This is a genomic window from Pseudoflavonifractor intestinihominis (assembly GCF_040096055.1).
Classification (GTDB): domain Bacteria; phylum Bacillota; class Clostridia; order Oscillospirales; family Oscillospiraceae; genus Pseudoflavonifractor; species Pseudoflavonifractor intestinihominis.
On sequence record NZ_JBBMFK010000007.1, the window covers coordinates 1 to 115,343 of the forward strand.

At 63.2% G+C, this 115,343-nt stretch carries 94 protein-coding genes, 1 tRNA gene, 2 pseudogenes and 2 riboswitches (1 of these 99 running past the window's edge); of the genes and pseudogenes, 52 read left to right on the top strand and 45 right to left on the bottom strand.

Annotation, left to right across the window (positions count from 1 at the left end):
* Positions 1-266 precede the first annotated feature (266 nt).
* The 4 genes from WMO64_RS05580 to WMO64_RS05595 all read right to left on the bottom strand — a co-directional run bounded on the left by WMO64_RS05580 (position 267) and on the right by WMO64_RS05595 (position 3,255).
* Positions 267-1,244, bottom strand: a complete 978-nt coding sequence (locus WMO64_RS05580; RefSeq protein ID WP_349231299.1) for a hypothetical protein — start codon at positions 1,242-1,244, stop codon at positions 267-269.
* The gene (locus WMO64_RS05585; protein WP_349231300.1) at positions 1,225-1,485 is read right to left on the bottom strand and encodes a hypothetical protein; all 261 of its coding nucleotides are present in this window, start codon (positions 1,483-1,485) and stop codon (positions 1,225-1,227) included. Before WMO64_RS05585 ends, WMO64_RS05580 begins: the two co-directional genes overlap by 20 nt.
* A gap of 96 nt (positions 1,486-1,581) precedes the next feature.
* On the bottom strand, positions 1,582-1,842 hold the full coding sequence (locus tag WMO64_RS05590) for a hypothetical protein (protein WP_349231301.1): 261 nt from the start codon (positions 1,840-1,842) through the stop codon (positions 1,582-1,584).
* Between the two features lie 279 nt (positions 1,843-2,121).
* Entirely contained in the window at positions 2,122-3,255 is a 1,134-nt protein-coding gene (locus WMO64_RS05595; protein ID WP_349231302.1) for an AI-2E family transporter, read from the bottom strand.
* 228 nt (positions 3,256-3,483) lie between these two features.
* Between WMO64_RS05595 and nifS the strand changes: the two genes are divergently transcribed.
* Both nifS and nifU read left to right on the top strand, forming a co-directional pair.
* A complete protein-coding gene (gene nifS / locus WMO64_RS05600) occupies positions 3,484-4,677 on the top strand; it encodes a cysteine desulfurase NifS (protein WP_349231303.1) in 1,194 nt (397 codons plus the stop codon).
* A gap of 18 nt (positions 4,678-4,695) precedes the next feature.
* Positions 4,696-5,133 (top strand): Fe-S cluster assembly scaffold protein NifU, encoded by a 438-nt coding sequence (gene nifU, locus WMO64_RS05605; protein ID WP_349231304.1) that lies wholly within the window; start codon positions 4,696-4,698, stop codon positions 5,131-5,133.
* 71 nt (positions 5,134-5,204) lie between these two features.
* On the opposite strand, the gene WMO64_RS05610 is transcribed toward nifU, so the two are convergent.
* Together WMO64_RS05610 and WMO64_RS05615 are read right to left on the bottom strand one after the other, a co-directional pair.
* Entirely contained in the window at positions 5,205-8,147 is a 2,943-nt protein-coding gene (locus WMO64_RS05610; RefSeq protein WP_349231305.1) for a glycoside hydrolase family 3 C-terminal domain-containing protein, read from the bottom strand.
* Positions 8,148-8,414: 267 nt separating this feature from the next.
* A complete protein-coding gene (locus WMO64_RS05615; protein ID WP_349231306.1) occupies positions 8,415-9,443 on the bottom strand; it encodes a LacI family DNA-binding transcriptional regulator in 1,029 nt (342 codons plus the stop codon).
* Between the two features lie 224 nt (positions 9,444-9,667).
* On the opposite strand from WMO64_RS05615, the gene WMO64_RS05620 reads away from it, so the two are divergent.
* Entirely contained in the window at positions 9,668-10,171 is a 504-nt protein-coding gene (locus WMO64_RS05620; RefSeq protein ID WP_294519511.1) for a GreA/GreB family elongation factor, read from the top strand.
* A gap of 195 nt (positions 10,172-10,366) precedes the next feature.
* Here WMO64_RS05620 and WMO64_RS05625 read toward each other — a convergent pair whose 3' ends face one another.
* Both WMO64_RS05625 and WMO64_RS05630 read right to left on the bottom strand, forming a co-directional pair.
* Entirely contained in the window at positions 10,367-10,579 is a 213-nt protein-coding gene (locus WMO64_RS05625) for a hypothetical protein (protein ID WP_294519508.1), read from the bottom strand.
* A 193-nt stretch (positions 10,580-10,772) separates the two neighbouring features.
* A tRNA-Leu gene (locus WMO64_RS05630) sits at positions 10,773-10,857 on the bottom strand.
* 681 nt (positions 10,858-11,538) lie between these two features.
* Between WMO64_RS05630 and WMO64_RS05635 the strand changes: the two genes are divergently transcribed.
* On the top strand, positions 11,539-12,414 hold the full coding sequence (locus tag WMO64_RS05635) for a pyridoxamine kinase (protein ID WP_349231307.1): 876 nt from the start codon (positions 11,539-11,541) through the stop codon (positions 12,412-12,414).
* A gap of 71 nt (positions 12,415-12,485) precedes the next feature.
* Here WMO64_RS05635 and WMO64_RS05640 read toward each other — a convergent pair whose 3' ends face one another.
* Positions 12,486-13,151 carry a peptidoglycan recognition protein family protein gene (locus WMO64_RS05640; protein WP_349231308.1) on the bottom strand — a complete coding sequence of 222 codons (666 nt, stop codon included), beginning with the start codon at positions 13,149-13,151 and terminating at the stop codon, positions 12,486-12,488.
* Between the two features lie 94 nt (positions 13,152-13,245).
* The gene (locus WMO64_RS05645; RefSeq protein WP_349231309.1) at positions 13,246-14,781 is read right to left on the bottom strand and encodes a putative polysaccharide biosynthesis protein; all 1,536 of its coding nucleotides are present in this window, start codon (positions 14,779-14,781) and stop codon (positions 13,246-13,248) included.
* A 139-nt stretch (positions 14,782-14,920) separates the two neighbouring features.
* On the opposite strand from WMO64_RS05645, the pseudogene WMO64_RS17110 reads away from it, so the two are divergent.
* The 3 genes and pseudogenes from WMO64_RS17110 to WMO64_RS05655 all read left to right on the top strand — a co-directional run.
* A pseudogene (locus WMO64_RS17110) lies at positions 14,921-15,016 on the top strand (hypothetical protein); the annotation flags it as partial.
* A gap of 73 nt (positions 15,017-15,089) precedes the next feature.
* Positions 15,090-15,569 (top strand): DUF554 domain-containing protein, encoded by a 480-nt coding sequence (locus WMO64_RS05650; RefSeq protein ID WP_349231310.1) that lies wholly within the window; start codon positions 15,090-15,092, stop codon positions 15,567-15,569.
* A gap of 284 nt (positions 15,570-15,853) precedes the next feature.
* Positions 15,854-19,546 (top strand): exo-beta-N-acetylmuramidase NamZ domain-containing protein, encoded by a 3,693-nt coding sequence (locus WMO64_RS05655; RefSeq protein WP_349231311.1) that lies wholly within the window; start codon positions 15,854-15,856, stop codon positions 19,544-19,546.
* A 63-nt stretch (positions 19,547-19,609) separates the two neighbouring features.
* Here WMO64_RS05655 and WMO64_RS05660 read toward each other — a convergent pair whose 3' ends face one another.
* Complete coding sequence (locus tag WMO64_RS05660) at positions 19,610-21,136, bottom strand: AAA family ATPase (protein WP_294519492.1); 1,527 nt, start codon at positions 21,134-21,136, stop codon at positions 19,610-19,612.
* A 202-nt stretch (positions 21,137-21,338) separates the two neighbouring features.
* Here WMO64_RS05660 and WMO64_RS05665 point away from each other — a divergent pair, with 202 nt between their 5' ends.
* From WMO64_RS05665 to WMO64_RS05730, 14 genes are all read left to right on the top strand, one after another.
* Positions 21,339-22,370, top strand: coding sequence for an Ig-like domain-containing protein (locus tag WMO64_RS05665; RefSeq protein WP_294519490.1), 1,032 nt, complete (start codon positions 21,339-21,341; stop codon positions 22,368-22,370).
* 143 nt (positions 22,371-22,513) lie between these two features.
* A complete protein-coding gene (locus WMO64_RS05670) occupies positions 22,514-23,593 on the top strand; it encodes a 1-propanol dehydrogenase PduQ (protein ID WP_294519487.1) in 1,080 nt (359 codons plus the stop codon).
* Positions 23,594-25,051 carry an ethanolamine ammonia-lyase reactivating factor EutA gene (locus WMO64_RS05675; RefSeq protein ID WP_349231312.1) on the top strand — a complete coding sequence of 486 codons (1,458 nt, stop codon included), beginning with the start codon at positions 23,594-23,596 and terminating at the stop codon, positions 25,049-25,051.
* Positions 25,052-25,064: 13 nt separating this feature from the next.
* The gene (locus WMO64_RS05680) at positions 25,065-26,429 is read left to right on the top strand and encodes an ethanolamine ammonia-lyase subunit EutB (protein WP_349231313.1); all 1,365 of its coding nucleotides are present in this window, start codon (positions 25,065-25,067) and stop codon (positions 26,427-26,429) included.
* A 124-nt stretch (positions 26,430-26,553) separates the two neighbouring features.
* Positions 26,554-27,465 (top strand): ethanolamine ammonia-lyase subunit EutC, encoded by a 912-nt coding sequence (gene eutC / locus WMO64_RS05685; protein ID WP_349231314.1) that lies wholly within the window; start codon positions 26,554-26,556, stop codon positions 27,463-27,465.
* Positions 27,466-27,477: 12 nt separating this feature from the next.
* Positions 27,478-28,131, top strand: a complete 654-nt coding sequence (gene eutL / locus WMO64_RS05690; protein WP_294519475.1) for an ethanolamine utilization microcompartment protein EutL — start codon at positions 27,478-27,480, stop codon at positions 28,129-28,131.
* Between the two features lie 10 nt (positions 28,132-28,141).
* Complete coding sequence (locus WMO64_RS05695; RefSeq protein ID WP_349231315.1) at positions 28,142-29,611, top strand: acetaldehyde dehydrogenase (acetylating); 1,470 nt, start codon at positions 28,142-28,144, stop codon at positions 29,609-29,611.
* Between the two features lie 392 nt (positions 29,612-30,003).
* A complete protein-coding gene (gene eutM, locus WMO64_RS05700) occupies positions 30,004-30,303 on the top strand; it encodes an ethanolamine utilization microcompartment protein EutM (protein WP_148319385.1) in 300 nt (99 codons plus the stop codon).
* 3 nt (positions 30,304-30,306) lie between these two features.
* Positions 30,307-31,035, top strand: a complete 729-nt coding sequence (locus WMO64_RS05705) for a cobalamin adenosyltransferase family protein (RefSeq protein WP_349231316.1) — start codon at positions 30,307-30,309, stop codon at positions 31,033-31,035.
* Positions 31,036-31,665 (top strand): phosphate propanoyltransferase, encoded by a 630-nt coding sequence (gene pduL, locus WMO64_RS05710; RefSeq protein ID WP_349231317.1) that lies wholly within the window; start codon positions 31,036-31,038, stop codon positions 31,663-31,665. It abuts the gene before it with no gap.
* Entirely contained in the window at positions 31,662-31,952 is a 291-nt protein-coding gene (locus tag WMO64_RS05715) for a hypothetical protein (protein WP_349231318.1), read from the top strand. Before pduL ends, WMO64_RS05715 begins: the two co-directional genes overlap by 4 nt.
* Positions 31,927-32,160, top strand: a complete 234-nt coding sequence (locus WMO64_RS05720; RefSeq protein ID WP_294519464.1) for a EutN/CcmL family microcompartment protein — start codon at positions 31,927-31,929, stop codon at positions 32,158-32,160. Before WMO64_RS05715 ends, WMO64_RS05720 begins: the two co-directional genes overlap by 26 nt.
* Positions 32,161-32,190: 30 nt before the next feature.
* The gene (gene eutH, locus WMO64_RS05725; RefSeq protein WP_349231383.1) at positions 32,191-33,276 is read left to right on the top strand and encodes an ethanolamine utilization protein EutH; all 1,086 of its coding nucleotides are present in this window, start codon (positions 32,191-32,193) and stop codon (positions 33,274-33,276) included.
* Positions 33,269-33,700, top strand: coding sequence for a cupin domain-containing protein (locus WMO64_RS05730; RefSeq protein WP_349231319.1), 432 nt, complete (start codon positions 33,269-33,271; stop codon positions 33,698-33,700). The genes eutH and WMO64_RS05730 overlap by 8 nt, the downstream gene beginning before the upstream one ends.
* Positions 33,701-33,734: 34 nt before the next feature.
* Here the strand turns inward: WMO64_RS05730 and WMO64_RS05735 are convergent, their stop codons facing one another.
* From WMO64_RS05735 to WMO64_RS05750, 4 genes are read right to left on the bottom strand one after another with little or no spacing between them, the layout of a single operon-like run.
* A complete protein-coding gene (locus WMO64_RS05735; RefSeq protein ID WP_349231320.1) occupies positions 33,735-34,805 on the bottom strand; it encodes a M24 family metallopeptidase in 1,071 nt (356 codons plus the stop codon).
* Positions 34,806-34,826: 21 nt separating this feature from the next.
* Positions 34,827-35,762: a nucleoside hydrolase gene (locus tag WMO64_RS05740; RefSeq protein ID WP_349231321.1), complete on the bottom strand. Its 936-nt coding sequence runs from the start codon at positions 35,760-35,762 to the stop codon at positions 34,827-34,829.
* Positions 35,759-36,721: a nucleoside hydrolase gene (locus WMO64_RS05745; protein ID WP_349231322.1), complete on the bottom strand. Its 963-nt coding sequence runs from the start codon at positions 36,719-36,721 to the stop codon at positions 35,759-35,761. Before WMO64_RS05745 ends, WMO64_RS05740 begins: the two co-directional genes overlap by 4 nt.
* Positions 36,722-36,732: 11 nt before the next feature.
* Complete coding sequence (locus WMO64_RS05750; RefSeq protein ID WP_349231323.1) at positions 36,733-37,248, bottom strand: DUF7004 family protein; 516 nt, start codon at positions 37,246-37,248, stop codon at positions 36,733-36,735.
* A 189-nt stretch (positions 37,249-37,437) separates the two neighbouring features.
* Between WMO64_RS05750 and WMO64_RS05755 the strand changes: the two genes are divergently transcribed.
* The 3 genes from WMO64_RS05755 to WMO64_RS05765 all read left to right on the top strand — a co-directional run bounded on the left by WMO64_RS05755 (position 37,438) and on the right by WMO64_RS05765 (position 42,574).
* Complete coding sequence (locus WMO64_RS05755) at positions 37,438-38,145, top strand: LytR/AlgR family response regulator transcription factor (RefSeq protein ID WP_349231324.1); 708 nt, start codon at positions 37,438-37,440, stop codon at positions 38,143-38,145.
* 2 nt (positions 38,146-38,147) lie between these two features.
* A complete protein-coding gene (locus tag WMO64_RS05760; protein WP_294519449.1) occupies positions 38,148-39,476 on the top strand; it encodes an ATP-binding protein in 1,329 nt (442 codons plus the stop codon).
* A gap of 137 nt (positions 39,477-39,613) precedes the next feature.
* The gene (locus WMO64_RS05765; RefSeq protein WP_349231325.1) at positions 39,614-42,574 is read left to right on the top strand and encodes a glycoside hydrolase family 3 N-terminal domain-containing protein; all 2,961 of its coding nucleotides are present in this window, start codon (positions 39,614-39,616) and stop codon (positions 42,572-42,574) included.
* A gap of 86 nt (positions 42,575-42,660) precedes the next feature.
* Here the strand turns inward: WMO64_RS05765 and ptsP are convergent, their stop codons facing one another.
* The 7 genes from ptsP to WMO64_RS05800 form a co-directional block, all read right to left on the bottom strand.
* On the bottom strand, positions 42,661-44,313 hold the full coding sequence (gene ptsP / locus WMO64_RS05770; RefSeq protein ID WP_349231326.1) for a phosphoenolpyruvate--protein phosphotransferase: 1,653 nt from the start codon (positions 44,311-44,313) through the stop codon (positions 42,661-42,663).
* An 88-nt stretch (positions 44,314-44,401) separates the two neighbouring features.
* Positions 44,402-44,662 carry an HPr family phosphocarrier protein gene (locus WMO64_RS05775; protein ID WP_294519442.1) on the bottom strand — a complete coding sequence of 87 codons (261 nt, stop codon included), beginning with the start codon at positions 44,660-44,662 and terminating at the stop codon, positions 44,402-44,404.
* A 45-nt stretch (positions 44,663-44,707) separates the two neighbouring features.
* Positions 44,708-45,565, bottom strand: coding sequence for a PRD domain-containing protein (locus tag WMO64_RS05780; protein ID WP_349231327.1), 858 nt, complete (start codon positions 45,563-45,565; stop codon positions 44,708-44,710).
* Between the two features lie 37 nt (positions 45,566-45,602).
* Complete coding sequence (locus WMO64_RS05785; RefSeq protein WP_349231328.1) at positions 45,603-47,735, bottom strand: PTS sugar transporter subunit IIABC; 2,133 nt, start codon at positions 47,733-47,735, stop codon at positions 45,603-45,605.
* A gap of 309 nt (positions 47,736-48,044) precedes the next feature.
* A complete protein-coding gene (locus tag WMO64_RS05790; RefSeq protein WP_349231329.1) occupies positions 48,045-51,095 on the bottom strand; it encodes a glycoside hydrolase family 3 C-terminal domain-containing protein in 3,051 nt (1,016 codons plus the stop codon).
* 24 nt (positions 51,096-51,119) lie between these two features.
* Positions 51,120-52,457: an ATP-binding protein gene (locus tag WMO64_RS05795; RefSeq protein ID WP_349231330.1), complete on the bottom strand. Its 1,338-nt coding sequence runs from the start codon at positions 52,455-52,457 to the stop codon at positions 51,120-51,122.
* Complete coding sequence (locus WMO64_RS05800) at positions 52,454-53,176, bottom strand: LytR/AlgR family response regulator transcription factor (RefSeq protein WP_349231331.1); 723 nt, start codon at positions 53,174-53,176, stop codon at positions 52,454-52,456. Before WMO64_RS05800 ends, WMO64_RS05795 begins: the two co-directional genes overlap by 4 nt.
* Before the next feature lie 369 nt (positions 53,177-53,545).
* Here WMO64_RS05800 and WMO64_RS05805 point away from each other — a divergent pair, with 369 nt between their 5' ends.
* Together WMO64_RS05805 and WMO64_RS05810 are read left to right on the top strand one after the other, a co-directional pair.
* Entirely contained in the window at positions 53,546-56,059 is a 2,514-nt protein-coding gene (locus WMO64_RS05805; protein WP_349231332.1) for a glycoside hydrolase family 3 N-terminal domain-containing protein, read from the top strand.
* A 154-nt stretch (positions 56,060-56,213) separates the two neighbouring features.
* Complete coding sequence (locus WMO64_RS05810; RefSeq protein ID WP_349231333.1) at positions 56,214-59,135, top strand: beta-glucosidase; 2,922 nt, start codon at positions 56,214-56,216, stop codon at positions 59,133-59,135.
* A gap of 58 nt (positions 59,136-59,193) precedes the next feature.
* Here the strand turns inward: WMO64_RS05810 and WMO64_RS05815 are convergent, their stop codons facing one another.
* Positions 59,194-61,335 carry a sodium-translocating pyrophosphatase gene (locus tag WMO64_RS05815; RefSeq protein WP_349231334.1) on the bottom strand — a complete coding sequence of 714 codons (2,142 nt, stop codon included), beginning with the start codon at positions 61,333-61,335 and terminating at the stop codon, positions 59,194-59,196.
* Between the two features lie 526 nt (positions 61,336-61,861).
* Between WMO64_RS05815 and WMO64_RS05820 the strand changes: the two genes are divergently transcribed.
* Positions 61,862-63,103 carry an FMN-binding protein gene (locus tag WMO64_RS05820; protein ID WP_349231335.1) on the top strand — a complete coding sequence of 414 codons (1,242 nt, stop codon included), beginning with the start codon at positions 61,862-61,864 and terminating at the stop codon, positions 63,101-63,103.
* A gap of 72 nt (positions 63,104-63,175) precedes the next feature.
* Here the strand turns inward: WMO64_RS05820 and WMO64_RS05825 are convergent, their stop codons facing one another.
* Genes WMO64_RS05825 through trkA form a run of 3 tightly spaced genes read right to left on the bottom strand, consistent with a single transcriptional unit; the run spans position 63,176 to position 66,663 of the window.
* Positions 63,176-63,781, bottom strand: coding sequence for a TetR/AcrR family transcriptional regulator (locus WMO64_RS05825; RefSeq protein ID WP_349231336.1), 606 nt, complete (start codon positions 63,779-63,781; stop codon positions 63,176-63,178).
* Positions 63,782-63,820: 39 nt separating this feature from the next.
* Entirely contained in the window at positions 63,821-65,266 is a 1,446-nt protein-coding gene (locus WMO64_RS05830) for a TrkH family potassium uptake protein (RefSeq protein WP_294517550.1), read from the bottom strand.
* Positions 65,263-66,663, bottom strand: coding sequence for a Trk system potassium transporter TrkA (gene trkA / locus WMO64_RS05835; RefSeq protein WP_349231337.1), 1,401 nt, complete (start codon positions 66,661-66,663; stop codon positions 65,263-65,265). The genes WMO64_RS05830 and trkA overlap by 4 nt, the downstream gene beginning before the upstream one ends.
* A 275-nt stretch (positions 66,664-66,938) precedes the next feature.
* Here trkA and udp point away from each other — a divergent pair, with 275 nt between their 5' ends.
* On the top strand, positions 66,939-67,712 hold the full coding sequence (udp, locus tag WMO64_RS05840; RefSeq protein WP_294517554.1) for a uridine phosphorylase: 774 nt from the start codon (positions 66,939-66,941) through the stop codon (positions 67,710-67,712).
* Between the two features lie 64 nt (positions 67,713-67,776).
* Here the strand turns inward: udp and WMO64_RS05845 are convergent, their stop codons facing one another.
* From WMO64_RS05845 to WMO64_RS05855, 3 genes and pseudogenes are all read right to left on the bottom strand, one after another.
* Entirely contained in the window at positions 67,777-67,899 is a 123-nt protein-coding gene (locus WMO64_RS05845) for a formate--tetrahydrofolate ligase (protein WP_435412052.1), read from the bottom strand.
* A 90-nt stretch (positions 67,900-67,989) separates the two neighbouring features.
* A pseudogene (locus WMO64_RS05850) lies at positions 67,990-68,079 on the bottom strand (formate--tetrahydrofolate ligase); the annotation flags it as partial.
* A 123-nt stretch (positions 68,080-68,202) separates the two neighbouring features.
* Positions 68,203-69,867 (bottom strand): formate--tetrahydrofolate ligase, encoded by a 1,665-nt coding sequence (locus WMO64_RS05855; RefSeq protein ID WP_349231339.1) that lies wholly within the window; start codon positions 69,865-69,867, stop codon positions 68,203-68,205.
* A 70-nt stretch (positions 69,868-69,937) separates the two neighbouring features.
* Positions 69,938-70,015: riboswitch (ZMP/ZTP riboswitch) on the bottom strand.
* A gap of 380 nt (positions 70,016-70,395) precedes the next feature.
* Between WMO64_RS05855 and WMO64_RS05860 the strand changes: the two genes are divergently transcribed.
* On the top strand, positions 70,396-71,517 hold the full coding sequence (locus WMO64_RS05860; RefSeq protein ID WP_294517560.1) for an ABC transporter ATP-binding protein: 1,122 nt from the start codon (positions 70,396-70,398) through the stop codon (positions 71,515-71,517).
* 117 nt (positions 71,518-71,634) lie between these two features.
* Here WMO64_RS05860 and WMO64_RS05865 read toward each other — a convergent pair whose 3' ends face one another.
* The 7 genes from WMO64_RS05865 to asnA all read right to left on the bottom strand — a co-directional run bounded on the left by WMO64_RS05865 (position 71,635) and on the right by asnA (position 79,309).
* Complete coding sequence (locus WMO64_RS05865) at positions 71,635-72,828, bottom strand: FprA family A-type flavoprotein (RefSeq protein ID WP_349231340.1); 1,194 nt, start codon at positions 72,826-72,828, stop codon at positions 71,635-71,637.
* Positions 72,829-73,015: 187 nt separating this feature from the next.
* Entirely contained in the window at positions 73,016-73,441 is a 426-nt protein-coding gene (locus WMO64_RS05870; RefSeq protein WP_349231341.1) for a YbaN family protein, read from the bottom strand.
* Positions 73,438-73,782, bottom strand: coding sequence for a nitrous oxide-stimulated promoter family protein (locus WMO64_RS05875; protein WP_349231342.1), 345 nt, complete (start codon positions 73,780-73,782; stop codon positions 73,438-73,440). Before WMO64_RS05875 ends, WMO64_RS05870 begins: the two co-directional genes overlap by 4 nt.
* Positions 73,782-75,452 carry an amino acid ABC transporter ATP-binding/permease protein gene (locus WMO64_RS05880; RefSeq protein ID WP_349231343.1) on the bottom strand — a complete coding sequence of 557 codons (1,671 nt, stop codon included), beginning with the start codon at positions 75,450-75,452 and terminating at the stop codon, positions 73,782-73,784. Before WMO64_RS05880 ends, WMO64_RS05875 begins: the two co-directional genes overlap by 1 nt.
* Complete coding sequence (locus WMO64_RS05885; RefSeq protein WP_435412053.1) at positions 75,449-77,194, bottom strand: ABC transporter ATP-binding protein/permease; 1,746 nt, start codon at positions 77,192-77,194, stop codon at positions 75,449-75,451. Before WMO64_RS05885 ends, WMO64_RS05880 begins: the two co-directional genes overlap by 4 nt.
* 274 nt (positions 77,195-77,468) lie before the next feature.
* On the bottom strand, positions 77,469-78,257 hold the full coding sequence (locus tag WMO64_RS05890; protein WP_294517572.1) for a TIGR04255 family protein: 789 nt from the start codon (positions 78,255-78,257) through the stop codon (positions 77,469-77,471).
* A gap of 38 nt (positions 78,258-78,295) precedes the next feature.
* Complete coding sequence (gene asnA / locus WMO64_RS05895) at positions 78,296-79,309, bottom strand: aspartate--ammonia ligase (protein ID WP_349231344.1); 1,014 nt, start codon at positions 79,307-79,309, stop codon at positions 78,296-78,298.
* 186 nt (positions 79,310-79,495) lie between these two features.
* Here asnA and WMO64_RS05900 point away from each other — a divergent pair, with 186 nt between their 5' ends.
* Positions 79,496-80,710 carry an NADP-dependent isocitrate dehydrogenase gene (locus WMO64_RS05900; RefSeq protein WP_294517576.1) on the top strand — a complete coding sequence of 405 codons (1,215 nt, stop codon included), beginning with the start codon at positions 79,496-79,498 and terminating at the stop codon, positions 80,708-80,710.
* Positions 80,711-80,756: 46 nt separating this feature from the next.
* Here WMO64_RS05900 and WMO64_RS05905 read toward each other — a convergent pair whose 3' ends face one another.
* Together WMO64_RS05905 and WMO64_RS05910 are read right to left on the bottom strand one after the other, a co-directional pair.
* Positions 80,757-82,199: a hypothetical protein gene (locus tag WMO64_RS05905; protein WP_349231345.1), complete on the bottom strand. Its 1,443-nt coding sequence runs from the start codon at positions 82,197-82,199 to the stop codon at positions 80,757-80,759.
* Positions 82,186-82,665, bottom strand: a complete 480-nt coding sequence (locus tag WMO64_RS05910) for a sigma-70 family RNA polymerase sigma factor (RefSeq protein WP_294517580.1) — start codon at positions 82,663-82,665, stop codon at positions 82,186-82,188. The genes WMO64_RS05905 and WMO64_RS05910 overlap by 14 nt, the downstream gene beginning before the upstream one ends.
* A 121-nt stretch (positions 82,666-82,786) precedes the next feature.
* Here WMO64_RS05910 and rbr point away from each other — a divergent pair, with 121 nt between their 5' ends.
* The gene (rbr, locus tag WMO64_RS05915; RefSeq protein WP_294517583.1) at positions 82,787-83,392 is read left to right on the top strand and encodes a rubrerythrin; all 606 of its coding nucleotides are present in this window, start codon (positions 82,787-82,789) and stop codon (positions 83,390-83,392) included.
* A gap of 48 nt (positions 83,393-83,440) precedes the next feature.
* On the opposite strand, the gene WMO64_RS05920 is transcribed toward rbr, so the two are convergent.
* From WMO64_RS05920 to WMO64_RS05930, 3 genes are read right to left on the bottom strand one after another with little or no spacing between them, the layout of a single operon-like run.
* Entirely contained in the window at positions 83,441-84,010 is a 570-nt protein-coding gene (locus WMO64_RS05920) for an HD domain-containing protein (protein ID WP_294517585.1), read from the bottom strand.
* 1 nt (position 84,011) lies between these two features.
* Positions 84,012-84,869: an aldo/keto reductase gene (locus WMO64_RS05925; RefSeq protein ID WP_349231346.1), complete on the bottom strand. Its 858-nt coding sequence runs from the start codon at positions 84,867-84,869 to the stop codon at positions 84,012-84,014.
* A gap of 52 nt (positions 84,870-84,921) precedes the next feature.
* Positions 84,922-85,461 (bottom strand): HD domain-containing protein, encoded by a 540-nt coding sequence (locus WMO64_RS05930; protein ID WP_349231347.1) that lies wholly within the window; start codon positions 85,459-85,461, stop codon positions 84,922-84,924.
* Positions 85,462-85,925: 464 nt separating this feature from the next.
* Between WMO64_RS05930 and pyrG the strand changes: the two genes are divergently transcribed.
* From pyrG to WMO64_RS05960, 6 genes are all read left to right on the top strand, one after another.
* Positions 85,926-87,536 carry a CTP synthase gene (gene pyrG, locus WMO64_RS05935; RefSeq protein WP_349231348.1) on the top strand — a complete coding sequence of 537 codons (1,611 nt, stop codon included), beginning with the start codon at positions 85,926-85,928 and terminating at the stop codon, positions 87,534-87,536.
* 370 nt (positions 87,537-87,906) lie between these two features.
* Positions 87,907-88,590: a DUF2461 domain-containing protein gene (locus tag WMO64_RS05940; RefSeq protein ID WP_349231349.1), complete on the top strand. Its 684-nt coding sequence runs from the start codon at positions 87,907-87,909 to the stop codon at positions 88,588-88,590.
* Between the two features lie 77 nt (positions 88,591-88,667).
* A complete protein-coding gene (locus WMO64_RS05945; RefSeq protein WP_349231350.1) occupies positions 88,668-89,423 on the top strand; it encodes a polysaccharide deacetylase family protein in 756 nt (251 codons plus the stop codon).
* A gap of 209 nt (positions 89,424-89,632) precedes the next feature.
* Positions 89,633-90,274: a helix-turn-helix transcriptional regulator gene (locus WMO64_RS05950; protein ID WP_294517599.1), complete on the top strand. Its 642-nt coding sequence runs from the start codon at positions 89,633-89,635 to the stop codon at positions 90,272-90,274.
* Between the two features lie 40 nt (positions 90,275-90,314).
* Positions 90,315-91,733, top strand: a complete 1,419-nt coding sequence (locus WMO64_RS05955) for a M20 family metallopeptidase (protein WP_349231351.1) — start codon at positions 90,315-90,317, stop codon at positions 91,731-91,733.
* 136 nt (positions 91,734-91,869) lie between these two features.
* A complete protein-coding gene (locus tag WMO64_RS05960; protein WP_294517602.1) occupies positions 91,870-92,580 on the top strand; it encodes a hypothetical protein in 711 nt (236 codons plus the stop codon).
* 56 nt (positions 92,581-92,636) lie between these two features.
* Here WMO64_RS05960 and WMO64_RS05965 read toward each other — a convergent pair whose 3' ends face one another.
* The 4 genes from WMO64_RS05965 to WMO64_RS05980 form a co-directional block, all read right to left on the bottom strand.
* A complete protein-coding gene (locus tag WMO64_RS05965; RefSeq protein ID WP_349231352.1) occupies positions 92,637-94,046 on the bottom strand; it encodes a sodium-dependent transporter in 1,410 nt (469 codons plus the stop codon).
* A gap of 315 nt (positions 94,047-94,361) precedes the next feature.
* On the bottom strand, positions 94,362-95,381 hold the full coding sequence (locus WMO64_RS05970) for an SGNH/GDSL hydrolase family protein (protein ID WP_349231353.1): 1,020 nt from the start codon (positions 95,379-95,381) through the stop codon (positions 94,362-94,364).
* Between the two features lie 18 nt (positions 95,382-95,399).
* Positions 95,400-96,842, bottom strand: a complete 1,443-nt coding sequence (locus tag WMO64_RS05975) for an MBOAT family O-acyltransferase (RefSeq protein WP_294517608.1) — start codon at positions 96,840-96,842, stop codon at positions 95,400-95,402.
* A 56-nt stretch (positions 96,843-96,898) separates the two neighbouring features.
* A complete protein-coding gene (locus WMO64_RS05980) occupies positions 96,899-97,972 on the bottom strand; it encodes an acyltransferase family protein (RefSeq protein WP_349231354.1) in 1,074 nt (357 codons plus the stop codon).
* Between the two features lie 192 nt (positions 97,973-98,164).
* Between WMO64_RS05980 and WMO64_RS05985 the strand changes: the two genes are divergently transcribed.
* From WMO64_RS05985 to cobJ, 15 genes are all read left to right on the top strand, one after another.
* Entirely contained in the window at positions 98,165-98,704 is a 540-nt protein-coding gene (locus tag WMO64_RS05985) for a flavodoxin family protein (protein ID WP_349231355.1), read from the top strand.
* A 76-nt stretch (positions 98,705-98,780) separates the two neighbouring features.
* Entirely contained in the window at positions 98,781-99,428 is a 648-nt protein-coding gene (locus tag WMO64_RS05990; RefSeq protein ID WP_349231356.1) for a single-stranded DNA-binding protein, read from the top strand.
* Positions 99,429-99,785: 357 nt separating this feature from the next.
* Entirely contained in the window at positions 99,786-101,648 is a 1,863-nt protein-coding gene (locus WMO64_RS05995) for an LTA synthase family protein (RefSeq protein WP_349231357.1), read from the top strand.
* 150 nt (positions 101,649-101,798) lie between these two features.
* Complete coding sequence (locus tag WMO64_RS06000; RefSeq protein WP_294517618.1) at positions 101,799-101,993, top strand: alpha/beta-type small acid-soluble spore protein; 195 nt, start codon at positions 101,799-101,801, stop codon at positions 101,991-101,993.
* A 314-nt stretch (positions 101,994-102,307) separates the two neighbouring features.
* The gene (locus WMO64_RS06005) at positions 102,308-103,051 is read left to right on the top strand and encodes a LytR/AlgR family response regulator transcription factor (RefSeq protein ID WP_349231358.1); all 744 of its coding nucleotides are present in this window, start codon (positions 102,308-102,310) and stop codon (positions 103,049-103,051) included.
* On the top strand, positions 103,045-104,367 hold the full coding sequence (locus WMO64_RS06010) for an ATP-binding protein (RefSeq protein WP_349231359.1): 1,323 nt from the start codon (positions 103,045-103,047) through the stop codon (positions 104,365-104,367). Before WMO64_RS06005 ends, WMO64_RS06010 begins: the two co-directional genes overlap by 7 nt.
* Before the next feature lie 285 nt (positions 104,368-104,652).
* Entirely contained in the window at positions 104,653-107,631 is a 2,979-nt protein-coding gene (locus WMO64_RS06015) for a glycoside hydrolase family 3 protein (protein WP_349231360.1), read from the top strand.
* Between the two features lie 15 nt (positions 107,632-107,646).
* Positions 107,647-109,284 carry a bacterial Ig-like domain-containing protein gene (locus WMO64_RS06020; protein ID WP_349231361.1) on the top strand — a complete coding sequence of 546 codons (1,638 nt, stop codon included), beginning with the start codon at positions 107,647-107,649 and terminating at the stop codon, positions 109,282-109,284.
* A gap of 281 nt (positions 109,285-109,565) precedes the next feature.
* Entirely contained in the window at positions 109,566-110,369 is an 804-nt protein-coding gene (locus tag WMO64_RS06025) for a histidinol-phosphatase HisJ family protein (RefSeq protein ID WP_349231362.1), read from the top strand.
* Between the two features lie 65 nt (positions 110,370-110,434).
* A complete protein-coding gene (locus WMO64_RS06030) occupies positions 110,435-110,701 on the top strand; it encodes an HPr family phosphocarrier protein (protein ID WP_294517629.1) in 267 nt (88 codons plus the stop codon).
* Positions 110,702-110,862: 161 nt separating this feature from the next.
* Positions 110,863-111,552 carry a deoxyribose-phosphate aldolase gene (gene deoC / locus WMO64_RS06035; RefSeq protein WP_294517706.1) on the top strand — a complete coding sequence of 230 codons (690 nt, stop codon included), beginning with the start codon at positions 110,863-110,865 and terminating at the stop codon, positions 111,550-111,552.
* Between the two features lie 310 nt (positions 111,553-111,862).
* Positions 111,863-112,043, top strand: a riboswitch (cobalamin riboswitch).
* An 87-nt stretch (positions 112,044-112,130) separates the two neighbouring features.
* A complete protein-coding gene (cbiD, locus tag WMO64_RS06040) occupies positions 112,131-113,279 on the top strand; it encodes a cobalt-precorrin-5B (C(1))-methyltransferase CbiD (RefSeq protein ID WP_349231363.1) in 1,149 nt (382 codons plus the stop codon).
* Between the two features lie 22 nt (positions 113,280-113,301).
* Positions 113,302-114,060 carry a precorrin-4 C(11)-methyltransferase gene (cobM, locus tag WMO64_RS06045; protein WP_349231364.1) on the top strand — a complete coding sequence of 253 codons (759 nt, stop codon included), beginning with the start codon at positions 113,302-113,304 and terminating at the stop codon, positions 114,058-114,060.
* A complete protein-coding gene (locus WMO64_RS06050; protein ID WP_349231365.1) occupies positions 114,057-115,085 on the top strand; it encodes a cobalt-precorrin 5A hydrolase in 1,029 nt (342 codons plus the stop codon). Before cobM ends, WMO64_RS06050 begins: the two co-directional genes overlap by 4 nt.
* Before the next feature lie 42 nt (positions 115,086-115,127).
* On the top strand, positions 115,128-115,343 hold the start of the coding sequence (gene cobJ, locus WMO64_RS06055) for a precorrin-3B C(17)-methyltransferase (protein WP_294517639.1). The gene runs 528 nt beyond the window's last position; only the first 216 of its 744 coding nucleotides appear in the window; its start codon is at positions 115,128-115,130; its stop codon lies off the right edge, out of view.

A 115,343-nucleotide genomic window follows, 5' to 3' on the forward strand; every position in this document is an offset into this window, starting at 1 on the left:
AGTACATGAACATGAAGCACCTGGAGGCGGCTCTTGAGGACACCTCCATTGCTGGCTGATTTCATTCACGCCAGAGTATGTAAACCAAAGTGCGAAAAATTTTTGACACTACCCCCGCAAGTCCGGCAAAGCGGAGTGTGTGGGGAAGAAGCGCGAAGAAAGAGGCCGCTGCCAGATTGCAGCGGCCAAGTATTTTATAGAGAGCCTCCGGCGCTCTGTTGTGTTCCCAGAGTGGGGTGAGCCAAGACAGATGCAGGGTTATCTGTTCAGGAGGTATAGAAAAAGTTCGGCATCTTGCTCAGGGAATAGTCTCGTCGTTGCCAAGATAACAGTCTGTATATAAAACAAATAGCTTCTTGACAAGTCAGTAATTTTTCAGGTTTCGCACAAACCGTTTCTGAATAAACCGTACCAACTCCCTTTAATATTCCGAGCATATGAAGCTGCTCAGCTGCGTCATGCTCCTCAATTGATGAAAACTCGTCTGGATAAAAGACACTGTGCATCTCTGCATCCTCTACAAGTAGTTCAGGATACTGATACTGTATTAGATGGTCTATGATAAGAAAGGCTTCTCCACGTGAAAGATAACTGGAATCCTGAAATTTGAACATATTAATGAGTTCTATCAATAAGGATTGAGGCAAATTTTCATTCTGGATCCGTTGATAGGCGTTATCCAACAATTCAAGAAAAAATAGTTTTGTAATATCGCCTTGATATGAAATATCTTGACTATACAGAAGTCCTTCCTGGAGGGCCATCTCAACTTCTATGGCAGCCCATGCGTCAGCGTCAAGAGCCTCCATTTGGATTTTCCCAACATAAAGCCTACTATCCTCTGCAGACCACTCTGATTGATAACCAAAGCATTTCAGTAATAGTTCGACTGCATCACTATTGAAATATATTATATTTTCAATTACATATGCATAGGTAAAATGCGGATAAGCATATTCCGCAAACGGATCATTTTGCCCTGGTAACAGAGAACAATCATCGGAGAGCAGAATTTCCTCCAGCGAGAGCGAATATAAGCCAACGCCATTGTAGTAAGGTCGGCTCAGGAAAATAGAGGCGTAGTATTTGCCATTGTCCAACGGCATCTGAGATACTTCATAAGGGACTTTACGCTGATCTATCCCTAAAGGCGCTAGTGTCAGAACATACTCATTGCCTTTGAAACAGAATGTGTTCTCCGTTTGAGGAGAGAAGGATTCAAATTCACAGCCAATGCTTTTCATTCAATAAAATACCGATGGGTATGAGCGTTTCTATATCGCTACCCTGAGTGAGGATATGAGGGGTATTTGAAATTGCTTTCCCTTCTAAATAAATATAGCCAGTTGCTGTTCCCGCTGACTGATTGATGCTGTTTTCAGACAGAGCGCTGGCACAGGCCCATGGAACAGTTGACAGGAGCATCGCAAATGAAACAGATGCGATGATAGCTCTGCAGAGGAGTTTTGAAAATTTCTTTGTCATATTTCCTCTCCTTTGTAAGCTTAGGCGGCCTTGTGTGCTTTCTTAATACTGGGAAAGACACACAAAACGCCCCAAAACTCTATTTTTCAGGCAAACTCATTCTGTGTCTTCTATTACAGTCCATCCAAACATAGCCTTGAAGTCATGAAAGCAATTGGGACAAATCCAATAATAGCCGTCCTGTGTTGCATAACCCTCATGCAGCGTTCCATCAATAGCAGAAAATTTCTCCCAACAAAAAACACAATGCTCATGATCCCATTTGCTGGAACGTGCTTTCCATTTTCTATGGTATAAAGTTTTCCCGGACAAATAATCTCCTTGCCGAGTCAACCTCCAATCAGTTTTATCAATCATATCGTCCTCTCCTGTTCCAGCTATTTGATCTTAATTTTATCACGATTCCGCAAACATGAAAATGAGGAAAATTGATTTTCTATCTTTTGGATATACGTCACAGACGGTCAAAAAATATGACATTGGGGCACACCGGTCCGAAATCCGGAGTGCGTACCAATGCTGGAACATACCGCAGATAATGGTACTTTAAATTCAAGTTTTATAACTGGGAATACAACATCGAAGCAAAAATAAAAAAGAATCCGCACACGCACAGCGTGTGCGGATTCTTTTTTATCAGACCTTGGATTCTCCCAGCCGGCGGTGAACATCCCGACGGAGCAGGGTGTAGAGCACCGAGGCCACCGGCACGCTGACCAGAATACCCACGAACTGGAACAGTCCGCCGCCCACCGTGACGGCGGCCAGTACCCAGATGGCGGGCAGACCCACGTTGCTGCCCACCACCCGGGGGTAGATGACATTGCCCTCGAACTGCTGAAGGCACAGAAGGAAGATCAGGAAGATCAGGGTTTTCAGCGGAGAGACCATGATGAGCAGCACGGCGGCCACCGCCCCGCCCAAAAACGCGCCCACCATGGGGATGAGGGCGGTGGCGCCCACAATGACACCGATCAGGGGGGCGTAGTCGGCCTGGATGAAGAGCATGCCCAGGGCGGTGAGGCCGCCCAGAATGCAGGCCTCAATGAGCTGTCCGCTGACAAAGGCGGTGAAGGTATTGGCGGTCAGGTGGACCACGTCGGTGACCCAGGCCTCCACCTTGGGCGGCGCGTAGGCCTTGAGCACCCGGCGGCACTGGGAGAGCAGGGTGGCCTTACCCGAGAGCATGTATACCGAGAAGATGATGGACAGGAAGCCGGTGACCACGATGGAGATGATGTTGCTGGTGATGGTCAGCAGCTGGGGCACGGCGGTGGTCAGGGTGTCCACCACGCCGTTGAGGGCCCCCTTGATCAGGTCGCTGAAGGTGGAGAGATTCAGATTCTCCAGATGGAGGGAGGAGAAGAGGGGAGAGAGCCACTCCTGTTCATTGAGCCACTTCTGCACGTTGAGCATGTAGCCGTTGATGCTGCTCAGGAAGAGCTGGATGCTGTCCACCAGCTTGGGGAGCACCAGGGAGAAAAAGGCGATGATGAGCACGAACAGGAGAAGGTAGGAGGTGAGCACGGCCAAAGGCCTGGAGAGGTTTTTGGCCTTTGTCCTGCCCAGTCCCCGGTCGTAGAGCCGGGAGAAGAGCTGACAGGGCCGGTTGAGCACAAAGGCGATGGCAAAGCCGATGAACAGGGGCTGGAACAGGCCCAGCACAGTCCAGAACAGGTTGCGTACCTCGTTGAACTGGATGATAAAGAGTACCAGGAGGACCGCGTATGTGATGATCAGGAGAATGCTTTTCAGTAATTTCTTATCCATTCTGTCCGCTCCAGTCGGAAGGATTTGCAAGGGTAAGCTCAATATACCATTGGGGCGCGGAGCAAGTCAATTAAAGTTTGGTTAAGAAATGGCGGCGGCTGAAATAAACGGGCGCGGGTGAGAAAATTTTCGAAAGGGCTTGACTTTTTGGCGCGGTGTTCTTATAATCATAGTAAACAGATAGGAATTATAAGGATTGAGAAATCAGCCTTTGAGAGGAGTATATCCATGACCAGATTGATCTATGCCGACCACGCGGCCACCACGGCCCTTTCCGATACGGCTCTGAAGGCCATGACACCCTATTTCCAGCAGCAGTACGGCAACCCCTCCAGCCTCTACCGCTTCGCCCAGGAGGCCAAGAGCGACCTGGAGCGGGCCCGGGCGGAGATCGCCGCCTGTCTGGGGGCCAAGCCCGAGGAGATCTACTTCACCTCCGGCGGCACCGAGGCGGACAACTGGGCCCTGAAGGGCGTGGCGGAGCTGCGGCAGAAGAAGGGAAAGCACATCATCACCACCGCCATCGAGCACCACGCCGTGCTCCACACCGCCCAGTGGCTGGAGAAGCAGGGTTATGAGGTGACCTATCTCCCGGTTGACAGCCAGGGCCGGGTGGACCCTGCCGCCGTGAAGGCGGCCATCCGGCCGGACACCATCCTGATCTCCGTGATGGCGGCCAACAACGAGATCGGCACCGTGGAGCCCATCGCCGAGATCGGCGCCATCGCCCGGGAGGCGGGGGTGCTCTTCCACACCGACGCGGTCCAGGCCGTGGGCCATATCCCGGTCAACGTGGAGGACTGGAAGGTGGACCTGCTGTCCCTCTCCGGCCACAAGATCTACGGCCCCCGGGGCATCGGCGTGCTCTACATGCGCAAGCCCCTCCGGCTGCCGCCCCTCATCCACGGCGGCGGGCAGGAGAAGGGCCGCCGGTCGGGCACGGAGAACGTGGCTGCCGCCGTGGGCCTGGCCGCCGCCCTCCGGGAGGCGGTGGACGGCCTGGAGGAGGAGAGCCGCCGTCTGTCCGCCCTGCGGGACAAGCTGCTGGACGGCCTGTCCGCCCTGCCCTACAGCCGTGTCACCGGCGCCCGGGACCACCGGCTGCCCGGCACCGCGTCCCTGGTGTTTGAGGGCGTGGAGGGAGAGGCGCTCCTCCTCCAGCTGGACCGGGCCGGTATCTGTGCCTCCTCTGGCTCCGCCTGTTCCTCCGCATCCCTGGACCCCTCCCACGTGCTGCTGGCCATCGGCCTGCCCCACGCCATCGCCCACGGCTCCCTCCGCCTGAGCCTGGGCCGGGAGACCACCGAAGAAGACGTTGATACCATCCTGCGGGAGGTGCCCAAGGCGGTGACCTACCTGCGCGACATGTCCCCCGTGTGGGACAAGGAGACCGGCCGGCCCACCTGGGACCTGGACGAGTGAGAAAAGGAGAGACAAGATATGCTGTATTCCGAGAAGGTCATGGACCATTTTGAGCACCCCCGCAACGTGGGCGAGATCCCCGACGCCGACGGCGTGGGCCAGGTGGGCAACCCCAAGTGCGGCGACATCATGAAGATGTACCTGAAGATTGACAACGACGTGATCACCGACGTGAAGTTCAAGACCTTTGGCTGCGGTTCGGCCATTGCGTCCTCCTCCATGGCCACCGAGATGATCAAGGGCAAGCCGGTGGCCGAGGCCATGCAGCTGACCAACGCGGCGGTGGCCGAGGCTCTGGACGGCCTGCCCGGACACAAGCTCCACTGTTCCGTGCTGGCCGAGGAGGCCATCAAGGCCGCCCTGGCGGACTACTACAAGAAGCAGGGCGTGGACCCTGAGACTGTGGAGGGCTTTGCCTGCGGCGGGTGCTGCGGCGGCTGCGGCCACGAGCACTGAGCGGACGATAAAAAACCGGCACACACTTCACGTGTGTGCCGGTTTTTTCGTTGTCTTGGAAGGATGGAAGATCAGGCCTTGGGGGCGGTGTCGGCCGCGTCCACAGGGTCATTCTTGTGCTTTTTCACACGGACCACCACCCAGGCGATGGCGGCCACGTAGAGCACGCCCAGCACTACGTCCACGGCGATCTGCACCACACGCCAGGTGGCCATGTGGTACACCATCTCGGCGCCGGGGGCGATACCGTTCATGGCGTTGGAGTTGGCCACAGTGTAGAGGATGTTGTGCATGGCGTTGCGCATGTTGGTGACGGAGGTGGCGGAGGTGGTGTCCGCTATGCTCTTCATGGGGGTGAAGGTGAGCATCAGGTCAGTGCCGGCGGCCACGCCCATGTCGGGGTACATGTAATTGTACAGGTTGAAGTCGGTGATGGCGTAGCCCACAAAGCCCCACTCGTTCCGGAGCACATTGGTCATGAGGGCCTTGGAGCCGCCGGCCCAGGTGGTGCCGATGCGGTTGAAGGAGCTCATCACCGCCAGGGGGGCCAGCCACTTGGTGGACAGGGTGCCGTTCTCGTCGGAGATGTAGGTCATCTCAGCGCCGCCGTCCTTGACGGTCATCTCAAAGGGCTTGAGGTAGATCTCACGGATGGCCTGCTCGTTGGCCCAGCTGGCCACGCCCTGGGCGCCGCCGGCGTCGGTGCGGTGGCTCTCCTGGTCGTTGAGGGCGAAGTGCTTGATGAAGCAGTACACGCCCTTGCTCTGGGCGCCGGAGACCACGGCGGTACCCATGGCGCCGGAGAGGACGGGGTCCTCGGAATAGTACTCAAAATTGCGGCCCGCGAAGGGGGAGCGGTGCATGTTCATGGCGGGGGCGTACCAGCCGTTGACGTTCATGGACAGGGCCTCGTTGCCCACCATGACGCCCATGCGGTAGGCCAGACCCTTGTTCCAGCTGGAGGCGATGACCACCTCAGAGGTGTAGGCGGTGCCGTGGAGGCCGCCCATGAACTGGCTGATGCCGGCGGGGCCGTCCAGGTCCACGGCGTTGGGCTTGGAGACCGACTGGACCATCTCGGTGTGGTAAGCGCCGGTGAGGATGACGGTCAGCATGTCCTGGACGGTCAGCTGGTCCAGCAGGTCCTGCCACAGGGGGTCGTCATAGTCCTTACCCCGCAGGTCGATGAGGGAAACTCCGTTGTCCGCGCCGGTGGTGGGCATGGTCAGGCTGTCATCCAGGTGCTGAGAGGGATCATAGGCGTTGTACCCGGCCACGATCTCGTCGCTGGCCACCAGGTCGGCGCCCACGGGCGCGGTGGGGAAGGTGCCGGCGAAGTCGGAGCGGCTCATGTTCAGGGCGTAGCCCTCGGTGGGGGTGTCGGTGAACATGGCGGACACATCGTCAAACTGGTTGGTGACGGCGGCCAGGTCGGAGGAGCGGTGGTTGTCGCCGCTGAACACGGTGCGGGAGGACAGGGTGTAGGAGATGGGCTCGCAGCCCTCCTTGACGGTGTGGGAGTCGGACTGGAGGGTGATGGTGTACTCGCCCTCATCCAGCACATAGGCCTTCTCGGTCTTGTAGTCGTAGGAGGCCATGTCCTCCACGGCCAGGGTCAGGGTGACGGTCTCGCTCTCGCCGGGCTGGAGCAGGCCGGTCTTGGCGAAGTCGCCCAGCACCACGCTGGACTTCTCAATGCCCCGGTCGGCATAGTAGGGGGCGGAGTAGTAGAGCTCCACCACGTCCTTGCCCGCCACAGAGCCGGTGTTGGTGACGGTCACGTCCACGGTGATGTTGCCGTCCACGCCGCCCAGCTCCTGGTTGGTGACGGCCCAGTCAAAGGTGGTGTAGCTCAGGCCGTAGCCGAAGGGGTAGACAACGGCCTGGTCGTAGTCGATGAAGCCCTCCACGGCGGCGGTCTCGTAGTACCGGTAGCCCACGTAGATGCCCTCCTCATACTGCACGAAGTAGCCGTTGCAGGTGGAGGTGTCGGTGGTGACGTTCTCGTACTGATAGGAACCGAAGTTGACAAAGGTGGGGTCCTTGGTGAAGTCGGCAGCCCACAGGTCGGCGGTCTTGCCGGAGGGGTTCACCTCGCCGGAGAGCACCTGGCCCACAGCGGTAAAGCCGGTCTGACCGGGGGAGCCGATCCACACGATGGCGTCCACGTCGGGGTCGTCCTCCAGAATGCCCAGCTCCATGGTGGTGGAGGCGTTGATGAGGACGATGACCTTGTCAAAGTTGGCCTTGGCCAGCTCAATGACGTCCTTCTCGTCCTGGTTGAGCTCCAGCTGGTGCTGGCCCTTCACATAGTTGTCGTCCCAGCCCTCCATGTCCCGGGCCAGGTCGCCGCCCTCGCCGCCGCCCCGGCCGATCATCACGATGGCGGCGCCGTTGTACGAGGCAAAGCTGGCCACGGCCTCGTCGGTGTAGTTCTCCACCGGCATCTCGCCGATGTAGTAGGAGGACTCGTCGGGCTTGTCCATCACGATGTTGGCCTTGGGGTGGCTGCTGTCGGAGGCGTAGGCGGACAGCAGGTCGTAGACCGTGCCGTTGACCTCAAAGCCGGCGTTCTCCAGACCGGACTTGGCGTCCACGGCAGTGGAGGCGTCCACCGAACCGGAGCCCGAGCCGCCGTACACCGGGTCGGCGGCGTCCCGGCCCAGCAGGGTCACCTTGCTCTCGCTGGACAGATCCAGAGGCAGGGCGCCGTTGTTCTTCATGAGCACGATACCCTCCTGCTCCAGCTCCACCACCATATCCGCAGCGGCGGCGTTGGTCTCGTCAGCGGAGGCATAGTCAGACTTGGCGTACTGGGTGTCCCAGCTCTCAGTGCCCTCGGCGTTGACGATGGTAAAGGTCCCGCCGCCCAGATAGTTGTCCACATAGCTGCTGAAAATACCCAGGGCGATATTCAGCGCCAGGGCCAGTACCAGGACAACAGCGAGCACAATGGTCCAGATGCGGACAAAGGATTTGTTGCTCATGGGCTTTTTCTGCCGTGCATTTTCCATTCCGTTCCTCTCCTCACAGTCCTTTGTTCGTGCTCGAGCACATTACAATAGACTAAAAAAACGTGCCCGGGCACATTGCGGATATATGATAATAACATTCTGGGCTGCTGTCAATATCGGCGGAATAGCTGAAACAAGATTATCTCTTTTACACAAAAATACCAAGTAAATTTCAGGAAAAATATAAAGAACGCCGCCGCCGGATGGGGAGAGGCGCAGACGGTGCTGCGAGGAAAAAGCGCGGAAAAAAGGTCAGGCCGGGAGAGGTCACACATTCTGGGGCAGGTAAATATTCAGCTGGGTATAGAGGCAGCTGGAGGAGGGGGCCGTGCCGTAGACCAGGGCCTCATAGAGCAGCTGGAGGGGAAGGGAGCCCTGGAGCTCGGGCTGCTGGCCCAGGGTTGCGGTGATGACGCCCTCCCGCAGCATCTCCCGCTGGGCGGGAACCAGGTCGTTGGTGATGATGCGCAGGGGGCGGTCGCCGGCTGCCCGCTTGGCCTCGCGGCAGACGGAGAAGTCACCCGGATTGACGATGTAAACCGCGCTGAGTTCCGGATGGTCCCGGAAGAGCTGGTGGACGGCGGAGTAATCGTTGTGGAAAAAGACGGTGGGGGCGCCGCCGTTGAGCAGATGGATGCCGGGGTAGTTCTGCCGCAGTTCGCTGATGAAGCCGTCGGCCCGCTCCGCGAAGCTGGGGACTGTTGCGGTGAAAATAGTGATCATGGCCACGGTTCCCACGCCGCCAATGGCCATGGCGCACAGCCCGGCGGCCACATGTCCCGCCTTCCGGTAGTCGCAGCCCACATAGCACAGCCGCGGCTCTCCCGGCTCGTCCATATTGTAGAACACCACGGGGGCATGGCGGTCGGCAAAGGAGCGGGCCAGGGCCAGGAGCTGGGGATTGCCGGAGGGGTTCAGGGCCAGGCCGGACAGCTCGTCGGCCTGGATCTGCTCCAGGACCGGGGCCAGGGCCTGGGGGGCCAGAGAGGAGATGAGGTAGAAAAGCACCTCGATTCCCAGATCCTCCAGTTCCGCCGCCTTTTTCCGGGCTGAGCGGAGGATGTCCTGATAAAAAATAAACTCCGGCCCGTCCGGAATGAGAAAGCCCAGCCTGAGACGCTGCTTGCCGGCGGCCAGGATCTTTCCCGCCAGATTGGGGCGGTAGTTCAGTTCCTCCATAATGTTCCGGACGGCCTGAGCGGTCTCCGGCTTGACGCCGGGGCGGTTGTTGAGCACGCGGTCCACAGTGCCGCGGGAGACGCCCGCCAGTCGTGCGATTTCCTTGATGGTTGCCATGGGAGTCCTCCTGAGGCGGCGGAGAAAAGGATATCGTCCGTCAGATAGAAATTTACATAACCTATATTTTATAAGAACGGGTTGAAACTTGTCAACGGGAAAGTGGATGCCGGTCTTTGACCGCGGGAGCGGAATGTGCTATAATCGGGGGCACGGAAGCGGCGCGCGCAGCCGGCCACGGCCCGACGCCGGACGGAGAAAAACCATGAAAAGGAAGCGGCGAAATGCACAACGAACTGACCCGGAAGGATCTCCAGATGATGCGGGAGGAGCTGGATTACCGGCGGATCACCCTGCGGCCCAAGCTGCTGGAGGCGGTAAAGGAGGCCAGGGGGTTTGGCGATCTCAGCGAGAATTTTGAGTATAAGGCGGCCAAGCAGGAGAAAAACCGGAACGAGAGCCGCATCCGGTTCCTGGAGAACATGATCCGCACCGCGGTGGTCATCTCCGACCAGGCCGCGCCGGATACGGTGGGGCTCTACGACAAGGTCACGGTTTACCTGGAGGAGGACGACGAGACCGAGACCTACCAGGTGGTCACCACCATGCGGCAGGACGCCCTCCACGGCCGCATCAGCAAGGAGTCTCCCGTAGGCGCCGCCCTGCTGGGCAGGCATGTGGGGGAGCGGTTTTACATCAAGGTCAACGACAACTACGGCTACTACGCGGTGGTGAAGGCCATCGAGAAGGGGGAAGACGACGGCTCCGTGCCCCTTAATCGTTTCTGAGCGTTTCTGCCCGGACTTGTTTTCAATTTGTTCACAGGTTCTTTAAAAAATAGTCAATATTTTGCGGGGAAAACATGGTATTCTCTTAGTGTCAGCAGATGACAGAAGTTTTCCCTCCTCCCTCTCTTTTCTTACACACACAGGAAAACGGGTCCGCCGTATGGCGGACCCGTTTTCTGCTGTTGCGGGGGCGGTTCAGCTGTCCTGCCCGCCGCCCAGCATACCGTTGAGCCGCTCGCTCTGCGTGCCGAAGTAAAAGGCGATGATAACGGAGAATACAGTCAGGAAATCCTGCCCGGAGATCCGCTCCGTAAGGACAGAGAAAGCGAAAACCACTGTCAGCACCAGAGTCACAAGACTTTTTACACATAAAAGGCTGGCAAGCCGCTTCTGCCAGAGCGTACCCATGGCGCGCCTCCTTTCCGGCGGCCCGGTGGAAGATGGGCCGCAGTCCATGCTATGCGCCGGTCGGGGCCGGTGTGAGCCGCAGAGGGAGCTCTTATACGGTACACGGAGTGTGCCGTACGCCTATGGGGATGTGGAATACGGTTTACCGTAAAATAAAATACTCGCCGCAAGCGATGCATCGCTTGCGGCGAGTTGGTACGGGTAGTGGGGGTCGAACCCACACGCCTTGCGGCACAGGAACCTAAATCCTGCACGTCTGCCAATTCCGCCATACCCGCGTATTTAGTTCCCCTCTATTTTTACTCGGGGAGGGGCGCCCGAGGCGGTGCGTTATGCTTGATCCGCGTCAATAAAAACAGGTGACAGGGTGGGCTGTCTGCCTTTTGCCTTTATTGAAAATAAGGAAATGACGTTACTACATAGAAATCCGCAAGGCTAAAAGCTACAGTACAAACACGCAGCTTAGACTACAGGCATAAAACAAAAGAATGTTGTTACTTATGACGGTGTTCGACTTTATCTGTTATGGTTCCATCTTTGTTGATTTTTCTTGTTGTCTTGACTGTGGAGCCATCTGATTGATTAAAGATTTGAGTAACACGAGCCGTATGTTTTCCTGCCCAGGTTTCCGTCTTATCGGGACTCTTTGCAGGTCGTGTTGGCAATTTAGCCTTCTGCTTTATTAGGTCTCCCATTAACATTACCCCCTCGTTAAAGATATCTGTTTTCAAAAGATTTTACTGAGGTGACAATATCTAAATCCTGCACGTCTGCCAATTCCGCCATACCTGCGTATTGAAATTTGCTGCTGCCAGGAAAAGAGACAAAGGAACTGGAGGTATTTTAGCATTGCGCGGCAAAATTGTCAATTGAACCGGAGGGGAAAACACACTATAATGGTATCCAACGCAGAAAATGAAAACAACGCCGGAGGCTCCGGCGGCGAGGATGTGAGGCATATGAAGCGCGCGCCCAGGGTGGCGGCAGTCCATGATATGTCCGGCGTAGGCCGGTGTTCGCTGACGGTGATCCTGCCGGTGCTCTCCGCCATGGGGTGCCAGTGCAACCCCATGCTGACGGCCTATCTCTCGGCCCACACGGCCTTTCCGGCGTCGGAGCACGCGGTGTTTCTGGACCTGACGGAGCAGATGGGCCGGGTGGCGGCCCATTGGGCGGAGCTGGGGGTGGCGCCCGACGCCATATACAGCGGCTTTCTGGGCTCGGAGCGGCAGATCGGCCTGCTCCAGACCGCCATCTGGCGGTTCCGGCGGGAGAAGACCCTGGTGCTGGTGGACCCGGTGATGGGGGACCACGGCCGGGCCTACCGGACCTGCACGCCGGATCTGTGTGCCCGGATGGGGGACCTGGCCGCCCAGGCGGACGTGATCACCCCCAACCTGACCGAGGCGGCCCTGCTGCTGGGGGAGGAGTACCAGGCGTCTCCGGACCGGGAGACCGTCCGCACCTGGCTGGAGCGGCTCTCCCTGGAGGGCAGGCGGTCGGTGGTGCTCACCGGCGTATCCGGCGGCGGGGAACAGGTGGGCGCGGCCAGCCTGGACCACGCCACCGGCAGAATGGAGCTGGCCCTGACCCATCGGGAGCAGGGCAGCTTCCCCGGGACAGGAGATCTCTTCGCTGCGGTGCTGCTGGGCGGCCTGCTGCGGGGCGCGTCTCTGGGGCAGGCGGCGGCGGACGCGGCGGCCTTTGTGCAGCAGTGCGTGAGCCGCACCCTGGCTCTGGCCACGCCTCCGCTGGAGGGCGTGGAGTTCGAGGGCCTGCTGGGGCTGCTCACTGCCGGGGGAGCCCTGCCCGCAGTCACAAGAGAGGCGCTGTAGAGACCGCCGAACGCGTATGCGGAATCGAACACGGGCCTGCCGGGACTTCTCCCGGCAGGCCCGTGTTTTGCTTAAAACGTCAGATCGTCCAGAAAGGCCTCCCAGGCCTCGGGATGCTGGACATAGTACCGGGGGCACTCCTTGCCGGTCACATCGTAGTGGCGGAGGATCTGGTCCCGGTCCAGGTGGTAGGTGTCGATCAGCCACTGGACCAGCTTGACCAGGGCGTCATAGGAGGCCTGGTTGAATGCGCCGGTGTCGTCCGGGTGGCAGACCTCGATGGACAGTGTGTCGTAATTGCGCTGGCTGGAGGCGTAGGCCACCTCGTCCAGGGGTACGCACTCCAGGATCTCCCCGTCCAGGCCGACGACAAAGTTGCTGCTGGCAAAGGTCTCGCCGGTCTCGGCCAGACCGGCAAAGTAGCTCCGGTTCTGCTCGGCAGTGGTGCCTGGGTTGCCGGTGTAGTGGACCACCACGCCGTTGACGGCCGTCAGCTTTTTCCCAGGGCGGGAGTACTGGTTGATGGGCAGCAGCTCCCGGGTCACCCACTCCGGCGCGTCGGGGACCTCATCCGGCAGCGTCCCGGCGGCGCTGGGGCCGCCCGGCGCAAGGGCGGACAGCACGGCGCGGACCAGCAGCAGGATCACAACCACGGCGGCCAGTACGGCGGGCAGCCGCAGCTCTCTGGGCAGTCTGGGGCGGGTGGAGTTGGACGGTTTTTGCATGGTGCTGTTCATGGTATATGCCTCCCGGCGGTGTGTTGGTGCTGATGAATATCATAGCACAAACCGGGGCGGCAGGACAAGAGCGAGGAAATTTGTCAGAAAAACGTTATCTGAGCCGGAACAGCCGGGAGGGGCGGACGCCCTGGGCGGAGAGGGCGGCCAGGTAGAGGACCCCGCCGAACAGGATGCACGCCAGGCAGGCGGCGGCGCTGTCCATACCCGCGTCCAGCAGGATGCGGAAGAGCAGGTTGATGACCAGCCCCATGAGCAGGGCGGACAGGGCGGGGGCGGTGCACCACTGGAAGAGACGCGATTTTAAGCCTGTGCGGCGGGAGACTTCCCAGTAGTTGAGCAGGGCGCCCAGGGCGGAGCTGAGGACGAATCCGGCCACGTAGCCTCCCAGCCCCACGCCGGGCAGGCCCATGAGCACCCAGGTGCACCCCAGCTGAACCCCGCCGCAGAGCAGGGAGCTGCGGGCGGCTGCGGCCTGGCGGCCGATGCCGCTGAGAACGCCGGAGAGCACCGACTGGTAGCAGGACAGCAGCACCCCCACCGACAGGGGGACCATGTACCGGCCCACGGTGGCCTCCCGGAAGAGATAGACGCCGATGGTGGGTCCCAGCACCACCAGAATGGCCAGAGCGGGCATGACCAGCACGGAGGTGGCCAGCAGGGCCTTGTGGATGCGGCGGCGGACCTCGTCCATCCGGCCCAGGGCCACGCTCTGGGACAGCTTGGGCACCAGCACCAGCCCCATGGCGCCGATAAAGGCGGTGGGCAGGCAGAGCATGGGCACCGTCATACCGCACAGTACGCCGAAGGCGCTCATGGCGGCGGACACGTCCATGCCCGCGTGGACCAGCCGCTGGGGGATGAGCACGGCGTTGGCCGAGCCCATCAGGTTGCCCAGCAGGGCGGTGGCGGCGATGGGAAGGGCGATGGCGCCCATCCGGCGGGAGAGGCGGCGGGGCTCCTCGCCGGGACCGGCCAGGGCGGAAGGGCGGCCCATGTGCCGCCGGAAGAGGATCACCAGTGTGACGGAGGAGAACAGCTCGGAACAGCACATGCCCGCCACGATGATGCCCACCACCCGCTCCGGATACTGGGGCAGCAGCAGCACCAGCAGGCCCAGCACCGCGCCGGTGCGGATGAGCTGCTCGGTCAGCTCCACGGCGGCGGGGGGACGGATGTTGCCCGTGCCGTAGAAGTAGTGCTTGTGGAGGTTCTCGATGCCGGTGAGGAGGATGCAGGGGAGCAGCAGCAGCAGGCCCAGCTGGGTGCGGGCGTCCCCCAGCAGGTGGACGGAGATGGGGTCGTACAGCAGGACGGTCACCCCCGCCACCAGGGCAAAGAGCACCAGAAAGGCGGTGAGGGCCTTTCGGAGCAGCTGGACCACGGCCCTGGGGTTGCCCAGGGCCTGGTACTCCGCCGACAGGTTGGACACCGCCACCGTCAGCCCGATGGCGGTGAGGGACATGATCACAGAGTACACCGGCATAATGAGCTGGTAGAGGCCCATCACCTCCGCGCCGATGAGGCGGGAGAGAAAGATCCGGTACACGAACCCCAGCACCTGGGAAATGATGCTGGTGAGGGTGAGCACCAGTGTGCCGTACAGCATGGACGAGCGGTTGAGTTTCAAGGTTCACGCCCCCTTCCTGGATAGCTTATTCACGGGACAAGGGGGACATGAGGGCAGAAACATTTTGACAAACGGCAGATCAGGGCGTATGATAAAAAAGCTATTGATGTAAAGTGTAAAAGCAAACGGGGGAAAATCCATGCTGGCTACCATTATCAATGTGGCGCTGATCCTGCTGGGCAGCGCCCTAGGCCTGGTGTTCAAGAACAGGATCAGCGCCCGGTTCGCCTCCATCCTCACCTGCGCCCTGAGGCTGTGCGTGCTGGGTATCGGTATCTCGGGCATGGTGGGTACGGCGGACACAGCGGATGGACGGCCTGGGGGATCTGCTCCGCCGGAAGCTGATCCGGGGGGACAACAACAGCCGTTTTGTGGAGGGCTTTGTCACCGCCTCGGTCCTCTTCTGCGTGGGGGCCATGGCCATCAACGGCTCCATGCAGGCGGGTATGCTGGGCAAGTACGACATCCTCATCTCCAAAGGCGTCATCGACGGCGTCACCGCCATCACCTTTGCCGCCGCCATGGGGGTGGGCGTGGCCTTTTCCGCCATCCCGCTGCTGCTCTACCAGGGGGGCCTGACCCTCATCTTCGCCCTGGTGGGACAGGGGATGGACCCGGCGGTGGTCACCGAGATGAACGCCGTGGGCGGCACCATCATCGTGGGCATCGGCCTGAATATGCTGGGCCTGCCCAAGGAGAAGATCCGGGTGGGCAACATGCTGCCCGCCATTTTCCTGCCCATCGGGTATATTCCCCTGGCCGGCCTGATCGGCGGGCTTATGGGGTGAGATGTTTTTTTCAGAGAGAAGGGAGCGGATGGAGGCCATTCCATCCGCTCCCTTGCTGTATGGCGGCGCATAAGCCTACCCGATGGAGGGATGTACAAATTGAATAAAACGTGCGGCGAATTATCGGAAATGTTTCGATAATTTGCATATAAAAGGCCGGAAAATTCCGATGCACGGTACTAAATTTCGAAAAGGCCCAAACTTATTGATACAATCCGCCCGGTGAGATAGTATGTGAGTGCTCCGCAACGGGAGCCAAACTCTAAGAAAAGGGCGGAAAGAACATGAAACGCAAATGGGAAAGGATACTGGGCCTGGTCCTCTCGGCGGCACTGAGCATGAGCCTCTTTGCCCCGGGCGCCGCGGCTGCCGGCTCAGCAACCGCGGAGACGAAGAGCAGCAGTACGGACGGCGTAAAGATCGGCGCCGAGGTGCTGCTGGAGAGTGAGACCTGGAAAGAGCATCTGAAGGGAAAGAATGTGGCCCTGGTCACCAACCAGGTGTGTGTGGACAAGAACATGGACCACATGGCCGACAAGCTGGCCGCCGATCCGGACATCAATCTGGTGTGCCTGTTCGGCGGTGAGCACGGCGTGCGGGGCGCCTATCAGGCCGGCGCCGCGGTGCCCCACTTCCAGGACCCCACCACCGGCCTGCCCGCCTGGAGCCTCTATGCCGGCGGCACCATCGCCGAGCACCTGAACGACATGGGCTTTGAGAACCCGGCGCCTCTGGACCCGGAGTTCACCGACCCCAAGAGCCCCAGCCGGCCCACCATGGCCATGCTGACCGGCAACAACGGCAAGTGGTATGAGCCCGTGGACGTGATCCTGTTCGATCTGCAGGAGATCGGAAGCAAGACCTGGACTTACATGTACACCCTGGCCGACGTGATGACCGCCTGCGTGGAGGCCAACAGGTACTACGAGGCCAAGGGCGAGGACCACCATGTGGAGTTCATCGTCCTGGACCGGCCCAGCACCATCAGCAGCGGCGTGGTGGAGGGCACCATGACCACCCCGGAGAACGCCAGCGGCATCAGCCGCTACCCCCTGCCCTCCCGCTACGGCCTGACCATGGGCGAGCTGGCCAAGCTGTACCAGGGCGAGGGATACAAGAACTACTGGACCACCGGCGCTCCCGGCAGCACCGCCAATGAGTACGGCGCGACCACCACTGCCCCCGCCGACTGGAACTGGGACGACCCCAGCATGGCCAACAAGATCTCCCTGGCCGACTGCGACCTGACCGTCATCCCCTGCGAGGGGTACACCCGGGATATGTACTGGGATGAGACCGGCATGGGCTTTATCCTGCCCTCCCCCAATATGCCCACCTGGGAGGCGGCCCTGCTCTACACCGGTACCGTCTGGTTTGAGGGCCCCACCATCAATGAGGGCCGCGGCACCACCAAGGCCTTTGAGCTCATCAGCGCCCCCTACATCGACCCCATCGACCTGGCCCAGCGGATGAACGAGCTGGAGCTGCCCGGGGTGCGGTTCCGGGCGGCCTCCATCACCACGTACAGCGCCAACCAGACGCCCACCAGCTATACCAACCAGCTCTCCCACGGCGTCCAGATCCACATCACCGACAAGCGGGCCTGCTCTCCCATCCAGATGCAGGTGGCCCTGTTCCTGACCCTCCAGACCATGTACGGCGGCGAGGGCGCCGAGGCCTTCAATATGCCCAACTCGGTGGACACCCGCGTGGGTGTGAGCTGGGTCCGGGAGGAGATCCAGGCCTTCCCCAAGGGGGCGGACAAGGAGCAGATCCTGGCCAAGACCAACGAGATGCTGGCCCGCATGAAGACCGAGATGGCCGACTATCTCACCATCCGGGACAAGTACCTGATGAAGGAGTACGACACTCCCGCGGACAAGACGCCGGTCACCACCGCCCAGCCCGTTGTCACCCTGGGCTATGAGAACCTGCTGGCCAACCACATGGACCTGCTGAAGGACAAGAAAGTGGGCCTGGTGGCCGACCAGACCAGCGTGGACAAGGACCTGAACCACCTGGCGGACACCCTGATCGCCAACGGCGTCAACCTGACCACCCTGTTCAGCACCGGCACCGGCCTGCGGGGAGAGTTCCAGACCTCCGAAGCCGGCAGCTACACCGACAGCCCGGTCAGCCAGAAGGGCACCGGCCTGCCTGTCTACCGCCTGACCGACAACGGCCCCACCGCCGAGCAGCTCAAGGACGTGGATATCCTGCTCTTTGACATGCAGGACTCCGGCACCCGCGCCAACTCCCGGGTGTACCTGATGGCGGACTGCATGCTCTCCTGTGCGGAGAACGGCGTGCCCTTTGTGGTGCTGGACCGGCCCAACCCCCTGGGCGGCGATACCTATGACGGCCCCGTCTGGGAGAGCGAGACCATGGGCCAGGGCTACGCCCTGCCCACTCGCTACGGCATGACCCTGGGCGAGCTGGCGGAGATGATCAAGGCCGAGGGCCACGCCTCCGGCGCCTCTCTGGAGAAGCTGGACCTGACCGTGATCCCCATGGAGAACTGGGACCGGGAGATGTACTACGATGAGACCGGCCTGCAGTTCGTCATGTCCGACCCCAAGATCCCCACTGCCACCACCCTGCTGACCTACGCCGGTATCGGCTGGCTGGAGGGCACCGGCGACTGGGCCGCCTCCGCCGACGACCAGAAGGGCATGTGCTCCGGCTGGGGCACCACCAAGGCCTATGAGTTCTTTGGCGCGCCCTTCATTCAGCCCAAGATGACCGAGTTCGTGACCGCCCTCAAGGAGGCCGGCCTTCCCGGCGTCCACTTCCGCATGGCGGCCATGACCCCCTGGAACAACACCACGGAGGCCGCTGCCGTCAAGTACCCCAACAAGGCCTGCTACGGCGCCCAGCTCCACATCGCCGATGAGCACGCCTATTCCCCCGTGGACACCGCCCTGACCATCCTGACCACCCTCAACAAGCTCTTCCCCGACGACACCGCCCAGATGTTCACCGCTGAGTTCGACAACACGGTGGGCAACACCTGGATGAAGGACGACATCAAGGCCGGCAAGACCGTGGCCGAGATCCGCGCCAAGTTCCAGGCCGGTCTGGACGCCTTCGGCGCCAAGCGTGAGCAGTACCTCATCTACAAGGAGGAGACGCCCGGCATCCCTGACGTCCCCACCGTCACCACCTACTCCGTGACCGTGGAGAAAGCGGCCAACGGAACCGTGAAGGCTCAGCCCGCCTGGGCCGCCCAGGGCAGCACCGTTACCCTGACCGTCGCCGCCGATGAGGGCTACCAGCTCTCCAGCCTGACCGTCACCGACAGAAAGGGCGGCGCGGTGACCGTCACCGAGAAGGACGGCAAGTACACCTTCCGCATGCCCGCGTCCAACGTGACCGTTGCCGCCGTGTTCACCGCCCAGCAGGGCGACCACAGCGACAACTGCCCCAGCACCGCTTACAGCGATGTGAACACCTCCCTGTGGTATCACGACGCCATCGACTATGTCCTGACCAACAGCCTCATGAACGGCTACGGCAACGGCAAGTTCGGACCCATGGACAACCTGTCCCGGGCCATGCTGGCGCAGATCCTCTACAACATGGAGAAGAAGCCCGCTGTGACCATCCCTGCCCAGCAGTTCCCCGACGTGGCCGCTGGCAGCTGGTACACCGACGCGGTGTACTGGGCCAAGGCCAACGGCATCGTGGACGGCTACTCCGACGGCCGCTTTGCCCCTGACGACAGCATCACCCGCGAGCAGCTGGTGACCATGCTGTGGCGCTACGCCAAGTACAAGGGCCAGGACGTGTCCGCCGCCGCCGACCTGTCCGCCTACCAGGACGGCGACCAGGTCTCCCCCTACGCCGCCGCCGCCATCCAGTGGGCCTGCGGCGCCGGCGTGGTGCAGGGCAGCAACGGAAAGCTGATGCCTGCCGCCACCGCCACCCGGGCCGAGGTGGCCCAGATCCTCCAGAACTTTGTGTCTGAGAAGGCCTGAGTAAAATCAAGCATAGGATGAAACGGGGACGGGCCGTCAGGCCCGTCCCCGTTTCATCCTGTCTTAAGATCTCTCACCTGTGCCGCCGTCTTCCGTAGGCAGGGGGGCGGCGTCCCGGGCGATGGCCTGGCCGGGGGTCTCCTCCGGCTCGTCATCCTCCTCCAGGTCGGAGACCGTGATGGCCATCAAGTCCTCCTTGCCCGGGTTCTCCATGGCCGCCACCCGGTCGGCCTGGCGGGCCACTGCCCGCTCAAAGACGTTGCGCACGTCCCGGGCGTTGCCGAAGTTCTCGTCCCGCTCCTCGTAGAGCTGGGCAAAGCCCTCGGCGGCAAACTTGTCCGTCTCCTGGTCCAGGGTGTAGCCGTTCTTCTTGCACATGGAGCGGAAGATCTCCATCAGCTCGCCGCCGTTGTAGTCCTCAAAGTAGAAATACTTGTTGAACCGGCTCTCCAGGCCGGGATTGGCGTTGATAAAGTTGCTCATCAGCTCGGTGTACCCGGCCACGATGACGATCAGATCGGCCCGGTGGTCCTCCATTCCCTTGAGCAGGGCCTCAATGGCCTCCTTGCCGAAGTCGTTGGGGGAGTCCTGGTTGGCCAGGGCGTAGGCCTCGTCGATGAAGAGCACGCCGCCCAGGGCCTTCTGGATGACCTCGCTGGTCTTGATGGCCGTCTGGCCCACAAATCCGGCCACCAGACCGGACCGGTCCACCTCCACCAGCTGGCCCTTGGACAGCACGCCGATGGCGTGGTAGATCTTGGCCAGCAGGCGGGCCACCGTGGTCTTGCCGGTGCCCGGATTGCCCATAAACACCAGGTGCAGGCTCATGGGGGGCACGGGCAGGTCGTGCTCCTGGCGCATTTTGCGCACCTTGACCAGGTTGATCAGGCTCTTGACGTCCTTTTTCACCTTCTCCAGGCCGCACAGGCTGTCCAGCTCAGCCAGGAGCTCTTCCAGACTGGGGGCGGGCTCCGCCTCTTCCCTGGGCTGGGCGGAGGACTGGGCCTGGGGCGCGCCCTCACCCTGAGCGGCGGGGGAGGGGGTGTCCGGCTTGGGGGCGGCGGGACGGCGGGTGATGAAGTCGCTGACGTCCAGAGGGGCCTTGTCCCCCTTCAGACCGTCCCGGTCGCACAGGGCCAGCAGGGTGTCGGCGCAGTGGTTGACAAACCCGGCCTCCTCCTCGCTGACGATGTCGTCCACCGCCGCGAAGAGCAGCAGCATCAGGGTCATCAGGTCCACGAACCGGCGGGACAGCTTTCCGCCGGACACCTTGTCGCTGGCCCGCATCCGGGCAAAGAAGCCGGGAGGCTGAAAGCCGGGGTACTCCGCTACCGCGGAGGACAGCTCCCAGAACAGAATGGAGGGCACCGGATTCCCCTTGGTGTACACCGCGTTGTAGTACTCCACGTGGCGGGGGGTGAGGGCGTTGCCGTCCCGGCCCCACACGCCCAGCGCGCAGGCGCGGAAAAAGGCGTCCGCCTCGGCGGCAAAGCGCTGCCGCAGCGCCCCGTCCCCGATCTGACGCCGGAGGGCGGAGATGCCCTCCTCATACTGCTTGTGTACCGCCGCAGCGGTCATGGAACCCTTCATCAGGCCTCAGCTCCTGTTTCATTAAATGGTTCAACAGACATTATATCGGATGGGGACTGGATAATCAATCCTGGACTTTCCTTTTATGGGTAGACATAAGATATAAAAAATAACGTACAATTTGCGTTAGACCGTTGACGATTCCTGCCGCAGCGTGTAAGATTAGAGGTGATTACGACACCAAAATGACGGAGGGATGTACATGGCCGCCAAGAAGCCCACAGGGGCGAGAAACGAGACAGTCCGCTGCGAAAACTGCGGCGAGTATTACGCCGTTACCTATAAGCGCTGCCCCTTCTGCGAGGAGCAGGAGGAGTACCGCCGCGCCAAATCCAGAGAGGATTACGACGATGAGGAGTACGAGGACGAGGTCTACGACGAGGACGAGCCCCGCCACAAGGGCGGCAAGCGCCTGAAGACCAATACCCGGGGCGGCGGCTACGGCGGCGGCCCCACGCCCCTCCAGATCGTGGGCTGGATCATCTCCCTGGCCCTCATCGCCGCCGCCATCTATATTGTGGTTACCATTATCGGGCCCTTTATTCACAGGGGAGAGCAGGCGGTGGACCCGGACCCCAACCCCGTGACCAGCAACACACCCGCCCCCAGCGACAGCGCCGAGCCCCAGCCCTCCGACTCCGCCCAGCCCCAGCCCAGCGGTTCCCAGAGCCCCGAGGGCGGCGATGAGATCCCCCAGGGACAGACCGCCACCGGCTTCACCCTCAGCCTGAGCGAGTTCAGTCTGAGCAACAAGTACCCCGATCCTGTGACCTTGAAGGTCACCTTCTCTCCCGCCGGCTCCACCGGCACCATCACCTGGGAGAGCAGCGACCCCTCCATCGTCACTGTGGATGAAAACGGCAAGGTGAGCCCGGCCGGCAAGACCGGCACCGCCACCATCACCGCCACCATGGCCGGAGGGTATACCCAGACCTGCAGAGTGTACAACTCGGTCACCAGCGGGGCCAGCTCTGGCGGCTCCACCGGCTCGGGCGGCAGCAGCACCACCACGTTGTCCCTCAACCGCACCGACTTTACCCTGGACAAGGCCGGGGCCAAGTGGCAGCTCAAGGTGAGCGGAACCAGCTCCACCCCCACCTGGAGCATCGGCGATTCCTCCGTGGCCACCATCTCCGGCGACGGCACGGTCACCGCCGTGTCCAAGGGCACCACCACGGTCACCGCTACGGTGGACGGCCAGACCCTCAAGTGCATTGTGCGCTGCACCTGGTAAAGACAATTGAAGAATGTGACAGGAGGCCTCCGGATATCTGGAGGCCTCCTGTTTTTGCCCCGGCGGAAATTTTTCCGCCGGGGCTATATTTTTTGAGAATCCCGCCATACTAACCCCATCTGAGGAAAAGGCAGGCAGAAAACATGGAGCTTTTTGCGATCAGGCCGGAGATCAAGTTCGGCCCGGACGCCCTGGCGGCTCTGGAGGAGCTGGCGGGGCGGCGGGTGCTCATTGTGACGGACGAATTTCTCGCCCATAAATCCGGGCTGCTGGAAAAGATAAAGGAGCGGCTGAAGGGCTGTGAGATCAGCGTATTTGACCAGGTGAAGCCGGACCCGTCCCTCAAACTGGTGGCCCAGGGGGTCCACGCCCTGCGGGCCTTCGGGCCGGACACCGTGCTGGCCTTCGGCGGCGGCTCCCCCATGGACTGCGCCAAGGCCATGCGCCACTTCGCCGGGGGAAATCCGCCCCCGGAGCTGTGGTGTATCCCCACCACGGCGGGCACCGGGTCGGAGGTCACCTCCTTCGCCGTTCTCACCGACGCGGACGCGGGGATCAAGTACCCCCTGGTGGACGACGCCCTGCTGCCCGACTGTGCGGTGCTGGACGCATCCCTGCTTGCCGGAGTGCCTCCGGCGGTGACGGCGGACACGGGCATGGACGTGCTCACCCACGCCGCCGAGGGCTGTGTGGCAAAGCGGTCCACACCCTTCAGCGACGCCATGGGAGAGAAGGCCTTTGCCATGGCCTGGCGCAGCCTGAGCCATGCCCACGCCGGGGACAGCAGCGCCAAGGGGGAGATGCTGCTGGCCTCCTGCCTGGCGGGCATCTCCTTCAACGCCGCCGGGCTGGGCATCTGCCACGCCCTGGCCCACGCCCTGGGGGGCAGGTATCACATTCCCCACGGGCGGCTCAACGCCATGCTCCTGCCCCACGTCATGGCCTTCAACAGCGCCGACAAAGACGCGGCGGACCAGTACGCCCGGCTTGCCGGGCTGTGCGGCCTGGCCAAGAGCCCCAGGGCCCTGATCGGCGGCGTCAAGCGGATGCGGGCGGGGCTGGGCATGCCGGAGAAGCTCACCGACTGCGGCGTGGAGAGCCAGACCCTGCTGGCCGACCTGGACGGCATCGCCCGGGCCGCCCTGGCCGACGTGTGCGCCCCGGGCAATCCCCGGCCCGTCACCCGGGAGGATTTGAAAGCCATCCTGAAGGAGCTGATGTAGATGGCGCCCGAGCAGCTCCTGTCCGTGGGCATCGACATTGGAACATCTACGACCCAGCTGGTCATCTCCCGCCTGACCCTGGAGAACCGGGCGGGGCCCTTCTCCGTGCCCCGCATCGCCATCGGGGAGAAGGAGGTGCTCTACCGCAGCGCCATCCACTTCACTCCCCTTCTCTCCGAGACGGCGATTGACGCCGAAGGGGTGCGGGCCATTGTGGCGGAAGAGTACCGCAGATCGGGCTTTCGGCAGGCGGACATCTCCACTGGCGCGGTCATCATCACCGGCGAGACCGCCAGGAAGGAAAACGCCAAGCAGGTGCTTGCCGCCCTGTCCGACTTCGCCGGGGACTTTGTGGTGGCCACCGCCGGACCGGACCTGGAATCCATTCTGGCGGCCCGCGGGGCGGGGATAGATGAATACTCCAAGGAACATCACAAAAGAATATTACACTTTGACATCGGCGGAGGCACCTCCAACCTGGCCCTCTACGAAAATGGGACCCTGACGGCCACCGGCTGCCTGGACGTGGGCGGGCGGCTCATCAAGACCGAGGACGGACGCATCACCTACGTCTCCCCGGCCCTGGAGCGGCTGGGGGCGGCGGTGCCCGGCGTACCCATCCCCAGCCTGGGGGACCGGGCGGAGGAGTGCGGCCTGGAACCGGTGGTGTCCGCCCTGACCCGGGCCCTGGAGCAGGCGGCGGGGCTGACACCGCCGGACGGCCTGCTGGAGGCCCTCATGACCCGGGACACCGCCTGGACGCCGCCCAAAAGCGTGGACGGGGTGTCCTTCTCCGGCGGAGTGGCCGACTGTATCTGGTCGCCGCCGGGGGACGCCTTTGCCTATGGGGACATTGGCGTCCTGCTGGGCAGAGCCATCGCCGCATCTCCCTCCTTTCAGCGGGCGGGCATCGTCCGGGGCGCCGAGACCATCCGGGCCACTGTGGTGGGAGCGGGCAGCCACTCCACCCAGGTGTCCGGCTCCACCATCTTCTACCGCAATGTGTCTTTCCCGCTGAAAAACCTGCCCGTCCTCCGGCTGACGGCGGACGAGGAGCGGGACGGGGAGAAGCTGGCCGCCGCCCTCCGGGAGAAGGCGGGCTGGTTTGCCGACCAGGGGGGCATGACCCAGATTGCCCTCAGCCTGCGGGGGGAGCCCAACCCGGCCTACGGCAGAATCCAGGACCTGGCCAGGGGCATCAGGGCCGGCATGGAGCCGCTGCTGGAGCGGGGCATGTTCCCCGTCATTGCGGTGGAGGGGGACATGGCCAAGGTGCTGGGCCAGACCCTCTGGCCTCTGCTGGGGGCGGAGGGGGCCATCCTCTGCCTGGACGGCATCAGCGCCGGCAGCGGGGACTATTTGGACATCGGCGCGCCGGTGGCCGGCGGCGCGGTGCTGCCGGTGGTGGTGAAGACCCTGGCCTTCCAGTCCCAGGGAGCTTCAAATATCAGCCAATAGGGGGAAACAGATTATGATACTGAAAACCAGCCTGCACGGCCATGTGTATACATTCCAATCGGTGAAGGACGTGCTGGCCAAGGCCAACGAGGAGAAGTCGGGGGACCGGCTGGCGGGCATTGCCGCCGAGAACGCCGAGGAGCGGGTGGCGGCCAAAGTGGTGACGGCCAACCTGCTGCTGTCCGACCTGCGGGAGAACCCCGCCGTGCCCTATGAGGAGGACGAGGTCACCCGCATCATCCAGGACGACGTGAACGAGAAAATTTACGGTGAGATCCGCAACTGGACCGTGTCCGAGCTGCGGGAGTGGCTGCTGGACGAGAAGCACACCGGCGCGGACATCCGCCGCATCTCCCGGGGCCTGACCGCCGAGATGATCGCCGCTGTGACCAAGATCATGAGCAACCTGGACCTGATCTACGCGGCCAAAAAGCTGCGGGTTACCGCCACCTGCAACACCACCATCGGCGAGGCGGGCACCCTGTCCTGCCGCCTCCAGCCCAACCACCCCACCGACGACCCCGACGGCATCATGGCCTCCCTGCTGGAGGGCCTGACCTTTGGCGCGGGGGACGCGGTGCTGGGCCTGAACCCGGTGGACGACAGCGTGGAGAGCGTGCGGCGGGTGCTGGACCGCTTCCACGAGATCCGCACCCGCTGGGAGATCCCCACCCAGATCTGCGTCCTGGCCCACGTGACCACCCAGATGGACGCGGTGAGGCAGGGGGCCCCCTGCGACCTGATCTTCCAGTCCATTGCAGGCAGCCAGAAGGGCAACGAGGCCTTCGGCCTGGACGGGAAGCTCATCGAGGAGGCCCGGCAGCTGGCCCTCAAGGAGGGCACCGCCACCGGCCCCAACGTGATGTACTTTGAGACCGGCCAGGGCTCCGAGCTCAGTTCCGAGGCCCACCACGGCGCCGACCAGGTGGTGATGGAGGCCCGGTGCTACGGCTTTGCCAAGCGGTTCCAGCCCTTCCTGGTGAACACGGTTGTGGGCTTCATTGGGCCCGAATATCTGTATAATTCCAAGCAAGTAATACGGGCTGGATTGGAGGATCACTTCATGGGCAAGCTGACCGGCGTGCCCATGGGCTGCGACGCCTGCTACACCAACCACATGAAGGCCGACCAGAACGACATCGAGGACCTGGCGGTCCTCCTCACCGCCGCCGGGTGCAACTACTTCATGGGCATCCCCCACGGCGACGACGTGATGCTCAACTACCAGACCACCGGCTTCCACGAGACCGCCGCCCTGCGGGAGCTCTTCGGCCTGACCGCCATCAAGCCCTTCCAGGACTGGCTGGAGAAGATGGGCTTTGTGCGGGACGGAAAACTGACCGAGCTGGCCGGGGACGGCTCCGTGCTGCTGGGGTAAGGAGGCCCTGGGGTCCCCAACGAAGCCCAGCGAAAGTGGGTTCATTGGGGGGAGGACGAACAACGGAATGAATGAGCCCTGCCGTTTACGGCGGGGCGAAGAATATGGAGTTTGTGAGGACGATATGAACGATAAGGAACTGCGCGCCCTCATTGAGCGCATGATCGCCGAGGTGGCCGGACAGGCCCCCACACCCCAGGTGAAGGGGAGCGACTACTACCCCATGGAGCCCCAGGGGGTGACCCGTCCGGCGGCCAGGAACATTGACCCTGCCGCAGCCATCCCGGACATCACCCAGACCGACCTGCGGCGGCAGTATCTGGTGGACAACCCCAGAAACGGGAGGGCATTTCTGGACCTGAAGCAGAAGACCCCCGCACGCATCGGCCTGGGCCGGGCGGGCGCCCGGTACAAGACCGCCACCATGCTCCGCTTCCGGGCCGACCACGCGGCGGCCCAGGACTCCTGCTTCTCCATGGTGGACGAGGCATTTGTAAAGAAGGGCGGCTTTGTGCCGGTGCAGACCCTGTGCAAGGATAAGGACGAGTATTTGACCCGGCCCGACAAGGGCCGCCGGTTTGACGAGGCCAACCAGGCCATCATCCGCCAGACCCTGGGACAGAAGCCCAGGGTAGCCCTGGTGGTGGGGGACGGCCTCAGCTCCGCCGCTATCGAGGCCAACGCCCTGGACTGCCTGGAGGCCATCCGGGGTGGCCTGAAGGCCTACGGGTTGGAGGTTGGCCCGGCTCTGTTCGTCAAGTTCTGCCGGGTGGGCGCCTCCGACCACATCGGCGACCTGACCGGCGCGGAGGTGGTGTGCATGCTGGTGGGGGAGAGGCCCGGACTGGTGACCGCCGAGTCCATGTCCGCCTATCTCACCTACCAGCCCCACATCGGCATCCCCGAGTCCAAGCGCACCGTGGTCTCCAACATCCACCGCCAGGGAACGACTGCGGTAGAAGCAGGAGCTCATATTGCCGAATTGATTCACACCATGCTGGAGAAGAAAGCCTCCGGCATTGATCTGAAGCTGTAAGGGGGCGAAACCATGATTGATGAACTGATTCCGGTCAAGGTACTGGCCACCCACACCATCGCCAACGTCAGCGAGGGGCTGGCCAGGCAGCTGGCCCTGCCCGACGGCCACCGCTCCATCGGCATTCTTACCACCGACTGCGACGACATGACCTACTGCGCCCTGGACGAGGCCACCAAGGCCGCCGCCGTGGAGGTGGTATACGGCCGGAGCCTGTACGCGGGGGCGGCCAACGCCTCCACCAAGCTGGCCGGAGAGGTCATCGGCATCCTGGCCGGGCCCAACCCGGCGGAGGTCCAGAGCGGCCTGCGGGCGGCGGTAGCCTTCCTCCAGGAGGCCGGCGGCTTCCGCTCCGCCAACGAGGACGGCTCGGTGGTGTATTTTGCCCACACTGTCTCCCGCACGGGCACCTATCTGTCCCAGACGGCTGGGGTGGCCGAGGGGGAGGCACTGGCCTATCTCATCGCCCCGCCTCTGGAGGCGGTGGTGGGGCTGGACGAGGCGCTGAAGGCGGCGGACGTGGAGCTGACGGCCTTCTATGCGCCGCCCAGCGAGACCAACTTCGGCGGCGGCCTGCTCACCGGCACCCAGAGCGCCTGCAACGCCGCCTGCGCCGCCTTTGCTGAGGCGGTAAAGGCGGTAGCGGCCAGACCCCGGGAAATATAGGAGGGATTCCATGCAGCTGGATAAGGATTTACAGTCGGTCCAGGAGGTCCGGGACCTGATTAAGACGGCCAAAGAGGCCCAGCGGGCACTGGCCCGGATGGACCAGGCCCAGATCGACAAGATTGTGGCCGCCATCTCGGCGGCGGGCGCGGAACACGCCGGGCGGCTGGCCGCCATGGCGGTGGAGGAGACCGGCTTCGGCAGGAAGGAGGACAAGGAGCTGAAAAACCGCTTCGCCGCCCTCACCCTCTACGAGGCCATCAAAAACGAGCGCACCATCGGTATCCTGGCCGAGGACCGGGAGAAGCGCATCATCGACATCGGCGTGCCCGTGGGCATCGTGGCCGGGCTGGTGCCCTCCACCAACCCCACCTCCACCGTCATCTACAAGGCCATGATCTGCCTCAAGGCGGGCAGCCCCATCATCTTCTCCCCCCACCCCAGCGCCCTCAACTGTATCCGGGAGACGGTGGCGGTGGTCCGCCGGGCGGCGGAGGGGGCGGGGGCGCCCGCAGGGAGCATCTCCTGCATCTCCGCCCCCACCATGGAGGCCACCAGCGCCCTGATGAAGCACCGGGACACCCGGCTCATCCTGGCCACCGGCGGCGGGGCCATGGTCAAGGCGGCCTACTCCTCGGGCACCCCGGCCATCGGCGTGGGCGCGGGCAACGGCCCGGCCTATATCCACCGCACCGCAGACGTGCCCATGGCGGTGAAGCGGATTCTGGACTCCAAGACCTTTGACAACGGCACCATCTGCGCCAGCGAGCAGAGCATCGTGGTCACCCGGGAGATAGAACCCGCAGTGACGGCGGAGCTGACGCGGCAGGGGGCCTGCATCCTCAGCGACGGGCAGCACAAGGCCCTGTCCAAGTGCATCCTCCGGCCCAACGGCACCATGAACCCGGCCATTGTGGGCAAGAGTGTGGAGCAGGTGGCCGCACTGGCCGGGCTGTCCGGCATTCCGGTGGGCACCCGGGTGCTGGTGGCCCGGGAGACCGGCGTGGGCCCCGGCTACCCCTACTCCAATGAGAAGCTGGGGCTGATTCTGGCCCTCTATGTGGAACCCGACGAGGAGGCCGCCCTCCGCCGGTGCGTGGAGATTCTGGAGTGGGAGGGCGCGGGCCACACCTTCTCCATCCACGCCGAGGACGAGAACGTGGTGAAGAAGTTCGCCGCCGCCGTGCCCGCCAGCCGGGTGCTGGTGAACACGCCCTCCTCCCTGGGCGGCATCGGCGCCAGCACCTGCCTGTTCCCCGCCCTCACCCTGGGCTGCGGCGCGGTGGGCGGCTCTTCCAGCTCCAACAACATCGGCCCCCTGGACCTCATCAACATCAAGCGGGTGGCCTGGGGCGTCAAAGAGCTGGAGGACCTCCGGGGCGGCCAGGCCTGCCGGGCGGACGCGGGAACCCGGGGGGCGGTTGACGCCGCCGCCATGGACGAGCTGGTACGCCTGATCATGAGGAGGCTGAACGTATGAGCGAGGTCAACGCCGACGGCGTGCTGCTCAACCCCCAGGAGCACCTTTTGCAGGAGGTGCAGAACCTGACCAACAGCCTGATGGCGGCCAAGCCCGCCGGGGTGGAGGGGGAGGAGTCCATGGAGCACCCGGTGACCGCCCTCAACGGCGAACCGGCCGGAACGGTGGGCGGCGCGCCCCACATGCCGGTGAGAGCAGCGGAGGAAAAAGTGGAAAAAAAGGCCCGCGCAAAGCGGGAGAGTGCCGCCCGGCCCGAGAGCAGGAAGGCGGCTGTTTCCACCATGGGCCGGCCGGATGTGGAAAAAACACCTGAGGGGCAGAGCGTGCCCCAGAGTGGGAATCATACAGAACGTCCCCGGAGCGGGGCGCAAAACGGAAAAGGAGACAGGAAAATGGCAAATACGAATGCACTTGGTATGGTGGAGACCCGGGGCCTGGTGGCCGCCATTGAGGCGGCGGACGCCATGGTAAAGGCGGCCAACGTCCAGCTGGTGGGCAAGGAGCAGGTGGGCGGCGGCCTGGTGACCGTGATGGTCCGGGGAGACGTGGGGGCCGTCAAGGCGGCCACCGACGCGGGCGCCGCTGCGGCGGAGAAGGTGGGCGAGCTGGTGAGCGTCCACGTCATCCCCCGCCCCCACGCCGAGGTGGACTCCGTCCTGCCCCACGGCAAGGGCGAGTACGACGGGCAGTAAGCCATGGCGCTGCTGACCGAGGAGGACGTGCGCCGGATGTCGAACGGAGGCGCACGGGGCCCGGTGGTGGTGCGGGCGGGGGAGGTCCTCACCCCCGCCGCCCGGGACTGGCTGAGAGAGAAGGGGGTGGAGGTGGTCTACCCCCAGGGCAATTCCGGGGAGGCGGGGCAGCGCCCCAAGTACCGCACTCTGTCCGGGGCAGTGCTGGCCGAGAAGCCGGAGCACATGACCCACCTGAAGGGCAATATTCTGGTGGACAAGGACCACCCCCGCATCGCCTTCCGGGGCTGCATCGACAGCCTGGAGGCGGAGATTCTCCTGGCCCAGCAGACCTGCGCCGGGGCGGGCTATCCCGCCCTGGCACAGGAGCTGGAGGAGGTGCTGGCCTTTGTGCGGCGGTTCATCCGCTTCGACGTGCTGGACGAGCCGGTGGGGGAGATCAGACTGTGCGGGTACGGCCCGGATGAGCTGCGGGAGTACTCCCACTACCCGGACAGATACCTGGGCCAGCCCCACTTCATGCCCCACTACACCGACTCCCCCGCCATCCTGGCGGTGAACAAGGTGCGCACCGTGGTTCGGCGCACCGAGCTGGCGGCCTATGCCGCTTTCCGGGACGCCGGCGGCGTGGAGCGGCCGGACATCATCCTGGGGCTCAACCGCCTGTCCTCCCTGATGTGGATCATGATGATCAAGCTCAAGGCGGGGAAGTACCCCCGGGAGGTGAAGTAAATGGAACACACAGCGCTGGAACGGCTGGCGGAGGCGGTGGTGGAGCGGCTGACCGTGCCTTTGGAGGCCAGCGGGCGGCATGTCCACCTGTGCCGGGCCCATGTGGAGGCCCTGTTCGGACCGGGCCACCGGCTGGAAAAGGTGCGGGAACTGTCCCAGCCGGGACAGTTCGTCTGTAGCGAGCGGGTGACGCTGGTGGGGCCCAAGGGCCAGCTGAGCAACGTGGTGGTGCTGGGCCCCGAGCGGCCCGAGAGCCAGGTAGAGATCTCCCTCACCGACGGGGTATCTCTGGGCATTGCGCCGCCGGTGCGCATCTCAGGGGACACAGCCGGTACGCCGGGCATTATCCTCCGGGGACCGGCGGGGGAGATCACCCTGAAGCAGGGGGTCATCGCCGCCAAGCGGCACATCCACATGACGCCCCAGGATGCGGCGCGGTGGGGTCTGTCCGACAAGCAGGACATCCGGCTCCGCACCCTCACCAGCCGGCCCGTCACCTTTGAAGCGGTGGAGGTGCGCATTTCCCCCAAATTCTCCACTGCCGTCCACCTGGACTACGACGAGGCCAACGCCTGCGGCTTCCGCAAGGGAGACCGGGCCATCCCCGTGACAGGGGGAGAGGGCCTGTGACGCTGGAGGAGCGGGGCGGAGACCTGATCATCACCCATCTCCCCATCGAGCAGATGGCACTGCTCTCCCTGGGCGTGGCCTTGACGGAGGAGGAGCGGACCGTCCTGCTGGCCCTGTTGGAGGGGCGGCGGGTCTACCTGGCCGACGGGGCCCTGGAGTACAAGCAATACGCCCGCACCGCCGAGCGGGGGATCTATATCCGTTTCACCGCCATGGAGCGGGAGCTGCGGGAGCTGGGTATCCGGAGAGGAGGGGGCGGCCATGCTGCTGGGTACGGTAGAGGGTAACATCTGGTCCACCAAGAAGTCCCCCGGTCTGCTGGGCAAGTCTTTCCTCACCGTCCGGGTGGGGGAACAGCTCCTCATCTGCGCCGACTGCGTGGGCGCGGGGGAGGGGGAGCGGGTGCTGGTGGCCACCGGCGGCGCAGCCCGTGTGGCCGCCGGGAAGGACGCCCCGGTGGACGCCGCCGTGGTGGGCATCGTGGACCAGACCTAGCCCTGAGAGAACAGGAAAGGGGCAATGAATTTGTCCATCAACGAGATCATCATCTATCTAATGGTCCTCTTCATGGTCCTGGGCGCGGTGGACCGGATTCTGGGCAACCGCTTCGGCCTGGGGGAGAAATTTGAAGAGGGCATTCTGAATATGGGCGCCCTGGCGCTGTCCATGATCGGCATCATCTGCCTGGCGCCGGTGCTGGCCGACGTGCTGCGGCCGGTGGTGGTGCCGGTGTACCAGTTCCTGGGGGCCGACCCGGCCATGTTCGTGGGCACCATTCTGGCCAACGACATGGGCGGCGCGCCCCTGGCCAAAGAGCTGGCCCTCACTGAGGAGGCGGGGCAGTTCGGCGGGCTCATCGTGGGCGCCATGCTGGGGCCCACCATCGTGTTCACCATCCCTGTGGGCCTGGGCATCATCCAGAAGGAGGACCGGCCCGCCCTGGCCTCCGGCGTGCTGGCGGGGGTGGTCACCATCCCCCTGGGCGCCCTGGTGGGGGGCCTGGCCGCCGGGTTTAACATCGACATGGTGCTGCGCAACCTGATCCCTATCGTCCTCATCGCCGTGCTCATCGCCATCGGCCTGTGGAAGATCCCGGGCGGCATGGTGAAGGGCTTTCAGGTGTTCGGCCGGGCAGTGGTCATCCTCATCACCGTGGGCCTGGCCATTGCCATCGTCCAGAAATTGACCCCCATCACCATCCTGCCCGGCCTCACCCCCATCGAGGAGGGCTTTACCGTGGTGGGTGACATCGCCGTGGTGCTGGCCGGTGCCTTCCCGCTGGTGTACGTCATCATCAGGGTGTTCCGCAAGCCCCTGATGAAGCTGGGTCACCTGCTGGGCATGAACGACATGGCCGCCGCCGGTCTGGTGGCCACTCTGGCCAACAACATCCCCATGTTCGGTATGCTGAAGGACATGGACCACCGGGGCAAGGTCATCAACGTGGCCTTTGCCGTGTCCGCCGCCTTTGTGTTCGGCGACCACCTGGGCTTTACCGCCGGCTTTGACTCGTCCATGATCTTCCCCATGATTGTGGGCAAGCTGGTGGGCGGCGTGTCCGCCGTGGCGGTGGCCATGGTGCTGACCAGAAAGGAGGCAAACCGTGGATAAACAGGCGCTGGAGGCCCTGGTACGCCAGGTGCTGCTGGAAAAGCTGGGAGAGGCATCGGGGGAGACGGTAAAAAAAGTTCCCGTGCCCCAGCTGCGGGTGACGGAGGAGCACCGGATGGACACCGGCCGGGCAGGGGACAGGGTATACACCCGGGACCTGTTCACGCTTGACGAAAGCCCCCGGCTGGGTGCGGGCATCATGGAGATGACCGACACCACCTTTCCCTGGACCCTGAACTACGACGAGATGGACTATGTGATTGAGGGGCGGCTGGACATCCGGACCGACCGGGGCACCGTGTCCGCCGGGCCGGGGGAGGTCATCTATATCCCCAGGGGCAGCGCCATCCGTTTTTCTGTGACGGGGCACGCCCGGTTCCTCTATTTCGTCTATCCGGCGGACTGGCAGAACCAGAACACATAAAAAGAGGTGGAGAGCAGCGCTCTCCACCTCTTTTTCACACGATTTGCAGTTCTTTCCCGGCGTGGTTGAGCACCTCGCAGCCGTCTTCGGTGACCAGCACCAGGTCCTCGATGCGCACCCCCAGTTTCCCGGGCAGGTAGATGCCCGGCTCCACCGAGAACACCATGCCGGGCCGGAGGGGCGCCATGCTCACCGGGCTGTTGTCTGGGGGTTCATGGCACTCCAGGCCGCAGCCGTGGCCCAACCGGTGGGTGAAGTAGGGGCCGTATCCCGCGTCTTCAATGACCGAGCGGGCGGCACGGTCCACGTCGCACAGCAGCACGCCGGGGCGGATCATGGCCTCGGCGGCGGCGTTGGCGGCCCTGACCGTCTCATAGACCCGGCGGCCCTCGTCGCTGACAGAGCGGAAAAACACCGTACGGGTCATGTCGCACCAGTAGCGGCCGATGGGGTTGAACAGGTCCAGCACCACCGAGTCGCCCGCCTTCAGGCGGGTACCGTTGGGGCCGTGGTGGGGGTCGGCGCCGTTGGGGCCGAAGCAGACCAGCTGCCCCTCAGAGGACCGCTCGCCGCCGTGGTCCCGGAACAGCTGCTCCACCAGGGCGGCCATCTCGTCCTCCCGCACGCCCTCCTTCAGGGCGGCGATGGCGGCGGTGACCACCTGGTCGTTGATGCGGGAGGCGGCGCGGAGGGCGGCGATCTCGTCGGCGTCCTTGCAGGTGCGGGCGTCGTCCACCGGCGCGGAGCCGGGCACGGGGCGCACGTCGGGCCGGGCGGTGAGCAGGGACATGAGAAACTTGCTGGGCCAGAACTTGTCCACACCCAGGGCGCCGGGGGCCAGAGCGGCGCACAGCTGGGCAGTGGGGTCGTCGCTGTCGGTGTGGAGCACCAACTCCAGCCCCTCCTGGGGCTGGAGGGCGAAGAGCTCGTTGCCGAAGAGCACGGGGGCCGCGCCACGGCGGAGATAGAGGGCCAGCATCCGCTCCATGGGCTCCACCCAGTAGCCGGTGAGATAGTAGACCGAGGCGGTGGAGGTGACGATGATCTGCTCCAGCCCCGCCCGCTCCATGTTTTCCAATACACGATCAATCCGCGCGGTATTCACAGAGATCCTTCCTTTTTTTGATTATCTTCCGTATTCGCTCAACAGGTCCAGCAGCCGCCGGACAAACCTGGGCCGGTCCACGTCCAGCACCAGATCGGTGTTGGGGGTGCGCTTGGCGTCGCTGAAGGCGTCGGTGACGGTCTTGCCCCGGGTGTAAGTACCGGCCCGCTCCACGCCCACCCAGCAGTGGACAGAGTGGAACAGGGTGGGGTCAATGGCGCACAGCATGGCGCAGGGGTCGTGCATGGGTGCGCCGGGGGTGCCGTAGGGCACGGCCCAGGACAGCTCCTGACGGCTGAGCGCGGCGCAGAAGGCGGCCTGCACCGTACCGAAGGATTCCAGCTGGGCCACTTCCGCCTCCGTCAGGTGGGCACGGTGGCACACGTCCAGGCCGCACAGGGCAATGGGGATTCCCGCGCGGAATACCATCTCAGCGGCCTCCGGGTCGGCGTAGATATTGAACTCAGCGGCGGGCGTGGCGTTGCCGAAGCAGGCGCCGCCCCCCATGACGGTCAGCTTTTTGACATATTGGGGCAGGTCGGGGTACTTGGCCAGGGCGATGGCCAGGTTGGTCAGGGGACCGGTGGCCACGATCTCCAGCCGGCCTTCCAGCGCCCGGGCCTCCCGGTAGATGGCATCCCAGGCCTTCTCCTCCCGGAGCACGGCCCTGGGCTCGGGCATGGGCCAGCCCATGAGGCCGTCGGCGCCGTGGACCTCGCTGGCCTCCCGGACCTGGCCGGTGAGGGGGCGGTCCGCGCCGGGGTACACCGGGATCTCCTCCCGTCCGCCCAGCGCCAGGATCTTCAGCGTGTTGGGGGCGGTATAGTGCAGAGGCACGTTGCCTGCAACGGGGGTAATGGCCCGGATGTCCAGCTCAGGGGCCCGGAAGGCGGCCAGCAGGGCCATGGCGTCGTCAATGCCCGGGTCGCAGTCGATGATAACGGGTTTCCTGTTCATGCCTGTCCCTCCCCATAGGTTTTCACAGCCGCCACCAGCAGGTCGGCAAAGCCGTCCCGGTCCACGCCTGTGATGACCCGGGCGTTGGGGGCGGCGGCGGTGATGTGGTACCGGTCGCCCACGGTGGCGCCCCGGGTGTAGTCCCCGGCCACCTCGATGTCCACGTGCATCTCCTCCACGGTGAACAGCTCCGGGGCCACCAGAGCGGCCACGGCCACCGCGTCGTGGACGGGGGCGCCGGCGTAGCCCTTCTCCCGGTGGAAGCGGTAGAAGAACGCCAGCCACTCCGCCACGATCAGGGCCACCGGGTTGCCCACGGAGCGCACCCGTTCAAAGTCCTCGGGGAAGATGAGGGCCTTTTCCGTCACGTCCAGCCCGGCCATGGTGATGGGTACCCCGGAGCGGAACACGATGTCGGCGGCCTCCGGGTCCACCAGAATGTTGAACTCGGCGGCAGGGGTCCAGTTGCCGTGGGAGATGCCGCCGCCCATGAGGGAGATGCCGCCGATCTTCTCCTTCAGCTCCGGGTGGGACAGGAGCAGGGAGGCCACATTGGTCAGGGGCCCAGTGGGCACCAGGTACACCGGCTCCTTGCTCTCTGCCAGAACCTTTGCCATCAGCTCGGCGGCGGAGCAGGACAGCGGCTCCCGATCAGGCTCGGGCAGGGCGGGGCCGTCCAGCCCCGACTCCCCGTGGACGCTGGGGGCCGCCATGGGCTCGGCCACCAGCGGGCCGGGGCGGCCCTTGGCCATGGGCGCGTGGATGCCCAGCAGCGTCATGACCCGCAGGGCATTGTAGGTGGTCTTTTCGATGGTCTGGTTGCCGCAGACGGAGGTGATACCTCTGATGTCCAGGGCGGGCGAGGCCTTGGCCAGCATCCAGGCCATGGCGTCGTCATGGCCCGGGTCGCCGTCCAGCAGGACGGGGATCCGGGCGGGAAGATTCCAGTGGATTGACATGATGTTCCTCCTTAAAAGCCGTAGGACTGGCACAGGGCGCTGAGGGCCTGGGGCGTCTTTCCGGCGGAAAAGGCGGCCGCCTCCTCCGGCGTGCGCCCCTCCTCCAGCACCAGATGGGCCCCCAGCCGCTCCGCGCGCTTGCCCAGGGCGTCTCCGGCCCTGTTCTCCCGGGCGATCATGATCAGGTAGAGGGTGGTGAAGAGCCTGTCCGCCCGCACGCTGTCCCCGGGAGCGGCGGTGTAGGCGGAGGAGAGGCGGGCGATGAGCTCCAGCACGGCGTCATTGGGGAGCAGATCCCCGCGGGCGGGCTTGGCGCCCACCGCGCCGTACACAGTGACAAAGTCCGCCATGACCTTGTCCCGGCCGTACCGCTGGGCCAGCTCCGAGAGCCGGACAAGGCAGCTTCCGCTGGTGGGCCGCCGGGTCCAGAGAAAAACCCGCTCCTGGACGCACCAGCGTCCGTCCCTGTCCTCGGTGAAGCCGATGCTGGTGCCGCCGGGAAAGGATTTCACAATCTCAAAGGCCATAGAGCGCCCTCCTCTCTGTGAGGTAAGTATAGCAAAGTGGGGGCGGGTGTAGCAAGGCCTTTCTCCCAGGGGGAGGAGAGAAGGGGAAAAAGGCTTGCGCTGTGAGAAGCGGGCGTGATAGAATAATAGCCCGGTAAGAGGCTGTGCCCAGGCATGGCGGGAGAAAAACGAGGAAATGGGGGAACGGGGATGCTGAACATTGCCATCGTGGAGGACGACCCGCAGGCCGCGGGGCTGCTGGTGTCCTATCTGGACCGCTACGCCCAGGAGCAGGGGCTCGTCTGCAACAGCGTTATTTTCAACGATGCGCTGGACTTTCTCACCGGCTACAAGGCCAGCTTCGACCTGGTTTTCATGGACATCGAGCTGCCCGGCCTGGACGGCATGGAGGCCGCCCGCCGCCTGCGGGAGATGGACAGAAGCGTGATCCTGATCTTTGTGACCAACATGGCCAACTTTGCCGTGAAGGGCTACGAGGTGGACGCCCTGGACTTCATCGTCAAGCCGGTGACCTATTTTCCCTTTTCCATCAAGCTGGACCGGGCGGTCAAGCGGCTGGAGAGCCGCCAGGAGCGGGAGCTGGTGGTGCCCACGGAGAACGGTGTGGTGTGCCTGAAGTGCTCGGAGGTGACCTACATCGAGGTCATGCAGCACCAGGTGACCTACCATACCAGGGAGCGCAACTACACCGGATACGGCTCTCTGAAGAAGATCGAGCCCCTTCTGCCGGAGAAGACCTTTGCCAAGTGCAACAGCTGCTACCTGGTGAATCTGCGCTATGTCCGGCAGGTGAAGGACTTCAGCGTGCTGGTGGGGGAGGACTGGCTGGCCATCAGCCACGCCAGGCGGAAGCCCTTCCTCAGCGCGCTCAATGAGTACATCGGGAGCATTGAATAGCCATGTATGAAGTGACCCAGCTGTTCTGGTACAAGTCGGTCTTTATGGCCGAGATTCTGGCGGCCGAATTTCTCTTCACCTTCCGCCTGAAGAAAAAGGACCACTACCCCGTCCGCTTTGCCCTGGCGGCCCTGCTGTGTATGGCCGCCTCGGTGGCCGCGCCCATCTTCGGGTACAACGCCCTGTACAGCTCGGTGCTCTTCTTCGCCCTGTTCGCCGTGTCGGTGGGGGCGCTGATGCTGTGCTTCCGGGAGCCCTTCCTCCACGTGTTCTTCTGTGCCGTGGCGGCATACACGGTGCAGCATATCGCCTTTGAGCTGTACAACTTCATTGTGGTGGTCACCGGCCTCAACGCCGGGCTGCCTGTGGAGGTGTACGGCGAGAGCGCTGCCCGGCTGTCCGGGCTGTTCCTCACCCTGGTGTACGTGGACGCCTACTGCATCGTCTACTGGCTCATGACCATCACCTTCGGCTCCATGATCCGGAAAAACGAGGACCTGCGCATCCGCAGCACCTCCATGCTGGTGCTGGTGGCCCTGGTGGTGCTGGTGGACGTGGTCATCAGCGCGGTGGTCACCTATTACAGCTACGAGAACAACAACTCCTTCTACGTGAGCGTGGCCTCCATCTACAATATCCTCTGCTGCCTCCTGGCCCTGTACGTCCAGTTCTCCCTGCTGTCCAAGCGGCAGCTGGAGCGGGAGCTGGACACGGTCAACAGCCTCTACGAGCAGGAGAAAAAGCAGTACGACATGTTCAAGGAGAACCTGGACTTCATCAACGTCAAGTGCCACGACCTGCGCCACCAGATCCGCCAGATCGGCCGGAGCAGCTCCCTGGACGAGGCGTCCATCCGGGAGATGGAGGACGTGATCTCCATCTACGACTCCGCGGTGGAGACGGGCAACAAGACCATCGACGTCATTCTCACCGAGAAGAGCCTCATGTGCAACAAGAACCACATCAAGCTCACCTGCATTGTGGACGGCGGGGAGATGTCCTTCATGGCCGAGCAGGACATCTACTCCCTCTTCGGCAACGCCATCGACAACGCGGTGGAGGCTCTCTCCCAGGTGGAGGACGAGGAGAAGCGGGTGGTGGGCATCATCGCCAAGCGCAAGGGCATGTTCGTGTCCCTCCAGTTCTACAACTACTGCCCCCAGACGCCCCAGTTCTCCGGCGGCCTGCCCGTCACCACCAAGGCGGACAAGCAGTACCACGGCTTCGGCATGAAGAGCATCCGCATGATCGCCCAGAAGTACGGCGGCGAGATGGATATCTCGGTGGAAAATCAGGTGTTCAACCTGAGGCTGCTCTTCCCCCTGGAGTAGCCGAGAACAGGAATATGCTGCAAAAACGGGCAGTTATGTCAAAACGGTTGCACCGTGCCCGAGCCCCTTTGTATACTGTGTGCAAGGTTCGCGGAGGGCGCCATCCGCGGAAACATATCAAAGGGGGATGAAATGAAATGAAAAAGAAGCGGATGTCCAACCGCCGTTTTATGGCCATCCTGATTCCCATCATGGCCATCGTGCTTGTGACACTGATGATCTGCAACCTGCTGGCCCTCAACTACCGGGGCCTTATCTCCACCTTCTTCAACCACAGCACCTACAAGATCGTGGAGACCGGCGAGTCCACCGAGGACAGCACCTACTATCCCTGCGACTTTGACACTGAGGAAGAGCTGACCGAGCACAGCGGCCAGGTGGCCGAGACCCTGGAGGCCGAGGGTATGGTCCTCCTGGAGAACAACGGCGGCCTGCCCCTGGCCAAGGACAGCAAGGTGAGCGTGTTCTCCGTCTCCTCTGTGAACATGGTCTACGGCGGCACCGGCTCCGGCAGCGTGGATACCACCACCGTGGCCGACCTGAAGACCGCTCTGGAGTCCGCCAGCCTCACCGTCAACCCCACCCTGTGGGACTTCTACCAGCAGAAGAGCGCCGACGGGTACACCCGCAGCGCCCCCAACTGGCGCGGCGGCCAGTTCTCCATCAACGAGGTGCCCTGGGCTGATGTGGAGTCCGCCGCCGGCAGCTCCTTCGCCGACTACGGCGACGCGGCCATTGTGGTCATCTCCCGCTCCGGCGGCGAGGGCTCCGACCTGACCGCCGTCAACTTCGCCGAGACCGAGGGCGTGGAGGGCAACTCCGGCAACTACCTGGAGCTGAGCACCGAAGAGGCTGATATGCTCGCCGCTGTCAACGAGCAGTTCGACAACGTGGTGGTGCTCATCAACGCCAACAACGCCATGGAGCTGGGTTGGCTGGCCGACTATGACAACATCAAGGCCGCCCTGTGGATCGGCGGCGTGGGCCAGACCGGCCTCTACGCCGTGGCCGACGCCCTGGTGGGCGACGTGGTGCCCTCCGGCCGCCTGGTGGACACCTACGCCTACGACGCCTCCAGCTCTCCCGCCGCCCAGAACGCGGGCGCCAACTTCTGGATCAACAACGGCTTCTCCAACGAGTCCGACCAGTACATCGTGTACGCCGAGGGCATCTATGTGGGCTACCGGTACTATGAGACCCGGTACGAGGACGCGGTCATGGGCACCGGCAACGCCGGCGATTACGACTACGCCTCCACCGTCCTCTACCCCTTCGGCTACGGTCTGAGCTACACTCAGTTTGCCTACAGCGACTTCTCCATGGAGGAGAATGACGACAGCTTCACCGTGTCCGTGACCGTCACCAACACCGGCGACACCTACACCGGCAAGGACGTGGTCCAGGTCTACTTCCAGTCTCCCTACACCCAGTACGACATGGACAACGGCGTGGAGAAGGCCTCCGTGGAGCTGTGCGGCTTTGCCAAGACCGACGCCCTGGCCCCCGGCGAGAGCCAGACCGTCCAGATCGACGTGCCCAAGGAGCAGCTCAAGTCCTACGACTACCGCACCGCCAAGACCTTCATCCTGGACGCCGGCGACTACTACTTCACCGTTGGCACCGACGCCCACGACGCCCTGAACAATATCCTGGCCGCCAAGGGCTACACCACTGCCGACGGCATGACCGCCGACGGCGACGTGTCCATGACCGCCAAGTGGACCAACGCCAGCCTGGACACCACTACCTACGCGGTGGACAGCGCCACCGGCACCGCCGTCACCAACCTGTTCGGCTATGCCGACATCTCCAGCTATGATGAGTACTCCGACTTTGTCTACCTGAGCCGCAGCAACTGGGTGGACACCTTCCCCGTGGCCTTCTGCGACAGCACCGACGAGACCACCGGCGAGCACTACATCGACCTGCCCCAGGAGATCATCGACGCCCTCCAGCCCCAGTACACCGAGGACCAGGATTCCTACACCATGCCCGCCTCCGGCGTCACCCCCGAGGTGCAGCTGACCCTGGCCGACTTCATCGACGTGGACTATGACGACCCCGCCTGGGACGAGCTGCTGGACACCATCAGCCCCGCCGACTTGATCTACATGGTGCGCATGGGCGGCTACGGCACCCCCAGCCTGGACTACATCCTCAAGCCCGCCACCGTGGAGAAGGACGGCCCTGCCGGCATCTCCGCCACCCTGGTGGGCGGCACCCAGGGCATGGCCTACCCCACTGAGGTGGTCATCGCCTCCACCTGGAACACGGAGCTTGCCTATGAAATGGGCGTGTCCGTGGGCAACGACGCCATGTACGCCAACATCCAGGGCTGGTACGCCCCCGCCATGAACATCCACCGCAACCCCTACAGCGGTCGTAACTTCGAGTACTACTCCGAGGACGGCTTTATCAGCGGCCAGATGGGCGCCAACACCGTGCTGGGCGCCCAGAGCAAGGGCCTGTTCTGCTACGTCAAGCACTTCGCCTTCAACGACACCGAGGGCGTCATCGACGAGACCAACGGCATCAAGGGCTCCAAGGACGGCATCGCCACCTTCTTCAACGAGCAGGCCGCCCGTGAGCTCTACCTGGTGCCCTTCGAGGCCGCGGTGAAGGAGGGCCACACCTACGCCATGATGAACGCCTTCAACCGTGTGGGCGTCAAATGGTGCGGCGCCAGCCATGAGCTGCTCACCGACCTGCTGCGGGACGAGTGGGGCTTCAACGGCCTGGTCATCACCGACATGGCCGGCCTGCCCGACTACATGGACATCAAGGCGGGCCTCCAGGCCGGTACCGACATGTGGATGAACACCAGCGAGGACCTGTACAACATTGACGGCTACCAGAACGACCCCCAGATCATGACCTACCTGCGCAACGCCGCCCATGACATCTGCTACACCGTCAGCCACAGCGCCGCCATGAACGGCCTGTCCGCCAACTCCACTATTGTGGACATCATGCCCCTGTGGATGACCTGGATGGTGGCCCTGGACGTGGTGGTGGGCGTGCTGATCGTGGCCGGAGTGGTCTGGATTGTGGTCCGCGGCAAGGACCAGAAGAAGAACCCGGACAAGTACAAACAGTAATGCCACCGCAAGACAATACAATTTGAAATCAAAAAATCCCCGCCGGCGCAGCGCGCCGGCGGGGATTTTTGATGGATTCAGAGCAATCAGCCCTTGAGCAGGTCCAAGTCGCAGTCCTTGGCGGTGCTCTTCCGGATGGCGGCCCGGAGGGGGAGCACGGCGGAGGGGCTCACGCTCAGCTCGTCAATGCCCATGGCCAGGAAGGTGGGCAGCAGCTCCAGGTCAGCGCCCAGCTCGCCGCAGATGCCCACCCAGATGCCCGCCTTGTGGGCGGCGTCGGCCGTGGCCTTCAGGGCCCGCAGCACAGCGGGGTGGTGGGGGTCAAAGAACCGGCCCAGGTCGTTGCACTGGCGGTCGCAGGCCAGGGTGTACTGGGTCAGGTCGTTGGTGCCCACGGAGAAGAAGTCCACCAGCCCGGCCAGCTCCTCGGCCATGAACACCGCCGCCGGGGTCTCGATCATGATGCCGATCTCCGTGTCCGGGTTGAAGGGGATACCCTCCGCCTTCAGCTCGTCCATCACCTTCTGGCAGATGGCGCGGCACTCCTTGACCTCCCACACGCTGGTAATCATGGGGAACATGATGGCCACCTTGCCGTAGGCACTGGCCCGGTAGAGGGCGCGCAGCTGGGTGCGGAACACCTCAGGCCGGTTGAGGCAGATGCGGATGGCCCGCAGGCCCATGGCCGGGTTCTCCTCCTTGTTGAGGTGGAAGTAGTCCACCTGCTTGTCCGCGCCGATGTCCAGGGTGCGGATGACCACCCGCTTGCCCTTCATGGCGGCGGCCACCTGCTTGTAGGCACGGAACTGCTCCTCCTCGGTGGGGTAGTCGTCGGCGGCCAGGTAGAGGAACTCGGAGCGGAACAGGCCCACGCCCTGGCCGTCGTTGGCGAGTACAGCGGGCACGTCCTCGGGAGAGCCGATGTTGCAGTAGACCATCATCTCCCGGCCGTCCAGAGTCACGTCCTTCTGGCCCACCATGCTGCGCATCAGCTCCCGCAGCTCGGCCTGCTTCTGCTGCCGGGCCTCCAGGCCGGCCAGGGTCTCTCCGTCCGGGTCCAAAATCACCTGCCCGGTCTCGCCCACGATGTAGGCCTCTTTGCCGTCCAGGTCCTCGCTCAAAGCCTCGCCCAGGCCGCACACGGCGGGGATGCCCATGGTGCGGGCCAGAATGGCGGTGTGGCTGTTGCCCGAGCCGCCCCGGGTGGCAATGGCCAGGATCTTGCTCTTGTCCAGCTGGATGGTCTCGGAGGGGGCCAGGTCGTCGGCGGCCAGGATCACCGGCACCTCCGAGTCGATGCCACCCTGGGCCACACCGGTGAGGATGTTCACCAGCCGGCCGGTCACGTCCCGCACGTCGGCGGCCCGGGCCTGCATGTAGGGGTCGTCCATAGCGGCCAGCATGGCGGCAAACTGCTCCCCGGCCTGCTGAGCGGCGTACTCGGCGGTGTACCCCTCCTCCAGCTGCTCGTCCATGGCGCCGGTGAAGTCCTCGTCCTCCAAAAACATGGCGTGGGTCTCAAAGAGGGTGGCGGCGTCGTCGCCGGCCTGGGCACGGGCCTTTTCCGCCATCTCCTCCAGCTGCTCCATGGCCTGGGCTCTGGCGGCCTCCAGCCGCGCCCGCTCCGCGGCGGGGTCCTGGGCGAGCTGCTGCTCCACCACGGCGCTGGCCCGGTGATAAAAGCAGAGCGTACCCTGTTCGATGCCCTTGGACACGCCCTGGCCCTGTAAGATCTTCATATGCTGTGCTCCTTTCCGAAATGAAAGCAAAACCGCCCGCCGCCCCGGAGGGACAGCGGGCGGGACGCTGAACCTGTCTATTTACAATTTACAGATTGGTCTTGAAGAACTGCTCCATAGCGGCAATGGCGGCGTCCTCGGAGGGGCCCTCGGCCTCCACGGTGATGGAGTCGCCGGTCTTGACGCCCAGGCCCATCAGCTTCATCAGCTGGGTGCCCTTCACGGTCTTGTCCCCCTTGGTCAGGGTGATGGTGGTGTCGGCAAACTCCTTGGCGGCCTTGACCAGCAGGCCGGCGGGACGGGCGTGGATACCCAGGGGATCCTGAATGACATAGGTAAAGCTCTTCATAACAGCAAGACTCCTTTTTATGTTTTATTTCATATGGGATTACATCTATTGCTTCAGAGCGGCGGAGTTGGTCCGCCCCTCTGTGTCGAACACGCGCTGCACATGCATGGCCAGGTAGCCGATCTCCGCCTCGTCCACCTGACGGCCCAGGGTGCGCTCCAGCTGGCGGCAGATCTGCTCGGAGATGTCAAAGGCCCGGGGGCAGGACACCCGCATGATGTGGTTGACGTCCATGCTCAGCCGCTCGCCCTTCAGGAGCCGGGCGGCCATGTATTTGATGTGGCTCATCAGCCGGTTGTAGGACAGGGAGTTGACGTCCAGATTCACGCCGGTGGCCTGCTGGACCAGGTCCACGCACGCCCGGATGATGCCCGCGGTCTGCATGGCCTGGGAGACCTGCATGGACTCCAGGGAGGAGTGGATATGCAGGGCGATGTAGCCCAGCTCGTCGTCGCTGAACCGGAGGCCGGTCTGCTCCCAGATCACGTCTCCGCCCCGGCGGGCCACCTGAAACTCGTCGGGGAAGAGGGCCTTGATGTCCGGTGTCAGGGGGTTGCCGATGGGGGCGTTTTTCCGGATACGCTGGGCGGCAAAGGCGATGTGGTCGGCCATGGGGATGAGGATGCTGGTATCCACCTGGCCGAAGGTGTTCTTGGCGTCCAGAATGATGGTGTTTGCGATATTGAGGTAGAGCGGATCGATGCGCTTGACCAAGTCCCTGGGGTTGCCCCGGTCGCACTTCTGGGAGAGCTGGTACACCGTGGCGTCGGGGGCAAAATCCACCCGCTCTCCCGGCTTGCGGCCAAAGCCCACCCCCTTGCCCATGACCAGATTCTCCTGGTTGTCCTCCTGGTTCAGGGCCAGGACGGTGTTGTGGTTGAGAACTTTTGTAATGCGGTACACACGCTCACGCTCCTACACAGATAACGCGCTTGTTTTATCAGGACTCGTAGATATCCAGGGCCAGCAGATCCTCGCCGTGCTCCACGTGGCCGGCCTTCAGCAGCCGCAGCTCCTGGTTGTCCTCCATGGAGGTGAAGAGCACCGGGGAGGACACGGAGGTGGCGTTCTCCCGGATGAAGTCCAGGTCGAACTCCAGCAGGCGGTCACCCTTCTTCACCTGGTCGCCCTCCTTGACCAGGGCGTGGAAGCCCTGACCCTTGAGGGCCACGGTATTGATGCCCACGTGGATGAGCATCTCCACGCCGTCCTCCAGCTCCAGGCCGATGGCGTGGTTGGTGTCAAAGACAAAGCTGATGGTGGCGTCGCAGGGGGCGGTGACCACGCCCTCGCAGGGGATGACGGTGGCGCCGTCGCCCATCATCTTCTCGGCAAAGGCCGGGTCGGGGGAGGCGGTGATGGGGGCGGACTCCCCGTGGAAGGGGCTGCCGATGACAATGGTCTTGACCAGGGCGCCGTGGGCTGCGGGCGCCGCCGGGGCGGAGGACTCAGCGGGGGCGGCCTCTACGGCGGGGGCGGCCTGCTGGGCCGCGCCGCTGCGCAGGTAGTCTTCCAGGTTGGCCTTGATGATATTCACCTGGGGACCGTACACCACCTGGACGCCCTGGCCCTTCTGGACCACGCCGGCCGCGCCGGTGGACTTGAGGATGGCCTGATCCACCTTGCCGCCGTCCACGACGGTGCAGCGCAGGCGGGTGGCACAGCAGTCCACGTCCTTGATGTTGGCCGCGCCGCCCAGGCCCTGGGCGATGGCGGCGGACACCTGGTCGCCGCCGGCCTCGCCGGCCTTCCGGGCGTTGTAGTCAGCCTTGGTGTACAGCTTGGTCTCCTGATCGCCCTCCTCACGGCCGGGGGTCTTGAAGTTGAACTTCTTGATGAGGAAGGAGAACAGGAAGTAGTACACCAGGAAGAAGACGATGCCCAGGGGGATGATCAGCAGCCAGCTGGTCTTTTCGTTGCCCTGCAGGATACCGAACAGGGCCAGGTCGATGAAGCCGCCGGAGAAGGTGAGGCCCACGGTGATGTTGAGGATGTGGCACAGCATGTAGGCAAGACCTGCAAAGACCGAGCTGATGACGAACAGTACGGGGGCCACAAAGAGGAAGGAGAACTCCAGGGGCTCGGTGATGCCGGTGAGGATGGAGGTGAGGGCGGCGGAGAGGAGCAGGCCGCCCACCTGCTTTTTCCGTTCCGGCTTGGCGCAGCGGTACATGGCCAGGGCCGCTCCGGGGAAGCCGAAGATGTAGAGCACGAACTCACCGGTGAAGCACCAGGTGCCCGCGGTGGAGAAGTGGGTGACAGTGGGGTCGGCCAGCTGGGCGAAGAAGATGTTCTGAGCGCCGGATACCACGGTGCCCGCCACCTCCATGGTGCCGCCCACGGCGGTCTGCCAGAAGGGCAGGTAGAACACGTGGTGCAGGCCGAAGGGGATGAGCAGCCGCTTGATCATGCCGAACAGGAAGGTGCCGAAGTAGCCGGAGCTGTACACCACCATGCCCAGGGCGTTGATGCCCTCCTGAATGGGCTGCCAGACAAAGAACATGAGGATGCCCACCAGGGCAAAGACCAAGGTGCTGATGATGGGCACGAACCGGGTGCCGCCGAAGAAGGAGAGCACCTGGGGCATCTGGATCTTGTAGAACCGGTTGTGGAGGGCGGCCACGCCCAGGCCCACGATGATGCCGCCGAAGGCGCCCATCTGGAGGGAGGTGATGCCCAGCACCGAGGCGGTGGAGCCCTCCAGCAGGTTTTCTGTGCCGCCGGTCAGGGTGATCATGGCGGAGATGGCCGAGTGCATCACCAGGAAGGAGACTGCGGCGGCCAGGGCGGCCACTTCCTTTTCCTGCCGTGCCATGCCGATGGCCACGCCGATGGCGAAGATGAGGGGCAGGTTATCAAAGATAACGCCGCCGCACTTGCTCAGAACCGAGAAGATGAAGTAGGGGACGGTGCCGGGGCCCATGACCCCCAGCAGATTGTAGGTGGCCAGGGTGGTCTCGTTGGTGAACGAGCTGCCCAGGCCCAGCAGCAGTCCTGCCACCGGCAGGATGGCGATGGGGAGCATAAAGGACCTGCCCACCCGCTGCAGTACGCCGAAGAATTTTTCCCTCATTGTGCTACCTCCTGATCACATAGTGCGATTTGTTCCTGCCGGCCGCTCTACGCGAAAAAAGCACTAACCGACAACTATTACATATCACGTTAACATGTATGCAATAGCAGAAGGTTAGTGCCTGTTGCCAGTAACACACCTATATGGAACTTAACTCGGCCAAAGAGTAGCATAAAGTATGAAAAATGTCAATCTCTCCGGGAGGTTTTCAACTTTATACACAAAAACGATGGGCTCAACTTGTCTAAAACGCGGAATGAACCGGAAATGAAATACTGGCAGTCCGTCCAGAATGGGAAGGACTGCCAGTTAAAGCCGTTTGTGGGCATACCAGACCGTCCAGATGAGCAGGCCGCCCATGGCCAGCAGGGCGAGGGCGACGGCGCAGTCGAACGCCATCAGACACAGCTCCCAGGGGGCGGGAGCAGACTGAATGAGGGACCCGGGCGCGGCGCCCTGCATGAGATTGGAGTTGACCAGGGTGTAGCACAGGTCTCTCACCGCTCTGCGCAGCAGCAGCTGGCTGTCGGGAGACTGGCTGTCGGACAGATTGAGTGCCGTGCCGGAGGAAGTGGACATGAGCAGGTCGCACCCGGCCCGGAGGAGCCGGTCCACCTGGCTGTCGCTGCCGCTCAGGTGCATATCGGAGAGAATGGTACCCTGAAAGCCCCACTCCCCCCGGACCACGCCGGTGAGCAGGGCGGGGTTGGCGGCCGACCACAGGGCGCCCACGGCGCAGTCCCCCGCCATGAGAAAGTCGCCGGCCCGCATGGTGCGGGTGCGGGTGACGCCGTCCTTCTCGCCAATGTAGCGGATGGTCTTGCGGGATGTCTTGAGGGCGATCTCATAGGGCCGCAGATAGATCTCCCGCAGGGCCTGTTCGGTGAGCCAGACGCAGGTATGGGGATTCTTGTGGGCCTCCGTGTCCATGAGGACAAAATGCTTCGCCGCGCAGCTCAGACCCGCGTCCCCTGCGCCCGAGATGACCCGCGCCCCCAGCATGCCGGAGAGCAGAGGATCTTCGCTGAAATACTCGGAGGAGCGGCCGCCAAAGGGGGTGCGGCGGATATTCAGCCCGGGGGCATACCAGCCGTTGATGCCGGAGAGCAGGGCCTCCTGGCCCACCATATAGCCGAAATCATACATCAGCTCCGGATTCCAGGCGGCGGCCATCACCGGCGCGGCGGGGTAGCCGCACACGCCCTTGATCCAGTTCTGGCCGTTGACGTCGGCCAGGGTGAGCCCCTGAGGGCCGTCGTGTTCCACCGACTCCGGCTTGCCGATAGCGGGGAGAGCGCCGGTGCCGTAGGCGGCCTGGAAGAGGCACAGCCGCAGCGCCTCCGGGTCGTCATAGGTGAGCTGGTCCAGCAGCAGCGTCCACATAGGGTCCCAGTACCGCTTGCCCCGCAGGTCGGCCAGCACCAGGCCGTTTTCCGCCCCTGAGATGGGAGCGGAACCCGTCTCGTGTTCCCCGCTGCCGGCAGAGTCCGGCTTGGTGGTGTCTGCGGCGGTGATCCAGGCTCTGACCGTATCGGAGGCGGCGCGGTCGGCGTCCGTGGGCGCGGTGGGCTGGGTCCCGGCCCAGTCGGCCCGGGAGAGGCATACCGCGCCGCTGACAGCCGGATCGGACATGTAGGCGTTGAGCTGCTCAAACTGGTTGACCGCGGCCTGTCCGCCGCTGCTGGGGAGAGACAGGGGGTCCCCGCTGTCGTTCAGCTCTGCCTGGGCGTCCAGCTCGGACTGGCGGGGGTTGCTATTGTCATACCAGATGGTGCCTGGCACTGCGGTGGTCCGGCTGTCCAGCACGTCGTGGGAGTTGGCCCGGATGGAGATGACGTACGTCCCCGCCTCCAGCATGTAGCAGCCGGTGGAGCCGTCGCCGTTGTCCCGGGTATAACAGTAGGAGGCTATGTCCTCCTTGGAGAAAGAGAGGGAGACATCCTGATACTCCCCCGGGGCCAGCAGATCTGTCTTGGCGAACTGGACCAGCGCAGCGGTGGACTTCTCAACGGCGTATTCCCGGTCCAAATCGGTGTAGGGCGGGGTGAAATAGACCTGGACCACCTCTTTCCCGGCATAGTTTGTGCCCGTGTTGGTCACCCGGACGGTGAGGGAGATATCCTCGCCACGGTCGGAGAAGTTCATGATCTCCTGGGAAAAGGAGGTGTAGCTCAGGCCGTAGCCAAAGGGGTAGAGCACGCCGGAGACAGGGTCATAATAGTCCCCCAGAAAACCGGTATCCCAGGCAGTCTCATAGTACCGGTAGCCCAGATAGATGCCCTCCTCATACTCCCGGAAGGGGGCGCCTGCATGCTCCTCCCAGCTGTCCCGGTTGACCAGAGTGGTGTCGGCGTTGGTGTAGACAAAGGCGTCGGAGCCGTCGTCCTGGTTGGCGAAAGTGGGAGACCGCTTGAAATCAGCGGCCCACAGGTCGGGCAGCCGCCCGGAGGGATTCACCTGGCCGGAGAGGACCCGGGCCAGGGAGCCATAGCCCGTGCTGCCCGCGCCGCCCAGCCAGACGATGGCGTCAACGCCGGGGTCGTTTTCCAGTTCCGATACCTCCATGGGCGAGGAGGAGGCCAGCACCACCACGACCCCATCGCAGTTGGCCTTGGCAAAGGAGATGAGGGCCTGCTCGGCAGTGGTGACGGCCAGCATATGGGGCGTGCCGTCATCGTAGACCGAGACGGAGGCGTCACAGTCCTCGCCGGTCTGGCGGCCCAGAAACACCACGCCCACCGTGCCGGCGCAGGTGTCCGCCAGATCCGTGTAGACGTCGGGGGAGAACTCGTAGAGAATGGTCCATTTTCCGGGGGCCTGGAGCGGCGTGGCGGCGGTCAGGCTGGGATTCTCCTCGATCTCCTCGGAGGCCCCGGCGGCCTGAAAGAGCCGCTCCTCCAGGGCAGTGTTGAGGGAGGAAAAGATGGTGCGCAGCCCCTGGGCGGGGCTGATTGTGTGGGCCCCGTCGTCGCCGATGGCGGAGGAGCCGCTGCCGCCGTAAAAGGGCCGGCAGTACCGCAGCCCAAAGGGAGAGAGGGCGGCGCTGTCCGACAGCGGGAGAAGGCCGTCGTTTTTCAGCAGCACGATCCCCTCGTCGCTGATCTCTGCGGACAACTCCTGGGCGGCGGCCAGGGACTCGGACTTGGAGCTGTACGCCTGGGTGTAGTAGTCCGCGTCCAGCGCCTCCGCCTGTTCCAGGGGCTTGACCGTCCGTGCGCCTCTGCCGAACAGGCTGTTGAGAGTGGAGGCGTTGGCGTACATGCCGGCAGTCAGGGTGCAGGATAGGGCCAGCAGCAGGGCCATAATGGGCAGCAGGGTACGGCGCAGCCTGCTGATCTTTTCTCTTGTCAGATTTTTCATGGCGGGACCTCCCTGGTCTCCGGCTCAGACGGCCTGGCCGCCGCCGGAGAGCGGCAGAAGAATGTTCAGGTTGAAGATCTGGTCCCGGGCGTCAAAGGAGATGCTGCCGCCGTATTTCTCCACGATCATCACCATGCTCTTCACGCCGAAGCCGTGATAATTCTTGTCCGTCTTGCTGGTGACGGGCAGGCCGTGCTCCATGTGGACGTCGCCGCTGTAGTAGTTGTGGGAGTTGATGGACAGCAGCTCCCCCTCGGCCCGGATGGTGACGCCGATGACCCGCTTGTCCTGCTCCAGCTGGATCACGGTCTGGATGGCGTTGTCCAGTATGTTGCCGAAGAGGGAGTAGATGTCCGGGTCGCTCATGAAGCCCAGTTTGGCCCCGTCGGCCATATAGCTGATAAAAATACCGTTTTTCTGGCAGTACAGGCTCTTTTCAGCCAAGATGATGTCCAGGGCCTGGTTGCCCGTCTTGACGATGGAGTCGTAGATGGAGATAGTCTCCTCCATCTCCCGCAGGGCGGCGGGGTCGATGGCGGCCTGCTTGCTGATGTTGTGGATCTGGTGCTTCATGTCGTGGCACTTCATGTTGATGAGGTCAATGGTGTCCTTGGAGATCTGATACTGCTTCTGCTCCTGGCGCCGCATCTGGTTGACTACCTCCAGCTCATCCTCCAGAGACTTGCTGAGCAGCAGGCTGAACTGGAGGACCAGCACCGAGATACTGCAGATGATGTTGGTCAGGGAGCCGGAAAGGTAGTACACCAGGTCCAGGCTCTCATACTTGCGGTAGACCACAAAGGCGTTGAGGATGATCTCCACCAGCAGGATGAGCACCAGCAGAGCCAGCAGGGCTGGGCTTTTGATGGTGATGACCTCGTCCTTTTTCAGCCTCCGGCCGAAGATCTGGTACAGGCACCAGTACACCAGGGCGTAGACCTCTACAAAGATGAGGGCGGAGAAGGGGCTGATGTCCACAGTGCTGTCGCTGTAGAACTGGGCGGCGTGCTCAAAGCCGCCCAGGGTGGTGGCCAGGTCGTAGCACACCGAGGCCAGGTGCTGGATGGTGTACCCCGCCGCGGTGCAGAACAGGCAGGCGCGCCAGCTGATGTCGTAGCAGAACTTGGACAGCAGGATGGACAGCAGAAAGAACAGGGAGAACATGAGGGAACTGTACAGGGCGGTATAGCTGAGAATGGGGAATACGGCCACCAGCAGGAACATGGCGGCCATGCCGAGGAGCATGCGCAGGGGGAATTTTGAGCGCTTTTTCTGCCGGAAGAGAAACAGCGCCTCGGCGATGAGGAGAGCCGCAGTAAAGACCAGCTTATAGAGAAAGAGATTGGTCAGCTGAAACATCATATTCCACCGCCCAGATAGTCGTTGAGGGCCTGAACAAAGGCCTTCCGCCGGGGACGGCTGATCTGCAGCTCGTCCCCGTCCACAACGGCGGTGTAGCCCCGGATGGCCTGGACATAGTTCAGGTTCACCAGATAACAGTTGTTGCACCGCACGAACATGGGGCTGTTGAGAGTGGCCTCGGCGTCTTTCAGGTTGCCGTAGGCGTGGATGGGGCCGTCGGTGGTGTGGTAGACCATATTGTGGCCGGAGATCTCGATGTACTTGATGCGGGAGGCGGACAGGCGGAGGATCTGATCCGAGAGGGAGATGACCACCTCGGTGTCCCGCCGGCTGTTGAGCTTGTTGAGGGCCCGCTGGAGCTTGAGGGCGAAGTTGGAGTAGCTCACCGGCTTGACCACAAAGTCAAAGGCGTCCACCTCATAGCCCTTGACGGCAAACTGGGCCATGTTGGTGACAAAGATCAGCGTCACCGACTTGTCCAGCTCCCGCAGCCGGGCGGCGGCCTCCATACCGGTCATTTTGGGCAGGCCGATGTCCATGAGCACCAGGTCATAGATGGGGCGGTATTTGCTCAGAAATTCCTCGCCGCTGGTAAAATAGGTCACCTTGAAGGGTACGCCCCGCTCCTCGGTGTAGCGGGCGAAGTGCCTGCGCAGGGCCTCCGCCTCCGCCGGGCTGTCCTCCACCACGGCCACGCTCCTCATCATCTTTCTCTCCACGTCTCTCCACACTCCTCATTGACTGCGGCAGTTCCCCGTACTTTGCCAGTATTATAGCACAGACTGCATCTGTGCGGATGAAGGCAAAATCTGGGGGGATAGGCCGCAGAACGGTTTCTAACCTGTGCTGTGCACACCGTGCCCGTTCTCATATGTTATTATAAATAAAAAATAAATAAATGTCGCCCCTTGGAATGTGCAGTTTGTGTGGTGGGAATGACAGTCTGTGTGATTTGCTGGAATTCCGGATGTCGGTCGTGCTATAGTGCAGTCACGGAAGCTGAGGCGGGCGGCGGAAGCGCATAACATCCCGGGAGGTGCCCCCGCCCCGGAGAGATGGAATTTGACTGATTGGAAAGGAGAACAAGAATGAAAGAGTACGCGAAGAAAGCGGCGGCTGTCCTTCTTGCGGGCACCATGCTGCTGGGCGCGGTGAGCGGCTGCACCCAGGATACACCCACCGGAAACGGTAGCCCGGCCCCCAGCGGCAGTGGAGCTCCCGAAGCCAGCCAGACCACTGGCTTGGAGTACCCCGTCACTCCTGAGGAACTGGGCTCCGGCGAGGTGAAGTGGTCTGAGGAGAAGACCGACGACGGCTGGATGAAGGTCACCAATACCGATGGAGAGACCCTGGGCTACTCCCCCGACTCGGGTGTCAGCCTGATTCAGGTGGACGGCTATGCCTTCAAGGACCTGAATAAGAACGGCCAGCTGGACGCCTATGAGGACTGGCGGCAAGATGACGACGCGCGGGCAGAGGCTCTGACAAGCGAAATCCCCATGGAAATGGTTCAGGGCCTGATGTTTTTCTCCTCCATGTACAGTTTTGCGCAGGACGGTAGCGATGCGTTTGACACCAATGGGAACAGCTTTAAAGCTATGATGGAGGAGCAGCATATCCGCAATATGCAGAACTTCGCTTCCGCTGGCTACGATGTCGGTATCCAAGCCACTTGGAACAACAATGTGCAGGCGTACGCGGAGAGCCTGGACTATGGTATCCCGGTAAACGTTAGCTCCAACAGCATCTCCCTGTCCGGCTGGGCCGGCCCTTTGACTCTGGCCGCCACTTTTGATCCTGATTATGTCCAGTCCATATATCAGATGCAGGGCCGTCAGTACAGCGCTCAGGCGGTTACCACGCTGCTTGGGCCCCAGGTCGACCTGACTGCCGATCCCCGTTGGCGTCGGATCGCCAGTGGCGACGGTACCTTCGGCGAAGACCCCGCCCTGTCCCGCGATATGAGTAAAGCAGCTATCAGCGGCCTCCAGTCTACCTATGATGAGGACGGAAATGACCTCGGCTGGGGCAATGACAGTGTCGTTACCATGATCAAACATTTCCCGGGCGACGGTTCCGGTGAATCCGGCCGTGAATCCCATGACGATTGTGGAAAGTATGCCGTCTATCCCGGAAATGGCTTTGAGACCGCTCTGATTCCTTTTATTGACGGCGGAATGAATCTGGACAGCCTGACTGGTGAGACCGGCGCAGTCATGACCTCCTACTCCATCGCCTGGAGTGATGATGGGTCTCTGGGTGAGCTGGTGGGCAGCGCTTTCAGCGAGTACAAGGTTCAGCTGCTGCGTTCTTATGGTTTCGATGGCGTTATCTGCACTGACTGGGGTGTCCTCTTTGACTTGAATGATCCCACCGCGTTTGTCAAGGCCAAGCCCTGGGGTGTCGAAGATCTGACTAAGGGTGAGCGGGCGTACAAGGCTATCAAGGCCGGTATAGACCAGTTTGGCGGAGTGAATGCAATTGACCCTATTCTGGACGCATATCAGCTGGGTGTGGAAGAGATGGGGGAGGAAGCTGCAGACGCCCGTTTCCGCGAATCTGCCCGCAGAATCCTGAAGCTGGAGTTCCACGCCAATCTGTTTGACTACCCCTATCTGGATGTAGCCGAATCCCGGGAAATATCCAATAGTGAGGAGGCAGCCGAGGCGGCCCGTGAGAGCCAGCTCAAGTCTATCGTGATGCTGAAGAATAAGAATAATGTCATCAAGGCTTCTGAGAGCGAAGAACTCCCCACTGTGTACATTCCTCTCCAGTACAGCTCCGGTGCTTGGAGCTTGCCCGTGGAGCAGAGTGTGGCCGATCGTTACTTTACTGTTGTCACTGATACTGTAAAAGATCCCTCCGGCCCGGCGGATAAAAACGGCAACCCCACCTATACTGAGGAGGATATTGTCCGCGCTTCTACCAGTGAGTTGGCGGCCTGTGACTATGCGCTGGTTATGGTCAACAGTCCCGAAAATACCACCAGAGGCTATGACAATGAGACCGGAAAGTACGTCCCGCGCTCCCTCCAGTACGGCCCCTATACCGCTAACTCCGCCAGCGTCCGCACGGAATCTATTGCGGGCGACATGATTGAGCAGAAGGTGGATACCACCTACGGCGTGGTCACTTCGCTGGTTAAGGAGAACCGTTCCTACTACGGTGAGAGCGCTCAAATCAATAATGCCTCCGATCTGGATGCCATTCTATATGCCGCTGAGAATATGCCTGCTGATGCACCTGTCATTGTGGCAATTAATGCTCAGAATCCCATGATATTCTCTGAGTTTGAGGATAAAGTGGACGCAATCCTGATGGGCTTTGCCATTGACAACGAGTATTTCCTGGATATCGTCACCGGTAAGGTGGAGCCCACTGCACTGCTGCCCATGCAGATGCCCGCCAACATGGAGACAGTTGAGGCCCAGCTGGAGGACGTGCCCCGGGACATGGAGTGCCATGTGGATGCCGCCGGCAACACCTATGACTTCGGCTTCGGTATGAACTGGTCCGGCATCATTCAGGACGAGCGTACCGAGAAGTACTGTGTGCCGCCGTTGACTGAGCCCGAGACTCAGCCTGTGTCGGCTGAGGGGTAATATCCTTACCCAAAAAGTTCAAAGATTTTCTTTGAACGGCTGCCCCGCCTGAACCGGACTTGCAGAAATAAGAGCAGAGGGGAGCGGTTCCGCCGCCTCCCTCTGCTCTTTTTATGCCCTAAAGGCTTTCACAAAAAGGAGGAAAGCACAATTTATGCAAGAAAAACGCGTAAAAAAGAAAATGAGCAACAAAAAATTCACCGCCATCTGGACCGTGGTCCTGGCCCTGGTGCTGGCGGTAGCGGTGAATATCCTGACCAGTATCTTCAAGGGCTATGTGGACCTGTATCTGGGCGGCGGCGATATCATCATCACCAAGACCGAGGGCTCCGAGGACTGGGAGAGCGAGTATTACACCCTGGACTACCAGTCCACTGAGGACATGCAGGCGGCGGCCGACGCCCTGGTGGAGGAGATAGAGAGCGAGGGCATCGTGCTGCTGAAGAACAACGGCGCCCTGCCCCTGGCCACCCCCGCCAAGGTGACCCTGCTGGGCCGTGACGCCGCTGACCCGGTGTACGGCGGCTCCGGCTCCGGCTCCGTGGATCTGAGCACTGTGGTGGATCTGCGCACCGGTCTGGAGCAGGCCGGGTATGAGATCAACGACACGGTCTACTCCATCCTCAGCGGCTACGCCGCCTATAAGGAGGAGACCACCGCTCTGGGCGCCAGTCGGGTCTACGATCACCCCAAGGGCGTCATCGCCATGGACAAGCCGGAGGATTCCTCCTACTACATCGGCGAGATGCCGGTGGAGAACTACACCGCCGACGCGGTCTCCAGCTTCTCGGCCTACGGCGACGCCGCCATTGTGGTCATCGGCCGGGGCGGCGGCGAGGGCGGCGACCTGACCCAGGACATGGAGGGCTGGGACGACAACTATACGAACGGCCAGCACCAGCTGGAGCTCAACCAGGACGAGAAGGACATGCTGGCCCTGGCGGAGGAGCACTTTGACAAGGTCATCGTCCTCATCAACGCTTCCACCTCCATGGAGCTGGGCATTCTGGAGGACGATGAGAATGTGGACGCCATTCTGTGGGTTGGTTCCCCCGGGCAGACCGGCTTCAACGCCGTGGGCGAGGTGCTCTCCGGCACAGTGAACCCCTCCGGCCGGACCGCGGACATCTACCCCGCCGACTTCACCCAGGACCCCACTTTCGTCAACTTCGGCCACTACCAGTACGAGAATATCAGCGCCTCCAACGCCAGCGGCGTGGGCACCTTCGTCCAGTACGAAGAGGGCATCTACGTGGGCTACCGGTACTACGAGACCGCCGCCGTGGAGGGCTTCATCGACTACGACCAGGCCGTTGTCTACCCCTTCGGCTACGGCCTGAGCTACACCACCTTCGACTGGACCGTCACCAACCAGGAGCTGGGCGGCGTGGACGGCAACATCACCGTGGACGTGACCGTCACCAATACCGGCGACCTGGCGGGCAAGGACGTGGTGGAGCTCTACTACTCCGCCCCCTACTATGCCGACCGGGGCATTGAGAAGTCCAGCGTGGTGCTGGGGGCCTTTGCCAAGACCGGCCTGCTCCAGCCTGGCGAAAGCGAGACCGTCACCCTGACCCTGGCCGTGGAGGACATGGCCTCCTACGACTACAAGACCGAGAAGGCCTATGTGCTGGATGAGGGCGAGTATCTCATCACCCTCCAGACCGATTCCCACAATGTTAAAGAGGGCTGTGAGCCCATCTCCTACACCCTGTCCTCCCGCACCGTGTTCAGCGGCGACGACCACCGGGCCTCCGACCACGCCGCCGTCACCAACCAGTTTGACGATGTGTCCGCCATGTTCACCGACACCCCCACCGAGGGCTGTGCCCTGAACATGAGCCGCTCCGACTTCGCCGACACCTTCCCCACCGCGCCCACCGGCGCGGACCTGACGGCCAGCGACGCGGTCATCGAGGGCTACCAGGCCTATAAGGCCGCCGACCACCAGGACCCGGAGGCGGAGAAGCCCACCACCGGCGCGGACAACGGCCTGTCCCTCATCGACCTGCGGGGCCTGCCCTACGACGACCCCTCCTGGGACCTGCTGCTGGACCAGATGGAGGAGAAGGACATGGTCAAGCTGGTGCTCAACGGCATGTACGCCACCGTGGAGATGTCCTCCATCGGCAAGCCTGCCACGGAGGACTACGACGGCCCTGCCGGCATCAACTCCTACATGACCTCTCTCAGCTGCACCTCCTACCCCTCCGAGGTGGTCATCGCCTCCACCTGGAACGCCGACCTGGCCTACCGGATGGGCGTGATGGTGGGCAACGAGGCCATTGACAACGGTGTCACCGGCTGGTACGCCCCGGCCATGAATATCCACCGCAGCCCCTTCGGCGGCCGCAACTTCGAGTACTACTCCGAGGACCCATTCCTCTCCGGTGTGATGGGGGCGGCCACCGTGTCAGGCGCCGGCAGCAAGGGCGTCTACTGCACCATCAAGCACTTTGCCGTCAACGACCAGGAGACCAACCGGGTCAACAACGGCGTCAGCTCCTGGGTCAACGAGCAGGCCATGCGGGAGATCTACCTCAAGCCCTTTGAGTACACCGTGAAGAATGCGGCCCAGACCGTGAACTATATCTCCGACGAGCTTGGCACCATGTCCCAGCAGGAGATGGCGGGCTGTACGGCGGTGATGAGCTCCTACAACCGGCTGGGCGCCACCTGGGCCGGCGGCTCGGAGGCCCTGATGCAGACCGTACTCCGGGACGAGTGGGGCTTTGAGGGCCTGGCTATCACCGACTTCGACCTGTATGAGTACATGTATCCCGACCAGGCCATTGCCGCAGGCACCGACCTGATTCTGTCCACCGACGCCATGAAGGGGTTGGAGGACACCTCCAGCCCCACGGCGCTGAACAACCTCCGCGAGTCCTGCCACGACATTCTCTATACCGTGGTACACTCCAATGCCATGAACGGCATCGTACCCGGCACCATCATCTCCTACACCGCCGCACCCTGGGAGACCGGGCTGATGATTGCCGACGTGGTGGTGGCCGTGCTGCTGGTGGCAGGCGTCGCCTGGGTCATCATCCGGGTGAAGAAGAACAAGAGCTGAACAGAAAAACGCAAAAAAAGAGCGCCTGCACAGCAGGCGCTCTTTTTATATGGGTGGGTTATCCGAAGATGGAGAACTTGACGATCAGGCCGGAGAACACGATGGACACGGTGGAGCAGAGCTTGATGAGGATGTTGAGGGAGGGGCCGGAAGTGTCCTTGAAGGGGTCGCCCACGGTGTCGCCGATGACGGCGGCCTTGTGGCAGTCAGAGCCCTTGCCGCCGTGGGTGCCGCCCTCGATGTACTTCTTGGCGTTGTCCCAGGCGCCGCCGGCGTTGGACATGAACACGGCCACCACGAAACCGGTGACGGTGATGCCGCCCAGCAGGCCCACAACGGCCTCAGCGCCCAGGATCAGACCGGTGACAACGGGCACCACGATGGCCAGAAGGGAGGGGGCCACCATCTCATGCAGAGCGCCCCGGGTGCACAGGTCCACGCAGGAGGCATAGTCCGGGTCGGCCTTACCCTCCATGATGCCGGCGATCTCTCTGAACTGGCGGCGGACCTCCACCACGATGGACTGGGCGGCCCGCTGCACGCCGCTCATGGTGAGGGCGGCGAACACGAAGGTCAGCATGGCGCCGATGAAGATGCCCACCAGCACGGCGGGGTTGGTGAGGGAAAGGTCCAGCACCCGGCCATTGCCCATGGTGGACAGCTTTACGTTGACCACATCCACATAGCTGACCAGCAGGGCCAGGGCGGTGAGGGCGGCGGAGCCGATGGCAAAGCCCTTGCCGGTGGCGGCGGTGGTGTTGCCCAGGGAGTCCAGGGCGTCGGTGCGGGTGCGGACCTCAGCGCCCAGGCCGCTCATCTCGGCGATGCCGCCGGCGTTGTCGGCCACAGGGCCGTAGGCGTCGGTGGCCAGGGTGATGCCCAGGGTGGACAGCATGCCCACGGCGGCGATGCCGATGCCGTACAGGCCCTTGCTGAACAGGGCGGCGTAGTCGGGGCTGTTAGTGGCCAGGGTGCCGCCGGCGGCCAGGAAGGCCACGATGACGGCGATGGAGATGATGATGATGGGGGCGGCGGTGGACTTCATGCCCAGGGAGATGCCGCCGATGATGGTGGTGGCGGCGCCGGTCTCGGTGGAGTCGGCCAGGTTCTGAGTGGGCTTATAGGTGTCGGAGGTGTAGTACTCGGTGAAGTAGCCGATGGCGCAGCCGCCCACCAGGCCCGCCAGAATGGCGATGTAGGGGCCCCAGGAGCCCATGAGCCAGTAGGTGAGGGGGGCGGCCACCACGGCGGCCAGGATGGCGGCGGTATAGGTACCCTTGCGGAGGGTGGCCAGCAGGGAGCGCTGGTCGGCGTTCTCCTTGGTGCGGACCAGGAAGGAGCCGATGACCGAACACACCACGCCCACAACGGCCACCAGCAGGGGCAGCAGCATGGCGTTCCAGGTCAGGTTGCCGCCGGCATAGGCGGCGGCACCCAGGGCAAAGGTGGCCAGGATGGAGCCCACGTAGGACTCGTACAGGTCGGCGCCCATGCCGGCCACATCGCCCACATTGTCGCCCACGTTGTCGGCGATGGTGGCGGGGTTGCGGGGGTCGTCCTCAGGGATGCCGGCCTCAACCTTGCCCACCAGGTCGGCGCCCACGTCGGCGGCCTTGGTGAAGATGCCGCCGCCCACACGGGCGAACAGGGCCATAAAGGAGGCGCCCATGCCGAACATGACCATGGTGGAGGCGATCTGAGCGGCCTCAAAGTGGGCGATATACTTCAGGATGTGGAACCAGACGGAGATATCAAACAGGCCCAGGCCCACCACGGTGAAGCCCATGACCGCGCCGGAGGAGAAGGCCACGTTCAGGCCACGGTTCAGGCTCTCGTGGGCGGCGTTGGCGGTGCGGGCATTGGAGCTGGTGGCGATCTTCATGCCGATGAAGCCGGCCAGGGCGGAGTAGATGCCGCCGGTGAGGAAGGCAAAGGGGATGAACCAGTTGTCCAGCAGGTTGAACCAGCGCAGGACCAGCAGGATGACAAACACCACGATGAAGATCTTGGCCACGGTGGTGTACTGCCGCTTCAGGTAGGCGTTGGCGCCCTTGCGGATGGAGGCGGCGATCTTCTTCATCAGATCGGTGCCCTCGGAGAAGCGGAGCACCTTCCGAGCCTGAAAGACGGCGAAGAGCAGCGCTATGGCAGCGCCCAGCAGGCCCAGCCAGAAGAGATTCTGTACGTCCAAATTTCCCACTCCTTTACATAATAGGAAGACTGAAGAAAAAATAATATTTTACTTAAGCGAGAGAAAACACCGTTAGGCTCAGCCTTCCCTTTGCTGATGGCACCTTAATATTACCATAATCATCTCATTTTGCAAGGAGTTCTTTACAAAAACAGAGGGCGGTCAGTGCGCTTTCGATAAAATCAATAAATTTATAAGGATGCATGATAAAAATTATGATGATTTTGCCCAAACAGAACCGGGGGCTTATAAAACAGGAAAAATGACAGAGCGGGAGACAGATCGTTTGCGTAAAAAATAAAAAGGAGTGGTCAAAAATGGGTAAAAAACTGTGGAATCTCACAACTTAGATAAAATTTTGACAAAAAGCAGGGCGGAAAAAAAGAAAATTACATGTTTTCAATGATAAAGTGCTGAAAAATTGAAATTTTAGAAAATTTCCAGGGAAAAGAGCCCTTGCAGAAACCAGATTGGCGTGATATGATTGCCACAAATTAGTACGATAGTACTAGATGAATGAAAGGGGCATTCTATTATGAATAAGAAATGGATTTCTGCCTGTGCCGCCGCCGCGCTGCTGCTGAGCACTGCGGCCTGCAGCACGCCTGCGACCGAGGAGAGCACCCAGCCCTCCGCCAGCAGCTCCGCCGCCCAGAGCGAGACCCTGACCGGCAAGGGCCAGGGCTTCGGCGGCGTCATCACCGCCACCCTGACCGTGGAGAACGGCGTCATCACCGCCGCCAGCTTTGACGGTCCCGACGAGACCCCCGATGTGGGCGGCGCCGCCCTGGAGACGCTGGCGGAGCAGGTGGTGGCGGCCAACGGCGCCGAGATCGACGGCGTGTCCGGCGCCACCTACACCAGCGACGGCTGCCGCGCCGCCGTGCTCAACGCCCTGGACCCGGAGGCCAATCCCTTTGAGGCCGAGAGCGGCGACGAGGGCGGGGAGACGGCCTCCTATCCCACCGGCGCCGAGCCTGTGGAGATCCCCAGCGACCGCAAGATCGTCAGCGCCACCACCTACGGCATCTACACCAAGGACGTGACCTCTGCCCAGGACTGCGTCATTAAGGCCACCCTCTACTGGGACCTGGACAACAACCAGGCCTATGCCGTGCAGTTCTATGAGCCCATGCTCCCCTGGGACGACAACGGCGCCGCTGCCGGCTGGGGCAACATGACCGACGAGGCGGTGATCTCCGCCCTGGGTGAGGACGGTCTGGTCACCTTCACCTCCGGCGACACCACTTGTAACTTTGCCAAGTACATCCAGATCGGCGACGTGGTGTGGACCGGAGAGCTGGGCAGCGACCCCGCCTGTGAGGTTGCTGTGGTCTACTCCGCCGACATCGACGGCCAGACCGTGAAGATGAACGACTATGTGGCCACCGAGGAGGGCGGCAAGTGGTACGTGGACGCCTCCGCCCAGCCTGCCTACATCCTCAAGAGCGCCCAGAGCGTCACCAGCGCCGACGATGAGAACGTGGCCATGACCTACCAGATTACCGCCAAGGAGACCAACGGCCACGGCACCGACTTCTGGCCCAGCCCCATCACCTTCCCCGGCAACATGCAGGCCATCAAGGACTTTGTGCTGGAGAACGGCTTTGACTACGACTACTATGCCGACGGCGGCATGACCCAGAACGACGAGGGCTACTGGCAGACCCCCGACGCGGTCTCCGGCGCCACCCTGTCCGAGACCCCCACCTACCTGGACATGCTCAAGACCCTCTACGAGCGCATCCAGAACGGCGACTACGTGGAAGAGAACTAAGCAGCATAAAAAAAGCCTGGGGCAGTTCACAACTGTGAACTGCCCCAGGCTTTTTTGTCCGTAATACAGGGCTCATTCCGCCGGAATACGTCCCAGGGTGGCGTATTCCGCCCTGCCGGCAGGGGTGAGATAGGGCATCAGGACGGCCCACTGGGCCGCCAGCATCTCCGATACGGAGATACCATGCGATGAGGGCCAGGTGGCGTTGTGCTGGGCCCAGCCGGTGTGGCTGAGCATGAGCAGGCAGGTTATCTGATCCAGCAGGGGGCCGGACAGCTCGGGCACGAACAGGCCCAGCCCGGTGCAGCTCCCAATGGCGTCCCGCAGGATGTTGAACAGCTCCATCACATTGGCGACATGCCGCGACTGAAGAGAGGGGACAGAGCTGTACAGCGCCGGGTCGTTGAAGTAGAAGGGCGTCTCCAGGAAGGACTCCAGCATCCGCTCCAGCAGCCGGTTCAGGCCGGGCAGCCCCGGGACGGGGGCGGCGGGCAGGGTGTCCAGCTCGTCGTCCATAATGGCCTCCATGAGCAGCTCCTTCTGGGGGTAGTGGTAGGTCAGGTTGCCCACGCTGATGTCCAGGGCGTCGGCGATGTTGCGCATGGATACGGCCCGGTATCCCCGCGCGTTGAAGAGCTCCCGGGCGGTCTTCCGGATCAGCTCCTTGGTGGTTTTCATGGCGTTACCTCCGGAGATCGATCTGCTGGGATGGAGCGCTCAGGACCGGCTCCAGGCGCTCTTGCTGAACAGAACCAGGATGGGGAGCAGCTCCAGCCGGCCGATGATCATGCACAGGGTGAGCACCAGTTTGGACAGGGCGGAGAAGGCGGAGTAGTTGCCCATGGGCCCCACAGTCTCCAGGCCGGGGCCCACGTTGCCGATGCAGGAGACCACAGCGGTAAAGGTGGTGCCGAAGGAGAAATTGTCCAGGGCAACCACCAGCCCGGCGGTCAGGACAATCAGCATGTACGCGGCAAAGAACAGCAGGATAGAGCGCAGGGTGTCCTCGGGCACCACCTTGCCGTCCAGCTTGACCACGTTGACGGAGCGGGGGTGGATGACCTGGTTGATCTCGCGGCGGATGCACTTGAAGAGCACCAGCACCCGGGAACACTTCAGCGCGCCGCCGGTGGAGCCGGCGCAGGCGCCGATGAACATGAGAATGACCATCAGGAAGCGGGAGAACTCCGGCCACAGGTTAAAGTCCACACTGGAGAAGCCGGTGGTGGAGATGATGGAGGACACCTGGAAGGCGGCGGCCCGCACCGTATCCCCCAGGGAGGTGAAATACCCCTGGGTGAACCACAGGTTGCCCGTGATCAGCAGGATGCTCACTGCCACCACGCCCAGGAAGAACCGGAACTCATCGCTGTGGAGGGCCTGGCGGATCTTTCCGCACAGGATGAGGAAGTAGAGCGTGAAGTTGATGGAGAAGAGCAGCATGAAAATGGTGATGACGACCTCAGCGGCGGGGTTGCCATAGGCGCCGATGGAGGTGTTGCGCACCGAGAAGCCGCCCGTACCGGCCACGGCGAAGGCGTTGACAATGCAGTCGTACCACGCCATACCGGTGAGGCGGAGGCAGAGGATCTGGATGGCGGTCAGGCCGCAGTAGATGCCGTAGAGGATCTTGGAGGACTGGCTGGTCTTGGGTACCAGCTTGCTCACCACGGGGCCGGGGCTCTCCGCCTTCATCAGGTGGAGGGTGCGGCTGCCCAGGGAGGGCATCAGGGCGATGGTGAGGATGAGCACGCCCATGCCGCCCAGCCAGTGGGTAAAGGAGCGCCAGAACAGGATGCCCCTGGGCAGATTCTCCACCACCGGGAGGATGGACGCGCCGGTGGTGGTAAAGCCGGAGGCCGCCTCAAACAGGCAGTCCACATAGCTGGGGAAGTACCCCGAGAACCAGAAGGGCAGGGCGCCGAAGGCGGAGATGAGCACCCAGATCAGGCCCACGGCGAAAAAGCCCTCCCGGGGGAAGAAGTGGTTGGAGGCGGGGAGGGCGGATAAAATACCGCCCACCGCCAGCAGAATGGCGATGGTGAAAAGGAAGGGCAGGGGGGACTCCCTATAGATCAGGGATACCAGCAGGGGCAGCAGCATGCAGCAGGCCTCCACCAGGAGGGTCCTGCCGGTGATGCGGAAGACCAGCTTGAAATTCACAGCCCCGTTCCCCCTATGACGCCGGCATCCAGCAGAGATTCGTCGAAGATGTCGTTGACGTCCAGAATGCCCTCGTCCCGGGACACGATGATGACCGTGTCCCCCTGCTCCATACGGGTGGAGCCCTCAGGGATGATGATGCGGCCCTGATGGATGATGACCGCGATGAGGATGCCCTTTTTCAGCCGCAGGTCCTTCAGAGGGGTGCTCAGGTGGCGGGTGGTCTGGTTGACCACAAACTCCATGGCCTCCACCTTGCCCTCGGCGATGCGGTACAGGGCGGTCATCACGCTGCCCTTGGAGTTCTCCATACCCCGCACCACCTGGAGGATCTGGTTGGCGGTGATGAGCTTGGGGGAGATGACGCTGTCCAGGCCCACGGCCCGGGCGATGCCGGCGTAGTTCTGGCGGTTGGACTTGGCCACCACCTTGGAGATGCCCCGCTGCATGGCGTAGAGGGAGATGATCAGGTTGTCCTCGTCCCGGTCGGTGAGGGCCACAAAGGCGTCGGCGGAGGCCACATTTTCCGACTCCAGCAGCTCCTGGTCCGTACCGTCGCCGCAGATGATCATGGTGTGGGGGAGCAGCTCGCTCAGCTCCCGGCAGCGGTCCATGTTCCGCTCCACCACCTTGACGTGGAGGCCCATGCCCTCCATCAGGGTGGTGAGGTAGTGGGAGATACGCCCGCCGCCCACCACAAACACATCCTTGATCTTGGGTGCGTACCGGCCCAGCAGCTTGAAGAACTGGGTCATGCCGGCGGGCTGGCCGATGAGGTAGAGCTTGTCGCCTGCGGTGGGGACGTAGGAGCCGTCGGGGATGATGCTCTGGTCGCCCCGCTCCGCGGCGCAGAACAGGATGGGCAGGGCCTTGACCTGGCGGCTGAGCTCGGACAGGGGGTGGCCGCAGATGAAGTCGTCCGCCTGGACCCGGAAGCCGATGAGTTCCACCCGGCCCCGGTAGAAGGTCTCCAGGTTGGCCGCGGAGGGGAACCGGAGCAGCCGGGCGATCTCCACGGCGGTGGCGTTCTCCGGGTTGATGACCATGTCGATGCCCACCACCTTCTTCAGCGTGGGCAGCTCCACGGCGTACTCCACGTTGCGCACCCGGGCGATGGTGTACTTGGTGCCCAGGCGCTTGGCGGTGAGGCAGCAGATCATGTTGATCTCGTCCAGGTTGGTGGCGGCGATGAGGATGTCGGCGCTTTCCGCGCCCGCCTCCCGCAGGGTGGCAATGGAAGCGCCGTTGCCCTTGACGCACATGACATCCAGCGCGTCGGAGGCCCGCTTCAGGGCATCGTCCCGGGTGTCGATGATGGTGACGTCGTGGTCCTCACGGGACAGGTGTTCCGCCAGGGTGAAGCCCACCTTTCCGTCGCCTACAATGAGAATCTTCACACACACTCTCTCCTATTTACTTTACATGTTGTATAACATGGCACAGGACACACGCCGCGTAAACGGCGGGTAACTACCATCATATTAGCGCAATTCAGGCCAGCCGTAAAGGGCGAGCAGGCATTTTGGTTGAAAAAAGGGGAAATTTACCTGACAGACACGAAAAAGAGCGGAGCAGGCCGGGCGGGAAAATAGACAACTGGGGTTGCAGAGAGGGAGGAAGAGCAGCTATAATGAATAAAAAAAGACAGAAATAATATTATGAGGTGAGCAATATGCACGAACATGAACTGCAGTTCCACATCCAGTGCAAGGCCGGGGACGTGGGCCGGTATGTGCTGCTGCCCGGCGATCCGGGCCGCTGCGAGATCATTGCCTCCTATTTCGACAACCCGGTGAAGATCCAGTCCAACCGGGAGTACACCACCTATACCGGGACCCTGCTGGGGGAGAAGGTTTCGGTCTGCTCCACCGGCATCGGCGGCCCCTCCGCCGTCATCGCCATGGAGGAGCTGACCAAGATCGGCGCCGACACCTTTGTCCGGGTGGGCACCTGCGGAGGCATCAAGCTGGACGTGAAGGCCGGCGACGTGGTCATCGCCACCGGCGCCATCCGCCACGAGGGCGCCAGCCGGGAGTATGCCCCCATCGAGTTCCCCGCCGTGGCCGACTATGAGGTGCTCACCGCGCTGGTGGACTCCGCCAGGGACCTGGGCCACGTGTGGCACGCCGGTGTGGTCCAGTGCAAGGACTCCTTCTACGGCCAGCACGACCCCGGCCGTATGCCCGTGTCCTATGAGCTCCAGGCCAAGTGGGAGGCATGGAAGCGGCTGGGCGTCCTGGCCTCCGAGATGGAGTCCGCGGCCCTGTTCTGCTGCGCCTCCGCCCTGGGGGTGCGGTGCGGCTCCGCCTTCCACGTCATCTGGAACCAGGAGCGGGACGCCGCCGGCCTGCCCCAGGACGAGAGCCACGACGTGTCCTCCGCCGTCCGGGTGGGCGTGGAGGCCATCAAGCGCCTCATTCAGGCCGACCGGGCCAGAAAGGGCTGAAACTGAGCAAAAGAGAGCCGTCCGCATACAGCGGACGGCTCTCTTTATATAATGTGGATATGGCTCAGAACAGGCCGGTGATCTTTCCGTTCTCGTCTACGTCGATGTTCTCGGCGGCAGGGACCTTGGGCAGCCCGGGCATGGACCCCACCGTGCTTACGCCCGGCGGGGACCCCGGACTGAACATCCTCGGGCGGAGTGAATCCGCCCTGCGGCAAGGTTTTGCCGGAGGCAAAACGCTTGTACGCCGCACTTGCGGCGGCATGACCATGCCTGCTCAGAACAGGCCGGTGATCTTTCCGTTCTCGTCCACGTCGATGTTCTCAGCGGCAGGGACCTTGGGCAGCCCGGGCATGGACCCCACCGTGCTTACGCCCGGCGGGGACCCCGGAGTGAACATCCTCGGGCGGAGTGAATCCGCCCTGCGGCAAGGTTTTGCCGGAGGCAAAACACTTGTACGCCGCACTTGCGGCGGCATGACCATGCCTGCTCAGAACAGGCCGGTGATCTTTCCGTTCTCGTCCACGTCGATGTTCTCGGCGGCGGGGACCTTGGGCAGCCCAGGCATGGTCATGATGTCCCCGGTGAGGGCCACCAGGAAGCCGGCGCCGGCGGCCACCTTCAGGTTGCGCACAGTGATGCGGAAGCCGCGGGGCGCGCCCAGCAGGGCGGCGTCGTCAGAGAAGGAGTACTGAGTCTTGGCCATGCAGATGGGCAGCTTGTCGTAGCCAAGACTGGTGAGCTGCTTGAGCTGCTTGCGGGCGTTGGAGGTCAGGTCCACGCCGTCGGCCCGGTAGATCTTGCGGGCGATGGCGTCCAGCTTCTCCTCGATGGAGCTGTCCGTGTCGTAGCAGAAGCGGAAGTCGGCGGGGGTCTCGCACAGGCGCATGACCTCCCTGGCCAGCGCCTCGCCGCCTTCGCCGCCCTTGGCCCACACCTCGCTGAGGGCCACGTTGACGCCCAGAGCCTTGCACTTCTCCTCCACCAGGGCCAGCTCGGCCTCAGTGTCGGTGGGGAAGCGGTTGATGGCCACCACGCAGGGCAGGCCGTACACCTGGGTGATGTTCTCAACGTGCTGGAGCAGGTTGGGCAGGCCCTTTTCCAGGGCGGACAGGTTCTCAGTGCCCAGCTCGTTCTTGGCCGCGCCGCCGTGGTGCTTCAGGGCCCGGACCGTGGCCACCACCACCACGGCGGAGGGGGTCAGGCCGCCGTAGCGGCACTTGATGTCCAGGAACTTCTCAGCGCCCAGGTCGGCGCCGAAGCCGGCCTCGGTCACCGTGTAGTCGCCCAGCCGGAGGGCGGCGTCGGTGGCGGTGATGGAGTTACAGCCGTGGGCGATGTTGGCAAAGGGACCGCCGTGGATGAGGGCGGGGGTGTGCTCCAGGGTCTGGACCAGGTTGGGCTTGATGGCGTCCTTCAGCAGGGCGGTCATGGCGCCGTCCGCCTTCAGGTCGTGGGCGGTGACGGGCCTGTCGTCCCGGGTGTAGGCCACCACCATGCGGCCCAGCCGCCCCTTCAGGTCCTTCAGGCCGGTGGCCAGGCAGAGCACCGCCATGACCTCGCTGGCCACGGTGATGTCGAACCCGTCCTCACGGGGCACGCCGTTGACCTTGCCGCCCAGACCGCAGACGATGTTGCGCAGCTGGCGGTCGTTCATGTCCACACAGCGCTTCCAGGTGATCTTGCGCACGTCGATGTCCAGGGCGTTGCCCTGCTGGATGTGGTTGTCCAGCATGGCGGAGAGCAGGTTGTTGGCCGCGCCGATGGCGTGGAAATCGCCGGTGAAGTGGAGGTTGATGTCCTCCATGGGCACCACCTGGGCATAGCCGCCGCCGGCAGCGCCGCCCTTGATGCCGAACACCGGGCCCAGGGAGGGCTCCCGCAGGGCCAGCACGGCCTTCTTGCCCAGCCGGTGGAGCGCGTCGGCCAGACCCACGCTGGTGGTGGTCTTGCCCTCGCCGGCGGGGGTGGGGTTGATGGCGGTGACCAGGATCAGCCGCCCCTTCCGGGGCAGGGCGCTGAGGGCCGCCGGGTCCAGCTTGGCCTTGTAGCGGCCGTAGGGCTCCAGGATCTCCTGGCTGACGCCCAGCTCCTCCGCCACCTGGGTGATGGGCAGCATGGTGCACGCCTGGGCGATCTCAATATCGGTTTTCATCTGTAACCGCGCCTCCTTAAAGTCGGTTTTCCTGTTTTGGGGATGCAAAAAGGGCACACCGCGCGAAAGCGCAGCGTGCCCAGACGGTCGGCTCATGTCCGCTATACTCCATGTGGTCAACCCACTTCCGTCAGTCATATAGCGCACTGTCAGGATACCAGAGAACCGGGCCGCTGTCAAGGGAAGGTGGCTTTCAGGCGGAGACAAAAAGGACAGAAATGGTATTATGCCCAAAAACAAGCCAAAAAATTTGGCCGTTTTATCGAGATTGCCTGTCAGAAATTTTTGTGCTAAACTATCTACGATCAGGCCGGAATGAGGCCTGCATATTTAATCAGGCGAGGCGGGGCTACTCCAATTTTAAATATTTAATTTAATATAGGCCCGTCTCCCCGTAAAAAAGGAGGAGACCAAAATCCGCCGGGCCGGCGGTGCGGCAGTGTGGAGACCTGTCGTAAAGCATGCGGGGTTTCGCCCCCCGAATGCAAGGCTGTATTTGCGGAGGCATTGCAGTCACGGCCTGTGTACATGGCAACTTTGAGCCTGAAGAACGTGAAGAAGATCTACGACAAGAACGTGGTGGCAGTCCACGACTTCAACCTGGAGATCGCGGACAAGGAATTCATCGTCCTGGTCGGCCCCTCCGGCTGCGGCAAGTCCACCACCCTGCGTATGATCGCCGGTCTGGAGGATATCTCCGAGGGCGATCTGTACATCGGCGACCGCCGCGTCAACGACGTGGAGCCCAAGGACCGCGATATCGCCATGGTCTTCCAGAACTACGCGCTCTATCCCCACATGACCGTGTACGAAAATATGGCCTTCGCCCTCAAGCTGCGCAAGATGCCCAAGGACGAGATCGACCGCCGCGTCCGTGAGGCCGCTGAGATCCTGGACATCACCCAGTACCTGGAGCGTAAGCCCAAGGCTCTGTCCGGCGGCCAGCGCCAGCGTGTGGCCATCGGCCGCGCCATCGTCCGTGAGCCCCAGGTGTTCCTGATGGACGAGCCTCTGTCCAACCTGGACGCCAAGCTGCGCAACCAGATGCGCGCCGAGATCATCAAACTCCGCCAGCGCATCGACACCACCTTCATCTATGTTACCCACGACCAGACCGAGGCTATGACCCTGGGCGACCGTATCGTCATCATGAAGGACGGTTACATCCAGCAGATCGGCACGCCTCAGCAGGTCTTCGATCACCCCGCCAACGTGTTCGTGGCCGGCTTCATCGGCACGCCTCAGATGAACTTCTTTGACGCCAAGCTGATCAAGGACGGCAACGGCTACTATGTGGACTATGCCGGCACCCGGGTCAACCTGGCCAAGAACATCCAGGAGGGGCTGGCCGCCAAGGGCCTGGGCTCCATGGACGTGATCCTGGGCTGCCGTCCCGAGCACCTGATCCTGAAGCCCTCCGCCGGTGAGGGCACCGTCACCGCCCATGTGGACGTGTCCGAGATGATGGGCAGCGAGGTCCACCTGCACGTGGTGGCCGGCGAGAAGGAGGTCGTGCTCCGCATCCCCTCCACCGACCTGCCCGCCCAGCACCGGGCCGGTATCCCCTTCGGCACCGAGGTGGACTTCACCTTCCCCGAGGCGCTGGTGCACCTCTTCGACCCCTCCACCGAGAAGAACCTGCTGGGTTAATCACACGATTCAAACGCCGCCGGCATTTGCCGGCGGCGTTTTCTGCTCTGAGGAAAAGAACGACCGGAACCGCCGCGGCAGTTCCGGTCGTTGTTTTTGTTCTGAAGGGAAGAAGGCTCAGCCCAGCTTGGCGGCGGCCTCCTTGGCCAGGGCGGTCACGGCGTCCAGGTCGGCCTGGGAGGGGGTGAAGGTGCAGCGGAAGGCGGTGTCGGGCACGCTGAAGCGCAGCTGGGCCAGACGGGTGCGCAGCATCTCGGGGCCCTCGCCGCTCCAGCCGTAGGAGCCGAACACAAAGGCGGGCTTCTTGGCGCAGTTGATGGCGTCGATGGAGGTGAGCACGTCCCAGATGGGCTTGGGAGCGTCCCGGTTGATGGTGGGCGCGCCCACGGCCAGCAGGTCGCACTCATTGGCCAGGGCGGCGCTCTCGCTCAGAGGCGTGGTGCTCACATCCCGCAGCTCCACCCGCAGGCCGGCCTCCCGGAGGGCGGCGGCGGCGGTGTTGGCCAGCGTGGCGGTGCAGCCGTAGGCGGAGCAGTAGAGCACGGCGGCCATCTTCTCAGACTTGGCGGCAGGGGTGCTCCACTGGCGGTAGAGGCCTTCGATCTCGCCGATGCGGTCGGTCAGGCAGGGGCCGTGGCTGGGGCAGACGATGGCGGGGTTGAGAGGCTCGATCTTGTCCAGGCCGGCCAGCACGTGGGGCTTGAAGGGCCCGAAGATGCAGTTGTAGTAGTGGGCCACCATATCCAGATAGGCCTTCTGGTCGTGGATGTTGCGGTCCAGCATAGTGGGCTCGCAGTAGTGGGCGCCCAGGAAGTCGCAGGTAAAGAGTACCTTGTCCTGGGGGCACCAGCTGAACATGGAGTCGGCCCAGTGGAGCATGGCCGAGGGCATGAACTCCAGGGTGCGGCCGCCGCCCAGGTCCACGCTGTCGCCCTGCTTCACCACCCGGCAGGGCAGGGCGGCGTTGTTGGTGATGTCCGCCAGGTGCTTCTTGCCGGCGGCAGTGCACAGAATGGTCAGGTTGGGGCAGGCCGCCAGCAGCTTGGCTACGCTGCCCGAGTGGTCGGGCTCGTTGTGGTTCATGACCAGATAGTCGATCTTCTCCAGAGGGAGCACCTGCTCGATGTTGGAGCGGTACTCGTCCCAGTAGTCGGCGTGGACGGTCTCCACCAGCACGTTCTTCTCGCCGGTGAGCAGATAGGCGTTGTAGCTGGTGCCGTAGGGGGCGGGCATGATGATGTCGAAAATGCGCAGGCCGGGATTCAGCACACCCACAGAGTAGAGGTGCTCGGCCAGCTGAATGGTACCCATAGCAATCGCTCCTTTTTTATCTGGGGCGGCGTGCAGCAATCTTCGGGCCGCCCAATTTTATCTCATAAAAAGTATAAGGAGGACCACAAAAGAAGTCAATCGGAAAACCATATAAAACAGTAGGAAAAATGGGAAGGATTCTCAACCGAATTTCCCAATGCCGGGCTGTCAGGGACAAAACGTCCCGTTACGCGGCGGCGTCCTCGTCCTGCCACAGGTCCTCGTCCCGGTCCTCCACGGCCTGGACGGCGGGGATGGTGGGGATGCCGAAGATGAAGTACAGGATGTGGCACACCCACACGATGGCCAGGATGATCCGGCCCACCGGCACCCGGCCCATCATGGCAAAGCCGAAGGCCATGGTCAGGGTGACCACCGCCATGATCCGCAGCTTGGTGGACCGGGTCATGCCCTTGCCCCGGACAAAACTCTCCAGATTGTTCTTGTAGAGCCTGGTGGAGGTGAACCAGTTGTGGAGCTTCTCCGAGCTGCGGGCAAAGCAGAAGGCGGAGAGCATCAGAAAGGGAAATGCGGGCAGCAGGGGCAGGGCCGCCCCCAGGGCGCCCAGGCCCAGGCCGATACAGCCCAGAATGATGTACAGAACCTTTTTCACGCCAGTTCCTCCAGTCGTCGTTTTTCCCGTCTGGCCTCCATCGCGTGTCGGATGGCGGCCACGGGGTGGACCAAGAGCATCCGGGGCCCGGAAAAGCGCATTACGTCCCGGATCTTCTCCCGCATCTCCGACCTGTAGCAGTGGACTTTGCAGTTGGAGCAGAAGGTCTTGGTCTCCATAAAGGGGCAGCGGTCGCTCCGCTGCTGGGCGTAGGCCGCCAGAGCGGCGCAGTCGGGACAAAGGCCGCTTCGCGTGCCGTGCTTCTTCCGGCAGTAGAGGGCGATCATCTCGTTTACCATGGCCTTTTCCCGCTGCCGCTTGGCCTCAATGTCAACGCCCATCAGCTCAGCCTCCCGTTGGCCACCCGGCACACCCGGTGGGCGATGCCCATGGTGGACGCCCGGTGGGACACCAGCACCACGGTCCGGTTTCCCTGCTCCTCTTTCAGAGCCTTGAGGATCACCGCCTCGTTCAGGCTGTCCAGGTTGCTGGTGGGCTCGTCCAGCAGCAGCAGGGGCGCGCCGTGGAGAAAGGCACGGGCCAGACCCAGCCGCTGCCGCTCGCCGCCGGACAGGGTGTCTCCCAGCTCACCCACCGGGGTGTCGTATCCCTTGGGCAGAGAGAGGATGAAGTCGTGGACCGACGCCTTGCGGCAGGCGTCCTCCAGCTCCTCCCGGGTGGCGTCCGGTTTGGCGATGCGCAGGTTGTTGGCGATGCTGTCGTGGAACAGGTGGGTGTCCTGGGTCACCAGGGCCTCCATCCGCCGCAGATCGGCGGTGTTGATATCCTTCACATCGGTATTGGACAGCTTCACAGAACCCCGGTTCACGTCCCGGAACCGCATGAGCAGCCGCAGCAGGGTGGATTTTCCGCTGCCGCTGGGGCCGATGATGCCCAGAATCTCCCCCTTCTTCACGTCAAGACTCAGGTCGGAGAGGATGGTCTCATCACCATAGGAGAAGGAAATTTGCTCACAGCTGCCGCCGGAGAAGGACACAGGGGTCTTGCCTTCCACCTCCTCCACCAGGGGGGCCTCGTCCAGCAGGTCCAGCACCCGGCCGCCGGCCGCCAGGGTGTTCTGGAGGGTGCTGCCCAGGTTGGCCAGGGCCACCACCGGGCCGAAGGAGCTCATGAGGGCCACCAGGGGGATGAGCACCCCGTCAAAACCCACCAGCCCGGCCTGGAACAGCAGGGCGGCAGTCAGGAGCATGGCCAGGTCGAAAAAGAGGATCACCGTGTTGGTCAGAGCCATGCCGTGGGCGGCGGCGTCCTTCAGCTTCTGCTCGGTGTCCGAGAGGGCAGCGGTCCGCTGGTCCAGCTCCTCCAGGCGCTGCGTGCCCCGGCGGTACTGGAGGATTTCACGCAGACCCCGCAGGCTGTCCAGCACAAAGCCGCTGAGTGCCCCCGCACCGGCCCGGAACTGCCTCCCCGCGTCCCTGGTGCTCCGAGAGATGAGGAAGGGAAGCACCAGCCCGACAGTCACATAGGCCATGGCGGCCACCACACCCAGCAGGGGGTGGAAGGAGCCGATGAACACCGCCATGAGCACCGACATGATGAGGGCGATGGCGGCGGGGGAGATGGTGTGGGCGTAAAAGACCTCCAGCAGCTCGATGTCCGAGGTGATGAGGGCGATCAGGTCGCCCCGGTCCCTGCCCTCCAGCTTGGCGGGGCACAGGCGGCGCAGGGCGCCGAAGACCTTGTCCCGCACCAGGGCCAGCAGCTTGAAGGCGATGAAGTGGTTGCAGGCCTGCTCGCCGTACCGCAGGAAGCCCCGCAGCACGGCAGCCAGCACCAGGAAGTGGAACAGCAGGATGAAGGACATGGGGGCCTCCAGCCCCAGCACATCCAGCATGGCCCAGCCGCCCAGCACGGTGATGGCGGTGGCGCACAGGAACCCGGCCACGCCCAGGGCCACGGCCAGCACCATAAAGGGCAGCAGCGGCCCCACCAGTACAATCAGCCGGGCCATAATGCCCAGGCCGCTCCGGTTTGTGTTTTTCGGGGTCATACCGCTTCCTCCTCTTCGTATATTCCGATGTTCTCCAACGCCTGCTGGCTCTCCCACAGGTCCTTGTAGTGTCCGCCCTGGGAGAGCAGGGCGGCGTGGGTGCCCACGCCCGCCAGCCGTCCGCCGTCCATGACGTAGATGCGGTGGGCGGCGGTGACGTTGGCCAGCCGGTGGGTGATAAGTACCACCGTCTTCTCCCGGCTCAGGAGCCTGATCTGCTCCATGATGTCGTTCTCGCTGTCCGGGTCGATGTTGGAGGTGGCCTCGTCAAAGATGTACACCGGGCTGTCGTGGAGCAGGGCCCGGGCCAGGGCCAGCCGCTGCCGCTGTCCGCCGGACAGGTTGGCGCCCTGGCTCTCCAGGGCCAGGTCCAGGCCGCCCTCGCTGCGGAGGAAGCCGGCCAGATTGGCCCGCTCCAGGGCGGTCCACAGGTCGCTGTCGCTGGCGTCGGGCCTGGCCATCCGCAGGTTCTCCCGGACGGTGCCCCGGAAAATCCAGCTGTTAAAGCCCACGTAGGTCACCGCCTTGGTGAGGGCCTCGCTGGACAGGGTGTTCAAATTCGCGCCGCCCAGGGTCACCTCGCCGGCGTACCCGTGCAGGCGACCGGAGAGGATGGCGGCCACAGTGCTCTTGCCGCAGCCGCTCTCGCCCACAATGGCGGTGCAGCTGTTGGGCGGGAACTCCATATCCAGCCCGTGGAGCACCTCGCGGTCCGCCTCATAGGAGAAGCGGAGCCCACGGCAGCGTAGGCCGCCCTTTGGGGCATCCTCCACCGTGCCGGAGGTCTCCTCCGGCAGGTCCAGCAGGGCGAAGATCCGGTCGCTGGCGGCCATGCCGTTCATGGCCACGTGGAAGAAGGAACCCAGCTGCCGCATGGGCAGGAAGAACTCGGCGGAGAGCAGCAGGATGGCAAAGCACCCGGCAAAGCCCACCTTGCGGGTCCACAGCTCCACCACGGCCAGGGCGATGCCCAGGGCCGCGCCGCCGTAGGCCACCAGGTCCATGATGGTGATGGAGTTGAGCTGCATGGTGAGCACCTTCATGGTGATGCGGCGGAAGGACTCGGCCTCCTTGTTCATCTCCTCGTGGCGGGCCTGGTCGGCCTGGTAGATCTTCAGGGTGGTCAGGCCCTGGAGGTTCTCCAGGAAGGTGTCCCCCAGGGCGGCGTACTGGCCCCAGTATTTGCCCAGCAGCCGCTTGGCAATGGTCTGCACCGCGGCGATGGCCATGGGGATGAGGGGCACACACACCAGCAGGGCCGCAGCCGCCTTCAGGCTCACCGGGGCGAGCAGCAGGAACAGGGTGACGGGGGCCAGCATGCTGTAAAAGAACTGGGGCAGGTAGCCGCCGAAGTAGGTCTCCAGCTGCTCCACGCCCTCGGTGGACAGCTGCACCGCCTCGGCGGTGGAACACTTCTGGCTGTAGGCCGGGCCCAGACGCAGAAGCTTTTCGTAGATCCTGCGGCGGAGCGCCTGCTTCACCGCCTTGGAGGCCCGGAAGCTCATCCGGCCCGCCCCCACGGCGCACAGCCACCGCACCACTGCGGTCAGCACCACCACACCTGTGGCAGCTGGCAGGCCCCAGGAGGGCAGGCTATCGCTGAGCAGGCACTGAAGCACCCAGGCGAAGGAAAAGATCATGGCCGCGTTGCTGGCCATACCCAGCCACTGGAAGGCCACGTTTCCCGCGATATACCGCTTGCTCTCGGGTACAATCCCGATGAGCCGTCCGTTGATCATCATGGCAGAGGGAGTCTCCTTTCGAATATTAGCGTAAGCTAACTCACGGGCAAAAAGAAAAGAAGCGGTGTGCTTCCTGAAAATAATCGGTTAGCTTTATCTAACATATGGAAGTTTACACAAGCTAACCGGTTTTGTCAATCAGAAAATTGAGGGAGAACCATTTTTGTCATAAATGTCAATTTGGAAAGAAACTATGTTTTAACATTGGATCAAAAGAAAAGATAAAAAATGCCCGCCGGCGTGATACCGGCGGGCGGGAAGAGCGGGGAGAAACTCAGACCAGGGGCTGAGCGCCCATGGCGGTGTGGAGCTCGGAGGTGAGGGCGCCCCGGAAGAGGCGCACCGCGTGGTAGTGCAGGTCCTCCAGGCCGGAGGCCACCTGGTCGGGGGCGGTGTTCCCGGTGACGGAGAAGTCGCCGTCCAGGATGAACTTGACCTCCGGGTCCTTCTTGGCGCCGCCCAGAAGGCCGGGGCCGGCGTGGACCTTCATCTGGCGGTTCTCCTCCAGGGACATGTTTACCTCCAGGGAGCACTTGCCGATCTTGGACTCGTCCACGTCGGGCTCGGCCATGACGCCCAGAAAGGCGGGCTGGATCAGGTCGGACCAGGGGGTGCCCTCCAGGCCCAGAGCACGGCGGGAGAAGGCGTTGACGTACCGCAGGCCCACCCGCTCAAAGAAGGTGGGGTGGTAGATCTGGATGAACTGGGCCAGGGGACGGTCCAGCCGCTGGGCGAAGTCCTCCCAGCGCTGGTAGCGCAGGGTGGACAGGGCGATGAAGTTCTGGGTCAGATTCAGCTTCCACAGGCCGTCCTCGGAGATAAAGTTGTAGTTGGTGATGGGCTCGGGCTGCACCAGCTTGGGCGCGCCGTCCACCAGGGTCATCCTGGGCGCCGGGCGCTCCTGGGCCTTGTTGAATCTGGGGAACTCCTGCCGGATGGCCTCCTGGAAGTCCACCGGGGCCTTGGCGCCGATGGAGAGAATGGCGGGGAACCGCAGCTGGCAGATGACCTCCACCAGGGGGCTGCGGACATACTGATACCGGTCATAGTGAGAGAAAAGCATAGTACCGCTCCTTTGATAATCTCTGCCGGAAGAGAGGGTTAGAGAAGAATAACGCCGGCGTTCTCACAGGCATGGATGGTCTCGTCGTCCCACACGCTGGCCTGGACCTCGCCGATGTGGGCCTTGCCCAGCAGCAGCATGCACAGGCGGGACTGGCCGATGCCGCCGCCGATGGTGAGGGGCAGCTTGCCCTCCAGCAGCATCTTGTGGAAGGGCAGGTTCCGCCGGTCGTCGCACCCGGCGATGGTGAGCTGCTTGTCCAGGGACTCGGGGGAGACCCGGATACCCATGGAGGACACCTCAAAGGCCCGCTCCAGCACCGGGTTCCACACCAGAATGTCGCCGTTGAGGGACCAGTCGTCGTAGTCGGGGGCGCGGCCGTCGTGGGGCTTGCCCGACTTCAGCGCGCCGCCGATGCCCATAAGGAAGGTGGTGGGGTGGTCCTTCACCCAGGCGTCCTCCCGCTCCTTGGGGGTCAGGTCGGGCCAGCGGTCCTCCAGCTCCTGGGTGGTGACAAAGCACACATCAGGGCTGATGAGGGGCAGGGCGGTGAGCTGGGGGAACATGGAGCGGAGGGTGGACTGGGTCTTGCACAGGCAGGCCACAATGGTGCGCACCGTGGCCTGGAGGTACTCCACCGTCCGGTCCCGGGGGGCGATGACCTTCTCCCAGTCCCACTGGTCCACATAGACCGAGTGGAGGTTGTCGGGCTGCTCGTCCCGGCGGATGGCGTTCATGTCGGTGTACAGGCCCTCGCCCACGGAGAACTGGTAGCGGTACAGGGCCATGCGCTTCCATTTGGCCAGGGAGTGGACCACCTGGGCGTCCCGTCCGGCGGCGGGGATGTCAAAGGACACGGGCCGCTCCACGCCGTTGAGGTCGTCGTTCAGGCCGGTGCTGGCCTCCACGAACAGGGGGGCGGACACACGGCGCAGATGGAGCGCGCCGCCCAGCGTGTCCTCAAACAGGCGCTTGAGGATGGCGATGGCCTTCTGGGTATCGTACAGGTTGAGACAGGGGGCATAGCCCTGGGGAATGTAGGTTTTTTCCATGGTTGTGTACTCCTCTGCGGCAAAAATCCGCGCAATAAGATATTACATTATATAGCAAACAGCATGGAAAATCAAGGCGGCAGCGGGGGACGGCGGGGAAAGACTTTTGCGGTTCTACCTTGCGAAGAGGGGGAAAAAAGGATATAATGTCTCAAACGCGGTATCGCGGTAAAGGAGTGAAGCCTGATGGAGAAAATCAAGATGACCACCCCTCTGGTGGAGATGGACGGGGACGAGATGACCCGCGTCCTGTGGCAGCAGATCAAGGACGAGCTGCTGCTGCCCTATATTGACCTGAAGACCGAGTATTACGACCTGGGCCTGCCCGAGCGGGAGAAGACCAGGGACCAGGTGACCATCGACTCCGCCGAGGCCACCAAGAAGTACGGCGTGGCCGTCAAGTGCGCCACCATCACCCCCAACGCCCAGCGGGTGGAGGAGTACAAGCTCACCGAGATGTGGAAGTCCCCCAACGGCACCATCCGCGCCATCCTGGACGGCACCGTGTTCCGCGCCCCCATCATGGTCAAGGGCATTTCCCCCGTGGTCAAGACCTGGAAGGAGCCCATCACCATTGCCCGTCACGCCTACGGCGATGTGTATAAGGGCACTGAGTACCGGGTGCCCGGCCCCGGCAAGGCTGAGCTGGTGTTCACCGACGAGAGCGGCAAGGAGCAGTTCCGCCAGACGGTGTACGACTTCGAGTGCGCCGGCGTGCTCCAGGGGCAGTACAACAAGGACAGCTCCATCTCCTCCTTTGCCCGCTCCTGCTTCCAGTACGCCATCGACACCAAGCAGGACCTGTGGTTCGCCACCAAGGACACCATCTCCAAGAAGTACGACCACACCTTCAAGGACATCTTCCAGGAGATCTACGACGCCGAGTACAAGGCCAAGTTCGAGGAACTGGGCATCACCTACTTCTACACCCTCATCGACGACGCGGTGGCTCGGGTTGTCCGCTCCAAGGGCGGCTTCATCTGGGCCTGCAAGAACTACGACGGCGACGTGATGAGCGACATGGTGTCCACCGCCTTCGGTTCCCTGGCCATGATGACCTCCGTGCTGGTGAGCCCCGACGGCAAGTACGAGTACGAGGCCGCCCACGGCACCGTCACCCGCCACTACTACAAGTACCTGAAGGGGGAGGAGACCTCCACCAACCCGGTGGCCACCCTCTTCGCCTGGTCCGGCGCCCTCCGCAAGCGGGGCGAGCTGGACGGCAACGCCGACCTGATGACCTTCGCCGACAAGCTGGAGGCCGCCACCATCGCCACCATCGAGGGCGGCGTGATGACCAAGGACCTGGTGGGCCTGTGGGAGGGCGAGACCCCCGCCAAGGGCGTCACCTCCCTGGAGTTCCTCCGGGCCATCAAGGCCAATCTGGAGAAGAGCCTGTAAAATAGCAAGAGCCCCGCGGCAGCCAGTCCGCGGGGCTCTTGTCCTGTTATGTCAGCGGGATGGTCTCTCCGTTGAGGGTTACCGATTCCACCAGCGACAGATCAATGGGCTCATCGAACTCCCACATCACCCAGCCCACCCGCTGGCTCCATACCTCGTCGCAGTAGGCAGGGGTGAGGGTCGTACCGTCGGAGAGCGAGACGGTGAGGGACAGCTCTGAGCCGGTGAGCTGACAGGGGTATTCCTGCCCATCGGGTGTGGAGAAGTCGGTGCAGATGCTGAGGGGAGAGACGGTCACCCGGCCCAGTTGGGCATCCCAATCCCGGCCGTAGGGCAGTTCCCCGTTCCGGGTATAGGGGAATACCAGTATCTCCGCCGGAACGGCGGTCCGCTGTTCCACGGCCTCCACAGGGACAGTGACCTCCCAGTTTCCCTCAATCCGTCCACCGGCCACAGAGTAGTGGGTGCGGAGCGCCAGAAGATTCAGATATGGCAGGGTATCCTCTGTCAGACTGGGCAGGCACACATCCCAGCCCCCCTCCACAGCGGTCCACACTGCGTCCCCCACGCCCTGGCTGGGCCAGCGGTTGGGGGCCTCCGGGTCATAGAGGTAGTATTCAACGCTGAAAACCGGTTGATCGGCGTATTCTGACGCATCGGCGGAGGAGACCTTCTCACTCTGAGCAAAGCGGATGTGGTAGCATCCGTCTGCGGCAAAGCCCATGGAGGAGATGAAGACATCCGGCTGGTCGGATTCCGCTACGGGACTCAATGTGGCGCCGGGAAGCTGCTCATCCCCTACCATGAGCAGGGGCGTCTGGCCCGGCAGGAGCACGGTCACACCGCTTTCCAGCGTGGTGCTCTCCAGGGTGGAAGAGGGTACATCCGTGCCCTCCAGCGCCACGCGGGCCGACCGTTCCCCGGGGAGAAGATAGGTCATATTCAGCTTTGCGCGGGTGGGCGGCTCCTGGGAGAGCTCATCGGTGCCCCGGCTGTACACCAGAGTGGCCAGATGCCGCTCCGGGTCGTAGTCCAGCACCTTCAGTCCGCTTCCGCCGTTGCCCCAGCTGAACGTCCCGCCGGTCTCCAGGGAGAGGAGCAGGTCGCAGGAGGTGTCTTCACGAAAGAGTTCTCCGGTCAGATCCTCCATGGTGAAGTAGAGCCGGGTGACGCGGCTGTCTGCCAGAGCGGCCTGTACCTCCATGCGGATGCCCTGGTCCTCGCAGGAGCCCAGCACCTCGGTGGCGTAGGGGGCCCGAGACCCCAGATCCTCCTGAATGATTTTCCACAGGGTGGGTCCTGCCGCCGCGGCGGCGATCACCAGCGCGGCGCACACGGCCAGGGCGGCCACGGCCCTGCGCGGCAGACCGGGGCGGCGGACGGGGGCGGTATATTCCGCCGACCGGAGCACCTGCTCCCGCATGTCCGCACGGAAGCGCAGGCCGTCCAAAGCCCGGTTCAGGGACTGCGCCATGTCATGCTTCTTCATAATACCACTCCTTCAGCATAGGCTTGAGCCTCTCTCTGGCCCGCATGAGACGGACCGACACGGTTCCGGTGGGAAGGTGGAGCATCTGGGCGATTTCCGGCGTGGAAAAGCCCTGATAGTAGTGAAGCACCACAATCTCCCGGTACTTTTTCGGCAGGGACAGCACGGCGCGGAGCACAGTGCCGTCTTCCGCCTGCTGCTCCGGCGCAGCCAGCTCCCCCAGTGCCTCCCAGTCCACCCGGCGTCTGCGCCAGGGGGAGCGGAGCTGGTGGCGGCACACGTTGACGGCAATGCTGGTCAGCCAGGTTTTGACCGCCGCCCGCCCATCAAAGCGGTCCCAGCTCTGCCAGGCCCGGAGAAAGGTCTCCTGGGCGGCGTCCTCGGCGGCGGCCCGATCCCGCAGGATGAGAAAGCACAGCCGCAGAATACAGTCCCCATGCTCCGCCATGGTCTGCTCCAAATCCATCTGCCTCATCTCCTTTCCTCTGCCTATCAGAGCCGTGAGCCGCCGGTTTTGTTTCATCTGCCGCATAAAAATATTCCGGCAGGGCATCCTCTCCATATCCATGATAAGGGAGGCACTGCCCATGTCCGTTTCATTTGACAAGAGCCAGACCAGAGAAAACCTGATGCGCGCCTTTGCCGGAGAGAGCCAGGCCCGCAACCGCTACACCTTTGCTGCCGGCCTGGCAGAGAAGAACGACCTCCAGGTGCTCCAGGGAGTCTTTCTCTTCACCGCCGGCCAGGAGGAGCAGCACGCCAAGGTGTACTACGACCTGCTGGAGCAACTGTCGGGTCAGACCGTCAAGGTGGACGGCACCTATCCGGTGGATCTCTTCCCCGATGTGCTCAGCCATCTCCGGGCCGCCCGGCGCAATGAGTACCAGGAGTTTGAGCACGATTACACCGGTTTTGCCAAGGTGGCCAAGGAGGAGGGTTTCCCCGAGATTTCCCACATTTTCTCCTCCATCGCCAGGGTGGAAAAGAGCCATGGCGACCGCTTCGGCGCCTTTGCCGACCTGCTGGAGCAGGGCAAACTCTTTGTCAGCGACGTGGAGTGCCGCTGGATGTGTCTCAACTGCGGCCACGTGGTGGAGGGGACCATGGCCCCGGCGGCCTGTCCCGTGTGCAAGCACCCCCAGGGCTACTTTATCCGCTGGGAGATGGCTCCCTGGGGTGTGCCGCTGAAGTGACAAAAATGCGGAGGCGTCTCAGACGAGACGCCTCCGCTTGGCGTTTTATCAGGTCATTGTGCTGTCGGCGATTTTTTCGTCCGTGTCTGCAATCAGCTGCTCCCGCAGGGCCTTTAGAAAGGGAAAGGGGGCGGCGTCCTCCACGCCGTAGGTGCGGTTGAGCTCGAACTCCAGGGGAATCCAGGTGTCCAGCGGGGCCTCGTTGTGCTGGAGCACCGCCTCCATCCGGTCCAGAGCCTTGAACACCCGGGCTTCGGGGGTCGTCCTGGCCTCCATCTCGGCAAACAGGGCGGAAAACTCGTCCGAGAGAGGGCGGGGCAGGGCGGCCGCCAGGCTGTCCACAGCCCTGGCCTCGGTGTGCCGGTGGTCGTCGGTCTTTTCAAAGGCGGGGATGTCGCCGGTGATGGCCTCCCCCAGGTCGTGGATGAGGCACATCTTCAGCACCTTGTCCATATCCACGCCGGGGAGCTGGTCCTTCATCAGAAAGGCCATCAGAGCCAGCCGCCAGGAGTGCTCGGCCACCGACTCATGCCGCCCGCTGGAGGTGTAGGAGTGGCGGGTGTTGCACTTGAGGTGCTCGGCGATGTGGAGAAAATCAAGCAGTTCTTTGGGTTCCATGTTATGTTACCTCCTGGGGCTGCACTCTGGGCCGGTCGGGATGCTCCCCGGACCAGCCCGCCTGGGGCATGGCGCGCAGCGCCGCCATCTCTTCCTCGGTCAGGGCGAAGGAGAACAGGTCCAGGTTCTCCGCCATCCGCTCCGGGCTGGAGGACTTGGGCAGGGGGAGCACGCCCTGCTGAAGGGCAAAGCGCAGGCAGATTTGGGCGGGGGACACGCCGTGGACCTGCGCCAGTTGGGAGAGCAGAGGATGGCCCGCCAGCCGGTTCCGGCCCAGGGGGCTCCAGGCCTCCACCAGGATGTTGTGGGCCTGGCAGAAGGCCGCCGCCTCCGCCTGGATGTAGCCCGGGTGGAACTCCAATTGGTCCACCATGGGGGCCACGTTGGCCCGGGCCAGAAGGGGCTCCAGGTGGTGGGGCAGGAAGTTGCTCACCCCGATGGCACGCACCTGGCCGGACTCATACAGCCGCTCCAGCGCCCGCCAGGTCTCCCGGTCCAACCCGGCCCAGTCCGCCAGCTCCAGGTCCGGCCTGGGCCAGTGGATGAGGTAGAGGTCCAGATAGCCGGTGCCCAGCCGCTCCAGCGTGGCGTCAAAGGCCCGGAGGGCGGCGTCATAGCCCATCTCGGTCTTCCACAGCTTGGAGGTGAGAAAGAAGTCCTCCCGGGGCAGGCCGCTCTCCGCCACGGCACGGCCCAGGGCGGCCTCAGTGCCGTAGAAGGAGGCGGTATCAAAGTGGCGGTACCCCTGGGCGATGGCGGCGGACAGCACGGCGCCGTCCGCCGTCTTATAGGTGCCGAAGCCCACGGCGGGGACGGACACGCCGTTGGAGAGGACAAATTCTTTCTCGGGACTGCACATAGCGGTGCCCCCTTTCCATTTGGGAAAAGGGTACCACGCTCCGGAGGAGAAGTCAACCGGCCTTTGCGGGGGCGGGCGAAGACGCATTCTGGGGATATGCCAGCTTGGGGGCGGGGACCCGGCCGCCCCTGGTGAGGAGGGGCACCAGGCCCATCAGCTCGGCCAGTGCGCACACCTTGTCCATACAGCTGACCACCAGGGACTCCCAGCGGCGGTAGAACCGGTTGAGGGGCAGCGGCCACATGTGGGTGGCAATGATGTCCCGCTCGGTATCGTTGAGGACAAAGCGGGCTTGGGCGTTTTCCAGGGCGTAGAGGGGGTGGCGGAAGGCGTGGTCAGCGCCGGGGCGGGAGTCGGTCTGCCAGTTGTAAAGGAAAAAGTCGTGGAGCAGGCCGCCCCGGGCGGCGGAGCGGGCGTCCAGCCCCAGAGCCGCGCAGACGCGGAAGCTGGAGTAGGCCACCAGACAGCAGTGGTCATAGGTGCTCACCCCCTTGGCGTGCTGGGGGAAAAAGCGCATGGACTGCACGTCAGGGTGGGACTCCAGGTCGGCCACGCAGGCCAGGTACTGAGCGGTATATTTGAAATTCCACATGGTGTTCATACTCCTTTGTAGCCTGTCTGTTGTATCCAGTATACCGGGAAAAGCGAAAGAGAGGCTTTGCATCCCCTTACGATTTCCTTAAGACTTGCGCAAGGAGGCGTAAACAAAGCGGGGTCAGGTCTATTGTGCCATACATGACAGTGGGCCTCCACCAGGGCGGCGTATGGTATGGGTAGAGCTCTGGTAAAGGAAAGAAAAATTCCGCCTGCCATCTTGACGGCAACGGGGGAGAGCGAGTAAAATAACATGTACCGGACGAGAGCGGACAGCCTGGGTACAGCGTACCAAGGCTGTTCTTGCTTTTTGCGCAAGTACAGGGTTTTTGGCCTCTGGGGGCCAGAAACCCTGAATGTTTTCCCGCGGAGCGGGAATAAAAAACGGAGAATGAGAGAAAAAACAGGGACAAGGGCGTCCCGGGACAATGGGGTCCCATCCATTGATGGGAGGAATATAACATGGCAGTGAAGTACATCTTTGTCACCGGCGGCGTGGTCTCCGGGCTGGGTAAGGGCATCGCGGCGGCGTCCCTGGGGCGCCTGCTCAAGCAGCGGGGGCTGCGGGTGGCCCTCCAGAAGTTCGATCCCTATCTGAACGTGGACCCGGGCACCATGAACCCTTACCAGCACGGCGAGGTATTTGTCACCGACGACGGCGCCGAGACCGACCTGGACCTGGGCCACTACGAGCGCTTTACCGACGAAAACCTCACCGTCAACTCCTCGGTCACCTCGGGCAAGGTGTACTGGACCGTGCTGAGCCGGGAGCGGAGCGGCGACTATCTGGGCGGCACCATCCAGGTCATCCCCCACATCACCGACGAGATCAAGAACCGGATCTACCGGGTGGGCCGGTCGGGCATGGCGGACGTGGTCATCACCGAGATCGGCGGCACCGTGGGCGACATTGAGTCCCAGCCCTTCCTGGAGGCCATCCGTCAGGTGGGCCAGGAGGTGGGCCGGCAGGACGTGATGTACCTCCACGTGTCCCTGATCGTGTCCATCCCGGGCACCGGCGAGCTCAAGAGCAAGCCCACCCAGCACTCGGTGAAGGAGCTGCTGGGCCTGGGCATCCAGCCCGACGTGATCCTGGCCCGGAGCGACAGCCCTGTGCCCCGCGACCTGCAGGAGAAGATCGCCCTGTTCTGCAACATTGCCCCGGAGAACGTGATCCCCAACCTGACCGCCCCCATCCTCTACGAGGTGCCCCTCATGCTGGAGGCGGAGGGACTGGCCCGGGCGGTGTGCCGCCGGCTGAGCCTGACCGATATCTCCCCCGACCTGACCGAGTGGCAGGCCATGGTGGAGCGGGCCAAGCACCCCACGGGCACTGTGCGCATCGCCCTGGTGGGCAAGTATGTGGCCCTCCACGACGCCTATCTGTCGGTGGCCGAGGCCCTGACCCACGGCGGCATTGAGAACGACGTGAAGGTGGACATCAAATGGGTGGACGCCGAGCACGTCACCGACGAGAACGCGGCCGATCAGCTGAAGGACTGCGACGGTATCCTGGTGCCCGGCGGCTTCGGCAGCCGGGGTGTGGAGGGCAAGATCTCCGCCATCCGGTATGCCCGGGAGCACAATGTGCCCTTCTTTGGCATCTGCCTGGGCATGCAGATGGCGGTGGTGGAGTTTGCCCGCCACGTGGCCGGCCTCACCGGCGCCCATTCCGCCGAGCTGGACCCGGCCACTCCCTACCCTGTCATCGCCCTGATGGACGAGCAGCGGAACGTGACCGAGAAGGGCGGCACCATGCGCCTGGGGGCCTACCCCTGCCGCCTGAAGGAGGAGAACACCAAGATCCGCCAGGCCTATGGCCAGGAGATGATCTCCGAGCGGCACCGCCACCGCTATGAGTTCAACAACGAGTACCGGGAGACCCTGACGGCCAAGGGACTGGTGCTCTCCGGCCTGTCCCCGGACGGCAGCCTGGTGGAGACCGTGGAGCTGCCCGGTCACCCCTGGTTCGTGGGCGTGCAGTACCACCCGGAGTTCAAGAGCCGTCCCAACAAGGCCCACCCCCTGTTCCGGGCGTTTGTGGCCGCGGCGAAGGAAAAGCAGAAGTGCTGAGATGCGGACGCGGGACGGCTCGTGTCATCCCCGAGCGGTTCCGGCGGAGCCGGGAGCGAGTGGGGACATAAGATGAGGCGGCATGCCGCCTCCCGTCCCAACAAGGCCCACCCCCTGTTCCGGGCATTTGTGGCCGCGGCGAAGGAAAAGCAGAAGTGCTGAGATGCGGACGCGGGACGGCTCGTGTCATCCCCGAGCGGTTCCGGCGGAGCCGGGAGCGAGTGGGGACATAAGATGAGGCGGCATGCCGCCTCCCGTCCCAACAAGGCCCACCCCCTGTTCCGGGCGTTTGTGGCTGCGGCCAAGGCAGGGAAGTAATCATAATATAAATTATGTAAATTGACTGCGGCGAAGAGAAAGGAGAACGCCTGTGTTCCAGGGCTTCAGCGACGAGACGATAGATTTTATGTGGGGCATCCGCTTCAACAACGAAAAGGCCTGGTTTGAGGCCCACAAGGAGGAATACCTCACCTATTTCTACAACCCCATGCGGGAACTGGGGCGGCAGGTGTTTGACGGCATGACGCAGCGGCACGGGGACCTGGGGCTGGTGCTCAAGGTGTCCCGCATCTACCGGGACGCCCGGCGGCTCCACGGACGGGGGCCCTACAAGGACCACCTGTGGCTGTCCATAGAGCGTCCAGGATGCGAGCAGTGGACTGGCCGTCCCACCTTCTGGTTTGAACTGGGGCCGGAGGCGTGGAGCTACGGCCTGGGCTACTGGTGCGCCAGCGCCCTGACCATGGCTAAGTTCCGCGCCCGGCTGGACCGGGACCCCAAGCCCTTTGAGAAGCTGGCCCGGGCCTTCGATAAGCAGGACCTGTTCGTGCTGGAGGGGGAGGAGTACAAGCGGCCCAAGGGGCAGACCACCCCGCTGCTGGCGCCCTGGTACAACCGGAAGGGGCTGGTGCTCTCCCGGGAGTGCTCCAACGGCGGCGTGCTCTTCACGCCGGAGCTGCCCGACGTACTGCTGGAGGGCTTTGAGTGGCTGCTGCCCTACTACCGGTATTTCCTCACCCTGGAAGGAGACCCGGACCCCAGGGACGGACAGTAAAAAGAAAAAATTGCATCACAAAAAAAGCCCGCTGCCGCACATACTGTCTCTGAACGGACAGAAAGGCGGCGGACGGGATGGAATACAGGCGGAAAAGGCAGAGATTCGCTCTGATGAGCGGCGCGGCGGTCCTGGCGCTGGCCCTTTTGGCGGGGGCGGCGCTGAGGGCCGCTTTGCCTGCCGCCGTCACGGCGGAGGCGGAGGTGCCCCTGCTGCCTGAGGATGGGGAGCAGAAGCTCATCGCCCTCACCTTTGACGACGGACCCCGGCGCTCCACCACCACCGCCTTGCTGGACGGCCTGGCGGAACGGGGGGTCCACGCCACCTTTTTCCTCATCGGCGCCCAGGTGGAGGGCAACGAGGACGTGGTCCGGCGCATGGAGGCGGAGGGGCACCAGGTGGGCATTCACACCTACGACCACGTGGCTCTCACCGGGCTGAACCGGGCGGACTTTGACGCCCAGGTGGGCCGCACCAGAGCGCTGCTCTCCACTGTGCTGGGCCACGGGGATTTTCTTCTCCGGCCGCCCTACGGCATGACGGACGCCTCGGTGAAGGCCTGGGCGGAGTGCCCCATCATCATCTGGTCCATCGACCCGGAGGACTGGCGGGATCAGAACACCCCCCGTGAGGTGGAGGAGGTGGTGTCCCAGGCCAGGGACGGGGCAATCATTCTCATGCATGACATCTTTCCTGCCTCGGTGGACGCGGCGCTTCAGATCGTGGACCGGCTCCACGCCCAGGGCTATCTGTTTGTCACCGTGGAGGAGCTGTTTGCCGCCCGGCACATTTCGCTGGAGCCGGGAAAGAGCTACTCCAACGCCTATCCATAGGCAAGAGGAACGTTTTCAGGCCTGATACTGCCCGGTTTTCCGGCGGCGTCAGGCCTGTTTTTGCCTCAGAAACACCCGGCAGCCGGACGCGGCGGGGCGGCCTGCAAATCCCTTGCTTTTTCCCGCCTCCGGAGGTACAATATTGATACTTTAGTTATGCAATACGGCAGGCTGGCCGGCGTCCCGGATCTCCGGAGGGAGGAACTGCAATGACACGGGAAGAAGCTTTTGAATTTCTGGATCGGACCGCCCGGGGCATTGCGGAGATGTTCGGCAGCTCCTGCGAGACCCTGGTCCACGATATGGGGGACCCCACCCACCCCATCCTGTCCATCTATAACGGACATATCTCCGGGCGGACCGTTGGCTCCACCATGGACATCCTGGGCACCGACCTGGCCCTGGATGAGACCGCCCTGGTGACCGACTTCGTCAATCTGTACGCCACCACCCCCAGCGGCCAGCAGATCAAGAGCAGTACCTTCCACCTGATCGGGGACGGGTACAATCTGGCCCTGGGCATCAATTTTGACTACACCTCTCTGGTGTACGCAAACCGGATCCTGGTGGACCTGATGAGCGCCGAGGCAGACCTCCAGAGCGCCATGTGGCGGGGCGGAGACAGCCAGCTCTCCGCCATCTTTGACGAGTGCCTCAGCGTTGTGGGCAAGCCGGTGTCCGCCCTGACCAAAAAGGACCGGATGAAGATCATTGCCCTGCTGGATCAGAAAAACGCCTTTTCCTTCCGCAAGTCGGTGCCCTTTGTGGCCCGGCGGCTCCAGGTGTCCCGGTACACGGTGTACAAATACCTGGGAGAGCTGACCGGCGGCGGGGAGGAAGAGGAGAAATAGAGCCCATACCCGGCCAGGCCGGAAAGAAGGAGGAAATTTCATGATGAAATACGAGGAGCAGATCCGTGCCTATTTTGACGACCCCGCCAAGCAGCGGGAACTGGTGGCGGCGGTGTGCCGTCTGGTGTCCGTCCGCAGCGTGAAGGAGGAGGCCCAGCCGGGCATGCCCTTCGGCGAGGGCCCTGCCCGGGCGCTGGACGAGGCCCTGAAGCTGTGCGATGAGCTGGGCTTTGCCACCAGGAACCACGACGGCTACGTGGGCACCGCCGAGCTCAACGACAAGGACACCATCCTCCACATCCTGGCCCACATGGACGTGGTGGGCGAGGGCAAGGGCTGGGATACCGACCCCTACGGCCCGGTGGAGAAGGACGGCGTGCTCTACGGCCGGGGCGTGGCCGACGACAAGGGCCCCGCTGTGGCGGCCCTGTTCGCCATGAAGTGCGTGAAGGACCTGGGCCTGCCTCTGAACCACTCCGCCCGCATGATCCTGGGCACCGACGAGGAGTCCGGCTCCGAGGACATCGCCCACTACTACGCCACCGAGCCCTACGCCAAGTACACCTTCTCCCCCGACGCGGATTTCCCCGTCATCAACATCGAGAAGGGCCACTACCACCCCGACTTCGGCAGCACCTGGGCCAAGTCCGAGGTCCTGCCCCGGGTGACCGGGCTGAAGGGCGGCTTCCGCACCAACGTGGTGCCGCCGGAGTCCCAGGTCCTGGTGGTGGGCGTGTCCGCCGCCGACCTGGAGGCCGCCGCCCAGCAGACCGCCGCGGAGACCGGCGCCACCTTCACCCTGGAGGCGGCGGAAGAGGGGACCCTTATCCTCTGCGCGGGCAAGAACGCCCACGCCGCCAACCCTGACGGCGGCAACAACGCCATCACCGCCCTGCTGACCCTGCTGGACCGTCTGCCTCTGGCCGACTGCGGCAGCACCGCCGCCATCAAGTCCATGCACACCCTCTTCCCCCACGGGGACACCCGCGGCGAGGCGCTGGGCATTGCCCAGGCCGACGAGCTGTCCGGCCCCCTGACCCTGAACCTGGCCCTCATGACCCTGGATGAGACCGGCTTCAGCGCCAAGTTCGACGTGCGTTTCCCCATCTGCGCCAACGAGGATAACTGCAAGAAGGCCTGCGAGGCCTCCTTTGCCGCCCGCGGCATCACCGTCACCGGCGACGGGGACATGACCAGCGTCCACCACACCGACGCCAACTCCCCCTTTGTCCGCACCCTGCTGGCCTGCTATGAGAACTACACCGGCGTGAAGGACGCCAAGCCCCTGGCCATCGGCGGCGGCACCTATGTCCACGACATCCCCGGCGGCGTGGCCTTCGGCTGCGAGCTGCCCGGCGCCGATCCCCGCATGCACGGTCCCAACGAGCGCATCCCTGTGGCCGACCTGGTGCTCTCCTGCAAGATCTTTGCCCAGGCCATCGCCGAGCTGTGCGGCTGACCGCTGCCCAGGACGACCTGCCGGGCCGATTCCCTTTCCCCGCGCATAGACAGAGCGGAGTCGTTCCGGCCTGCCTGAAGCGCCGGAACCTCCCTCTGGATGTCTGTGTCACATACAGAGAATGGAGGAACTGAGAATGAAGAAACTGCGCAAGCTCACACTGCTCACCCTGGCCCTGTCCCTTGTCCTGTGCCTGACCGCCTGCGGCCTTTTGGGCGGAGGCGTCACCAAGCAGGACGCGGTGGACTACGTCAAGGCCCAGATGGACGTGATCTACAAGGGCGAGTACCAGGAGTACCTGAAGCTGGTGACCGACTCCAGTGAGGAGGAGTGCCAGCAGGCATATGATGACAAGATGCTCAACGAGGCCCAGTATCTGATGAGCAGCCTGGGCATCGAGTATCCCACCGACGAGCTGACTGCCCGCTTTGCCGAGGCCTACCGCCAGATCTTCGCCAAGGCGGACTACACCGTCCAGGAGGCCAGCAGGATGGACGACGGCAGCTACTCCGTCAAGGTGACGGTGCGGCCCATCGACATCATCGACCAGCTCAACGACGCCTACCCCGCCTTCTCCGAGACCTTTGAGGCCAAGTACGCCGACGTGGACATTGACTCCATGACGGACGAAGCGTATTCGGACTGGTATGTCAATACCTACGACGCCGACTACGGCCAGGGCCTGGCCGACCTGCTGGAGTCCCTGATCCCCTCTCTGGGCTACATGGACGAGACCTCCATCCTGGTGCAGGTCCAGCCTGACGAGGAAGGCTACTACTACCTGAGCGAGGACGACTTTACCAATCTGGACTGGCTGGTGGTCTACTACGACAGCCTGGGTTCCTGAATTGAAAAAAAGCGGCAGTCCGGTTTTAACCGGACTGCCGCTTTTTTCTGTATGTCTCAGGAGAAGAGGGCCATGAGGGAGGCACCGAACTTGTTCCAGTAGCCCATGACAAAGATGATGAGCACCAGCAGGGGCAGCACATAGCGGAAGTAGGGACGGAACCGGGCGGGGAAGCGGATGCCGTCGCCTGCGTCCGCCTCGGCCAGGAAATTGTCCCAGCCCCAGCCCCGCCTGGAGACGCAGAAGAGCAGATACACCAGGCTGCCCAGGGGGAGCAGGTTGTCCGACAGGACAAAGTCCTCCAGATCCATGACCACGCTGCCGTCCCCGAAGGGCTGGAAGCCGGACCACAGGTTGAAGCCCAGCAGGCAGGGCAGGCTGAGGATGATGATGACCACCAGGTTCACCAGTACCGACTTTTTGTGGCTCCACCCCCACTTGTCCATGGGGAAGGAGATGATGTTCTGGAACACGGCGATGACCGTGGACAGGGCGGCGAAGGACATGAACACGAAGAACAGCGCGCCCCACAGCCGGCCCAGAGGCATGGAGTTGAACACGTTGGGCAGGGTGAGGAAGATCAGGTTGGGGCCGCTGTCGGGCTGGATGCCGAAGGCGAAGGCGGAGGGGAAGATGACCAGACCCACCACAAAGGCCACAAAGGTGTCCAGAATGCCCACGTTGATGGCCTCGCCCATGAGGCGGTGCTCCTTGCCGATGTAGCTGCCGAAGATGGCCATGGCGCCGATGCCCAGGGACAGGGTGAAGAAGGACTGCCCCATGGCGGCAAAGATGGCCTCGCCCAGGATGAAGTTGCCGTTGGCGTCGTACATCAGGTTGTGGAAGTTGGGCTTGAGGTAGAACTCCAGGCCCTGGACCGCGTTCTCCAGGGTGACCGACCGGACCACCAGCACGATCAGGATGGCCAGCAGCAGCACCATCATCACCTTGGTGATCTTCTCCACACCGTCCTGAAGGCCCAGGGAACACACGCCCATGCCGATGAGTACCACAATGATCATGAAGATGAGCATGAGCCCCGGGTTGGACAGCATGCCGTAGTAGATGTCCTGGACGGCCTGGGGGTCAGCGCCCACAAAGTCGCCCTTGGCCATCTTGATGCAGTAGAGGATCATCCAGCCGGCCACTGTGGTGTAGAACATCATCAGCATGTAGTTGCCCGCCATGCCGAACCAGCTGTACCAGTGCCACTTGGTGCCCTTGGGCTCCAGCTTGTGGAAACTGGTGGCGATACTCTGGCGGCTGGCGCGGCCCACAGAGAACTCCATGGCCATGATGGGCAGGCCCAGAATCACCAGAAATACCAGGTAGATGAGCACAAAGGCGGCGCCGCCGTACTTGCCCACAATGTAGGGAAAGCGCCACACGTTTCCCAAACCGATGGCACATCCCGCCGAAATGAGCACAAAGCCCAGACGGGAGGCAAAGGTCTCTCTCTCCTTCACAGGAAATCCTCCTTACATCTTTATGAAAGATATTGTGAAAACAGACACCGGATTATCATAGTGCATTTATCGGGGAAAGTCAATCTTCAGACAGGACGATTAGGGGGAAACCAGGGAATCAGGACGAGATATCTGCAAAATATTTTAAACCGGCGGGACGAAATTTCCGGAGGGCCTAGAGAACAGTTTTGTATGCTTATGCCGCCGGTTTGAATATAGAAATAAGAGCAGGCGCGTTGGAATGTTCCAATGCGCCTGCTTTGTACTGGTTAGCTTTAGCGTAACGACGCCCCCCAGCTCAGCCGGGGGTCCTGACTACTGCGCCAGATAGTCCTGCCACCACTGTGCCGATTCCTGCCAGTGGGCGGTGTTGGCGGCGGTCTGCTTCCGGGGGACCAGGCCCACATCATCAGTCAGGTACTCCCCCAGCCAGGCGGAGAAGACGGCCGCGCCGTCCTGGTTCAGGTGGCCGCCGTCGTAGAGATGAAGCGTGGGCACCAGCCCGATCTCCTCAAACATCTCGCTCCAGTTGCAGAAGATCACGTTCTCGTCCAGAGCCTGGATTTCCCGGCCGATGCGCTCGTAGGTCTCCTGGGTGCAGCGGGTGTAGGTGGGGTTGAAGGTGATGATGGGAGTGGCCCCATGCTCCTGGCACAGGTCCAGAATTTTGTCCAGCCAGGACAGGTTGGAGGCGTAGTCCTCGTCCGAGATCTCCCGGTCGGCCACATAGGGTTCGACTCCCACCCCCTCCTTCACCTCGTCGATGGCGGTGTACCCCTTCAGGTAGTCCCGCTGGATGGGGAACAGGGCCCGCTTCACGTCCCCAGGGCGGATCTCCGACCAGCGTCCGTGGTAGAACCACAGGTCAAAGAGCAGCCCGGTGCGCAGGTCCGGCTCGGCGGCGGTGAAGATGGCCCCCAGCTTGTTGAGGGAGAAGGGCATCAGGTCGATGTTGAGCTGGGTGTAGTTCTGGTACTGTGCGAAGAAGAGAGAGGTGGCCTCCAGCACCACCGCGGAGGGGGACTGGGTCTTGAAGACCTCCTTCAGGTACCAGTAGGTGATGGACAGGGTCTGCTCCGAGCCGCCCATCACGTACCCCGTCAGTCCGGAGCTGCCGTAGATGACGGAGGGGTTGAAGTCGCAGTAGGCGTAGGAGCTGCCCAGGTAGATGACGTCCAGGCTGTCCTCCGGCTCGGCCCGGAAGGAGCTCCAGGTGGAGCCGTAGTCCGTGTGGGCGGGGCGGAGCACGTCGGAGGCGAAGTTGAGCAGCAGAGCGGTGATGAGCAGGAAAACCGCGACCAGCGGCAGTTCCCTGCGGAGAAAACGAGATTTCAAGCCGGGTCCTCCTTCCGGTCAGAAGCTGAAGCCATAGATAAAAGACTGGGCGTCGTACCCTGCGCCGTAGCTGCCCAGCACCACGCAGGAGAAGAGCAGGAACCACAGCGCCAGCCACCGCGCCGGGCGGGGGGCGGAGAGGTAGTCGGCGGTGATGTCGTGGTTGACCGACCGCAGGTCCACGACCAGCAGTACCACCAGCCCGAAGAGGGCCGCCAGCAGCTCCCAACGGTCCAGGCCCATGCTGGTGAAGACCCACAGGGGCCCGTGGAGCATGCCGGACAGAATGTCCAGCCCGGTGGACACCGACCCGGCCTTGAAGAACACAAAGGCCGCTGTGGCCAGCAGGAAGGTGCAGAAAATCTGCCACAGCCGCAGGGGCCAGCCGTCCTCTTTCAGATGGAGGGCGCTGTGGACCTTGCCCCGGAGAGGAGCGGTGACGCCGCCGATGACCTGATACAGGCCGTTGAGCAGTCCCCACACCACAAAGGTCATGGCCGCGCCGTGCCACAGCCCGCTGACGGCAAAGACGATGAGCACGTTCAGGTACTTCCGGGCCGTGCCCCGCCGGGAGCCGCCCAGGGGGATATAGAGGTAGTCCCGGAACCAGAAGGACAGGGACATGTGCCACCGCCGCCAGAACTCCGCGATGGAGCGGGAGAAGAAGGGGGTGCGGAAGTTCTCTATCAGGGAGAAGCCCATGGCCCGGGCGGTGCCCAGGGCCATGTCGGAGTAGGAGGAGAAGTCACAGTAGAGCTGGAGGGAGAAGGCCACGGCGGCCCCCGCCAGCTGGAGGGCGCCGAAGTCCTGGGGCGCGGTAAAGATGGTGTTCACCAGCACGGCCAGCCGGTCAGCCAGCACCAGCTTCTTGAATGCGCCCCACAGGAACCGGAACAGTCCGGCCCGGAACTCGTCCCAGTCGAACCGGTGCTCCGAGCGGAACTGGGGCAGCAGCTGGTCCGCCCGGGCAATGGGGCCGGAGACGATGTGGGGGAAGAAGGAGAGAAACAGGGCGTAGAGGAGCAGATCCCGCTCCGCCGGAACCTTGCCCCGGTACACGTCGATGACGTACCCCATGGCCTGGAACAGGTAGAAGGAGATGCCCACGGGCATCAGGATGTCCAGCACCGGGGCCGAGAAGGAGAAGCCCAGAGCGCCCAGGCCCCGCCCTACCAGGGACAGGGCGAAGTTCAGGTACTTGAACACGAACAGCAGCAGGCCCAGGATCACCAGGCAGGCCGCCAGGGCGCCCTTGCTTTTCTTCCGCTCCAGCAGCCGCCCGGTCAGGTAGGATGCGGCGATGGTGAAGAGCAGAAAGGTGAGATATACGGGCTTGGCGCACAGGTAGAAGAACCAGCTGGCCAGCAGCAGCCAGGGGTTGCGGGCCCGCTGGGGCAGCAGGAAAAAGACCAGCGCCGTCACGGGAAAGAAGCAGAAGAACTGCGGCGTGAGGAAGGTCACGGAGTCACCGCCTTTTCAAAAAGTAGGTACTATTTTAGCCGATACAGCGGGGAAAGTCAATTTACCGGCCTGCCGCGGCCCGTACGGAGGCGACCGATGGCACGCCCACCCGCCCGGAAGATCAGGCTGCGCACATAGTCCACGCCGATGCCCGCGATAAAGATGGCCAGACCGATGGCCAGGGCTCCGGCCAGGCACAGGGGCGTGGAGAACTGGGCCAGAAATGCGGTCCGGCCCGCCAGCAGGTGGGACCACACAAGCGGGTGGGTGTGGAGCAGGTACACGCCGAAGGACAGGGGCGCGCAGAAGGACATCACCCGGGCTATGGGAGCGGGCAGGGCAGGCATACGGCACAGGGCCAGGAACAGGCACAGGGCGGCCAGAAGGATGAGGGGAGAGGTGTAGGACAGGAGGATCCCCCATTTAAAAAAGGCACCGGGCTGGGATACGCCGAAGGTCTTGCCCGCCAGGGCGAGCAGAGAGAATGCCGCATATCCGGCCAGCAGCAGCCAGGGCTGGGGCAGGCGGGCGGGGGGATGGAGCCGCAGGTATCCGCCCAGCAGGTAGAGCACCGCCAGCCAGGCCACGCTGTACCCGCCCCGGGTGGAGAAAATCTCCTCCGGGGAGATGAAATCGGCCAGGGAAAAGACAGCAATCAGCGCCAGAACCAGCCGTTTGGCAGAAGCAGGGGACAGGGCGGTGAGGGCGCTGTCCAGGAAGGGCATCAGCAGGAAAAGGGCGAAATAGGCGCTGAAATACCAGTAGGTGCCGTTGAGCACCGGAAAAAAGGGCGCGATCATGTCCCGGACACGGAGAGAGCCGGGGTCAAGCAGGCCGAACAGGACCGTGAGCGCGGCGGAGTAAAACGCCGCCTGGAGCCAGAGGGCGCTCAGCCGGGAGAGGGGGTGCCTCCGTCCCACGCCCAGGTAGCCGCTGAGCAGGCCGTAGCAGTTCACCGCGCAGGAGCACAGGGCCTCCAGGCTCCAGAGGGCCCACCAGCGGAGGGAGCCGGGCGGCAGGGCGGAGAGCAGGCCGCCCACGCCGGAGATGTGGAGCAGGACCACCATCAGCATGGACCCGTTGCGCAGGACGTCCGGGCCGGAGAGCCGGGCATTGGTGGATGGGGACAAGAATATCGCCTCCCTGACGTAGATCTGTCATGTTCTGCGGAGGTAGCTGTTCTCATCATAGGGAGGGCGGGGGAGAATGTCAAGCCCCGGGCCATACAGCAAAGCTTTAACTTATTTTAATAAAACACCCATGGAAGAAATAAGATTACTCTGCTATGCTTGGCGGTACCTGGGAGAAGGAGGATATTGTCCATGGAATTGCTGCTCAACATACTGCGCGTCATTCTGGCCCTGCTGGCCGCGGCGGCGGTGGGGACGCTGATTTTCTTCAAGCTGACCGCCGGCCTCCGGGACAGCCGCCGCCGCTGGGCGGAAAAGCGAGTGGGGCAGGGGGCGCGGAAGGCCCTGCTCCTGTACCAGCCCTCCAACGCCAGGCGCAACGTGCCCCAGGCGGAGGCGCTGGCCGCCCGCCTGGCGGAGAAGGGCTATGCCGTGACGGTGAACCACCCCTCGGAGGACCTGCCCTACGCGCCCGGAGACTACGACCTGCTGGTGTTCGGCACCCCCGTCTACCTGGGGGAGACCGCCCGGCCGCTGCGCCGGTATCTGGAGACCCACCCCTTCACCGGCAAGCGGGTGCTGCTGTATGTGGACGGCCTGGACCTGGAGCACGCCCCTGAGCTGGAGCCGCTGAAGGAGCTGGTGCCCCCGGGCAATGAGCTCCACGCCGTCAAGGTGGCGCCCCGGGACCGGGCGGGACTGCTGGCCTTTGCCGCGGAATACGGAGGCTGAGGGCGTGGTCATAGTGAGGGACAAACCTGCATATATATCTCACATCCTGAGAAACGACACGGGAGTGTGGATTGGTATGCAGACAGACTGGAACGAGAACCATGCCTTCCTGCGGGGCGAGGCGGCGGCGGAGCCTGTGGTCTCCCACGAGAACCGGGGCGTCACCTACTGGACCTTCCCCCTGCGGGTGGAGCGGCTGTCCGGTGCGGAGGACCGGCTCAACGTGGTGGTCTCCGCCGGGCAGCTGGAACAGTGCCCGGTGACGCCGGGGACAGAGTTGGAGATCGAGGGGGAGGTCCGCTCCTTCAACAACAAGAGCGGCCGGGGCAGCCGGCTGGTCATCACCCTCTTTGCCCGCAGCCTGCGCCGGGCGGAGGGGGAGCACGCCAACGACCTGTCCCTGGCCGGGGTGCTGTGCAAGTCGCCGGTGCTCCGCCGAACCCCGCTTGGCCGGGACATCTGCGACCTGATGCTGGCGGTGAACCGCCGGTACGGCCGGGCGGACTACCTGCCCTGCATCGTGTGGGGATCCCTGGCCCAGCGGTGCGCCTCCCTCAGCGTGGGGGACGGCGTACGGCTGGAGGGCCGGCTTCAGAGCCGGCAGTACATCAAGGTGGAGAACGGACAGAACCTGACCCGCACCGCCTTTGAGGTGTCGGTGATGAAGCTGGAGCCGGCGGGGGCGGCCATCCTGCCGGAGCAGACTCAACAGGCGTCCCTCTGACCGCAGAACAGAGACGGTCTCCCCGCTGTGGGAGACCGTCTCAGCGTGTCGAAGAATTTCTGTTCAAACGCGATGGCCTGGATTGCGGCGGGGGAGTTCGAGGGGGCAGCCGCCCGCCTCGAATGGAATCGAATGCTCTGCAAGCCTTGCGATGCAAGGGTTGCGGCGAGCAGAGCGAGGACTTTTGTACCGCTGTGCGGTACAAAAGTAACGGCATTTTTGCAGGCTGTCGAAAAAGTCCAAGGACTTTTTCGACAGCCTGAGACGGTCTCCCCGCTGTGGGAGACCGTCTTTGACAGAATCTGATTCTTACGCTATAATAACATCTTACATCCTTTTGCGGGGGAAATCGTACAAATGAACCAACTGCTGAGACGAGAGAGAACATATGGGGCGGGGACAGAGTCGGAAGCGCGCTGTGCCGTACTCCCGGACAGCCGCCGGTGGGCGGTGCTGCTGGCGGTGCTGCTGCTGACGCCCTTTACCGCGGTGTGGCTGATGCAGCTGGCCTACGGCGTGCCGCCGTGGGCCATGCCGCTACCTGCGGCAGCGGCCAATGCCCTCTGTATCGCCCTGCTCTACTGGCCGCTGTGCGGCCTGACCGGGCAGGTAAGGCGCTGCTGCTGCGGCATCCACATCGCGGCGGGCGCCTGGGGCGCGGCCAACTATTTTGTCAACCTCTTCCGGGGCACGCCCATCCTGCCCTGGGACTTCTCTGCCCTGGGTACCGCAGCCGACGTGGCGGGGAGCTACCGCTTTGTCCCCACCTGGCAGATGTGCCTGGCGGCCGCCCTGGCCGCGGCACTGGTGTGGGGACTGAGACGGAAGCAGGTGCGGAGCAAGCTGCGGCTGACGGGCTGGAAGGCCCGGCTGGGGTTGGCCTGCGCCGGGCTGGCCTGCCTGTTTTTCCTGCTTCCCACCAGCCGGCTGGGAGAGCTGGGGGTGGTCACCGACGTGTGGGACCCCGCTGGGTCCTACCGCGCCAGCGGCTGCCTGGCCACCTTCCTGCGCAACACCGAGTTCCTGGAGGTGGACAAGCCGGCGGACACCTCGCCGGAGGGCGTGGACCGGCTCATGTCCCAGGCGTCTGGCCCGGCAGGAACGGCGGCCGCCCCGGAGCGGCCCAACGTGATCGCCATTATGAACGAGTCCTGGGCGGATTTTGAGTTCTTCGGCAATCTGGACCTGAGCGAGAGCGTGGTGGACTATGTCAGCACTCTGGACAACGGGGTATTCGGCCACGCCTATACCTCCGTGTTTGGCGCGGGCACCAGCGCCAGCGAGTTTGAATTTCTCACCGGCAACTCCATGGCCTTTCTCCCCTCCGGCAGCATCCCCTATCAGCAGTATGTGCTGGAGCCCACCTATTCCCTGGCATCCCTGCTCAAGGAGCAGGGGTACAGCACCCTGGCCTTTCACCCGGGCACCCGCACCTCCTGGCAGCGGGACCGGGCCTATCCCCTGCTGGGCTTTGACAGCTTCAAATGCGGCGACGATATGGACGTGCCCCAGACTATGGAGCACGGCTATGTGAGCGACCAGTCGGACTTCGAGCAGGTCATATGGGAGCTGGAGCACAAGGAGGCGGACAAACCCCTGTTCCTTTTCAACGTCACCATTCAGAACCACGGCAGCTACACCGTGGAGGACTACCCGGCGGAGGTGACGGTGGCCGACGAGCCGGGGAAGTACCCCATGGCGGAGCAGTACCTCACCCTGGCCAACAAGAGCGACCAGGCCTTCCGCACGCTGATCGAGTACCTCTCCCAGCTGGACGAGCCCACCATTTTGGTCATGTTCGGTGACCATCAGCCCTCGGTGGAGCAGGAATTCCTGGACAAGGCCTACGGCGTCACCCAGGGGGAGATGACCATGGAGCAGTACATGGGCAAATACCAGGTGCCCTTTGTGGTTTGGGCCAACTATCCCCTTCCGGAGGAGGTGCCCCAGGTGACCAGTCTGAACTTTCTGGCCCTGTACGTGCTGCGCTGCGCCGGGCTGGAGGGCACGGCCTGGGACAATTTCCTCTGGGACGTGCAGGAGCAGCTGCCCGCCATGACCTTTGTGGGGTACACGGACACCAGCGGCCACGCGTACAGCCACCTGGAGCAGAATGAATATACCGGCCTGATCGAGCAGTACCGGCAGGTGCAGTACAACAACCTCTTCGGCGGCCGGGACCGGCGGGAGCAGTATTTTTCCCTGAGAGCGGGGCAATAAACAGGGGAGCGCGCCGCGCATTTTAAAATGAAACAGGGCGTGTGCTGCAAAAATTTGGCGCAAGCGGGGGCGAATATAAAAATCTCACGGGGCAAAGCTATGTTCGGATTCTCAATCCAACAAACTTAAACACAAGGAGATGCACAAGCTATGACCAGTTCCAACAAGGCTGTTGTCCCCAGCGCCCGTGAGGCTCTCGACAAGTTCAAGATGGAGGCCGCCTCCGAGGTGGGCGTCAACCTGAAGCAGGGCTACAACGGTGACCTGACCTCCCGTGAGGCCGGCTCCGTGGGCGGCCAGATGGTCAAGAAGATGATCCAGGCCTACGAGAACGGCATGCAGTAACCCCTGGGCCATCCGGACCGGAAGACCCCGGACGGTGCTCTGAAAAAGGCGAGGCGCGCGGTGTATGCCGCGCGCCTCGCCTTTTTTTCCAGCCGGCCGTTTCCAGGACGGTGTGGGGCGGAAATGGCGGGATTTCGCGGACAAAAACATAAAAAACATGCCGCTTTTTGGCGAAAATAACAAAAAACGTTGACGAAGTTGGGCGATTAGTATATTATAATATCAATTGTAAACTGATTTTGAGGCCGCCTTCCTGGAGGCGGGCTCTCCGACACAAGGCATATGGGGGGATCCCTGTGGTAAGGATTGGGATCGTGGATGACGAAAAAGAGGCCAGAGAGCAGCTGCGGGCCGCGATCAGACGGTTTGAAGAAGAGTACCAGGTGGAGTTCGAGATACAGGAGTTCGACAGCGCGCAGGCCTACCTGGCCGACCCGAACAACGACTGCGACATCCTATACATGGACATCGACATGCCCAAAATGACAGGGATGGAGCTGGCCGAGCGGATCCGGGAGACGAACGGAGAGATCATCCTGATCTTCTGCACCAATCTGGAGCAGTTCGCCCTGAACGGGTACAGCGTCTCCGCCCTGGGCTTTCTGGTAAAGCCGGTGCAGTGGTACCCCCTCCGGCTGTACCTGGAACGGGCGCTGAAGGTGATAGAGAAGCGGACCCGGCGGGCACAGCAGCCGGAGATGAGGCGGATCGTGATCAAGGACGGGACAGTCTCGAAGGTGGTGGATGCGTCGTCCATCCGGTATGTGGAGGTCCAGCAGCACTATCTTTTTTACCACATGCAGGGCGATTCGGCCGGCCGGGACACCGTGGTCAAGACCCGCGGGACCATGCAGGAGGCCACCGATCTGCTGGTGCCCCGGGGATTTGTGCGCTGCAGCTCCAGCTTTCTGGTCAATCTGGAGCATATCACGGCGGTGAGCCGCATGAACGTCTACCTGGGGGAGGAGGCCCTGCCCTTGGGGAGGACGTACAAGGACGCATTCACCAGGGAATTTTCCCGTTTTCTGGCGAAAAAGGGATGGGGTGATCCGTGTTGATCCTGGACTTTCTCCTCCGCTGGCAGATCGAGATAGGAATGCTGGGAGCGGCCTGCCTGTTCGTGCCGTGGAACCGGCGCAGGCCCCATTTCCTCTTCCGCGCCGTACTGGGGGTGGGCCTCCTGTTCGCGGTCGCCTACCTGGAGTCCGCCCTCATGAAGGACGGGTGGAGGAGCGCCTTGCCCACCTATGTCATCTCCCTGCTGCTGGATACAGCTCTCCTGGTCCTTCTGATCTGGCGGAGCTTTGACTGCAGCCCCGTCCACGCCATGTTCTCCGCCACCTGCGCCTACGCGGTGCAGCATATGACCAGCAAGCTGGCCTACATGGACGTGATGAGCCTGCTGCACCGCGGCCCCATCCAGAAGTGGTATCCCCTGCTGCTGCTGCTGCTGGCCAACGTCCTGGTGTGCGTGCCCATCTTTTTGGGCTTTACCCGCCGCTTTTTCAAAGAGGGACAGCTCATGTTCGACCGGCGCAAGACAGTGATCTACTCCGGACTGTTCCTCTTTGTGGCGGTCTACCTCAGCTCTTTGCTGGAGCAGAATCTGGACACATCGGCCCTCACCTATCTCACCAGCTATCTGGCCCTCAACGCCTTCTGCGTGCTCTTCGCTGTGGCCGTGCTGTCCATGGAGTTCTCCAATTGCAGCATGAAGCGGCTGGAGAGTGAGAACCTGATCCTGGAGCAGATGCTGGAGAACGACAGGCAGCAGTACGAGCTGGCCAAACAGGAGATGGAGAAGATCAATATCCGCTACCACGACCTCAAGCAGCAGTATTCCCGGGCCCCGGATGAGGAGCGGGCCGAGCTGGAGCAGGAGATGGAGGCCATCCGGCTGCGCTACTACACAGGGAACAAGGCTCTGGACATCGTCCTCACCCAGAAATCCGGCCTGTGCGAGCAGGCGGGCATCCAGCTGGTGTGCTCGGTGGACGGCAGCTGCCTGTCCGGCATGACCCACTACCACATCTACTCCATGCTGGGCAACGCCATCGACAACGCCATGGAGTGCCTGGCCAAGGTGGAGGACAAGGAGAAGAAGGTGATCAACCTGTCCATCTGCCGCCGGGCGGATATGGCGGTCATCTGTGTGGAGAATTATACGCCCGTTCCGCCGGTGGTGCGGGACGGTGCTCTGGTCACCACCAAGCAGGATGCGGCCTCCCACGGATACGGCACAAAGAGCATAAAAAGTATCGCCGAGCTGTACGGCGGGACCGCCGATTATTTCGTGGAAGAAGAAATTTTTTATTTGCTGATTACGATTCCGTGCGCGGGAACGGTTGCCCGAACCGACCGCGCAGCGTGCTGAATCGGAGCCAGGAGACGAGTATCCCCCCATGGATATGGGGGGATATTTTTTTCACCTCTGCTGATTGCGACGCATTTTTTGACAATGGTGCCAGAGCGATTGACGCTCCGGGAGAATCTCAATATCATGGTCGTATCAAGGCAAAGAGAGGAAACGTTTCCGACCCGGCCGCACCCCGCAAGAGGCGCGGCCACCCCGGGCCGGAACCCTCCGAAAACGGGCGGTGCACAGCCCGCTTTCAGAGGGGTTCGGCCATGTTCCAAACGTGTTAAGGAGGTCAAATTGATGGCACGAAAGGCAACCACAAAAAAGTCCCAGCGCTGGCTCGGACTGGCTGGTGCAGCAATCCTGATCGCAAACCTTACTTTGACCGGGACTGCCGTCGCGTTCCAGCAGGAGGGCGAGATCAACCACGCGCTGGGCATTGAGGGCTCCGGCGCTACCTACGGCGGAACCGAGTTCACGGACGACGGTTCCCTGTCGGACGAGGGCTATGCCAAGTACATTGAAGCTGCCTACGACTTCTGCGAGCAGGAAGAGGAAGAGGGCAGCGTCCTGCTCTATAACAAGGACAACGCTCTGCCCCTGTCGGAGGACGAACGGAACGTGACCGCCTTCGGCCGCGGCAGCGTGGACCCTGTGTTCCGGAGCACCGCCGGCGGCTCCTCCACCAACAAGGAGTATCAGCAGACCCCGGTGGACGCCCTGAAGGGCGCCGGCTTCAACGTCAACCAGACGGTGCTGGACGCCTACTCCTCCGCTGAGGACCCCGGCGCCCGCAGCGTGTCCCACGTGGGCGAGTATGACCCCGCCGTCTACACCGATAGCGTTCAGGCTTCCTTTGACGACTACAGCGATGTGGCCTTTGTCACCCTCTCCCGCTTCGCCACTGAGGGCAACGACCTGGCCATGGTCAACGACAAGGGCGCCCGGATGCTGGAGCTGGACGAGGACGAGCGGGCCATCTTCCAGATGATCAAGGACTCCGGCAAGTTCGACAAGGTCGTTGTGATCCTCAACTCCGTGTTCGCCATGGAGCTGGACTGGCTGGAGGAGTACGACGTGGACGCCGTGCTGTGGGTGGGCAACCCCGGCTTCTACGGCATGCCCGGCGCCGTCCGTGTGATCACCGGCGAGGTCAACCCCTCCGGCCACACGGTGGATACCTTTGCCGCCAACTCCCTGTCCGCCCCCTCCGCCGAGAACTTCGGCCTGCACTCCTATGACTACGGCAGCAAGACGCCCCGGGCGGCCGGCGACAGCTTCGTGACCTACAACGAGGGCATCTACGTGGGCTACAAGTACTACGAGACCCGGTATGAGGACACCGTTCTGGGCCAGGGCAACGCCAGCTCCTCCGTGGGCACCAAGGCGTCCACCGACGGCTGGAACTACGCCGAGGAGGTCTGCTTCCCCTTCGGCTTCGGCCTGTCCTACACCACCTACGAGTACACCATGGACAGCCTGGTGTATGACGCCGACGCCGACACCTTCACCGCCACTGTCACCGTGGCCAACACCGGCGACATGGACGGCAAGGCCAGCGTCCAGCTCTACTTCCAGAGCCCCTACACCGACTACGACAAGGAGAACGGCATCGAGAAGGCCTCCATCCAGCTGCTGGCCTACGACAAGGTTGACGTGGCGGCCGGCGCCTCCGAGACCGTCACCCTGGAGGTGCCCGGTTACTTCCTGGCCTCCTATGACGCCAACAACGCCAAGGGCTACATCCTGGATGCCGGCGACTACTACTTCGCCGTCGGCAACGGCGCCCACGAGGCCCTGAACAACGTTCTGGCCCTCAAGTGCGGCGACGAGGTGAGCGGCAAGCTGGTGGACCAGGACGGCAACGTGGTCACCGGCAACACCGCCGCGGCCGCCAAGTGGACCTCCACCAACGCCACCGTGGACACCGAGAAGTACCGTCAGTCCCGCTACGACAGCAGCGTCACCGTCACCAACACCTTTGACGACGCCGACATCAACTACTGGGTCAACGACGACGAGAAGGTCACCTACCTGTCCCGCAGCGCCTGGGACACCACCTACCCCGTGACCGTTGAGACCATCACCGTCAACGACAAGCTCTACGACGGCCTCAACATGCAGTTCTACACCAAGGCTGATGACGCCAAGAGCGTCTCCGACTTCCAGCTGGGCGTGACGCTGGACGAGAAGATCGACTTCATCGACATGAAGGGCGTGGACTTTGACGATCCCAAGTGGGACGACTTCCTCTCCCAGCTCACCCTCAGCGAGCTGCTCATCAACATGGGCGACTCCAAGGGCATCAAGGCCGTGAAGGCCGTCAACAAGCCCGGCTGCACCATCGTGGACGGCCCCGAGGGCATGAACGGCCAGTTCAAGTACGGCGACCGCCGCAACTGCACCGGCTGGGCCACCCTGCCCATCGTGGCGGCCTCCTGGGACCATGACCTGCAGTACCGCTTCGGCCAGATGTACGGCGAGGACGCTCTGTACGCCTCCATCCCCATTGCCTACGCCCCCGGCTGCGATATCCACCGTTCCCCCTACTCCGGCCGCAGCTCCGAGTACTTCTCCGAGGACGCGATGCTCACCTACTACGCCGCTGCCAATGTCTCTGAGGGCATGCGCAGCAAGGGCCTGATCGGCACCATCAAGCACTTCTTCCTCAACGAGCAGGAGGCCGGCCGTCAGGGCATCTCCACCTTTGCCAACGAGCAGTCCATCCGCGAGATCTACATGCGGGCCTTTGAGGGCTCCCTGTCCAGCAGCAACGGCGAGCAGGACGGCAGCAAGTCCCTGGGCGTGATGACCGCCTACAACCGTATCGGCGTGATGTACGCCGCGGCCAGCCAGGGCATCCAGCACATCCTGCGGGACGAGTGGAACTACGGCGGCTACATCATCGACGACGCTCTGACCGCTTCCGAGTACTCCTCCGCTCCTGAAATGCTGATGGCGGGCAACAACATCTTCTGTCTGGATACCGCCCGTCCCACTCAGATCGAGGAGCTGATCACCTCCACCGACGACGGCGACCTGCTGGAGAAGGTGCTGGAGTCCAACCACTATCTCTACTACGTCATGCTCCAGTCCTCCATGGGCAACTCCTCTGCCGAGGACCTGGTGGTGAGCGACGCGATGCCCTGGTGGCAGATCATGCTTATCTCGGTGGACGCCGTGTTCTGTGCGCTGGCTGTTGCCGCTGTTGTCATGTACGTGCTGCATACCTATACCGATGTCTTTTCCCGCAGGAAAAGCTCGGCTGGGCGGAATTGACGGAGGTGGAAACTGATGCTGAAAATGGGCATAAAGAACAAGGCGGCCGGCAGCTATCTCTCTCTGGTCGCAGCTCTGGTAGCTCTGGTCACGGCAATCGTGTTCCTGGCGACCCAGGCAACGGCAGCCCCTCTGGGGCATGACGGAACCGCACCCGGCGTGGTGCTCCTGGCGGGCGTGGCCGCCGCAGTGGTGCTCTTCATCTTCCCCATTCGCTTTGGAGCACTGATCCAGGCCATCATCTACAATATCGCGCTCTATCTTGTGGTCGTCCAGCTGTACTTCGTGTTTGCTGACGTGATCAACAACGTGACCTTCGCCGGCGGCAATGCGGGCCTGTGTGTGTTCTACATGATGGGCACCCTGGTCTGCTGCCTGCTGAGCGTGGTGGCCTGCTTCTTCAAGCAGACCCGGGACGAGTCCGAGGCGCAGCCCGAGGGGACCAAGTCCAGCCCTGTGGGCGCTGTGGCGCCTGCCGTGCTGCTGTGCGTCATCGCCGTGTGCGTGGGCGTGTACTTCAACATGGACGGCGGCATCAGCACGCCTGCCTCCGGCACTGAAGGCGGCGACGGCGGTGCTACCGCAGAGAATACCGAGGGTGTCAGCGTGAACTATACCGACAACACCTTCAAGGATATGTCCCTTGAGGATCTGGCTGCCATTCCCATGGAGACCTGGGAGGCCAAGGAGGCCGACGGCCAGGTGGCCTACTACTTCGAGGGCCAGTACACCGAGGGGTTCAGCACCATCGTTGACCCCGCCTGCCTGGATATGTACTGCTGCACCGACGGCTCCATGTACGGCTCCTTCAGCGGCCCCACCACTTCCGTGGGCAGCGGCACGGTGTCCTATGTGTACGGCTACTGGTACAACTACGATGAGAACGGCGAGTACAACTTCGTCATCCACATCACCGGCAACCAGGATGCCGACGGCACCCTCCGTCCCACCAACGTGGAGGGCGGCGCCGACGCGGATGTGTACATCTTCGACACCGATCACGGCGCCTACAACTGGGAGGCCAGCCTGAGCTACGGCGTGATGGGCGGCATGATCACCCGTAACATCAACATCTACGGCCAGGTGTACACCAAGGCCCAGAGCCTGACCATCGACTCCTCCGCCCTGCCCGTGTTCTACACCGGCGACAGCTTTGACGCCACCTCCCTGGTGGCCACCGCGGTCCGCGGCAACGGCGCCGAGGAGTCCATCTGGAACGGCCGTATCTCCTACAGCGGCTTTGACTCCGAGACCCCCGGCACCAAGACGGTGACGGCCAGCTTCCTGGGCGCCACTGCCACCTTCGACGTGACGGTGGAGGAGCTGGTGGCCGACACCTATACCGGCAGCTACGAGCTGGTGGTGGACGGCACGCCCACTGCCACTGAGGCCCAGATGGTGGTGGACTACTCCCACAAGACCTGCACAGTGACCAGCACCGACGGCACCCTCTCCATCAGTGGCACCGTGGAGGATTCCGCTGACGGCAGCGTGACCATCACCCTGAACGGCAGCGAGCCTATGACCGCTGTCATCACCGAGGGCGACGCCGGCACCCAGATCACCATCCCCGCCCACCAGGAGGTTGTCTCCGGCTGGGGTACCAGCGAGACCTACGAGATCGGGGAGTGCACCATGACTCTGTCCGCCTGAGGCGGGAGAGAGATCGCTCCAGAGATCTGATGCAGAATAAACTGCCCCTAAGAGCAGGGCGCGCGGTATATGCCGCGCGCCCTGCTTTTGCCGTTCAGCACAAAAGCGGAGCCGGAATCGGCCTGGTCTTCTGTTTGACGGCGCGGCGGAAGATGGGGTATACTGATAACCGATATAAAAGGATAAGACAGATGGGGGTACCGCGGCGTATCCGGCGTGCAGGGAAGGCATGCCGCCTGGCGGGACGGTATGCCCGGCTGCTGAGAGAGGAGTTCAGTCCCATGTTCCAGCTTTACGATATGCATACGCATACCGTGTTTTCCCCCGATTCCCAGACCCCCATGGAGGACATGGCGGAGGAGGCCATCCGCCGGGGTATCACCGGTATGGCCATTACAGATCACTATAACCCCGACTACCCCACCCTGCGTTTCCGTACCGGCCAGCCCACGGTTGAGTACCACCGGGCCATGGAGCGCCTGGCGGAGCAGTATTCCGGACGGCTGGAGGTGCTCAAGGGCGTTGAGATGGGCGTCCTGGACGGGGACACCATGGACCGCTGCCGGGCGGCGGCCAGGGATTACCACTACGACTTTATCCTCGCCTCCTTCCACTCCGACCGGGAGCGGACCTTTGACGACATGGCCCGGGACCCCTTCTCCAGGACGGAGGAGGTGTTCCGGCACTACTACGAGTACGTCCTGTCCTGCATCAAGCAGTTCAAGGACTACGACGTGCTGGCCCACCTGAATCTGGTGGACCGCTACGCGCCCTATATACCTGACGACAGCCTGTACACCGACCTGGTGGACGAGATCCTCCGCACCGCTGTGGCCGACGGCAAGGGCCTGGAGATCAATACCGCCAGCTGGCGGTACCGCATGGGGGAGCGCACCACCCCCACCGCCGCCATCCTCCGGCGCTACCGGGAGCTGGGCGGCGAGTACGTCACCGTGGGCTCGGACGCCCACACCCCCAACTGGCTGGGCGACCACCTGGGCGAGGGCTGCCAGCTGCTGCGGGACCTGGGCTGGGAATACTACACCGTGTACCGGAATAGAAAGCCCTGCCCCATCAAGCTGTGACCTGACGGCGCGTCAGCGGCGCCGGTTAAGATATGCGGAACGTACCGGAAGAAAGGGGACTGGGCATGTATTCCAAACAGATCACCATCCAGAACAGGAGCGGGCTTCACGCCCGGCCTGCCGCTGACTTTGTCAGCCAGGCGGGCAAGTTCAAGGCCAAGATCGGGGTCCAGCGTGCCGGAGAGGACGTGGTGGCCGACGGGAAATCCATCATCATGCTCCTCGCCATGGGCCTGGCCCAGGGGGAAGAGGTGATCCTCTCCGCCGACGGCGAGGACGAGAAGGAGGCCGTGGAGGCTCTGGCCGAAGTGCTGGCCAATTGCAGGACATAAATTTCCACAAATGGACTGCTGGCCTTGTAAGAGATGCCGGGGGTATGATATCCTTAATAAAGAAGTAAAAGCACGGGAAGCCGCCGCATGAGACAGGGCGCGGCGGGTATTTCGTCGCAGGAAAGGAATGAATGGCAGTGGAAATGAACAAGCACAGCAACCTGGACCCCGCGTCCCTCGCCGCCTACATCGACCACACCCTCCTCAAGCCGGAGGCCTCCGTGGCGGACATCAAGAAGGTGTGCGACGAGGCCAAAGAGCACCACTTTGCCAGCGTGTGCGTCAATCCGTCCTACATCCACTATGTGGCCGGGCAGCTGGCAGGCAGCGGCGTGACCCCCTGCTGCGTCATCGGCTTCCCCTTCGGCACCCAGACCCCCGAGGCCAAGGCCTTCGAGGCCCGGGACGCGGTGGCCAACGGCGCCCGTGAGGTGGACATGGTCATCAACGTGGGCGCCATCAAGTCGGGCGACTGGGCCCTGGTGGAGCGGGACATCGCCGGCGTGGTGGAGGCCACGGGCGGCAAGGCGGCCGTGAAGGTGATCCTGGAGACCTGCCTGCTCACCGACGAGGAGAAGGTGGAGGCCTGCAAGATCAGCAAGAAGGCGGGCGCGGCCTTTGTCAAGACCTCCACCGGCTACTCCAAGGGCGGCGCCACCGTGGAGGACGTGCGCCTCATGCGGGAGACCGTGGGCCCCGATATGGGCGTGAAGGCCTCCGGCGGCATCCGCACCTATGAGGACGCGGTGGCCATGATCGAGGCCGGCGCCAACCGCCTGGGCGCCAGTGCGGGCATCAAGATCATCGCCGGTCCTGCGGGTACGGAGAGCGCCACGGGCGCCGGTTACTGAGAAAAGCGCATAAGAACGTCATTGGGGCGGGAAAGCCGTAAAAGCGCGGCTTTCCCGCCTTTTCGCCGAAAGCGGCATCTCCGCCTCCTTGGCAGAGAAGAGAATGTGGTCCGTGGTAAAAAAAGGAGGATCTTTGGTAAAAAGAGCGGATGGTCTTGCGCTGCAGGAGCGTTTATGATATGCTAAAAAACCAGTGAGGGCCGGAGAGAATTTTGTTGAGAAGGATGAAAGCCAAGACGGTTTTTTCTTTCAAATGGTCTCCTGTCCCCGCCTTAGTCTGCCTGATCGGGCGGATTTTGGAGCGAGTTGAATAGAACAGTGCGGATGCGGTGCGGCATAAAGCCGCCTAACAGGGAAGACCGGTGAAACTCCGGCGCAGTCTTACCTCTACTGTAAGCGCGGACGAGAGCGTCAGTCCATTGGCATAGCCGAGAAGGGACGCTGGAGGGTGAAGCGCAAGCCAGGAGACCTGCCGCAGTTCGGTACGTACTCTGAGGTGGAGGGTACTGGCATACGTAAAACGCGGGCCCTTTCCATTGGAAAGGGCCCGTTTCTTTGTTGCCAGACCGGGAGGCGCTATGGCAAAGCTGGAACACTATATCGATGTGGGGGACAAAAAGCTGCGCTGCGGCTATACCACCGGCACCTGCGCGGCTGCGGCGGTCCGGGGCGCGGCGGAGCTGCTGCTCCTGGGGCGGCGGCTGAGCGCCGTCCGGCTGGACACCCCGGCGGGCATCCCGGTGGAGGCCGAGCTGCTGGAGCTCTCCGCCGGGCCGGACTGGGCGTCCTGCGCCGTGCGCAAGGACGGGGGCGACGATCCGGATATCACCGACGGCACCCTGATCTGCGCCCGGGTGGAGCGGACGGACGCGCCCGGCGTGGAGATCGACGGCGGCGAGGGCGTGGGCCGGGTGACCAGGCCCGGCCTGGACCAGCCTGTGGGCGCGGCGGCCATCAACTCCACACCCCGGCGGATGATCCGGGAGCAGGCCGAGGATGTGCTGAAGGAGTGGGGCGGGACCGGCGGAGTGCGGGTCATCATCTCCGCACCCGAGGGCCAGCGGCTGGCTGGCGGCACCTTCAACCCCCGGCTGGGCATCCAGGGGGGCATCTCCATCCTGGGCACCAGCGGCATCGTCCGGCCCATGAGCGAGGAGGCCCTCATCCGCTCGGTCCACCTGGAGCTGGACCTGGTGCGCTCCGGCGGGGCGGAGGACGTGCTGGTCACCCCCGGCAACTACGGTGAGGACTTTGCCCGGGACGTGCTGGGGCTGAGCCTGGACCGATGGGCCCTGTGCAGCAACTACGTGGGCGAGGCCATCGACCACGCCCGGGGGCTGGGGTTCCGGTCCCTGCTGCTGGTGGGCCACCTGGGCAAACTGGTGAAGGTGGCGGCGGGCATCATGAACACCCATTCCCGCACCGCCGACGGCCGGGGAGAGACCATGGCCGCCCACACCGCCCTGTGCGGCGGGGACCGGGCCCTGGTGGAGCGGGTCTTTGACGCCCCCACCACCGACGGTGGGGTGGCGCTGCTGGAGGCGGCCGGCCTGAAGGAGGACGTGATGGCCTCCCTGTCGGCAGCTCTGGACAGGCGGCTCAAGGCCCGGGCGGGGGCGGACATGGAGATCGAGGCTCTCTTCTTCTCCAACCGGTTTGGCATTTTGGGACAGACCCCCGGTGCGGCGCGGCTGCTGGCGCGCCACCGGGCGGAACATGATAGATAACAAAAAACGGAGGCTCACTGATATGGTACACTTTATCGGCGCCGGTCCCGGCGCACCTGATCTCATCACCCTGCGGGGCGCCCGGCTGCTGGCTGAGGCCGACGTGATCATCTATGCCGGTTCCCTGGTGAACCCGGCCCTGCTGGAGGGCCGCAAGGAGGGCTGCGCCGTGTACGACAGCGCGTCCATGACCCTGGAGGAAGTGCTCGCCGTCATGGAGCAGGCCGAGCGGGAGGGCAAGACCACCGTCCGGCTCCACACCGGCGACCCCTCCCTCTACGGCGCCATCCGGGAGCAGATGGATGAGCTGGACAAGATGGGCGTGTCCTACGACGTGACCCCCGGCGTGTCCTCCTTCTCCGGCGCCGCCGCGGCCCTCAACGCGGAGTATACTCTGCCAGATGTATCGCAGTCCGTTATCATCACCCGCATGGCGGGCCGCACGCCCGTACCCGAGGGCGAGGCTTTGGCCAAGATGGCCTCCCACGGCTGCACCATGGTGCTCTTCCTGTCCACCGGCCTGCTGGAGGATGTGGAGAAGGAGTTGATGAAGGGCGGCTATGCCCCCGACACCCCGGCGGCCATTGTGTACAAGGCCACCTGGCCCGACCAGAGGGTGTACCGCTGCACCGTATCCACCCTGGCCCAGACCGCCAGGGACAACCACGTCACCAAGACCGCCCTCATCACCGTGGGCGGCTTCCTGGGCACCGAGTACGAGCGCTCCAAGCTCTACGACCCCACCTTCACCCACGGCTGCCGGAAGGGGACCGAGGGATGAAGCTGGCCATGGCCGCCTTCACCGCCCGTGGGGCGGCGCTGGGGAAGCGGCTGGCGGCGGCCCTGGCGGCGGAGGGGGAGGATTGCTCCCTGTCCGTCCCCGCCCGACTGGCCCCGGCGCTGGACCTGCCCGCCATGGACAGCCTGGCGGACTGGACGGCCCGGGAGTTTGCCCGGGCGGACGGCCTGATCTTTGTGGGGGCCTGCGGCATCGCTGTCCGGGCCATCGCGCCCCACGTGAGGGATAAGCTCACCGACCCCGCCGTGGCGGCGGTGGACGAGGCGGGGCGCTGGGTGGTGCCCCTCCTGTCCGGCCACGTGGGGGGCGCCAACGACCTGGCCCGGCGCATCGCCGCCCTCACCGGCGGACAGGCGGCGGTCTCCACCGCCACCGACGTCAACGGCCTCTTCGCCGTGGACCAGTGGGCCGCCCGGCAGGGCTTCGCCATTGAGGACAGAACGGCCGCCAAGGCGGTCTCAGCCGCCCTGCTGGACGGGGAAGCTGCGGGCTTTGTAAGCGATTTCCCGGTGGACGGCGCCCTGCCCAAGGGCGTGACGGCGGGAGGGGCGAACATCGGCTTTTCCGTCACCGTAAAGACCGCACCGCTGCCCTTTGAGACCGGCCTGCGGCTGGTGCCCCGGGCGCTCCGGCTGGGCATCGGCTGCCGTAGGGGCACAGCCGAGGAGACCATCGCCGCCGCCGTGGACGCGGCCCTGGCAGAACACGGGCTTTCCACAAAAGCGGTGGCCGGAGTGGGCACCATCGACCTGAAGAAGGACGAGGCCGGATTGATTGCCTTCTGCGACCACCGGGGCTGGGCTCTGAACTGTTACAGCGCGGAGGAACTGCTCCGGGCGGAGGGGGAGTTCACTCCTTCCGACTTCGTGAAGGGAGTCACCGGAGTGGACAACGTGTGTGAGCGGGCCGCCGTGCTGGACGGCGGACAGCTGGTCATCCGCAAACGGGCGGCCGATGGCGTCACCGTGGCGGCGGCCCTGCTGCCTCTGCGGGTGACCTTTGAATAAGAAGAAAATACCGCGCCTCAGGGCGCGTATGGAGGTTTTTGGATGAAAGTGACCGTAATCGGTCTGGGCCCCGGCGCGGGCGCCGACCTGACCGGCCGGGCCAGAGAGGCCCTGGCCGCCTGCGACCTGGTGGTGGGCTACACCGCCTATGTGGCCCTGATCAAGGACGAGTTCCCCGACAAGGAGTACCGCTCCACCGGCATGCGCAAGGAAGTGGACCGGTGCCGGGCGGCGGTGGAGGCCGCCGTGGAGGGCCAC

Excerpts from the sequence above, each read along its gene's own strand:
- WMO64_RS05960 (WP_294517602.1), top strand. The coding sequence starts at position 91,870 with ATGAAGAAACTGCGCAAGCTCACACTGCTCACCCTGGCCCTGTCCCTT.
- WMO64_RS05885 (WP_435412053.1), bottom strand. The coding sequence starts at position 77,194 with ATGATGATCAACGGACGGCTCATCGGGATTGTACCCGAGAGCAAGCGG.
- WMO64_RS05910 (WP_294517580.1), bottom strand. The coding sequence starts at position 82,665 with ATGGATTTGGAGCAGACCATGGCGGAGCATGGGGACTGTATTCTGCGG.
- WMO64_RS05675 (WP_349231312.1), top strand. The coding sequence starts at position 23,594 with ATGGCGCCCGAGCAGCTCCTGTCCGTGGGCATCGACATTGGAACATCT.
- WMO64_RS05985 (WP_349231355.1), top strand. The coding sequence starts at position 98,165 with ATGGAATTGCTGCTCAACATACTGCGCGTCATTCTGGCCCTGCTGGCC.
- WMO64_RS05615 (WP_349231306.1), bottom strand. The coding sequence starts at position 9,443 with ATGGCAACCATCAAGGAAATCGCACGACTGGCGGGCGTCTCCCGCGGC.
- WMO64_RS06020 (WP_349231361.1), top strand. The coding sequence starts at position 107,647 with ATGCTGAAAATGGGCATAAAGAACAAGGCGGCCGGCAGCTATCTCTCT.
- WMO64_RS05855 (WP_349231339.1), bottom strand. The coding sequence starts at position 69,867 with ATGAAAACCGATATTGAGATCGCCCAGGCGTGCACCATGCTGCCCATC.
- WMO64_RS05860 (WP_294517560.1), top strand. The coding sequence starts at position 70,396 with ATGGCAACTTTGAGCCTGAAGAACGTGAAGAAGATCTACGACAAGAAC.
- WMO64_RS05695 (WP_349231315.1), top strand. The coding sequence starts at position 28,142 with ATGCAGCTGGATAAGGATTTACAGTCGGTCCAGGAGGTCCGGGACCTG.
- WMO64_RS05650 (WP_349231310.1), top strand. The coding sequence starts at position 15,090 with ATGGACGGCCTGGGGGATCTGCTCCGCCGGAAGCTGATCCGGGGGGAC.
- WMO64_RS06015 (WP_349231360.1), top strand. The coding sequence starts at position 104,653 with ATGGCACGAAAGGCAACCACAAAAAAGTCCCAGCGCTGGCTCGGACTG.
- WMO64_RS05640 (WP_349231308.1), bottom strand. The coding sequence starts at position 13,151 with ATGAACAGCACCATGCAAAAACCGTCCAACTCCACCCGCCCCAGACTG.
- WMO64_RS05995 (WP_349231357.1), top strand. The coding sequence starts at position 99,786 with ATGAACCAACTGCTGAGACGAGAGAGAACATATGGGGCGGGGACAGAG.
- WMO64_RS06025 (WP_349231362.1), top strand. The coding sequence starts at position 109,566 with ATGTTCCAGCTTTACGATATGCATACGCATACCGTGTTTTCCCCCGAT.
- pduL (WP_349231317.1), top strand. The coding sequence starts at position 31,036 with ATGGAACACACAGCGCTGGAACGGCTGGCGGAGGCGGTGGTGGAGCGG.
- eutM (WP_148319385.1), top strand. The coding sequence starts at position 30,004 with ATGGCAAATACGAATGCACTTGGTATGGTGGAGACCCGGGGCCTGGTG.
- WMO64_RS05680 (WP_349231313.1), top strand. The coding sequence starts at position 25,065 with ATGATACTGAAAACCAGCCTGCACGGCCATGTGTATACATTCCAATCG.
- eutC (WP_349231314.1), top strand. The coding sequence starts at position 26,554 with ATGAACGATAAGGAACTGCGCGCCCTCATTGAGCGCATGATCGCCGAG.
- WMO64_RS05930 (WP_349231347.1), bottom strand. The coding sequence starts at position 85,461 with ATGTGGAATTTCAAATATACCGCTCAGTACCTGGCCTGCGTGGCCGAC.
- WMO64_RS05795 (WP_349231330.1), bottom strand. The coding sequence starts at position 52,457 with ATGATGTTTCAGCTGACCAATCTCTTTCTCTATAAGCTGGTCTTTACT.
- cbiD (WP_349231363.1), top strand. The coding sequence starts at position 112,131 with ATGGCAAAGCTGGAACACTATATCGATGTGGGGGACAAAAAGCTGCGC.
- WMO64_RS05590 (WP_349231301.1), bottom strand. The coding sequence starts at position 1,842 with ATGATTGATAAAACTGATTGGAGGTTGACTCGGCAAGGAGATTATTTG.
- WMO64_RS05705 (WP_349231316.1), top strand. The coding sequence starts at position 30,307 with ATGGCGCTGCTGACCGAGGAGGACGTGCGCCGGATGTCGAACGGAGGC.
- WMO64_RS05665 (WP_294519490.1), top strand. The coding sequence starts at position 21,339 with ATGGCCGCCAAGAAGCCCACAGGGGCGAGAAACGAGACAGTCCGCTGC.
- WMO64_RS05875 (WP_349231342.1), bottom strand. The coding sequence starts at position 73,782 with ATGGGCGTTGACATTGAGGCCAAGCGGCAGCGGGAAAAGGCCATGGTA.
- WMO64_RS05845 (WP_435412052.1), bottom strand. The coding sequence starts at position 67,899 with ATGTTCAGTCCGGGGTCCCCGCCGGGCGTAAGCACGGTGGGGTCCATG.
- WMO64_RS05620 (WP_294519511.1), top strand. The coding sequence starts at position 9,668 with ATGCACAACGAACTGACCCGGAAGGATCTCCAGATGATGCGGGAGGAG.
- udp (WP_294517554.1), top strand. The coding sequence starts at position 66,939 with ATGCACGAACATGAACTGCAGTTCCACATCCAGTGCAAGGCCGGGGAC.
- WMO64_RS05820 (WP_349231335.1), top strand. The coding sequence starts at position 61,862 with ATGAATAAGAAATGGATTTCTGCCTGTGCCGCCGCCGCGCTGCTGCTG.
- WMO64_RS05775 (WP_294519442.1), bottom strand. The coding sequence starts at position 44,662 with ATGAAGAGCTTTACCTATGTCATTCAGGATCCCCTGGGTATCCACGCC.
- WMO64_RS05755 (WP_349231324.1), top strand. The coding sequence starts at position 37,438 with ATGCTGAACATTGCCATCGTGGAGGACGACCCGCAGGCCGCGGGGCTG.
- WMO64_RS05890 (WP_294517572.1), bottom strand. The coding sequence starts at position 78,257 with ATGCTTTTCTCTCACTATGACCGGTATCAGTATGTCCGCAGCCCCCTG.
- WMO64_RS05655 (WP_349231311.1), top strand. The coding sequence starts at position 15,854 with ATGAAACGCAAATGGGAAAGGATACTGGGCCTGGTCCTCTCGGCGGCA.
- WMO64_RS05905 (WP_349231345.1), bottom strand. The coding sequence starts at position 82,199 with ATGAAGAAGCATGACATGGCGCAGTCCCTGAACCGGGCTTTGGACGGC.
- WMO64_RS05765 (WP_349231325.1), top strand. The coding sequence starts at position 39,614 with ATGAAAAAGAAGCGGATGTCCAACCGCCGTTTTATGGCCATCCTGATT.
- WMO64_RS05580 (WP_349231299.1), bottom strand. The coding sequence starts at position 1,244 with ATGAAAAGCATTGGCTGTGAATTTGAATCCTTCTCTCCTCAAACGGAG.
- WMO64_RS05585 (WP_349231300.1), bottom strand. The coding sequence starts at position 1,485 with ATGACAAAGAAATTTTCAAAACTCCTCTGCAGAGCTATCATCGCATCT.
- WMO64_RS05825 (WP_349231336.1), bottom strand. The coding sequence starts at position 63,781 with ATGAAAACCACCAAGGAGCTGATCCGGAAGACCGCCCGGGAGCTCTTC.
- pyrG (WP_349231348.1), top strand. The coding sequence starts at position 85,926 with ATGGCAGTGAAGTACATCTTTGTCACCGGCGGCGTGGTCTCCGGGCTG.
- WMO64_RS05760 (WP_294519449.1), top strand. The coding sequence starts at position 38,148 with ATGTATGAAGTGACCCAGCTGTTCTGGTACAAGTCGGTCTTTATGGCC.
- WMO64_RS05595 (WP_349231302.1), bottom strand. The coding sequence starts at position 3,255 with ATGGATAAGAAATTACTGAAAAGCATTCTCCTGATCATCACATACGCG.
- WMO64_RS05865 (WP_349231340.1), bottom strand. The coding sequence starts at position 72,828 with ATGGGTACCATTCAGCTGGCCGAGCACCTCTACTCTGTGGGTGTGCTG.
- WMO64_RS05990 (WP_349231356.1), top strand. The coding sequence starts at position 98,781 with ATGCAGACAGACTGGAACGAGAACCATGCCTTCCTGCGGGGCGAGGCG.
- WMO64_RS05805 (WP_349231332.1), top strand. The coding sequence starts at position 53,546 with ATGAAAGAGTACGCGAAGAAAGCGGCGGCTGTCCTTCTTGCGGGCACC.
- asnA (WP_349231344.1), bottom strand. The coding sequence starts at position 79,309 with ATGGAAAAAACCTACATTCCCCAGGGCTATGCCCCCTGTCTCAACCTG.
- cobM (WP_349231364.1), top strand. The coding sequence starts at position 113,302 with ATGGTACACTTTATCGGCGCCGGTCCCGGCGCACCTGATCTCATCACC.
- WMO64_RS06050 (WP_349231365.1), top strand. The coding sequence starts at position 114,057 with ATGAAGCTGGCCATGGCCGCCTTCACCGCCCGTGGGGCGGCGCTGGGG.
- WMO64_RS06000 (WP_294517618.1), top strand. The coding sequence starts at position 101,799 with ATGACCAGTTCCAACAAGGCTGTTGTCCCCAGCGCCCGTGAGGCTCTC.
- nifS (WP_349231303.1), top strand. The coding sequence starts at position 3,484 with ATGACCAGATTGATCTATGCCGACCACGCGGCCACCACGGCCCTTTCC.
- WMO64_RS05920 (WP_294517585.1), bottom strand. The coding sequence starts at position 84,010 with ATGGAACCCAAAGAACTGCTTGATTTTCTCCACATCGCCGAGCACCTC.
- WMO64_RS05785 (WP_349231328.1), bottom strand. The coding sequence starts at position 47,735 with ATGAGGGAAAAATTCTTCGGCGTACTGCAGCGGGTGGGCAGGTCCTTT.
- WMO64_RS05745 (WP_349231322.1), bottom strand. The coding sequence starts at position 36,721 with ATGTCAATCCACTGGAATCTTCCCGCCCGGATCCCCGTCCTGCTGGAC.
- WMO64_RS05720 (WP_294519464.1), top strand. The coding sequence starts at position 31,927 with ATGCTGCTGGGTACGGTAGAGGGTAACATCTGGTCCACCAAGAAGTCC.
- WMO64_RS05670 (WP_294519487.1), top strand. The coding sequence starts at position 22,514 with ATGGAGCTTTTTGCGATCAGGCCGGAGATCAAGTTCGGCCCGGACGCC.
- rbr (WP_294517583.1), top strand. The coding sequence starts at position 82,787 with ATGTCCGTTTCATTTGACAAGAGCCAGACCAGAGAAAACCTGATGCGC.
- WMO64_RS05950 (WP_294517599.1), top strand. The coding sequence starts at position 89,633 with ATGACACGGGAAGAAGCTTTTGAATTTCTGGATCGGACCGCCCGGGGC.
- WMO64_RS05660 (WP_294519492.1), bottom strand. The coding sequence starts at position 21,136 with ATGAAGGGTTCCATGACCGCTGCGGCGGTACACAAGCAGTATGAGGAG.
- WMO64_RS05750 (WP_349231323.1), bottom strand. The coding sequence starts at position 37,248 with ATGGCCTTTGAGATTGTGAAATCCTTTCCCGGCGGCACCAGCATCGGC.
- WMO64_RS06030 (WP_294517629.1), top strand. The coding sequence starts at position 110,435 with ATGTATTCCAAACAGATCACCATCCAGAACAGGAGCGGGCTTCACGCC.
- WMO64_RS05900 (WP_294517576.1), top strand. The coding sequence starts at position 79,496 with ATGGAGAAAATCAAGATGACCACCCCTCTGGTGGAGATGGACGGGGAC.
- WMO64_RS05810 (WP_349231333.1), top strand. The coding sequence starts at position 56,214 with ATGCAAGAAAAACGCGTAAAAAAGAAAATGAGCAACAAAAAATTCACC.
- WMO64_RS05740 (WP_349231321.1), bottom strand. The coding sequence starts at position 35,762 with ATGAACAGGAAACCCGTTATCATCGACTGCGACCCGGGCATTGACGAC.
- WMO64_RS05955 (WP_349231351.1), top strand. The coding sequence starts at position 90,315 with ATGATGAAATACGAGGAGCAGATCCGTGCCTATTTTGACGACCCCGCC.
- WMO64_RS05925 (WP_349231346.1), bottom strand. The coding sequence starts at position 84,869 with ATGTGCAGTCCCGAGAAAGAATTTGTCCTCTCCAACGGCGTGTCCGTC.
- WMO64_RS05610 (WP_349231305.1), bottom strand. The coding sequence starts at position 8,147 with ATGGAAAATGCACGGCAGAAAAAGCCCATGAGCAACAAATCCTTTGTC.
- eutL (WP_294519475.1), top strand. The coding sequence starts at position 27,478 with ATGATTGATGAACTGATTCCGGTCAAGGTACTGGCCACCCACACCATC.
- WMO64_RS05635 (WP_349231307.1), top strand. The coding sequence starts at position 11,539 with ATGAAGCGCGCGCCCAGGGTGGCGGCAGTCCATGATATGTCCGGCGTA.
- WMO64_RS05625 (WP_294519508.1), bottom strand. The coding sequence starts at position 10,579 with ATGGGTACGCTCTGGCAGAAGCGGCTTGCCAGCCTTTTATGTGTAAAA.
- nifU (WP_349231304.1), top strand. The coding sequence starts at position 4,696 with ATGCTGTATTCCGAGAAGGTCATGGACCATTTTGAGCACCCCCGCAAC.
- WMO64_RS05945 (WP_349231350.1), top strand. The coding sequence starts at position 88,668 with ATGGAATACAGGCGGAAAAGGCAGAGATTCGCTCTGATGAGCGGCGCG.
- ptsP (WP_349231326.1), bottom strand. The coding sequence starts at position 44,313 with ATGAAGATCTTACAGGGCCAGGGCGTGTCCAAGGGCATCGAACAGGGT.
- WMO64_RS05880 (WP_349231343.1), bottom strand. The coding sequence starts at position 75,452 with ATGACCCCGAAAAACACAAACCGGAGCGGCCTGGGCATTATGGCCCGG.
- WMO64_RS05790 (WP_349231329.1), bottom strand. The coding sequence starts at position 51,095 with ATGAAAAATCTGACAAGAGAAAAGATCAGCAGGCTGCGCCGTACCCTG.